This is a genomic window from Streptomyces piniterrae (assembly GCF_005048155.1).
In the GTDB taxonomy this organism is placed as follows: domain Bacteria; phylum Actinomycetota; class Actinomycetes; order Streptomycetales; family Streptomycetaceae; genus Streptomyces; species Streptomyces piniterrae.
On record NZ_SUMB01000001.1, the window covers coordinates 745,474 to 859,071 of the forward strand.

Here is a 113,598-nt window from a genome sequence, read left to right on the forward strand (position 1 = left end):
CGTGTGGTGGCGTGTCCTGCGATTCGAGCCAAAGACCACTGTGAGCGAGAGCGTGCCCAGCCTCGGTAGCCTCTGCCCTGACTCGGTCGATGCTCTCATCGAATCGGTCGACATCCACAGGACGGTGGGCCGCCAGATCTTGGACAGTGTGCTCCAGCGCATCAACCCATGCTCGACCCGTGGTTCGCACCTTCAGCAGCCGAGTGATCTCCGTTTCCCTTCGACGACTCTGCTCCTCACTCGTCCTCTGCTCTGACTGGCGCCGATGCAGAAGCGCCGGGCCGTAGACCGTCGCGAGACCGGCGATTCCAGCTCCCCCCAGCGCCCCGAGCAATCCATACAACGCGCCGTTGTCACTCATGCCCCGACTCCCGCGAAATCTCGGCCTGTACGCACGCCATCTCGATCACCGTTGCCCCCTCGGCCGGACGGGAGAAGCCTGAACCCTTGCGTGAGCATGTACCCAGCTCTGCAGATGAACCCGTGCCTGGACACGGACTCGAATAGGTCTCGAACTTGAGGCCCTTTTGCCTAGTTCGTCGAGCACGTAGGGCGGCCTTCACGCGATTGTGTGCCAAGTCGAGTTAGGCATCTGGACCGTGCGAAGGCGGTGGCAATGAGTGTGCTCTTATCCGGGCTCCGGATGGAGGCGTTGCCGCAAGCGTCACGCTTCCGGGGCGAGTTCTACGCGTGCTTGTCCCCCCGACGGGATGAGCTGTTCGAGCTCACCGACGCTGTTCTGTGCGTGGACGGCCCGGTGGTCTCGCCGGTCGACCTGACGATGGTGCCTGCGTCGCTCGGGTGGGAGCGTCAGCGCAACTACCGAGTGCACTACACCGGGCGCACACAGGACCGCGTCCGCCAGCTCGAACAACGCATCGCCGCGCGCAGTCAGACACGCATACAACTCGTCCCGAAAGCGTGACGCTTCCGCGAACGCCTCCCCCGCAACAGCTCCAGACAGCAGACTCACCCTCACGGCCTTCGTCATGATCACGTGCGCCTTGGTCGAAGCACATGATCAGGCGGAGGCCGCCTCGGCGTCCGGCACATGACCAAGCGGGCGAAGCAGTTCGAGACGCGCCGTTCGAGGGACGAGGGAGGATCAGTCGGGCAGTGCGACGGTAAGGTCCACCTCGACCAGCTGTCCTGCGAAGCCCAGCTGTGCGACACCCAGCAGCGTGCTAGCAGATGCGAAAGCCGGCCCGAGAGCAGAGTCTGTGAGCCGACGCCATGCGATGCCCAGGACATCTCTGTCGTCGCTTCGCACGTAGATCACCGAACGCACCACGTGCCGGGGCTGGGCATTCACCGCCGTGAGAGCAGTGAGCGCGTTCACGACGACCTGATCGACCTGCTCCTCAACGGAGCCCGGTCCGACAAGGGAACCGTTCCGATCGAGCGGGCACTGCCCCGCCAGGTAGGCCGTCCGGCCGGCCTCCACCACGGTGATGTGGTGGTAGCCAGGCGTTTCATGCAATTGCTCGGGGTTGATACGCGTGATCTTCGCTGTCATGTCCGTGAGTCTGGCCAGCCAGCCGCCCACGCGCATCGCAATTTGCCTCATCGCGCGACCGACCGTCACAGCGCGCGGTTAAAGAACAAGCTTAGAACGTGTTTCTGAAGTTATGAGCCGACGCACGATTGTGACTGAGCGGGATAGATGGCGCGTTGAGCACCGTCGCTGGCGAGCCTCGCCAACTCGGCTGTCAGAAGTGACGGCGGCCGATAGCTCGCCCCAGAGGCACGTCTCGGACAATGTGTCGTCAATGGGCGGTGCGCCGCGGGAGCGGTCGCTATGTTCCTGGGATGCCTCCCGCGCCTCGTCACCTCCACCTGCTGACCGGCCTGCACCCTGGGTTGGCTCTTCACCTGTCCGAGACCGCCAGGGGTGTCACGAATGCTCGGGAACGGCTGGCCGAACTCGGTTGGGGGGTCGTGGATCGTGGTGGTCGATGGGCCCGGCGCGGTGGAGTTCCAGAAGTGGCCGCCCGGCGCGGTCGTGGTGCGGAATCCGGTTCACGGCGGGGTGTCGACGGCCCGCAACCGTGCCCTTGCACTGGCCGGGGATGGGTGGGTGCTCTCTCTCGATGCCGACGACGTTCCCGATGCCGAGGGCATGGCCGCTTTCGTGCGCGATCCGTTGGTTGGTGACGAGGCCGTGGGCTGGATCTCCGCCAACCGGTCCTTCCTTGACGGGTCCCCCTCGGTCCACCACCGTGCCACTCCGCGCCGGTGGGTGCGGCATGAACTCAGCCCCGCGTGGACGTTGCCGACCTATCCCTTCAACGTGAGCTCCGTCCTGGCTCGCACCGAGGTGGCTCTGGCGGCCGGCGGCTGGCCCGCCGTAATCGTCTGCGAGAACGTCGGCTGGGTCTTGGCCAAGTCCGAACACGCTGGTGGGGCATCGAGCACCCACACGGTCACTCGGTACCGCACTTGGCAGGGTCAGACCACTCACAGCACGTGGTTCGACGACGAATTCGTCACCGCCTACACGGCGGTCACGCGCATGACCAACGCCAGACGCGCGATCATGGGCCAACCACCGGTCACATTTCCCTCTCCGCCGGCCACGGGCGTCGGCGACTCCGCCTACCACAGGCAGCAAGCCAGGCCAAGGATGTGACCGTTGGCCGGCGCACGGCCTTTACCCGCGATCGGACCTGGTCCAGAAACCGGTGCTGACCTGTCCACCCGGCACCGTCCGACGACGGCCCGCTCTCGACAACACTTGGGACGGACTTCCGGTGGGGAAGGCATATACGCAATTTGGTGCGGCCGAAATTCTTTCCTACCGTGCTCTTCAGTGCACCGACAGACGGCGTCCCGGGGCCGTGGAGAGCTCTGATCCAGCGTTTGTTGCGGTCATTCAAATCTTCAGGATGGAAATCAATATGGTGTGTGATCAGGCATTGCATCGTGTGATGGGCCCAGATGCGGGAGCTGTGTCGAAGAGTCGAGGGGAGGGGGAGTGTGAGAGTGATTGGGTGGAGAGGTTTCTCGAAGAGAGTCCGGTCCTGGTGGAGGCTGAAGCCATGCGGGTACGGAATCTTTTGGAGTACATGGGTCGATGAGTGGAGAGGCGTCGCCAGCCAGTCGGCGGGGGGACGCCTCTTGTCTACGCGGCTATTTCTGCAGCGGTCTTCCATCGTGGAGCGAGACGATCCTTCACCAGCTCAGACCGATGAACTCCGATGGTGCGAGAGGTGGTTGGACCGTGATGGAGTGGAGGTAGCGCTTGAGGATCGCGTGTCTCTGAAGCAGCGAGCCTGCTGTCCAATTGGCGAGGAGCTCCTCAGGTGCGGACATCGGGGGAGGGGTGCCCTGCAGGCCGGCGATCGATTCCCTGAAGCTGGAAATTTTGCGATTGAGGGCCGCCAGCATGGTGAAGTAGTCCTCCTCGGTCAATTCGGCCTCGTGCAAGGAACCCTCGGACCATCGGTGGATGAGTTCGCTCTTGCGGGTCAGTTCCTGATCCAACCGAGCCTGCAGGGCTGTGATGGTGCCGGCGGATTGATCCAAGCCGTCCTTCGATGCTTGAAGCTGCTTACGGAGGAAGGCGTTCCTGGCTTCCTCGACCGCCGCGTCAGTGGTAGGCGCCGCGATAGCTGTACCGCCGCAGCCGCCTCGATCGGATGGCGGGCACATGTAGTTGCGGATTATCTTTCCTGATTTTCGTTGCTTTGGCGCCGGTGCTGCCACTCGAACTGGACCTGTGACCAGATCTTGGGAGTGACGATGGTCTCCCACGTCCCCAGCAACGGGCGGCCCTCGTCGTCGAAGAGAACCAGGGGCCAGCCATCCCCGGCGGTGGCAGCTTGCACTCGGTGCCTGCCGGCGTAGGAGACCATGCCCGCGTAGCGTGGATTGCGCAGCATCTTGGCGGTCATCGTGGACGACCATGTGCGGGCGGCTGGGGCTTGATTCCTTCGGCGTTGAATGTCTTGGCGATGCTGTATGCCGATTCGCCCGACAGGAAGTCTTGGAAGATCCGGACGACGACGTCGGCCTCATCGGGGACCAGTTGCCCCTTGTCGTCGCCTTTGCGGACCCGCGCTTGACGTATTCGACGATGTCGATGAGGTCTTCCAGGTCTCGGGGCTGGCGGACGAGCCGGTCGAGGTCGTAGAAGATGACTCCGTCGATGACGCCGTGCGCGAGGTCGGCGAGGAACTGACGGAACTCGGGGCGCAAGACAACCCAGTCGATGGATCCGTCCGGCTTGATGACCTTGCGCTTCTTGAAGGCCGAGGTGTCGTTCTCCCGGTAGATCTTCGCGAAGGGTCCCCAGCGCAGGCGGGCCCGGGAATCCTCGGCGTCTTCGAGCTGCCTGTCGACGCCGGCTTCGAGGCGAAGCGGTCGGAGGAGATGCGGAGGTAGGCGGCGGGGCGCCTGGGGGCGTATGCAGCCAGGTGGTCGTAGAGGTTGACGGTGTCCTGACCGCCGCGGGCATGGGCGGGGACCTCGAAGTCCTCCCAAACGGTGGGGGCTGCTGTGGGCACGGTGTCGGCTCGGTGGCTCCCGATACCGGGCACTTTCCGGCGAACCCAGGGGTTTGGTGGTGCCGGGGACCGCTATACGACCCGCGGTCGCTCTCCTGGATACTGATCGCCATGCGCATTGACTTTGATCCTGCTGTCATGTCCCGCAACGATTTCTACAAGCTGCTGACCTCGACGGTGGTGCCGCGACCGATCGCCTGGGTGTCCACGGTCTCGGCGGACGGGGTTCATAACCTCGCACCGCACTCCTTCTTCACCATCGCCAGCGTGGCGCCGCCCGTTGTGCAGTTCAGCTCTGTGGGGCGTAAGGACACCTTGCGGAATATCGAGGCCACCGGGCAGTTTGTGGTGAATCTTTCGCCCGAGGGGCTTTTTGAGCAGATCAATGACACTGCTACCGATTTTCCGCATGGGGTGAGCGAATTCGACGCGGCGGGAATCGTGTCCGAGCCGAGCCTGCGGGTGAAGCCGCCGCGGGTCGCCGACTCGCCCGTGGCGCTGGAGTGCGAGGTGCACAGCACACTCGGGATCGGGGACTCCACGGTCGTCTTCGGACGGGTCGTGCACGCGGTCGTTTCCGAGGACGCGCTGGTCGACGGGCACCCCGAGATCTCCAAGCTGCGACCTCTGTCGCGGCTCGGGAAGGATGAATGGGGCACGATCGGCGACGTACGGGAGATCTCCCGGGTCCGGCACGCGGAATGGCGGGGGTCTGCAGCCAACAGGTAGGGAAGTTGAGGGCAGCTAGGGGGATTTCAAGTCGGTTCATTTCGGGGCTACTTCCACCTTGCGGCGGCATTCGACACTCTGTGGTGGGATTTTCGTCGTCCGCCTGTGAGGGAGTCGCTGTGACCGTTGCCCCCGCCGTCCCGGCCGTGACCGCTGTTGCCACGGCCATGGCCTCTCTCGCTTCCGGGTCCAAGGAATCTCCCGGTATCCGTGCCGGCTCTGTCAAAGGGTCGTTGAGCAGGCGTTTCGCGCTGCGGGCGGCGGCCGCCACGGCGGTTGCCGCCCCGGTGGCGGCGTACGGTGCCGGCATCGGTCACGCCGCCGACCGCGGGCACGGATTGCGGGTGATGACCTTCAACCTGCGGTACGCCGCCGACACCCGGCCGAATTCCTGGGGCGAGCGTCGGCCCGTGATGCGCACACTGCTGCGCCGCGAGGCACCGCAGCTGCTCGGGACCCAGGAGGGGCTGTACGGGCAACTACGTGATATCGCCGAGGATCTCGGCCCGCATTACGACTGGGTGGGGACGGGCCGGGGCGGTGGCAGCCGGGATGAATTCGCGACGGTTTTCTATGATGTACGCCGCCTCGCACCCGTCGAGTACGACCATTTCTGGCTCTCCGACACGCCGTATCTGATCGGGTCGACCAGCTGGGGAAACACCGTCGTACGGATGGTGACCTGGGTCCGCTTTCGGGACCTGCGTACGGATGGCGAGTTCTATGCGCTCAACACCCACCTCGACCATGCCCATCAGTATTCACGCGAGCGGTCCGCCGCACTGATCACCGAACGTCTGCACGCGCTCGATTCCGCCCTGCCCCGGATCGTGACGGGCGATTTCAATGTCGCGGCGCACCACAATCCCGTGTACGAGGCGATGCTCGACGGCGGATCGCTCGTCGACAGCTGGGACACGGCCGACGAGCGCAGCGCGCAGTACGGCACATTTCACGGATACCGGCCGCTGGTGCCGGACGGTGATCGGATCGACTGGATCCTCACCTCGCCGACGGTGCGTACGCGGCGCGCCACGATCAACACCTTCTCCGAACACGGTCAGTTTCCGAGCGATCACCTACCGGTGCAGGCATTGCTCGATTGGTGAGCTCGACTGGTGATTGCGGCTCGGCAGGGATGTGGGAGCCAGCGCGGCAAGTGGGGCTGCCAGGGCTCAGGGCTCAGGGCCGTCAGGGTTGGTTGTCAGTGATGGTGGGTGGTGGAGCCGCGGACGTGGAGGCCGTCCAGGAGTTCCCGGGTCGCGGCCGCGACGGCTTCCACCGCGTGATCGAACACCTCGCGGTTGTGCGCGGCGGGCGCGCGGAATCCCGAGACCTTGCGGACGTACTGCAGGGCCGCGGCCCTGATGTCCTCATCGGTGACCTCGGGGGTGATGGGCGGACGGAGCGTCTTGATGCTGCGGGCCATCACCTCATGGCTGGTCAGACGGGTGGCCATCACCTGACCTTCGGCGCAGTATGCGTGTTCGGGTATTTTGCTGCGTCTTCGTGCAGTACGTCGCGGAGGTTTGCATGATCGTTTTCCCATTGGTTTCCCGGTTTCCCGCCTGATTGAGCCGGGGGCGGGAAGCGCGAGCGAGGCCGGTTCAGGGGCCGGAGATGAGTAATGGTCTCCGGCTACCCGACCTCACCACCGCCCGCGTACGCGGAAGAAGACCCCCGACTACCTTGTCGGCTCCGTGCCCGACGACGCCTTTGGATCAGCCCGCGACACCGCACCCCCGCCCGACCCCGAACGCTGCCGATCGCCTGGGACGAACGGTTCGCCTGCCTGCTGAACAATTCCGACCTGTACGCCGCGGCCCGGCAAGCACTGCCCGTCCGGAACAACGTCGGACGCCCCGCCCACTACCGCCCATCAGCTACCTGATCTTCCTCTGCGCAATCTCCTTCTTCGGTCCCGCCCGGGCGACGCCTGCAACCTCCAACGGCCCGCGTGGTGGGAACCCGTCCGCGAAGCCATCCGCACCCGCTTCGGCCATGCGGAAGCTGACACACTCAAACCCGTCGGCCCCGGCAGAGGCCAGTGGAACTACGGCTTCCATTGGGGCCGGGTGTGGGGCGAGGTTGCACGAGTAGCGGGTTGACCGGCGTCTATGCAGGTCAGAGGTGATGCGCAGCGGAATGAGGCATGTGCATGTGTCGCAGTCCGTCGCCGCCTCTGGCAGGGTGGGTCTTGACGCAATGCTGACTTTGCTGACGCGGTGTCAGTTGAAACTGACGGCATGTCATGTTGTCCCCTCGCGTGGTGTGGATCAGGGGGTGGATGGCTTGGATGCTGAGCTGCTGTGTGGGCTCGATTTTCAGAGTCGCCCGCTGTCAATGTCTGCCTTGAGAATCATCTGATGTCCTGGATGTGTCGTTGAAATCGGGATACGGGGTGTGCTTGAGCCGCGTCGCGAAGAGGGACGCCATGCAGATGGCGACTTGCACGCTGAGTGCGATCGAGGCCCGCGCTCTCTATGAGAGGTACCGGCACTGATTCGGGGTGGCGGAAAACCCCAGGGGCGAGGCTGGAGACCGCTGCGTTTGCGGCGTGACCTGGGGGTGGTTTCCCGCGACCGGCGACTGGATCGAAATCTCTTGCACAGGCTGAGGCAGGGTTTCTACGGCCACGCCGACGCGAGAGACGCGTGATGACGGGGTGGGGGGAGGTTGATGAATATGGTCGCCGTTGGCCTTCTTCGGAATGCCCTCACCCGGTCCTCGCGCTAAGGGCCTGCCGATCATCAAGGTGTTGCTTTCGAGGTTGGTGCTCGTTGATGTCGTATGCGCATCCCGGACGAGACTCGTGATCAACTCGCTGTGAAGTTCGCGGTGTTGTTCCCGCATCTGGACGAGCGACAGCGACGGCTGCTGATGGCCGCAGAGGCCCGAAGCCTGGGCCATGGCGGCATCCGGGCCGTGGGCCGGGCGGCTGGGGTGAGCGAGACAACGATCCGCAAGGGTATGTCCGACCTGGAGGCGGGCGAATCCCTGGTGGGGCGGGTGCGGCGACCCGGCGGCGGGCGCAAACGCGTCGCGGACCTCGATCCTGGACTGCGGACTGCTCTGTTGAGTCTGGTCGAGCCGGACGAGCGCGGGGATCCGATGTCGCCGTTGCGGTGGACGACCAAGTCGACCCGCATGCTGGCGGCCGAGCTGACCCGCCAGGGGCACCGGGTCGGTGCCGACACCGTCGCCGGCCTGCTGCGACAGGAGGGCTTCCGGCTGCAGGCCAATGCCAAGACGCTCGAGGGCAGTCAGCATGCCGACCGGGATGCCCAGTTCCGGTATCTCAACGAGCAAGCACGCGGTCACCGGGATGCCGGCCAGCCGGTGATCAGCGTGGACACGAAGAAGAAGGAGCTGGTCGGTGACTTCCACAATCCGGGCCGTTCGTGGCGGCCGACGGGCGATCCGGTGCTGGTTCGAGTGCATGACTTCGCCGATCCGCAGCTGGGCAAGGCCATCCCTTATGGCATCTACGACCTGGCGGCCAACACCGGCTGGGTGAACGTCGGCACTGACCATGACACCGCCGCGTTCGCGGTGGAGTCGATCCGCCGCTGGCGGCATGACCAGGGTCGGGCCGCTTATCCGCAGGCTTCCCGGTTGCTGATTACCGCCGATGCGGGCGGCTCTAACGGCTATCGGACCCGGGCCTGGAAACTGCACCTCGCCCGCCTGGCCGCTGAGACCGGCCTGATCATCACGGTCTGTCACCTGCCGCCGGGCACATCGAAGTGGAACAAGATCGAGCACCGGCTCTTCTCGCACATCACCATGAACTGGCGCGGCCGCCCGCTGACCAGCCACGAAGTCATCCTCGAATCGATCGCCGCGACCACCACCCGCACCGGACTACGCGTGAAGGCCCAGCTGGACACCAATACCTATCCCACCGGTATTGGGGTCGGCGACGCGGAGATGGCGGCCCTGCCGCTGACCCGGCACAACTTCCACGGCGACTGGAACTATGCCGTGCATCCCCGGCCGACCCCGGCCATCCCGGCAGCCCGGAGCGGTCAACCACCGACGCCGCAGTGGGATCCGGCACTGCTGTCCGATCCCGCGCTAACCGGCCTGGCCCCACACCAGCTGCAGCACCTCATCGAAACCCTGGCTGCGGAAGGAGACGCTCGCCGCGGACGCCCACCCCGCCTCACCTTCGCCGACCAGGTCCTGGCCACCGTGCTCCATCTGCGCGTCAACCTGGCCGCGGAACCCCTCGCTGTGCTCTTCAACAGCAGCCGGACCGCCATGCACCGCACCCTGCTGAAGATCAGGAAGCTACTCGAAGCACACGGCATCAACGTCCCGCCGGCCACCACCCCACCCGCCGCTCTCGCAACCCTCCAAGCCCGGGTCATCGCCCTCGACAGCGACCCCAACAGCAAGATCAAGACGACGTATTAATGATCGGCAGGCCCTAAGGATTGTCCCGCAATCGATCTTGTAGGTGTGCCAGGGCATACCGATTGCTGGGGCGGTGGTCCGGCTATCCGGCTTGGAGCAGGTTGTGGAGGCGGGCGATGCCAAGGATGGCGTGGTGGGCGCCTTCGCCCTTGAGTCGGCAGTCGCGCACGACCTTCCAGGCCTTCATTCGGGCGAAGGCGCGTTCGACCCGAGCCCGGACTTGTTTGTGGGAGCGGTTGTGGTCCTGCTTCCACTCGCACAGTTCGCCGCCGGCCGGGCGGCGGTGCGGGATTACGAGTCCGGTGCCCTGGTAGCCGCCGTCGGCGATTGTCGTGGTTCTTCCTACGGCTTGCTCGGCCCCCGGATTCGGCCCACGCCTTGCAGTCGTTGCGGTTGCCGGGCACTGGCCGTCCGACCGCGACGATCAAGCGGGTAGCTGACCTGCCGGGTCGGCATCCGCGGCGCCCGGCCGGCGCCCTTCAGCGACACCTCGCGGAGACCAGCAGCGGGTGGGCGGCCCGCTGGCAGCGGCGTACCGCCTCGGCCCACTCCAGGACGAACGGCAGACCGCTCCCGTCACCGGCCAGCGCGGACTCCACCGCGCGCAGCCGCTCGGACGGCGAGCCGGCCTGGCGCCGGTAGCGCTCGTCGAACGCCGCCCGGTACGTGTCCGGATCCTGCGTACGGGACAAGAACGCATCGGCGTGCGACCGCAGTGGCAGGAAACCGCGCTCGATCGGTGCGCCGCCGCCGTCGAACGGGATGGCCGCCACCGGCACGGTGGTCCACATCAGGTCCAGCGCCGGCGGCCCCAGGGCGCCCCCGGACCGAGGTGGTCGTAAATCCGGAACGCCAGGTCGTTGGTGTCGCTGAGGTAGTCGGCCAGCAGTTCGCTGGCCCGCATCGACCCCAGGACCGGCAGGCGGTGGTCGTAGGGCCGTTCCACGACGGTGTGGTCCGCCACCCAGGGGTGCCGGGGCCCGGTTTCCATCTCCAGTTCCGCCAGCCGCTCGTGCACGGGTGCCAGCGCGGTCTCGACCAGCCGGGCCCCGGAGGGACGGGTGCGCAGGTACTCGCCGATCGTCGCGACGACCGTCGGCCGTGCCTCGGCGGCCCACAGCTCATCGGACGTACGGAAGTTGAGCCGCAGGTGCGGGCCGCGCAGCCAGTGCCGGCCGAACCAGGACGCGTCGACCGACGCACGGACGGCGGCTAATGCCGGTCGGACGGCCCTCAGTACGAGTCCCGGCTCGGCCTTCTCGTCGTGGTGGTGGACGTGCCGCTCCCTGGGCCTGGCCTGCTGACCCCACCTCAGGAGGCGACGAGGGTGGGGAACGCAGCCGACGAGAACAAGCGACCCGGCGGCGGGGCCTGGCCTGACAGCCACTCACCCACCGTGCTGAGGTCGTCACACGGACCCAACTCCTGCTCCGAGGCTCACCAGGACCTGTCCAGCGGACCATCGGCCACCCGCACCGGACCGCCTGTACTCCCAGGTCCGGTGAAAGATGCCCTCAGTGCCGGACATCAAGAAGACTGCCCCGCCCCATCGGACACGCTTCACGTTCCCTGCTCCAGCGGCCACGCCCGTCAGGTCGCTTGATTTCGCCTGTGCTGCACGTAGGCTGCCCCAGCTGACTATTCATAAGGAAAGGAGCATCTTGTGACCTCTCGCCTCAATCCGTACATCAGCTTTGCTGGTGAAGCGAAACAAGCCATGGAGTTCTACAAGGAGGCACTCGGCGGCAGCCTGGCCGTCCACACCTACGGCAGCTTCGAATCCGAGCTGCCACCCGGATACGCCGACCGGATCATGCACAGCACGCTGGAGACCCCCAGCGGCTTCACCCTGATGGCCGCCGACAGTCCGCCCGGGATGGAACACAAGCCCGGGACCAACTTCGCGGTGAGCCTGAGCGGCGACGACTCGGGCGAACTGCGTGGCTACTGGGACAAGCTGTCCGACGGCGGCACCGTGTCCGTCCCCCTGGAAAGGCAGATGTGGGGCGATGTGTTCGGCATGTGCACGGACAAGTTCGGTATCACCTGGATGGTCAACATCGGCGGGCAGCAGACCTGATCCGGACGTCGGCGTGTCGGCCCAAGGGCGGCGCCGACGCGCCGTCCGTCCAGGGACAGGTGCGGCTGGCGAGACCTCCTTTTCAGTCGAGGATGGCGGTGGCTTCGACCTCGACCAGATGATCGGGTACGTCCAGGGCCGCAACAGCCAGCAGCGTCGCCGGCGGTACCGGAGCGATCTCCAGCTTGGCTGCCGCCCGGGTGACCCCCTCGACGAGCTGGGGCATCTTGTCGGGGGCCCAGTCGACGACGTAGGCAGTCAGTTTCGCCACGTCGGCGAAGCTGCCGCCTACTTCGGCCATGGCGGTGCCGATATTGAGGTAGCACCGCTCGACCTGAGCGGCGAGGTCACCCGCGCCGACCGTGACCCCTTGAGCATCCCAGGCCACCTGCCCGGCGATGAAGACCAGCCTCGATCCGGACGCGATCGACACCTGGTGGTAGGCGTCGACCTCCGGCAGTCCTTTGGGGTTCACCAAGGTGATGGCCATGAGGAAGCGGACCTGAGGCGCGCGGACTCTTTGGGGCGGGAGATCTTCTCGGACATCGCGAACAAATGGGCGCTCCTGATCATCGAAGCCGTGGGTGAAGGCACCCTGCGCTTCAGCGAGTTGCGCAATGAGATCGAGGGCATCAGCCACAAGATGCTCACCCAGAACCTGCGCATGCTGGAGCGCAACGGTCTGGTCGAGCGGAAAGTGCACCCCACCGTGCCACCGCGGGTCGAGTACACCCTCACCGAACCGGGCCGGGCCCTGCGCTGTGACCATCGAGGGCCTGTGCAGTTGGACCCGCCAGTACCTCGGTGACATCGAGTCGTCCCGGCGCCGCTTCGCCGCCTGACGGGTGGAGCACTCGCAGGCCGTGCCGTCGTGGGCCTCGACCGGGCGGTCACCGCTTCAGGGGGTGCCGAATACATCAGCCGGTCCGTGTGCCGATGTACGTCGTCGGGGGCGAGTCAGCGATCGCTGGTACGCCCCAATGGCATCACGAATCGCCGCAGGTACCGGGAGATAGCCCAACATTCACCCTGTTGCACACCTCGCGGAGGCGTGAGCCGCCACGCGGGCGTCAGGCCGTGTGCTGGTAGGTCGGATAGGTGAGGTAGCCGGTGTCGCCGCCTTGGTAGTACGTGGTCTCGTCGACGGGGGCTGTCGGCAGGCCGGTGCGGAGGCGTTCGACGAGGTCGGGGTTGGCCAGGAAGCCGCGGCCGAAGCTGATCAGGTCGGCGCCCAGGCCCAGCCAGTGGTCGGCTTCCGCCCGGCTGGTTTGCTTGGGGCCCATGGGGAGGACCGGATTGACGATCAGGGTGCCGGGCCAGGCGCGGCGCAGGCCGATGAGTACTTCCTGGTCCGTGGTCACCTCCAGGTGGATGTAGGCGAGTGGGAGCCGGGCCAGTTCCGTCAGCAACGCGGTGTTGAGGGCGAGCGCATCGGTCTCCTCAACGCCCCAGAAGCCGCCCCCTGGAGAGAGGCGGATGCCCGTCCTGGCCGCCCCGATCGCGTCCACCGTCGCGGCCACGGCCTCCACGGCGAACCGGACCCGGCCCGCGATGGTGCCGCCGTAGCGGTCGGTGCGCCGGTTGGCGTTGGAGGAGAGGAACTGGGAGATCAAGTAGCCATTGGCGCCGTGGAGTTCGATCCCGTCGAAACCCGCGTCGATCGCGCGGCGGGCCGCCTCGGCGTACGCGTGGGCATGCTCGGGCACCTCGGCGGTGGCCAGTGCGCGGGGCGTGGGTGCGGGCTGCGGGCCGGTCGGGGTGAAGACGTCGCCCACCGCGGCGATCGCCGAGGGGGCGACGGGCCGGTGGCCGGTCGTGTCGGGGTGTGAGACCCGGCCGCCGTGCATGAGCTGGGCGAAGATCCGTCCGCCGTTGATGTGCACGGCGTCGGTCACGGCACGCCATGAGGCGACCTGCTCCTCGGTGTGCAGTCCGGGCGTGCCCGGGTTGGACTGCCCGACGAGGCTGGGCTGCACGCCCTCGGACACGATCAGTCCGGCCGTCGCGCGCTGTGCGTAGTACGTGGCCATGGACGGTGTGGCGAGGCCACCGGCCGCGGCCCTGCCGCGGGTCATCGGGGCCATCACCATCCGGTTGGGCAGGGTCAGTTCGCCGAGTCGGTAGCTGCTGAACAAGGTCGTCACGTCGGGCTCCTCCGTCCGTACATCGCACGCCCGGATGCCGGGCACGGCGCTACGCTAAAACCTGACATCAACGTCAGAGGCAAGCGGTGTGGCGCGGTCCACAGTGGGAGGCAGTCGTGCGGATCGGCGAGCTCGCGGCGCGTACCGGCGTCAGCGTCCGGTCGCTGCGCTACTACGAGGAGCAGGGCCTGCTAACCAGCAGCCGTAGCGTCAGTGGGCAGCGGCATTACACGGAGGCCGAGGTGGAGCGGGTGCGCTTCATCCAGCGCCTGTACGCGGCGGGCCTGTCCAGCCGGACAATTTCCGATCTGCTGCCCTGCGTCGACACGCCCAGCGAGGGCAACTCCGATGCTGCCCTTGAGCGGATGGCGCAGGAGCGCAACCGGCTCTCGGAGCACATCGACGAACTCGTGCGGACCCGGGACGCATTGGACGGTCTGATGGCCACGGCCCGGGCCCATCGCGAGAGCGAGGTACTCGCGCACCGTGTCCGAGCGCGCCGTGGGTCAGGTGAGGGGACGAGCGCCCCACGCGTTCCGGAGAGCTGACTGCACTCCTTCCCCAAGGACCAGGTGCGTCATCCCGCCTGGCAGGGTGGGCAGTTCAGCCCAGTGGGTCACGGTCTCCTCACTGGTGAGGCCGTAGGGCAAACGAACAACCCCGTCGGAGTCGACGAAGCAGTCCCGGTGCTCCGCCCCGTTCTCACTCCAGTGCAGAGTGGTGAAGACCATCGGCCTCACCAGCCAGAATTCCTCACCCAGCGCCGTATCGGCCGCGGACTCAGGGGCGCTGTCAGCCGGATACCGGCCTGTGATCGCTGCTGCGACCGGTGTACCGCTCCGAGGCAACCTCTCGCGTGCGTCAACCCACGTCACCACGGTGTTCAGATTCGTCATCTCCACCCTCACTCAGGCACTCGGCACATCGTCTTCTGCCCCTATGCCGGCAGTCGGCAGGGGCCTTTGCCCGTAGGTGCCACGTTCTCCGAACTGCCGACGGATTCTGCGAGTTCGCCACTAACTCGCGAGGTTACGCGGGATTCAGGAAGTTGCCGCCGTCTGATGTTGCTCACCGGCCAGCGGCGTCAGGCGCGTTCTGGCTAGTTCGTCTCCTCGGTGGCTGTGGTCCGGGCGCGACGGCGGCTCAGCAAGGTGCCTCCAGCGATCACCAGGCCGATGGCGATGACCCTGGCGGCCTGGTAGTAGCTGGACGCCAGCTCCTCTGGGGTGCCGGGCAGCCGGGGAAAGACCCAGGCTGCCGCTAGACCCCCGGAGACGATCAGTGCGACGGCCCCCCACGTCCCGAGGTTCGCCCACCAGGGCCCCGGGTCGTAACCCCGCTCGTCGGTCTGCTCAACGTCTTTGTCGGCCACGGTCTGTTCTCCTGGGCGTGTGGTGGAGGTCGCGCGGGAAGACGCGGGCCGGGCGCGGAAGGTTGCCGCACGTCAATTGCCATGACCATCACCTCGGCGTGCGGCGGGGCCACAGGGTTGCCAGTGGGCGGTCGTCACCACATATGCGCGCTTCTTCTGCTCGACGATTCCCCGTTCGTGTCGGCGCAGGCCCCTGTCGTTGTCGTCGTAGCCCAGGTAGGAGCTCCTCATCCGGTACGCGCATGGAGGTGGGCTGACGCCCAAGGAGGTGGTGCAGCCCCGGCCGTGTCGTTGGGCGTCAATTGCCGAGCCGGACAGCCGGACAGCAGCGCCGGGATTAAGCGGCTGCTGAATCGGTGGATCGGGGCCCGAAGAGATCGTCCGCAAGCTTCAGGGACAGTGGAGACTGTGTGGGACAGTTCTCCCGATCTGATCAGGAGCCCCCCCCGTGGACGACATGGAATTCGCCGAAGCTGTGAAGACAGTCCTGCGGGACCTCCGGGCACAGTGCGCGGTACAGCCAGACATACGTTCGGATGACGGGATCGGCGTCACGCTCTGGGCCCCGGACGGTTCAGGCCAGGGCCTGACACCACATCCGGATGGCACCGCCGCAGAGTTGCACCTGGCAGATCAGGTCCAGGACTGGGCGGTAGAGGCACTATGGTCCGAAGGCGCATCGGCGGTCTGGCCACAGTGCCCGACAGACCCGGACACGCATCCGCTGACGGCGACAGTCCGCACGGACACGGCGGTGTGGGTATGCCCGAAGAGAGGGACGACGGTGGCCCGGATCGGAGAACTGGAGACTCAATAGGGCGGGCGGGGCCTGCGGCCGAGGCCTCGTACCCACGCTCCGCGCCACCACCGGGAACACGGCTCCAAGGCTGACAGCGCTGAGTGGTGGTGCGTGTTCGTTCCGGGTGAGCGAGGATCTCTGCGCCCGCGCACAATCGGTGCGAAGGATGTGCCGTACCTACGGTGACAGGTCCCAGTGGCTGCCGCACTCTCTCACCGGATGCGCGAAGCCGTGTACTCGCACGTGCTCACCGAGGCAGCGACACAGGGAGAGGCTGGCTCGTTGCACAACGCCACCCTGACCCTGCGAGCGCAGCTCGCCCTCGTCGGCACCAAGGCCCTGGAGCCACCGAGACCGCACTGCTCGAGCGATGGCTTGAACGCATCACCCAGTCTTGGCAGGTGTGACGCGGCCCTCTGAAACATAGACGACCCCGCCCCTGGCTCCCCGAGGTGGGGCGCGACGAGCTCAGGTGGGCGGCGGGGTGCGGACTGCCTAGTACTCCAGCTGTAGATCGTGATCTTCATGTCTGGGATGCGGCTTGCCGCCGGTAGTGACTGGTGCGTGATCGTGCCTGGTGGCGGCGCCAGTCGGACCAGGCAAGCCGGTGGGCCGCGTCGCGTACGGGCCGGACGACGAGCGCGATGAACAGGCGGCAGATTTCGTTGCAGGACAGCGGGATCAGGTCGTCCGGAGTGGGTCGGTGTGCGTGTTCGTCGGCCCGGACGACGGCGAGGAAGGCGTGAGCCAGCATCGCGAGGGTGACCCAGCGAGCACACGAGGGGTAGCGGCGGACCTGGGCTCATCCAGCCCGGCCAGTCCCTTCTCGGTTTGGAAGGTCTCGGCCACCCGCCATCTGGAACCTGCGACCTTGACCAGGGTGGCCAGGGATGCCGGCGTGGCGGAGTGACAGCGGCAGTAGGCGAGTTCACCGGTGCTGCGGTTGCGGCGGATCAGCAGCTGGCGGCGGCCCGGGGCTGCCTCGGCGAGGTCGATGACGGTCCAGTCATAGAACCGCGCCCCTTCGCGCCGCGTCCGGCCGAGAGCTTCTGCCAGGCCCGCTTCGGCACCTTCTTCACCAGGGCATCGGCGCGGAACTTGCCTGCGTCGGTGGGCACTTCGGCCGAGCAGGCCACCGCGAGGACATAGCCGATGCCGCGTTCCTCCAGAGCCGTGCGGAGTCTTGGGTTGCCGCCGTAGACCTCGTCCCTGGTGACCCAGCCGACTTGGTGTCCGGCGTCCAGGAACCGTTCGATCATCGTGCGGGCCAGGTCTGGCTTGGTCGCGAAGACGGTGTCCTCACCGAGTCCGGCTGACCGGCAGCTGTCCGGGGCGCACGTCCAGGAGCGCGGGATGTACAGCTCACGGTCCACCGCCGCGTGACCGCGCTCGCCGGCGTAGACGAGGTAGACAGCGACCTGGGAGTTCTCGATCCGTCCAGCCGTTCCGGTGTACTGGCCTGGACGCCGACGGTATGGGTGCCCTTCTTCACGTCGCCGGTCTCGTCGACAACCAGCACCGCGGCCTCATCGTGGAAGTGCTCGACGACGTATGCGCGCACGTCGTCGCGGACCGCATCGGCGTCGCATTTGGCCCGGCCGAGCAGGTGCTGCATGCCGTGCGGGCTGGTCTCCCCGGCCCGCTCCGCGATGGTCCAGCAGTTCTTGCGCGGCAGGTCGGACAGCAGGCCCAGCACCGACCGCCCGGCCCGCAGGCGGGGTTCGACGCGGGCGAACCGGCCCGCGATCCGGCCCATGGCCACCTCGAACGCCTCCCGCCAACGGACGGGATCTCTGCTGTGACCCGCGGCCATCGCCTCTTCGTAAGTCAACACAACTCACGATGATCAACGGTGGCCGCACCCGTCTCCGCACCGGCCCCGACCAGTCAAGATCGCGATCTACAGCTGGAGTATTAAGGAGAAATGATCAACGAAAAGGTGGCCGGATGCTTCCTTGTCGCGTTCTTGTCGGATTCTTTATGCGGAGGGAAGTTGAGAGGTCATCGAGAAGGTCACCGCGCTGGCCTTCTGCTGCCGATCGAACCCAGGCGGCCGACCATCGCCTCGATGATGGGCCTCGCCGGCGCCGAACTCGCTGACGGCCGGCTGTCTCATCGGCGGGTGAACGCCCGGCGGTAGACGGATGGGCTGGTGCCGGTGGCCTTGTGGAAGCGGGCGCGGAGGTTGGCGGCGGTACCGAGGCCGACGCGCCGGGCGACCTCGTCGATGCTGTGGTCACCGGATTCGAGGAGCTGTTTGGCGAGGTCGATTCGAGCGGTCAGCAGCCACTGGACCGGAGATACGCCGGCCTCTTCGACGAAGCGCCGGGCGAACGTGCGCTCTGACAGGGCCGCATGCTGCGCGAGTCGGCGTATCGGCAGCGGCTCGCCGAGGTGGTGCAGTGCCCACTCCCGGGTCCGGGCGAGCGATTGCCCGGATGTCTGGGGTATGGACCGCTTGATGTACTGGCTCTGCCCGCCGGTACGGTGCGGTGCTGCGACCGCGATTCTGGCTACGGCGTTGGCGGCGGCCGCGCCGTGGTCACGGCGGATGAGGTGCAGGCACAGGTCGAGACCGGCGGAGGCGCCGGCTGAGGTGAGCACCTGGCCGTGGTCGATGTAGAGGACGTCAGGGTCCACGGTCACGGCCGGGTGGTCTCTGGCCAGGCGGTCCGCCGCGTGCCAGTGCGTAGTAGCGCTCAGCCCGTCGAGCAGGCCGGCTTCGGCCAGGGCGAAGGCACCGGAGCAGATGGACACCATACGTGCCCCGTTGGCGTGGGCCTGGCGCAGCGCCTGCAGTGTGGCGGCCGGAACGCGTCTGTCCAGGTCGTAGCCCGGGACGACGACGGTGTCGGCCCGAACCAGGGTGTCCAGCCCGTGGCTGACGCTCAGTGAGAAGCCGTCGAGACTGGCCACCGTTCCCGGCTCGGATGTGCAAAGAGCGGTGCGGTAGTCATCGGGCATGGCGCCGAACACCAGGAGCGGCACGCCCAGATCGAAGGTCACGACGCCGTCCAGGACCAGGACGGCAAGGTTGTGGGCCGCGGTGGCGGGAGGCGTGGACGACTGCTGCATGGCAGAAAAATAGCGCACCATGTCAGAACAGCCACTCGATCACGGTTAACTCGACTACTAGCGTGGCCGACATGAGCGAAGAGATAACTCACGGAACCGAAAGACCGCTGGAAGTCGGCATGTTTCTTTTCAACGGTCACACCACACTTGATTTCATCGGTCCCCACACGGCCTTCACGTTCGCGGGAATGAAGGTCCATTTGGTGTCCGCCACACTCGAACCGGTTTTCTCCGACTGTGGAGTGGCGATCACTCCGACCGTCACATTCGAGAACTGCCCCGACCGGCTGGACATCCTGTTCGTGCCCGGCGGGTTAGTGGAGGAGGCGATGCTCGACAGCGCGGCCATCGCGTTCCTGGCCGATCGTGGTGCGACGGCTTCCTATGTCACCTCGGTCTGCACCGGATCGCTCGTCCTCGCCGCGGCCGGGTTGCTCGACGGCTATCGCTCGGCAACGCACTGGGCCACTCGTGACCATCTGGCACGGCTGGGCGTCGAGGTGTCGACGGAGCGCGTGTGCATCGACCGGAACAGGTTCTCCGGCGGCGGTGTGACCGCGGGCATCGACTTCGGACTCACGGTCATTGCGCACACTCTCGGTGAAGAGGCGGCGAAATTCGCCCAGTTGGGCATGGAATACGATCCCAAGCCGCCGTTCGACGCCGGCTCTCCCCAGGGCGCGGGGCCCGAAGTAGTGGCTCGGTTTGACGAGGTCGCCGCAGGACCTGACGCAAATCTCCGGCACGCCGTGTCCCGTGTGCTTGAGCAGCGGGCGGCAGTGGCCTCACGCGAATGACGCCACGGGGAGACGAAGCGGCAGCTGGCTTCGGGGGTGCCCCCCAGCACCCGCAACCATTCGCGTCAACCATCGACCCGTGGTATCAGCCCTGACGCGCCGATACCACGGAACAGCGACATCGATCAAAAGCGCCCACGTCGAAGGGACTCAATTGGTCATCGACAAGCTCCTCGACGTGGCGGAGCTGCGCCCACCGAACTGCGGGCCTTGAGAGTCACAGGATTCTCACAAAGACGGCTCCTAACGTCCTTCCGCAGCCGGCCGACAGGCAATCCGCCATCGGCTGGACCTGGAAAAGGAGTACCTACCCATGGGTCGAATTCGTCACGGCATTGTCGCCACCACCGCGGCCTTAGCCGTTACAGGTAGCGTCGCCGTAGCAGTTCTCGGAACACCCGAAACAGCGCAGGCTGCCACCACGACCACCGCTGCTCGCACGGTCCAAGTACAAACACAAATAGGTGTGGTGCTCTGGTACAACATAGAGAAGGGATACGGTTTCATCCGCTACCGCGCGAACGGTCAGCAGAAGGATATCTTCGTGCACTTCACCCAGATCATGGGTCGACCCTTTCCCTACCTGCGGGCGGGCGAGATGGTCATGTTCGCGGTTGCACACGGTCCCAGGGGCGACGTGGCCGCCGCGGTAAGGATCATCGCCAGCCCCTGATTCGTGCCCAGCAGCCCAAGCGCAGATGGCACGGGAGAGCGGCCCCGGGGCGGCCGTAGGAGCGCATGGGGGGCGGCCCTCCGCCTGTCCGACACGCAGCAGGCTCGACGACCGGCCGCCCTGCACCAGCAGATGCTGAAAGCAACCATGCAGTGAGCGCCACCCAGAGCCGGGGCCCGCCAGCAGCGCGCCCCGGCTCAGTGGATTGCTCGCCCGTGCCATCCGGACTGCCAACGGCGGAATCACCCGCCCCGAAACCGAACCCATCGCCACCGCGGACACCCCTCCAAAAGGAAGTTGTGCCAGATCCCATTCTCGTGAACATCAAGGGGGCCCGAACCGGGCTCCTCTCAGCCCTCGCACGGGGCCGCCGTCGTCGCGGGTGGGCGCTTACTCGAGCCGGGCGGCGATCTCACGAGCCGCCTCACGCCCCGTCCGGCCGACACCGCCGCAGCACCGAGCTGTTCACCGGTCAGCTCGAGCTGGACGCCGAGGGCTACATCAAGGTCGTCGCCTCTCCCTCGACGCACACCTAAGCGGAGAGTGTTCCTGACCTGCAACGATGGAACTTGTCTAGGGTCCTGTTGGCTGCACGGAAAGAAGCACTCTCCAGGTGAAGAAGCGTATCGGGTCGTACCCGCGTGTCCGCATCGAGGGCGGCGGCGGGACGGTGGTCTCGCAGGCCGGGAGCGTGCTACTCGTCGAGACCGTCCGCAAGGCCGGCTTGGACACCGCGATATCCGCGGCGAATGACACCGTGGCGGAAGCCGCGGGCCGTCCACGATCCAGGGAAGATTCTGCTGGACGTCGCCATGGCGGTGGCGCTGGGCGGGGACTGCCTCACCGATGTCGGCATGCTGCGGGCCGAGCCGGCCGTGTTCGGGGCGGTCGCGTCGGACCCGACGGTCTCCCGCCTGATCGACGCCCTCGCCGCCTCCGGCGACCGAGCTCTGCAGGCCATCCGTTCCGCGCGGTCCGAAAGCGCGCGGATGCGTCTGGCAGTTGGCTGACCGGGAAGCGCCCGATGCCGACGGGACGGTGACCGTCGATCTCGACGGGGTGCTGGTGATCGCGCACTCCGACAAGGAGGACGCGGCCCCGACCTGGAAGCGGACTTACGGCCACCACCCGCTGATGGGGTTCGTCGATCACGGGCCGGGCGGCACCGGAGAGCCGGTGGCAGCCCTGCTCAGGCCCGGGAACGCCGGCTCGAACGCCGACATCACCGACCACATCACCACCGCTCAACTGGCCCTGGCCCAAGTGCCGAAGAAGTACCGGCGCGGACGTCAGACCCTGATCCGCACCGACTCCGCGGGCGGCACCCACGACTTCGTCGCCTGGCTCGCCCGGCGGGGACGGTGGCTGTCCTACTCGGTCGGCATGGTGATCACCGAGGCGATCCACCAGCACGTCATGAAGATCCCGGCCTCGGCCTGGACTCCGCCGTCGAGACGGACGGCGAGATCCGGGACGGCGCCTGGGTCGCCGAGCTCACCGGCGACCTGCTCGAGCACTGGCCGAAGGGCATGCGATTGATCGTCCGAAAGGAACGGCCGCATCCCGGAGCCCAGTTGGGGATCACCGACGCGGACGGCATGCGGATCACCTGCTTCGCCACCAACAGCACCAGCCGTCCCATCGCCGAGCTGGAGCTTCGTCACCGCCTGCGGGCCCGCGCGGAAGACCGGATCCGGGCCGCCCGGGCCACCGGTCTGCGGAACCTGCCCCTGCACCGCGCCGCCCAGAACCGGATCTGGCTGGAGATCGTGCAGATTGCACTCGACCTGCTGGCCTGGATGCCGATGCTCGCGCTGACCGGCGAGACCCGGCTCTGGGAACCCCGCCGCCTACGGCTCCGGCTGTTCAGCGCGGCCGGGCAACTCGCCACCACCGGCCGCCGGCAGATCCTCCGCCTGGCCCGGCACTGGCCCTGGACCAGCCGCATCACCGCCGCCCTCGACCGGCTCACCGTCCTGCCGGATCCCGGCTGACCAGCGGATTCACCCGTCCCTACGAGAGAACCCTCCAGCCGGAGCAGTGGAACCCGGCGTCCACCCGAGACGACACTCGGGCCCTCAATCTGCCCGAGCTCAGGCCACGGCACCAAGACCGGCCACCGACTCCGTGTCGGTCTCCCCTCGCCCCCAGCACGGGATGCAGCCCGCGCCGCCAGCGCCTCGGTATCTCCTGTCGGCCCAGCGCGAACACCGGCCCCGGCGAGCGTCAGCAATGCCGTGCTCGCGGGCCGCGCGGACATCGTGGACGGCGCCGGGCAGGGCCGGTGAGGCCCACAGCAGTCGACCGAAGGGGTCGGCGAGGGCCTGCACGCTCACCCCGCCCGGCAAGCTCCCGAACGGCAAGCTTCAACTCCCAACTACCCGACCTACTGGGCAGTTCAGCACCCCGTTCCGTGTTTTGCGTGCGATGCGCACGTAGCGTGTTAGGGTCCTCGGACCTGTGCACATCGCATGGACACGACGGGGGACGTATGGACAGGCACGTGATGGTCAAAGGGGCGGCCAGGTCACCGCAAGTACCTGCGGCGGGCAGCCAGGTCACCGCAAGCACCTGCGGCGGAGTGCGCTTGCCCCTCGGGCCCACTCTTGCCGGCCGCCTCGGCCGCTCCTGTAATCACTCCCACACAGACCGCTAACCCGCCAAGCCTTCCGACCAGGCCACTTCGCGTGACACGCCAACAGGGAAATCATCGCGAGCCAGGTACCGGAGGGCGTAGCGCGTGATCGCTTGCCGCACCTCGCAGGGCGCGGCCTCGCGCGGCTGACGGTGGACCTCACCCGGCGTGGCCGATGTCCCGGTGTCGGGCCGGCGGCGATACACGTGACGGGGAGCACCCCAAAATCCAGTGAAGATCCCCGGTAGTTCGTTGTTGAGACTGTATGAAGAGGAGAAACAGTCATGAGCAGAGAAGCGGAGCAGCGACCGTTAACTGAAACCAAGGTGACGGGGACCCAGAATTCCGATGAATTGCTGGTGGCTCCTGGACGTGCGGCCACGGCTGGCCCCGACACTCCAGTCCATCTCCTGGTGGAAAAACAAGCAGCGATAAACGGCGACGATCCGGCCGTAGTCGACGGAGCCGAGTCGGTGACCTATGCCGACCTGGTCCGACGGAGCAACACCATCGCCGCCGAGCTTCTGGCCAGGAACGTGCAGCGCGGCGATCTCGTCGGGGTGTGCCTGCCTCGGGGAATCGACGCTGTGGCGTCCCTGCTGGCGATCCTCAAGGTAGGTGCGACCTGTGTGCCGCTCGCACTCGAACAGCCCGTTTCCCGACTGGCCTTCATCAGGGAAGACAGCGGCCTGACGCTCACGGTCACCACGACGGACGTGGCGGAAAAGGTCGGGGTCGAACCAGAACAGGCAGTGCGCCTGGACATGGACGTGTCACGGGACGCGACGGGAATGTCTGCCGAAGTTCCCGTCGATGTTTCGGGCGACGATATCGCGTACGCGCTCTACACTTCCGGATCGACCGGAACCCCCAAGGCCGCGCTGCTCACCCACGCGAACATCAGCAACTTCGTCCAGTGGTGCCTGGAATCCGGCGTGGTCGACGCGGACAGCCGGATGGCGCATGCGACCAACCTCGGATTCGACGCGGCGATCCTCGACATCTTCGCGCCGCTCGCCGCGGGAGCTGTGGTGTACGTCGTCCACCGCGAGGTCGTCATTTCGCCGGCAGCGACGGTGCGCTGGTTCGTCGACAACCAGATCACTGTCGGCTTCCTGACCACGAGAGTGGCAGAGGCATGCCTCGCCGAGGAGTGGCCGGCCGAGACCGCCCTGCGGTGCCTGGTCACAGGCGGCGAGCAGGTCACCACCTGGCTGCCGCCGCACATTCCGTTCGACGTGCTGCAGATCTACGGCCCCACGGAGTGCACCGTGTGTGTCGCGACGAAGTTCCTGCCTCCGGAGCCGCCGGTCGGCGGCCTGCCACCGTTCGGACGGCCCGTCAGGAACGCCCGGATCTACCTGCTGGACGCTTCAGGCAAGCCGGTGGCCGACGGTGAACCGGGAGAGCTGTACATCTCCGGGGCTCCGGTGGGTGCAGGTTACCTGGGGCGCCCTGAGCTCACCACCGAGCGCTATCTTCCCGACCCGTTCGTTCCCGGCGCCCGTATGTACCGCACCGGGGATCTGTGCCGCATGAACTCCGAGGGTGACTTCGAATTCGTCGGCCGAGTGGATCACCAGGTCAAGCTGCGCGGCCACCGCATCGAACTCAACGAGATCGAGAACACTCTCGCGTCTCACCCGGACGTCAATGACGTGGTGGTTCTCCTCCGCGAGGACGAGCCCGGCAAGAAGCGGCTGGCCGCATACCTGACCTGTTCGAGCGCCGAACCACCGGCCGCGAGCGAGCTACGCCAGCACGTTTCCGAGCGACTGCCGTACTACATGATGCCGACGGCGTTCGTGCCCATGCCACGCTTTCCGCTCACGCCCAACAACAAGGTCGACCGGAACGCCCTTCCAGCGCCGGAGAACAGCCGGCAGAACCTGTCGACGGAGTACGTCGTGCCGCGGACGGAAACCGAGCGCGGCCTGGTCGCGTACTGGCAGGAGCTGATGGGGATCACGCCCATCGGTACCGGTGACGACTTCTACTCCCTCGGCGGCGACTCGCTGATGGCAGGCCGGATCGTCGAGTGGATACGCAGAAACCACGGCGCGGACATACCGTTCTCGTGCGTCCTGGGCGGCATCACTGTCAGGGAACTGGCGACACTGATCGAAGACCGAGCCGACGGCAAGGGTCCGACGTCGGGCCACCAGGTCACGATCGACGCCCATGACGAGAGCGACCCGGTCGCGGCGACGTCGGGACAGTTCGGGTTGTGGCTCCAGGAGCAGCTTGCGCCCGAGGATCGCGCCTACAGTGAGACCGCCCTCCTGACCATCCGCGGATCCGTCGAGCCGGGGAAGGTGCAGGACACCCTTACCGAACTCGTCCGTCGTCATGCGGCGCTCCGCACGAATCTGCAGATGGTCGAGGGGAAGCTGCAGCAGATCGTCAGCGAGCCGACGCGGATCCCCCTCGAACTGCACGAACTGACATCCGAGTCGGGAACGGATGCTCCAGTTGTCCAGAACGATCTGGTGGAGCAGCTGACCCGAAAGCCCTTCGATCTGGCTCACGGCCCCCTGCTGCGAGCAGCCCTGCTCCGGGTGGAGCCGAAGACCCATGTCCTCGTCCTGGTCGTCCACCACGTCGCCGTTGACGGGTGGTCGCTAGACGTGCTGTTCGAGGAGTTCACACAGGCATACGCCGCAGCGGCGGGGCACGCGAACCCCGAGTTCGAACCCTCCCGCCCCTTCGCGGACTTCGCCGCCTGGCAGAACCAGCAGCTCCGCACCGACGGCTTCGCGCCGAGCATCTCCTACTGGCGCGGGCAACTGGACGGAGCGCCAGCAGAGCTGGAGCTGCCTCTCGACCACGAACGGCCCGCCTCTGCCACCGGCCCGGCCGCCGTCGTCCAGGCGACCCTCTCGCCCAAGACCGTGCGGCGGATGCGCGAGCTGGGCAGCACGGAACACCTCACGTCCTTCATGATCGTGCTCGCGGCGTATCAGGCGGCGCTCGCCCGCTGGACGGGAACCAGCGACGTCGTGGTCGGCGCCCCGCTGGCGAACCGCCCGGCCGGCTTCGACCGGACGGTCGGCTACTTCCTCAACATGGTCCCGCTGCGCAGCGACCTCTCCGGCTCGGGGAGCGTACGAGAGCTGCTGAGCCGGGTACGGGGCACCGTACTGGGCGCCCACGACCACCAGGACGTCCCTTTCCCCCACCTCGTCGACCAGCTCGGAGGCGCCCGGGCAGCCGGCCCCACACCGATCTTCCAGGTCGGGATCGTGTCGCAGGAGGTGCAGCGCCGCAGCTTCACTTCGGCGGGCATCGACGTCGAGTACCGGCACGGCCGGCCCATCGGCGCGAAGTGGGACCTGACGCTGCACATGATCGCAAACCGTGTCGACGCGGAGCCCGGACTCCGGCTGGAGCTGGAATACCGCGCGGACCTGTTTGCCGAAGACTCGATGACCCGCCTCCTGAACGGGCTGTGCGGCCTGCTCGAATCGTGCGTCGAAGCCCCGGACCGCCAGGTCGGGAACTGGGTGGCACAGCTGGAGGAGACCGGTCCGGCGACAACCCGCACGACCGGCCGCCCGGTACGGGACACGCCACCGGACCGGCGGATCTCGGGTGGTACGACGGCGCTGGTCGAGGCAGTCAGGACGATTTGGGAAGAGACGATCGGCGTCACCGACATCGGCTTGGACGACACGCTCTTCGACGTCGGCGGCTCCTCACTCCACGTCCCGGAGATCCACCGAAGGGTCACCGAGCAGTTCGACGTCCTCGACCTGGCGTTGATCGACGTCTTCAACTACCCGACACTGCGCACGTACTCCGCTCACCTCGCCGACCTGGTCGAAAACGTGCCGACAGCAGCACGCCCGGCCGCGCCACGCCGGCCCGAGCCGGAGATCCCGGGCGACGACCGGGCAATCGCCGTCATCGGTATGTCGGGACAGTTCCCCGGCGCGCAGAGTGTCGACGAACTCTGGTCACTGCTCCGCGACGGCCAGGAAGGCATCACGCACGGCATCGACGGTCCCGAAGAACCGGACTGGGTTCCCTCGGCCGGCATCCTCGCCGACCGCGACGGATTCGACTCCCAGCTGTTCGAACTCAGCCCCGCGGACGCGGACCTCATGGATCCCCAGATGCGCCTGTTCCTGGAGACCGCCTGGGCTGCTCTGGAGGACTCCGGATACGGCCCGAAGACGCAGGGACTGCCCAGTGTCGGGGTCTACGGCGGCTCGTCGTTCCCCCGCGACTGGGCGGAACGTTTCGCCGCCGCGGGAGCCGAGCCCGGCAGCACGTCCGAACGGCGCCTCATCAACGGCAACCCGTGGCAGAACCTCGCCACCCAGGTCGCGTACCGGCTGGGCCTGACCGGCCCCGCGGTCGACGTGCAGACAGCCTGCTCCACGTCGCTCGTCGCCGTCCACATGGCGTGCCGCAGTCTCATCGAGGGCGACTGCGACATGGCTCTCGCAGGGGGCGTGGGGCTGACGCAGAGCGCGGGCTACCGCTACGAGGACGGCGGCATCCTGTCGCCGGACGGCGTCTGCCGCCCCTTCGACGCGGACGCACAGGGCACCCTGCCCGGCAACGGCGTCGGCATCGTCGTACTCAAGCCCCTGAACCGGGCCCTCGCAGATCACGACACCGTGCACGCGGTGATACGGGGATCGGCCATCAACAATGACGGCTCCCTCAAGGTCGGCTTCTTCGCACCGAGCATCGAGGGGCAGCGCCAGGTCGTCCGTTCAGCCTGGGAAACCTCCGGTGTCACGGCCGAGAGCATCTCCTACATCGAGACGCACGGCACCGCCACCGTTCTCGGCGACTCCGTCGAGGTCAGTGCGCTGACGCAGGCCGTGCGCGCCGACACCGACCGAGCCGGGTTCTGCGCCCTCGGTTCGGCCAAGAGCAACCTGGGGCATCTCGACGCGGCCGCCGGGGTCACCGGCCTCATCAAGGCCACACTGGCAGTGAAGAACGGAGTCATACCGGCGACGCTGCACTTCCGGCGTCCGAACGCCGAGCTGGGCAAACCGAACAGCCCGTTCTATGTCAACGACACCACCATCCCCTGGCCCGAAGCAGGCCCGGGACCGCGCAGGGCAGCGGTCAGCGCGTTCGGCATCGGCGGGACCAACGCCCACCTCGTCGTGGAAGAGCCCCCCTCGCCCGGCCCGACCCGCAACAGCGCCCGGAGCGAGCTGATCCCGCTGTCGGCTCGCACACCAGTTGCTCTTGACACCGTCTCCCAGCGGCTGGCCGAGCATCTGAGCAAGGAGGATCCCCGGCTCGACAACGTCGCCTTCACCCTGCGGCACGGGCGGAGGGCACTCAGGCACCGGCGCGCCGTCGTCTGCCGGACCGCGGAAGAGGCCGCCTCGGCCCTGCGCCCCGAGGAGCAGCACCAGGCGCTCACGGGGGTGGCCGATCCGGGCAGCTCCCTCCGGCTGGTCTTCATGTTTCCCGGGGTCACCACCCAGCACGTCGGCATGGGCCAGGACCTCTACGAGAACCATCAGGTTTACCGTGCGGCGCTCGACCAGTGCGCGGACCTGTTCGCCACAAGCCTCGGCATCGACATCAGGGAACTCGTCTTCCCCGGTGACAAGGACGCGGCAGCAGCCGAGGAACTCCTCCTGCGCCCGTCGAGGAACATGGCGGCCATCTTCGCGACGGAGTACGCGCTGGCATGCCTGTTCGACTCGTGGGGCATCCGCCCGGACGCCGTCGTCGGCCACAGCCTCGGCGAGTACACCGCCGCATGCGTCTCCGGGATGCTGTCTCTCCAGGACGCGGCCCACCTCGTTGCCCTGCGTGGCAAGCTGTGCGACGAGCTGCCCGAATCGGCGATGCTGGCCGTCGCGCTGGACGGCGACAACCTGACCGCTCGGCTGCCCGACACCTTGAGCGTCGCGGCGCGGAACGGACCCCGCTCCCATACGGTGTCCGGGCCGCTGGACGCGGTCGAAGCGTTCCGGTCGACGCTGGAAGCCGACGGCATCCGAGCACGGCGGCTCCCCATCAAGGCGGGGCTGCACTCACCGCTGGTGGAACCCTTCCTGGACGAGTTCGCCCGCTCGGCGGCCACCATCGCCGGCCACGCCCCGAGAGTGCCGGTCGTGTCCAACGTCACCGGCGAGTGGCTCCCGCAGTCCGGGATCACGGATCCGATGTACTGGGCGAAGCATCTGCGCCAGACCGTCCTTTTCGAGAAGGGGCTCGCGACGCTCCTGGAATCGGGCGACGACAACACCGTGCTGCTTGAGGTCGGGCCGGGCAGGACGATGGCCACGCTCGCGCGACTGCACCCGCAGGCCGCGACGGCCCGACGCGCGATGTCGCCCCTGCCCGCGCCCACGGCGGAGCGCACCGAGCGGGACACACTGCTGGAGACCGTCGGGCAGCTGTGGTGCGACGGCGTAGACATCGACTGGGAAGCCTTCGACTCCGACGCACCACACGCTCGGGTCCAGCTGCCGACCTACCCGTTCGAACGGCAGACGGTCGCCGCGAAGAAGAGCGCACCGCCGGCGACGGCCGAGCGCCCGCGGACGACGGTCACCGACGGCGCCGAGGTCACGACCACGCTCACCACCGTGTGGGCCGACCTGCTCGGCGTCGCGGATCCCGGGCAGGACGACAACTTCTTCGACCAGGGTGGGCACTCCCTGCTGGCCGTCGAGTTCAGCTCGCGGGTGCGCCGGGAACTCGGCACCCCGGTAGGTGCGCACCTGCTGTTGGAGCATCCCACCTTCGGCGAGCTGATCAGCCACCTGCAACAGCTCGCGGGTCAGGGCGAAGGCCAGGGCGAGGCGAGGTCGGGAATCCTGACCGAGCTGCAGCGGGGCAAGCCCGACCGGACGCCGATCTTCATGGTCCAGCCCATCGGCGGAACGGTCTTCACGTACCAGGCGTTCGCGCAGAACCTCGGCAGCGACCGCTCGGTCTACGCATTCCGTGCCGTCGGACTTGAGGAGGGCGAGAAGCCGTACGAGAGCATCCCCGAGATGGCCTCGCGCTACGTTGACGAGCTGCTGGCGGTCCAGCCGGAAGGGCCGCACATCATCGGCGGACACTCCTCCGGCGGAGTGGTCTCCTACGAGATGGCGCACCAGCTGATCGAACGCGGCATCGACACGCCTCTGGTCGTCATGATCGACACCGTGACCTCGGACGACTCGCACGCGCTCAAGGACGTCGAGGACGTGGAGAAGATGGTCGACACGCTGCTCGGCATCGCGCCCGAATCCACATCGGCTCTGCGAACGGCGATCGCCGAAGACCCGCTGATCAGGGGCGTGGTGATGCAGACGAACCTCGCGCTGGCGCGCTACTACCCGAAGCCTTGCCCCGTGCCGGCCGTCTACTTCCGGGCCGAGGAGCGCGACACGCTCCTCGATCCCCACGCGGACACCTGGTGGGAGCACTACTGCCGGGGCGGCATCGAGATGCACACCATCCCCGGAGACCACTTCTCGGTGATGGACGAACCACAGATCGGTCAGATCACCAAGCTGCTCAATGATTGCCTGACTCAGAGGGAAGGGGCGCGCTGACATGACCACACACGACGCAGAACTGGCAGAGCAAGACGCTGCACAACAGAGTGATCACGCGGCTGTTCCTGACGTGATCGTCATCGGCGCGGGCCTGGCCGGCCTCGTCAGCGCCATCTCGCTCCTGCAGCGGGGGCGCTCGGTGACCGTTCTCGAACGGCGGAGCGTGCCCGGCGGGCTGTGCGGAAGCACCCACATCAACGGGTACAAGTTCACGCTCGCCTGCAACGACTTCGGATCCAGCATGCGGCGGTATCTCTCCGAGATCGGGGTGAGCCTTACCTTCAACGAGCACGCGTCCGTCTGGCACGTGGGAGACGAAAAGTACGTGCTCCCGCCGACGCCCGAGACCCAGGAAACGCTGGCGCGCCACAAGGCCGACAGCGACCGCCTGGCCGAGGCCGTCAGTCAGCCGGGCTTCGATGAGAAGTTCGAGAGTGCGGCACAGCTTCTCGAAGCGACCGTGCGCGACCCCGGGTACGCGGACTTCAGGACGCTGCCGTCGTACGTATCCGGCCTCGACCCCGCAAAGCACCGGCTCGACTGGTTCCTGCAGGGGTCGAGCAAGAACCCCGACTACGGGTACGACAACCTGATCACCCCCATCGAGGGCCCCGAGCAGATCACCGAGGCCCTGGTCGAACGGCTGTCCCAGCTCGGCGGCAGCATTCACTACGACACCGACGTCCACGGGATCCGCGACACCGACGGGGGCAAGGCGGTCACGACGTCACGCGGAGAATTCCACACGCGAACCGTCGTCTCCGGGAAGGGGCGGTTCAGCAGCAACGAGCCCCGCTCCGGGCTGGAGTTGGCGACGCTCCATATCGCCACGCGCCCCGAAGCGCCGTTCCCTTCCGGCGTCCACACCGTCGGCAACCTGCCGGCGGGGCTCGGCCGGAGCATGGCTGCCCTCGACGCGGGACGCCTCCCGGACCGGTTCGGGTTCCACATCTTCCCCTGCGCTGCCACCGAGGCGTACCGGTCCTTCAACGTGTACTTCTACTATCCGCGGGGAGTCGAGGAACTCGACGAGCCGACGAGCACAGCGGTACGGAACTACATCACGGGCGAACTGGACAGGATAATTCCCGGATTCGCCTCCGCCATCGTCTTCCAGCGGCTCGTCTCGCCCACGCAGTTCAAGAACGAGCACGGTCTGCGGCGCGTTTCCATCCAGGACATCTTGCCCGCCGGTACGGGCAAGCCGGCCATCCGCGACGCCGCGACCGGCGTTTACCACGTCGGCAACACGGTCGGCTCGCCCGCCTACCACGCGTGTGCGGCCGTGCTCTCCGGTCTTCAGGCTGCCGAGCTGGTCGCTCCGGAGGCCGGGCGTGCCCGTACCGCCTGACCCGCAGGGCGAACTGCCCGATGGTTCGCATGCAGTCGGCGCCGCAGGGCTGAAGAAAACAGGCACACTGACGAGAGAAGTGGCTTTATATGTTCGTCGAGACATTGATCATCGGTGGCGGGCAGCAGGGGTGTGGCGTAGCAGGCTCGCTCGCTCTGCTCGGCTATGATTCCCTGGTTTTGGAACAGGGCGAAATAGGCCAGGCATGGGCGCACGGACGCTGGGACAGCCTCTACGTCAACACGCCCAACCGGCTGGTCGACTTCCCCGGGCGCCCCTACGACGGGGACGACCCGGAGGGCTTCATGCCAGCGCGGGAAGTCGCGGAACGGCTCAAGCGGTACGTCTCCGAAATGAGTCTTCGCGTCCGGGAGAAAACCCGTGTGAAATCCGTCGAAGCCCCGATCGACAACCCCGCGTACGACGGCGCGCGTTTCCGCGTCCATGTCGACGGTGGCGACGAGGCCATCGAGTCCCGCAACCTCGTCGCGGCCCTGGGCGGGTACTCTTCCCCGCGCATACCCGACCTGTCTGCCCGCATCGACCCTTCCGTCACGCAGATCCACAGTTCCCAGTACCGCAATCCGCAGTCCCTGCCCGACGGCGCCGTCCTCGTCGTGGGGGCCGGGAGCAGCGGCCAGCAAGTGGCCGAGGACCTGCGGGAATCGGGCCGGGACGTGTACCTCGCCGTCGGTCGGCACAAGACCGCGCCGCGCTTCTACCGAGGCCTGTGCGTGCTCGACTGGCTGCGCTTCATGTCGGTCCAGGGTGACTTCGAATCCGCGGCGGTAGGACGCGGCCTCTCACCGTCCATACCCGGGGCGTCAGTGCTCAGCGGCCGGGACGGCGGGCGGGACCTAAACCTGTCGATCCTCGCGAGGCAGGGCGTGCGACTCGTCGGCTCCGTGCGGAACGCGAAAGAAGACGTCCTGCTGTTGGACGAGAACGTCCGGCAGATTGCGGAGGCCGCCGCCAGCGCCGAGCAGGAACTGCTGAAGGCGATCGACGCGGCGATCGCGGAGCGGGGGCTGGAGGCACCCCCTCGGACACCCGCCACCGTCGTCGATATGGACCTTCTGTCGAGCTACGGGCCGGAGCTGGATCTGCGCGACAACGACATCTCGACGATCGTCTGGGCGACGGGGTTCGTCCCCGACTACCGGCTCCTGCCCGCCGCCGTGCTGGACGAGGAAGGCGCGCCCGTTCACACCCGGGGGGTGGGTGCACTGCCTGGCCTGTACTACGCGGGGCTGCCGGAGGGCAGGGTAGTGCGTTCGCTCCTCATCGGCTCCACGCGCACCAACGGCGAGTTCGTCGCCCGGCAAATCCAGCTGGACAACATGCTTCGTCACGAATCGCCCCAAGCGGCGGCGCGTGTGTGGTCAGCCCGGTACTGACCCCCGGCATTTCCGGTGAAGCTGCCGGTCGGCTGATCGAGGTCGTGTGAGGCCGCGCCAGCCGGTGGGCAGGATGGAGGGCCCGACCCCGTGTCGGGCCCTCCCAGGTCCTCCTCGGCCCTCCCTGGCAACGGCTGGGGAGGGCCGGTTCCGGTCCCGAGAAACCGTCAGCCCTGGGGTGCGTCGACGAGCAGGTGGATCCCGTCGATGAGTGCTTGCGTCTGCCAGTCGGGCCAGTCCTGGATCCTGTCCGCGAGGTGCTTGGTGAGCGCGTCCCGGAGCAACGCCACAGCTTCGGTTCCCTTCGGGGTCAGCGAAAGCAGCGTGCTCCGCCCATCGTTGGGATCGGGACTGCGCGCGAGCAGCCCCGCGGCTTCAAGTCGGTCGGCATAGCGGCTCGTTCCGGAGCGGTCGATTCCCACCTCGTCGGCCAGGCGGGCCGCGGTCTGCGGCCCGAGCCGGGCCAAACCGCTGAGCACAGGGTAGGTCTGGCGATCGACCCCGACCGGGGCGGCGTCGAGGACCGCGTCGTACAGCGCGCTGCGGTTCCGCCTCAACAGCAACCGTCCCAATGCTTGCTCCAGATCCCGCGCCAAGGCCATGTCCGCCATGGGGGCATAATACGTGCGGCTGGCATACACCGTGTCCTCCTGGGGGCGCGGCAGAGTCGTTGTCGAGGGGTACGTCGTGGACTCCTACCGGCCGTCGTTCGCCCCTTCCTCGTGCGCACACTCGAGCTGCTCGGGCTGCGCTCCGGCGCGTGGTTCATCGTCGTCGGCGCCGGTCCGTGCACGATCGGACTCCGTCGGCGTCTCCTCCGTCGGCGTCGGCTGGGGAGAACCAGCCGGCAGGAACCAGGCGAGCGCAGCGGCGACGACGCAGATGCCGGTGGAGGTCCACAGCACCGACGTGTAGCCGCTCTCCGTCGGGTGGCCCGTGCCGCCGAGGTGGGTGGCCAGGACGGTAGCGGTCAGTGCGCTGCCCAGGGAGTAGCCGACGAAGCGGAGCACCTGGAAGAAGCCGATGGCGCTGCCCGTCTCCCGGGCCGGAACAGACTGCGTGATCAGGCCGGGAATTGCGGCAAAGGTCGTGCCCAGGCCCACACCGAGGATGCCGGTCATCACGAAGGCCTGCCACAGACTTCCGTGGAAGAGGGCGAAGAAGCCGGAACCGAGTGCCGCGACGAGACAGCCCAGCGTCAACAGCGCCCTGATTCCCATGCGGGCCACCAGGCTCGGCAGGACGCGCGAGCTGGCGAACATGAGGACGGAGAGCGGGATCAGCACGAGCCCGGCCACCAGAGCGGACGCGGAGAACCCGAATCCGCCCGAGCGCGGGGACTGAACGAACTCCGTCATCCCCGTGAGCACCATGTACATCGCGGCACCCAGCACCAGGGCGCAGGCGTCCCCGGACAGCACCGAGGGGTGGCGCAGCAGCCGCAGCCGGACCAGCGGGCTGGCCGCGCGCAGCTGCTGGACGCTCCAGATCACCAGTAACAGAGCCCCGGCCACCAGCAAGCCGGTGATTGCAGGCGAGCCCCAGCCCCACTCCGAGCCCTGGGACACGCCCACCATCGCGGAGACCAGTGCCAGCGCGAGCAGAACGGCGCCCGGCCAGTCGAGTCGGCCGGGATCGTGCCGCTCCCGGCTCGGCGGCACGATCACGGCGACGCACGCCAGGGTCAGGCCGGACACGACGGTCCCGAACCAGTACGCGCCCGAGAGACCCCATGTCCCGGCGATCAACCCGCTGATCGGGTATCCGGCGCCCAGGCCTGCCGCGGCCGAGACCGACAGCAGCGCGATCGTCGGCGCCACCTTGGCCTGCGGCAGGGCGTCCCTGGCCGTCGCGATCGCCAGGGGTGCCAGCCCCAGGCCGACACCTTGCAGCCCACGGCCGACCAGCAGCATTCCCATGCCGTCGGCCAGCGCGGCCACGACACCGCCCGCGGTGACCACGGCCAGGCCACCGAGCAGCGTCGCCCGCCGTCCGGGACCGTCCCCGAGCCGGCCCAGAACTGGTGAGCCGACCGTTCCGACCAGCAGCGCGACCGTCAGCGACCACTGCGCCGTACTCAGCGACACATCGAAGTCCTGGGCGACAGTGGGGATGAGCGGGGCACCGAACGAGCTGACAATGCTCGAAACCAGCGTGGCCAGTACGAGAACCGGCCCGATCAGTGCGCTGCGACGCACCCCGCTCATCACCGGACCTCGGAGTGGGGCCGTCGTGTGCCGAGCAATGCCATAGTGTCGCCGCCCATCAGATCTCCCCTGAAAAAACTGCGTGCAGCTCGCACGCAGTTTCCACTGTACGCCCACTCGCCCACTCACTGAAGGTCTGGCGGCCGGTCGACATGACCGGAGTGCGCGACCCGGGGTTTCCCGGTCCGGATGCGCCGCGGCTGTCCGAGGCTTGATCATAAATGCGAGAAGTGCTCCTGACCTGCAACGATAGGACTTACTGAGCCTCTTTCAACCTGAATAGTCGCAGGTCAGGAGGGTGTGGACGGCCTGCACGACGCGGCTGATGCAACACCAGTACCGCGCTCCATGCCGACTCAACAGTACGGCTCGTCCGCGGCGATCCGGTCGGTTGGCATCAGTGTCCCGTCAACGATGACGACGTCGCCCTCACCCAGGCCACCAGGGCCTCACGGAGACCGGGCGCCCAGGCCGCGAGGATCTCGAGTGTCTCGTCGACGTACCGCCAGGCCGTCGTCTCCGAGACGCCGAAACCGGCCCCGACCTGCGCGGACGTCTCATTCTTCCGCAGGTGGGCCAGCGCCAGCAGGGCCTGCTTGAAACAGCCCAACCGCCGCCACTGGTGCCGAGTTCACGCCTTCGGGCGTACAGCAGCCAGGAGACATGCTCGACCAGCTCGTACGGGACGTCGAGCGTGGAAGGATACGGAACCAAGCGAGGCTCCTCGGGCGAAGCGCGGTGCGTAGAGAACACCAGCGCAACGACCAGGAGCCTCGCGTCGTCACACTACCCTGACCTGCCCTTTCACACTCGCGGGACAGGTTGAAAGACGTTCACTGAGGGTCCTGTTGGCTGCGAGGAAAGAAGCACTTCCGAGGTGAAGAAGCGTCTCGGGTCCTACCCGTCTGTCCGCGTCGAGGGTGACGGTCGTGGAGTGGTCTCCCAGGCCGGAGCCGTGCTGCTGGTGGAATCGGTCCGCAAGAGCGGTCTGGATACGGCGATATCGGCGGCGCTGGCGCCGTGGCGACGGCCACAGGCGGTGCACGATCCGGGCAAGATCCTGCTGGATGTGGCGCTGGCGGTCGCGCTGGGCGGGGACTGCCTGGCCAATGTCGCCATGCTGCGGGCCGAGCCGGCCGTGTTCGGGCCGGTGACCTCCGACCCGACGGTCTCCCGGCTGGTGGACAAGCTTGCATCGGGCGGGGAGCGGGCCCTTGTGGCGATCCGCACGGCCCGTGCCGAAGTCCGTGAACATGTCTGGCGGTTGGCCGGTGAGGCGGCGCCGGACGCCGACGGGCAGGTGATCGTGGACCTGGACGGCGTCCTCGTCCTGGCACACTCCGAGAAGCAGGACGCCACCGCGACCTGGAAGAAGACCTTCGGCCACCACCCGCTGACGGGATTCGTCGACCATGGCCGGGGCGGGTCCGGCGAACCGGTCGTCGCACTGCTGCGGCCCGGCAACGCGGGCTCCAACACTGCGAGCGACCACATCACCGCCGCGAAGCTGGCCCTGGCGCAACTGCCGAAGCGGTTCCGGCGCGGACGGCAGACACTGATCCGTACCGACTCCGGCGGCGGCACCCACGAGTTCGTCGCCTGGCTCGCCCAGCGCGGCCGATGGCTGTCGTACTCGGTCGGCATGACCATCACCGACGCCATCCACCAGGCCGTCTTGACAGTCCCGGCCTCGGCCTGGACGCCGGCCGTCGAACCCGACGGCGAGGTCCGCGACGGCGCCTGGGTCACCGAACTGGCCGGCGACTGCCTGACCGGCTGGCCCAAGGGGCTGCGGCTGATCGTGCGCAAGGAACGGCCGCATCCCGGCGCCCAGTTGCGCTTCACCGACGCCGACGGGATACGGCTGAGGTGCTTCGCCACCAACACCATCCACACGCCGATCGCGGAACTGGAGCTGCGTCACCGTCAGCGGGCACGTGCCGAGGACCGTATCCGCGCCGCCCGCGCCACCGGCCTGCGCAACCTGCCCCTGCACGATGCGGCGCAGAACCAGATCTGGCTGGAGATCGTGCAGATCGCCCTCGACCTGCTGGCCTGGATGCCGATGCTCGCCATGACCGGCAACGCCCGCCTGTGGGAGCCCCGCCGCCTGCGGCTGAGACTGTTTTCCGCCGCCGCCCAGCTCGTCAGCACCGGCCGCCGCCGCATCCTCCGTCTCGCCAAGCACTGGCCATGGACCGACGTAATCACCGATGCCCTGGACCGGCTCCACGCTCTCCCAAACCCTGGCTGACCTGCACGTTCCCGCCCTTGCGAGCAGCTCCACCCGCCGGAGCAGTGGAACCCGGCGCCCACCCGACGCGACAGCCGGGCCACCAGCATGCCCACAAGTCGAAATCTCCGCTCTGAACGAGCAGAAAGGGTCCGTCAGCTTGCTGACGGACCCTTATGCAAGATCGAGGCTAGGGCACGACGCAGTGACCCTAGCCCTGATGACGGTTTCCGGCAGACGCGCAAATTCGCCCGGACCACGCCATCGGTGACTCCAACTAAAGGGTGTTGCAGAACGTGGTCGGCTGGGCATTTTCCCTGTATGGGTGGGGTGTTGCCGGCTGAGCGGTTGTGGGTGGAGACGTTCACGGGCTTGCGGATGAGTGGCTTCGAGGGCCTGTTGAAGGTGGTGCGGGAGCGGGGAAACAAAGGGCCGGGAGGCGGGCGGCCGTGGTGCCTGCCACTGGCCGATCGCGTGCTGCTGGTGGCCGTCTACTACCGCACCAACCTCACGATGCGGCAGCTCGCCCCGCTGTTCGGCATCTCCCCGGCCACCGTCTGTCGAGTCATCCAGCGGCTGCGGCCCCTGCTCGCGCTGGAGCCGGCCCCGCGACCCGTCGCCGATGTCGATCGGTTGTGGATCGTGGACGGCACGCTCATCCCCGTCCGCGACCGAACGGTGGGGGTCTCGTCCCGCAACTAGCCGGTTCTCGGCCAACGTGCAGGTCATCATCGATGCTGACACCCGCTTGGTCGTCGCCACCGCCCGTCCAGCACCCGGCAACAAAGCCGACGCCCACGTCTGGCGGGCCTCCGGCCTGCCCGCCCGCTGCGAAGGCACCACCGTCATCGCCGACGGCGGATACCTGGGCACCGGCCTCATCGTCCCGCACCGCAAGAGAGCCGGGCGCCCCCTGCTGCGGGCTCAAGAGGGAGACAACGCCGAACACCGACGCGTACGCGCCCGAGTTGAGCACACCTTCGCCCGCATGAAGAACTGGAAGATCCTCCGCGACTGCCGTCAGAAAGGAGCCGGTCTCCACCACCCGTCCAAGCAGTCGCCACCATGCACAACTCGCCCAAACAGCATGAACAAGGCAGGTCAGCCACCGCGCTGACCTGCCCAACCCAACCTTCTGCAACACCCTTTAGCTTGTCGTTTAACGAAGTGAAGCCCTGGGCCGCCGCCCTGGTGGTGCGAGAGTGGCGGAAGCGGCCGTCGTGCTGATGATTCTGCGCCAGGATGAAGCCGTGGATGACATCGCTTGCCGCCCTGCCCGGCCCCATGAGTCAGCCGTCGTCGCTGAGTTGCGGTGGCGGTGGGTGCAGGAGCTCTACGGAACGCCCGACACCACGCTGGACGAGTTCGTTCCCCGGTTCGTGGCATGGACCCGGGAGACCGAGTCCTCGCATCGGTGCTTGGTGATGGTCCGTGACGACGTTGTGATCGGTATGGCCTGGCTGGCGATCACGCAGCGTGTGCCGCATCCGCGTGCGTTCGAGCGGATGTCGGGTGACGTGCAGTGCACGTACGTCGTGCCCGATGAGCGTGACCGCGGCCTGGGCGGCGAGCTGATCGAGGCGGTCTTGGCGTGGGCGAGGGACCTTGGTCTTGAGCGGGTGACCGTTCACTCCAGCGACCGGGCTGTTTCGGCGTACTCCCGTCATGGGTTCGAGGTATCTCCGCGTCTACTCCAGGTCGAGGTTGGGCAGGGCCGCGCGGGGTGAGTCCTCTGATCTGTGGCCGGGGTGATTTGCTGGCCATGTTGTCGCAGTTCCGGGCGGACTTCTATGGGCGTCTCACGAGTCGCTCGGACGCGTTGTTCGAGCTGACGGACGCCCTTCTCTGCACGGAGGGCCCGGTTAAAACGCTGGTGGATCTCGCGCTCGCGCCAGAACACCGTCGGGGTCACGGAGCCCTGTACGGCGGGCTCAACCAGGGTCGGATCGACTTCGGCCGGCTCCGCCGGGCCCTGGCCGGCCTGCCGTTGCCGAGAGCGATGGACGGCAGGCTGGTCCTGGCCGTCGACGTATCGCCCTGGCTGAGGCCGGCCGCCGCGACCTGCCCGGACCGGTCCTTCTGCCATACCTACGGCCGTGGTCAGAACGAGCACCGGATGATCCCTGGCTGGCCGTACTCGGTCGTGGCCGCGCTGGAGACCGGCCGCACTTCCTGGACCGCCGTGCTGGACGCCGTCCGGCTGGAGCCGGGCGCCGATCTCGCGGCCGTGACCACCGCCCAGATCCGTGAGGTCACCGAGCGGCTCGTCGCCGCCGGCCAGTGGCGGGAAGGAGACCCGGAGATCCTGGTCGTCCTGGACTCCGGATACGACGCACCCCGCATCGCTCACCTCCTGTCCGGTCTGCCGGTGCAGATCCTTGGGCGGCTCCGTTCCGACCGGGTCATGCGACGGCCGACACCACCCCGCGTCTACGACCCGAAAGGCGGGCGCCCGCCCAAGCACGGCGGCGAGTGCGTCTTCGGCGACGCCTCTACCTGGGGCACCGAGCAGGCCGTGACGACCACGGACACCCGGCTCTACGGAAGAGCCACCGCGCAAGCCTGGGACCGGCTCCATCCCCGGCTCACCCGCCGGGCGGCCTGGCTCGACCACGACGGACCACTACCCATCATCGAGGGCACCGTCATCCGCCTCGCCGTAGAGAAACTGCCCTCGGGAGGAGTCAACAAGCCGGTCTGGCTCTGGTGGTCGCGAACCGAAGCCACGGCTCAGGACGTCGACCGCTGCTGGCAGTCCTTCCTGCGACGCTTCGACATCGAGCACATGTTTCGCTTGTTCAAGCAGACCCTGGGATGGACCAAGCCTCGCCTCCGCGACTCCGCTGCGGCAGACCGCTGGACGTGGCTCGTGATCGCCGCCCACACTCAGCTCCGTCTTGCCCGCCCACTGGCCACCGACCTCCGGCGACCCTGGGAAAGACCGACGCCACCGAACAAGCTCACCCCGGCAAGGGTCCGGCGGGGGTTCAGAAACCTCCGCGCGAGAACGCCGTCGCCAGCGCGTGCACCGAAACTCTCCCAGCCCGGCCCCGGGCGCCCGCCCGGCTCGAAGAACCGGCGGCCTGCCACCCGCTATGACGTGGGACGCGTCCTCGCCACCGGCCAGGCATACAGCCGTCCCACCCATCACAAAGTGGGAACCAAACCACGGCGCGTTGGATAAACGACAAGTTTAGGGCCTGTTGCGAAAGTCCGTAGGGATGTGTACCTGTCCGCAGTGGTCGATCTCGACGACACGCGGCGCTCGGGTGTCGGAGGGCGTCCTGGCAGAGCCGGGCATCCCGGCGTTAAGAGACGGGCATCGCGCCGTCAGTGCCGTCGAGTAGGTTCTCTCCGTTCGGCCCGACAGGCGGGCCGCCGAACTGGGAGGACTCGTCGCCGTGAGCATCCACATGCACATGCGCGCCGTCGCGGAATCCGAGATCCGGGACGACCACACCTGGCTTGCAGCGTTCATGTGGGAGGCTTGGGAGAACCACCCCGACGAGTACGCAGCGGGCATCGCCGAGTCGATTGACAAGGTCTGGGGCTCCGTCAATGACCTCTATGCCGCTGCCGATGTCCTCGATGCGGATGCCGACGACTCCTGGGAGCTGCCGATTTACGGCGGGCGGCCAGTGGCACACAGCGCCGATGCCGACCCCTCCAACCCGCCCCTGGGGATTCTGGAGCCGCCTGGGGTGTCACAGGCCGCAGGCTTCCTCGCACGTGTCTCGTTCGACGAGCTGTGGAACGTCGCCGGTGCCAAGCTCGTCTGGGCCGGCTGGGACGAGGCGCAGGTCAGGCAGGAGTTCCTCGACTATCACAGGGGCCTCCAAGGGTTCTATGGGCGGGCGGCGACAGCAGGCCACGCCGTGGTCAGGGCGGTGTGGGCTTGAGACGTGGTCGCGTGCCGGTCACAGCCATTCGTTTGATGGCGGCGACCAGCAATGTCGCTTCGTAGCGGACAGCAAGTTTGTCGTATCGCGTGGCGACGGCCCGGTGCCGCTTCAGCCGGTTGATGCCGCACTCGACGGCATGCCGGGCCTTGTAGTCCTCCGGGTCGAACTTCGGTGGACGGCCGCCGCGGGAGCCGAGCTTCTTTCGGTTGCGGGCCTGGTCGACCTTGTCAGGGATGATGCAGCAGATTCTACGTCTGCGCAGGTAAGCGCGGTTTTTTCAGTAAGTGTCCGCTTTGTCGGCGCGCACGCGATCGGGCCGAGTGCGCGGCCTGCCCGGCCCCATGCGGGGGACGCGGACCTTGTCCAGGACGGGCTCGAACTGCGGAGAGTCGCCGCGCTGTCCGGCTGTGACCACGATGGACATGGGCTTCTGCCCCCAGCTCGGTAAAGATCCGCTGCCAGATACCGTCTCGCTGCCAGCGGCGAAACAGGCCGTACGCCCGGCCCCAGGGCCCGCACCGCTCCGGAACATCCCGCCACGGCGTTCCGGTTCGGGTCCGCCACCGTATGCCGTCGATCAGTCGTCGCCGGGTCCATATCGTCGGCCGGCCCGGGCTTCTTGCCCTTCGGCAACAGAGGCTCCAGCAACGCCCACTGCGCATCCGTCAGATCTCCTCGCCCCACGAATCAAGATCGTCGCATGCTCAAGATCCGCTTTCGATACACGCCCTAGGTGGCGTATGACCGTGTCCGTGGACGGCTCCTCCGCGCGGGCCGCGGGGTCCGTCCCACATTGCTTCACGACGTCTCCGGCGTCGATGACGCGAGACGGTTACGATGGGTAGCAGAACGTGGGATAGAGAAATCACGGAAGGTGGGCCGGCGGCTCACACGCCTGCAAAGCCCGCTTTCGTGACTCTGCAGCACCCAGGAGCAAGCCTTGAGCGAAAAGCCAGAGGCGGCAGCCGGGGACAGCGCGATACGTGCTCAGCAGGCTGAGCGGGTGGCCCTCCGAGAGGTGACGGCACGCCTGAAGGCCGCCTTCCCCACGGCGGCCCCGAACACCGTCGAGGAGCTGGTGGGGACGGCATACAGCGAGCTGAGCCACGCGCGAGTCAGGACCTACCTGGCGATCCTGGTGGAACGCCGAGTCAGGAAGACGCTTGCTGTGAACGATGCCGCCGCCGAAGCCGTCGCCGCTCAGTAGCCCTCCACCGGTCACGATGGCTACAGCGAGACCTGCGCTACGTCCTGGTCCGGTCCCAAGCGGTCGTGACCTGCCCGTGTCAGCGGGGCACTCATTCCAGCAACTCCTCAGCTGGCTCAGCCGGAGCCAGTTGACTCGTCGCCCTCAGCCCGAGTCGCATGGCATTGCCCGTGCAGCCCTCGTCCTCAACCGTATATGGGAAAGATCACCGCTGAGAAACGTCACTGGCCCCGGTGGCGAGACCGCGACTGTCACCGACAATGCGATCTTGGCTCTCCGTCGCGCCGCATGGCGGTGCAGCAGTCTGGCCTGGCTGTCTCCCAGGGTGTATCCCACGCCAGATCCCGGTGTTCTCGGTGCAGAACGAGGACGTTCTCTGGAATGCCGGAGTCCGTCGCCCCAGGGTCGAAGCCCGGTCGCCTCGACATGAGTTGCTTTGTAGGCGGGTGTAGGAAGGAATGTTCTGTCCTGTCGACCTGCTCGGGGCGCCTCGTTGCAGGTGTGAGTTGAAGTCCTGCCGGCCGGGCCGTACGGGGGGCGGCCCGGCCGATGGTGCCGGAAACCTGTGGTCCCGCTGGCGGATGATTCCGTCTGTCAGTGCCTTAGAGGGCATCTGATCTGGGTTACGACTTCGACAAGTACAGGCACGTTATCCACAGACGGGGCGTCACACCGAAGATCGCCCGCCGCGGCACCCCGCACCGCTCCAGACTCGGCAAGACGCGGTGAGTGGTGGAGCGCACCCTCGCCTGGCTCCACCAGTTCAAACGCCTGCGGATCCGCTACGAGATACGCGCCGACCTCCACCAAGGACTCCTCGAACTCGCCTGCTCCATCATCTGCTTGAGACGATTCTGCATCGCATTCTGAAATGATCAATTAGCCCTGGGCGGTTCCGAGGGGGTTGCGCAAGAACGCCGTCGCTTGGTCGATGGCTCCGCGGGCGGCTTTGGACTGACTTACGACCCGGACCGCGATTGCCGTCAGGCCGGCACCTCCGGACCTCAATCGCGGACCGGGTTGTAAGCCCTCGTCGTCCCTGGTGCGTGGCTGCCGGGTCGTAATACAGCCGCAGTCCCCAGAAGAACCGTGAATGCGACGCGCAGTAGCCGTAGTTAGCCCAGCCGGCGAGCTCGGAACGTTTGACCGTGGGTCGGGACGTCCCGCATGGCACCGGGGTCGAGTCGCAGAGCCACACGGTGTCGTGCCAGAAGTCGGTGTCCGTGGCCAGGACCCGGATCAGTCGCTTGACCTGTGGTAACGCGGCTCGCGGGCGTTTGTTGTATCCGGCGTCCTGCGGGATGTAGGGGAACATGCCGCGGTAGTGGGCGCGCACGTATCGCAGCCAGCGGGCCTCACTGTGGAAGTCGAGCAGGGCCTGTAGGACCGCCAGGCACAGCAACTCGGAGTGGCTGAGCTTCGGCGGGCGTCCGGGCAACCGGGCGATTCCGGCCCGATCGTCATCGATTTTTACGTACAGTGCGGTCACGAGGGTGGTCACGTTCGTTGTCACAAACGGATCTTGACCACCCTCGCCTCATGCCCGCAGGCAATTCGGAAAGACTCGTCTAGTCGTCACCTCACCGCCCTACCGGCCCAGCGTCCACGGACAGGTCTGCTCGCCCCGGGGCACCGGTGCACGCGGCTTGGTCACGAAGGACTACTGCTACAGCCACGACCCTGCCAACCTCGCCCACGTCTCCACCGCCCACCTCCTCGACGCCTTCACCGAAATCCTCACCCAATGCCGCACCATGCTCCGCCCCGGCGGCACCGCCGTCATCACCACCCGCCCCTGGCGCGAACTCGGCGAACTCATCGACCTGCCCTCCGCCGTTCTCGCCGCCGGCCGGGCCGCAGGCCTCACCCCCACCGAACGCTGCGCCGCCCTCCTCGCCGGCATCCGCGACAACAGGCTCATCACCCGCCCGTCGTTCTTCCAGATGAAGAACGTCCGCGACGCACGCCGTCAGGGCGTCCCCCTCTCAGTGGTTCAGCACGAGGACGTACTCATCTTCACCAGGCCAGTCAGACCTGGTGGCCCAGTGACATCGCACCGTGGCATGCCGGCAGGCGCGACCGCCGTCCACTCCCGCACCTGCGCCCGCCGGGTCCGTCATGGCGGCCACCCGCCCTCTCTGACCAGCTGAGTGCGATGGGCGGCGAGTCAGAAGTGAGCAGCCGATCACTGAAGTCGTTTAGGCCCACCGGGCCCTGGCCCCGGTCCGCCCCGACGTCTACAGGGGTGCTCTCGAGGTGTCAGAATCGCCCGAAGAGCTCCCTGCGGTGGCTGCCCGGCGGGCCCTTGACCTGGGTCGGGGGCGCGCGGAGACTTGTATACGCAGTATGTGTGCCTCGTAGGTGCACGCCGATTACCGTCTCCCTTCCCCAACCGGTGGAAGTGGGCAGCGGCGCGGTTGTGGATCTAAGGCCTGACGTCTTACCGCGAGCCCGGCGCCCTGCCCAGGCGGCGCACCGGCGCAGTCGCGGAACTCCTCTGCGGTGCCGTTTCCCTCTCTGAGGGTGGCACCGGCTGGGGAGCCGGCATCCGCTCGGGGGCGACTCGACCGGTCGCCCCGGCGGGAAAGAAGGGAGGCTCCGAGATGGGCTTCCATGCCTTCGATGGTGTGAGGACTGTCCGTACGCGTTTCTGGGTGGAGATCGCCCTGGGAACCCTGTCCGGGCTGCTCTTCCTTGTCACGCTCATCTGGCACGACTGGATCGAGCTTATTTTCGGCGTTGAGCCGGACGCTGGAAGCGGAGCCCTCGAGTGGCTCATCGTGGCCGTCACGGCCCTGGTCACCGTCCTGTGCGCGCTCGGCGCCAGGATGGAGTGGCGCCGAACCCACCCGGCCGCCGCGCATGCCTCGCAGTAGCGCAGCCGGGCTGAGGCGAGAGGAGGACCGTCATGCCTGAGGGTCCTGAGGATGTACTGGAACTGGTCCGGCGGGCCCCGCTGAGCTTCGTCGGTACGGTCACCCGGCTCGGTGACACGCGGATGGCGGAGGTGCCGGCCGACGAACGGACGGCTGTGGTCCAGGTGGACACAGTGCTGCACGCACCCGACGCCTTCAAGAAGCTCGCGGGCAGCGAGGTCACCGTACAGCTGTCGGACGAGCTGGACCCGCCGGCCGTCGGCGACGCGGCCGCGTTCTTCGCCAACGGAATGGTCTATGGCCAAGGGCTCGCCGTACAGGAGGTCGGACGGCTGCCCGCCGACGCCGTCCAGCAGCACGTCTCCCTAGCGGCCACGAGCGCGGACGCGATGCCGTTCTCGGCGCTGCAGCGCGACCTCGGCGACGAAGACATGGTCGCCCACGCCGACGAGGCGGACGCGGTCGTGGTCGGCGTCGTCGTGGGCCTGGAGGAGACAGGCGGCGACCGGTCCTCGGAGCACAACCCTGACTGGTGGCGCGCCCAGCTCGACGTGGGGTACGTCGAGCAGGGGGAGGTCGCCCCGGGAGGGCGAATCGCCGTCCTCTACCCCAACAGTCTGGACTTCCGCTGGTACAAGGCGCCGAAGCCGAAGGCCTCACAGGAGGGAATGTGGATCCTGCACGCCACGGAGGGCGCTCTGACCGAGTGGGCTCCGTTCCAGATCCTGCATCCCGATGACTACCAGCCGGCGCAGAAACTCGAAACGCTGCAGGCCGCACGGAGGTGAGCGGACATGCCCACACTCAAGGTCGTCAACATCACCCCCGTCTCGCTGAGCGGCGACAGGTCACAGGACGGTGAGCCCAGCCTCGCGGTCGACCCCGAGCACCCCGACCAGATGGTCGCGACCGCATTCACGCCAGACCCGATGGGAGGCGACCTCGCCCCGGTCTACGTCTCGACCGACGGCGGGAACACATGGGTGCTGAGGAGCATCGTCCCCGGCGGCACCGCCGGCCTGGGCACAGGGGACATCTCGGTGAGTTTCGCGTCCAAGGGAGGCACTCTTTATGCGGGCATCCTCAATGGCCAGGCCGCAGTGGAAGACATCCTTCGCATGCAGATCCTGCGCTCGCCCGGCATCGCCTCGACGGCGCCCATGGACATCCTCGTCTCGCGGGACGAGGAGGATCAGCCTTGGGTCGTGGCCGGGAGCATGCGGGTAAACGGCAGCACCCGCGACCGCGTCTACGTCGGTAACAACGACTTCGGGCACGGAAGCCGGACCGCGACCGTGGACGTCTCGGGCAACGCCCGGACGGCACCGGCGCCGGCCGGGTTCACGCGCGCCGGCATCGAGAGGCGCGCGACAACGGGGCAGGACGGGCCGCCGGTACGGATCGCCCTGCACCCCGATGGAACGGTGTACGCGGCCTTCCAGAGCTGGCAGAACAGGTCCGGCTCGAACGTCACCTTCGACGTCGTGGTCACCCGTGACGACAACGGGGGCATTGGAGCAAACCCCTTCCAGGATCTGAAGGACGCGCAGGACTCGGCCATCGGCCAGCGGGTGGCGACCCAGCGGTTCGTGAAGTTCGGCGCGTTCATGGGCCAGGAGCGGCTCGGCGGTGACCTTTCCATCGCGGTGGACCCCACGGCCCCCGGCAGCGTCTACGTCGCCTGGTGCGACCGCGTCGGCGGGCTCGCCGGGACGGACTACACCCTCCACGTGCGGCATTCGGCCGACCACGGGCAGACCTGGTCCGGCGACGTCCGCACCGTCACCAACGCCAAGAACCCGGCCTTGGCGGTGAATTCCGCCTCGCTGCTCGGACTGGCCTACCAGCAGTTCACGCAGGCCCAGTGGGTAACGGCGCTGGAGCTGACCGGGGACGACTGGCAGACCCCAGCGGCACGCCACGTACTGCACCAGGCGCCGGCCAACGTGCCGCCACGGCAGGGGCTGCCGTACCTGGGCGACTACATGCGGCTGCTCGCGCTCGACCGGGACTTCTACGGAGTGTTCGCGGGCAACAACACGCCCGACCACGCCAACTTCCCGCAGGGAGTGACGTACCAGCGCAACGCCGACTTCGTCAGCCACCAGCTGCTCGACCTCGACAACGTGACGCGGGTGCCGCCGTCGATCGACCCGTTCTTCTACCGCCAGACCGCATAGGCCCGAGTCTGGCTGGAGTCTGGCTGAGGCGCCCGCCGCGCGGGCGCCTCAGCCCATGCCGTCACCGCGACAGCGCGGCCCTACAGCGTAAGAGCCTTAAGGCAGAACGCCACGAGTCCGGCGTCGACATCGAGGATGATCTTCTCCATCTCCGACCACGGCGGGTGGAAGCTCTTGCCCCACTCGACGGTGAAGCCGTGGATCTTGCCCTTGTCCGTGTCGACGATGTGGCGCGCGTAGGCGTAGTCGTGGCTGGTTCCGCTGGTCGGGTACAGGTGGAAGGCAGTCATCGGGGTGTAGCCCCGGCCGCGTACGGCTTTCAGTCCCGAGCAGAACTCCTCGGCGAGCACACCGGCGTCGTCGGCGTCGGCCTGCCGGAGGTACTCGGCGTAGAGCTGGTCGCCGGCCAGTCCGCGCTTGCCGTCGAAGTCGGTGTTCCGGAAGTTCTTGGGCGGTTCGGCGGACTGGTTGTCGTCGTCGCCCCAGATGGTCAGCATGTCCTCGGAGTAGCTGTGCACGTCGACGAACCAGCGGGTCCGCGGGAAGTCGTCGAGCAGCCAGCGGACGTTGCGGGTCTCGGGCTCCGAGAAGGGACTGGGGCCCTGGTACACGAGATCGCCGGCGTCGGTCGAGACCCGGGGGCCGGCGGCCGGGTGGAAGGCGGTCTGGAAGTCGAACAGGAAGTCGTAGTTGCGGTTGATGTCGACGCCGATACGGGCCGGATCGCCACCGGAGTTGGCCGGGTTGCGGTTCTTCCGCCACATCGGCTCGACGGTCTGGCTGTAGTGCCGGCCGTCCGGGTTGACGAGCGGGAAAACGACGACGTCAAGTTCGTCGAGGATGCTGCGTACGTGGGCGGAGGTGAAACTCGTACCGCCGTAGGTAAGGCCCGTACCGTCGCGGTGCGCCTCCAGCAGGTCGGCGGCGAGCTCGACGAGGATCTCGCAGCTGCCCCATTCACGGGCGTGCACGCCGCCGATCAGTACGACGGCGTCGTTGGCCCCCCGCTCGGCGGTGCCGATCCGCAGGGCGTGGGCGGCCCGGCCTTCGACGGAGGGCTCGGGCAGTTCGATGAGTTCCGCGGTCGGGAACACGGCGGCTAGGCTGGTCACGGCGGACTCGACCTCAGTGATGTTCAGGTACGACATGGCGTCCCTCCTAGGCGTCCGTCACCTTGAGGGCGAGTCCGTGCGGCACCGCGTCCTCGGGGGCGAACCGGTCTCCCTCGCCAACCTCGGCTTGGCGCTCGCGTCCGGTGGCTGCGGCGTCCTCGTCGAGCGTCGTGAGCGACACACCCTCGCGTTCGAGGGCTGCGGTCTGCTCGGGGGTGACATAGGCCTCGATGCTGAAGCTGCCGTCGTCGCCCTGGCGGGGGCGCCCGCCGACGTCGGGACGGGCCTCGCGCAGGAGAGCACGGAGGGTTTCGGCGTCCTTGGCTGTGACGCGTACACGGAGAATCTCGTAAGTGGACATGGCGGCCTCTTTCGGGCGCCGTCAAGCTCACATCAGCGATGCCGACGACGCGCAGGCTGACGTACGTGTATGTCCGATGTGTACCTCGTATCCTCAGCGTGCGCTTCCGTCGTAGAACGAGTCAAGGGGCGGCTCGGGCATCCCGCTGAGCAGGCTGTCGAGACCTGCGATCCGTTCTTGCTCGTCGTCGTACTCGGCGAGTCGGGGGACGAGCGCGCGCAGTCGCGGGTACTCGGCGGCAGGTAGCCGGTGCAGGCCCAGGCGCAGCAAGAGGTCCGGCTCCTCGGGGTTGTCGACCACCTGCCGCTTGTCCACCAGGAGACAGCCGAGGTTCCAGGCCACGAAGGCGCGGTAGATCGTCAGCGAGGTGGCGTCGTCGAAGCCGGCCCGGCCAAGCACGGCGAGAATGTGCTCGGTGAGCTGGAGCAACGGCGCCGGGCGCCGGGCCACGGGCACACTGAGCGGGCGCGTGACCACCACGGGCAGGATCTCGGGGTGGGCGTGCACCACAAAGGCGAAGGCGCGCGAGATCCGACGCAGTTCGGTGCGCCAGACCAGGCTCGCGGATTCGGCACCCCGGTCGGAGCGGATCTCCTTTGCCGAGGTTCGTAGCCGGTCGTTGACCTCGGCGAAGAAGGCTTCGACCAGGCCGTCGATCAATGCTTCCTTGCCGGCGGTGTACCGGTAGATGGCCATCGGCTCCACGCCCAGGTCAGCGGCCAGGCGCCGCATGGTCAGCGCCGCGAGCCCGTCCCGGTCGACCAAGGCGACGGCCGCGGCGAGCACCAGCGGGCGACTCAGACGTCCCCGTTTCTCTGGGCTGTCCCGCTCAACCATGTCGGTACTCCCATCGCGGGCGGGCCCGTGCCCCGGTCCGTGCCCCGAGTCGACGAGCGTGCAGGGATACAGAGTAAATATCGTTCATAATTGTACTGAATATCCCGTCTTCACTCGCCGGGGCGTCTGGCGTCCACCACGCGCGGCTGACACGTCGCCCTCGCATGGCGATGTGCATAACGGTGGGCGGATTCGCTGCGGTGACCTTCCTGCCCCGCTCGAAAAGTCATCGCTGCAGCTCCAGGCTGCGTATCGGTACTCATTGATCACACCGCCGAGGATCTGGGTGCGGAGAAGTCGCCGGGCGTTGAGTCCGTGGGCGGGAGCTGGTTCTTCTTGGCGTGCGGCAGGGAGTTGACCACGACCTTGGTGTGGCCGATGTTCATTGAAGTGCCGTTGATACTCGGCCAGGGACGTGGCGAGCATGCTTCTCGCTCAGGATGAGGGTGTGGTCGAGAACCTCGCGCCGGATGCTACCGAGGACTCTTTCGCAGTGAGCGTTCGTCTTGGGCGCCCGGGGAGGCGACTTCAAGATCTCCATGTCCTCGGCTTCGAAGACCGCGTCGAAGGCGGTGGTGTACTTCGCGTCGCGGTCACGGAGCAGGAAACGCAGGGCCTGGATGCGTACACCCAGGCCGACGGTCGCGTTGCGGGCCTGCTGGGGCACCCAGGCGGAGGTCGGGCGTGTGGTGACGCCGGCGATGTGCAGTCGGCGATGGCGTGTTCGAGGAACGCCAGGGCGTAGAGGTGTTGCCAAGGGCGGTGTCCAGGTGCGTGAAATCGCATGCGATCACGCCTTCGGCCTGAGCGGTGGGGAACTGCTTCCACGTGGGGCCATTGCGTTGCGGGGCCGGGTCGAAGCCTGCCGCGGTAAGGATTTCGGTGGATGCTGCGATCGGGTGGCCAAGTCTGGCCAGTTCACCCTGGATCCGGCGATGGCCCCAGCGGGGATTCTCCTGAGCCAGGCGCATCACCAGCTTCTTGATCGCGTTGTGGTCGGTGGCCTCCCGGTCTTGCCTCGGCGTGGCCGTACTCCCACTTCTTGGCGATCAGCTGGCGGTGCCAGTTCAGCAGCGTGCCCGGTGTGACGGAGAAGACCTGTGCCCAGTGGCGTCGGGCTATCAGGGGCGAGAGTGCCGCGAGCCACAGCCGGTCGGCTGGCTCGTAGCGGACACGGCTCTGGAGTTGGCGACGCAGCACCGCATTCTCGTGCCGCAGCACCAGCAGTTCTGCTTCCTTCGAAGTCTCGCGGCGCAGGAGCCGGCCGGGACGGCGAGGAGTTGCCGGGTGACCTTGTACAGCAGCGACGCGAACATCCCGGCATGCTCCCAGACGCGCGGCCAGTGATCGAGAAGCCAACGACCTGCAGCGATGAGTTATTGAGCGGGACAGGATCGATACCTGGAACCAGAACCCCAGACCGTTTACCTGGACCAAGACCGCCGACGAGATCCTCAACTCCCTTGCCGACTACCTCGCCAAGGTCAGGACGAGCCACCAGACGCCGCAACATCCCATCCTGATGCCGTCCCATGGAAATCACCCACAGCGCCCTACTCACCGCAGCAGCAAGTGCGCAGCCAGTAATGCACCACGCCGGCCAACTCCAACGAGAACCAGCCACTGCGAAGGGGAGGCAGCATCCAGCCTGCTACCGCAGCCGCCGCTGCCCTACGAGACCGACTCGCGCGAGCGGGCGCAACACAGCGGGGGATCGCTGGCTAGCCAAACCGGCGATCCCCCGCACCTTTGATAGTCCACCGCCACCAACTGCCCCTCCGTCGAAAGGCCCGGCAACGCAGGCATCACTTCTCCGAAGAACGCTCCCACACAGCGTGACCAATCACCTCGGCCGAGAACCGGTACCCCTTGTACGGCGGCGCATCCACGAATGCCCCTCCCCCAACGTCCTACACGAAGATCATCTCACCGGCCTCGCGAACCACATGACAACGCCGTTCTGGCAGTCCGGGCTTTTGGGATGCCCCATTTCCCATTCCTCTCCCAGTTGATTAAAGAGTTATGAATTTCCGCAGGTCAGAGGCCACATGGAGAGCCACGTTTCTTGATGCTGCGGCACATACGTCCAGTCTGCCCCGTGACACCCGACGCCGGGAGCGGCGCGGCCCGTTCTTGCGGAGCGCGCCTCAGCTGAGCCCGGTCACCCGCATCGTGATGTTGAGGCGGCCGCCGGCCAGGCCGGACGCGGGGTCGCCGGTGCCAGGGTGGACCTTGGGCACCCCGTGGTACGCGAACCGGGACGGCCCGCCGAAGACGAACAGGTCCCCGGACGCCAGCTCGATATCGGTGTACGGCTTGGCGCGGGTCTCCGTATTGCCGAACCGGAACACACAGCTGTCCCCGATGCTGAGCGAGACGACCGGCGCGCCGGACCGTTCCTCCTTGTCCTGATGCATACCGAGCCTGGCCTGGTCGTCGTAGAAATTGATCAGCGCGGTGTCCGGGGTGTAGTCGTCTCCCGCGGCTGCGTCCTGGTACGCGTCGACGAGTGCCCGACGCCCCAACTCGACCATCCAGTAAGGGAATTCGGCGACCCGGACGCCGTTCACGTCGTCGGCGGTGCGGGTGTACGCGTACGGCTGCCAGTGCCAGCCGATGCACACCGTCTGGACGGACATCACGCCGCCGCGGGGGAGCCTGGTGTGCCGGATCGGGGCTGGTCCGCGCGCCCAGCCGCGGCAGGCGGCGACCAGTTCGCGCTGCTGCGCCAGGGTGAGCCAGCCGGGAACGTGGACGGCGCCGGGGGCGAGTTCCCGGCGGTCGCGAGGGCCCTCGTCCTGGTTCCTGGAGTCGTCGGGCGTCGTCCCGAGGCCCTCGAATCCCGGAAGGGGCGTGCTCATGTGTTCTCCGCGTCCTCTGCGTGCTCTGTGCGGTTTGTGTGCATGGCGTCCCTGCGCCCGCTGTGCCCCGCATGCCCCTCGCTCTGGAGGGGTGGGGGCGGGGCTGTTCTTCCAGCGTGCCACGGGCGGACTCTTGGTTCCGTTCCGAGGCTCATGGCCCATGGCTCATGGCCCATGGCTCATGGCCCATGGTCCCTGGGGCTTGTCCGGGTCGAGTCTGCGGGAACGGTGTGGCGGCCGGCTGGCGGAAATCGGACGTGAGGGTCGCGGGGGAGGGGTGGGCTGAGCCGGAGCGGGTCGTCAGGGCGGGTCGGGTCGGGTCGGGGCCCTGCCGGGACTACTGGAGACCGATCTCGAAGACCCGGTCCGAGCCGGGCCCTCCGTCGCCGTTGCTGTCGGCGTTGGTGGTGGTCAGCCACAGCGCGTTCCGGCCGGGTACGGACTCGACCGTACGCAGCCGCCCGTAGTCGTTGGTGTAGTACGCCTTGGGGGTGCCCGCGTTCGTCCCGTCGACGGGAATGCGCCACAGGCGTTCGCCGCGCAGCGCCGCCATGTAGATCGCGCCGTCGGCGTAGGCGACCGCGCTGGGAGACGCCTCCTTGACCGGCCACTGGCGCTTGGGGTTGGTCATCCCGTCGGTGGAGCAGTTCCCCTCGCACTTCGGCCAGCCGTAGTTCCTGCCGGGCTCGATGAGGTTCAGCTCGTCGTACTTGCTGTCACCCAACTCGCCTTCCCAGAGGCGCCCTTGGGCGTCCCAGGTGATGCCCTGCGGATTGCGGTGCCCGTAGGAGTAGACGAGGTTGCCGAAGGGGTTGCCGGGGGCCGGCCTGCCGTCGGGGGTCAGGCGCAGGATCTTGCCGTTGAGCGACTTGGTGTCCTGGGCGAGTTCGGGTGTCTGCGCCTCGCCCGTCGTGGCGTAGAGGTAGCCGTCGGGACCGAATTTGATGCGTCCGCCGTTGTGGTACTTGTTCTTCCTGATGCCGTCGACCACCACCTTGTATTCGCTGAGCCCGCCGTCGTCGAAGGTCATCCGGGCGATGCGGTTGCCTTCCGGGGCGGAGTGCATGACATAGACGTAATGGTCGGTTTTCCAGGACGGCGAGACGGCGATGCTCAGCAGTCCGCCCTCGCCGCCGGTGGTGACGACGTCGGGCACCTTGCCGATCCGCTTCTTCGTACCGTCCTGGGTGAGGGTGTAGACCTCGAAGGAGTCGCGCTCGGTGAGCAGGGCGGAGCCGTCGGGCAGCCAGCTCAGGCCCCAGGGGATGGACCAGCCCGACGAGACGGTCCTGGGGGTACCGGGCTCGGAGGCGACGCCGGCATCGGCGGTCGACAAGAGAAATCCGGTGGCCAGGGCGGTTGCGGTCGCCGCGGTCAGCGTGAAGCGGCGTGCGGATCTGATGCGATTGCGCATGGGTCCGGTCCTCCGGTCAGACGGTGTGACTGGGCATGGCACTCCCTCGGGTGGGCATCAGCGGCGCCGGGCTGATAGGAAGGTTTCCTGTTGGTTCGGCGGGAAGCTACTGCGGTCATGGGTGTCAGGTCAAGGGATGTGGGGGCGGTAGCGGTCAGCCAACTCGACTTCTCTGGAGGGGAGTTGTGGATCGAAGATCGCAGCGGTCCCAGACATCTCAAGATTTTTGCTCGGTGGGGTGTAGGCCGTCGGCCGCCACCCGCGTAGTTAATGAGCAGGCGGATTACGGAATTTGAGTCCTGGAGGCGGGCGCGCTGTCGCTCCACGCCTCGGGCCATTTTTCGCATTGCCCCATTGACCACGCCCCCACGGCTGTGGATTCTGCAAAGCGGCACATCACTCGATGATCCGCCAATGGCCGGCGCCCCCTGGGACCGTTGGCGGCTCGGCGACCGGCCCGACGGTCGCGGTATCGGGTGTGGGGCGCTCCTCCCTCCTGCAGTACGGCGACGATCGGCGGTATGAGCGGGGGCCGGCGGTGCGAGCGGCGATCGACGTACGGGCGGCGATCGACGTACGGGCGGCGGTGACCGGACCAGCGGTGACCGAGCCGGCAGCGACCGGACCAGCGGCGATCGTCGGACGAGTGGCGCGATGGGCGTGCGAGCGGCGAGCAGCGAGCGGCATTCGAGTGACGCGACGGCCGACGCGCGAGTCATGACCGTCCGATGACCGCAAGGCATGCAACGTGCAATCGCGACCCGCCCTGCCCGACCCGCCCTGCCCGACCCGTCACCACGCTCCGTCCCCTCCCACCCCGCGGCCACACCCCGTCCCGCAACCACACCCCGATCCGACCGCGACCACGCCCCGCCATCGCTTCCCCACAAGAAGGGCTGCCCCCACATGAACGACACAGCCGAACCCACGCAGCAGAGCCCGCGTCATCTTCGTCCGCCGACCTCTCATGGCCTCCGGAACCCCCGCCACCCGCACCCGGTCCACCACCCCGTCCACCACCCCGCCAACACCCCCGCAACCCCACACAGTGAGCAGGCCATCTGGCAGGCCCCGGACTACACCGTGATCGAGACAGCGCTCGAAGTCACCGCCTATTCCCTGAACGTGCGCTGACCGGCCCGCCATGCTGCTCAAGGTGCTCGGCACCGCGGCGGGTGGCGGAGTGCCCCAGTGGAACTGTGCGTGTCCCGGCTGCTCCGGGGCACGTGCCCACCCCCAATGGCGCCGCCGCCACGCCTCGCTCGCCGTAAGAGCCGACGACGACCACTGGTATCTGATCAACGCCACCCCCGACATCGCCGAGCAGATGGAGAGCACCCCGGCCCTGCATCCGGGCCCCGGGGCGCGCCGGACCCCCGTGGCGGGGCTGGTGCTCACCGACGCCGAGCTCGACCACACCCTCGGCATCGCACGACTCCGCGAAGGCGACCGTATCGAGGTGCTCGCGACCGGGCCGGTCCGCACCGCGCTGCGCGGCCAAGCCCACCTGGACGACATCCTCACGCCGTACACGAAGCTCGTATGGCGGGAGTTGGGCTCCCGGCCGGTACCGCTGTGCGACGGATCCGACGTCGAGATCAGTGCCCTGCCCGTCTCCGCCAAACGGCCCCGATACGCGGCAGGCGGCGGGGGAGCGGACGGTTCTCCCACCCAATCTCCCACCCGATGTCCCACCCAATCTGCCACTCAATCGCCCACCGATCCGCTCGAACCGTGGGTCGTTGCACTGCGGCTGCACGACCGCCGCACCGGTGGCACCGCCGTCTACGCCCCCGCGCTCGCCGCCTGGCCAGAACCGTTCCGGCAAGCGCTGGCCGATGCCGACTGCGTGCTGCTCGACGGCACGTTCTGGGACGACGACGAACCACGCCGCGGCGGCTTCTCCGCCCGTACCGCCACCGGCATGGGCCATCTGCCCATCGACGGACCGGACGGCACCCTGCACCGGCTCGCCCCGCTCACCGCCCGCTGCTTCTACACCCACCTCAACAACACCAACCCCCTCGTCGACCCCGAAGCGCCGCAGCACAAGCGGCTGGCCGAACATGGGCTCGCGGTGGCCGCGGAAGGGATGGAGATCGCCCTATGAGCACGCCGTTCGCGGAGCGGCTGCGGGACGTGGCGCGCGACCGCTACCACGACCGTCACCCCTTCAACACCCGTATGCACAAAGGGGAGTTGACTCATCAGGAGCTGCGCAGCTGGATCCGCAACCGGTTCCACTACCAGCGCCATATCCCCGTCAAGGACGCCCTGATCACCGCGAAGCTGGGTACGCCGGAACTGCGCCGGATGTGGCTGCGCCGGATCCAGGACCACGACGGGCAGGAGGAGGGGGAGGGCGGCATCGAGCGCTGGCTGCGGCTCGGTGAGGCGGCCGGGCTCGACCGGTCGCTGCTGCTGGACGAGACGGGAGTGCTGCCCGGCGTACGGCTCGCCGTCGACGGCTACGTCAACTTCTGCCGGCTGCGCTCCCCTCTGGAGGCCGTCGCCGCCTCGCTCACCGAGCTGTCCGCCCCGGACATCATGCGGACCCGGATCGACGCCTTCGAAAAGCACTACCGCTGGATCGACGCCGAGGGACTCGCCTACTTCCGCGGCCGGGAGAGCCAGGGACGGCGCGACAGCAAGGAAGCCCTGGCGCTGGTCCTGGAGTGGGCACGTACGGAGGCGGAGCAGGAGCTGGCGGTCGCCGCGCTCACTTTCAAGTGCGATGTGCTGTGGGCCCTGCTGGACGCGGTCGAGCGAGGGGAGCGGTCGTGACGGGGAGAGCGGCGGCCGGGGGCGGGGGATCGATGGCGGGGGAGGGGACGGCGGAAGCCGCCCCGAGGACGGAATCGTCTGCGTGCACGGCGGAACCGTACGGGGCCACGACGGCAGCCTCCGCGTACGCAGCGGAGCCGTCCGCGTCCACCGCGGAACCACCTGTGTCCACCACGGACGCGCCCTCGCCGCCCGATTGGCGCCCCGTCCTCGCTCCGGCCGTCCACCTGCGTCACGACCGGGTGCGTGACACCGACCTGCTGGTTCTGCCCGAACGCGTCGTGGTGCTTCGGGGCAACGCCGGCACTGTGCTGCGCCTGTGTGACGGGAGGCGCGAAGTATCCGACATCGTCGTGGAGTTGATGCGCAGGTACCCGGATGCGCCGGTGGCGGACGAGGTGCCGGAATTCCTCGGCCGCATGCGAGGGGAAGGTTGGCTGCGATGACCCTGCCCGCCGCACGGACCGCAACCGCAACAGGGGCCGTGACCTCCGCACCGACCGTAACCTCCGCACCGACCGCGACCTCCGCACGGACCGTGCCCGTCGCGTCGACCACGGACCCCCAGCCGGCCCCGCCACCCCGCCCCTGGGCCCTCCTCGCCGAGCTCACCCACGGCTGCCCGCTGCACTGTCCCTACTGCTCCAACCCGCTCGAACTCACCCGTAGAGCGGCGGAACTGACCACCACCCAGTGGGCCGATGCGCTGCACCAGGCCGCGGACCTCGGCGTGGTCAGTGCGCATCTCTCCGGCGGTGAACCGCTGCTCCGATCCGACCTGGAGGCCATCGTCGCGGCCGCCGACCGTGCCGGCATCCACACCCAGCTCGTCACCAGCGGCGTCGGCCTCAGCCGGGCCCGTCTCGACCGGCTCGCCGACGCCGGACTGCGCAGTGTGCAGCTATCCGTCCAACACGCCGACCCAGGCGCCAACGACCGGATCGCCGGGCGCCGTTCCTTCGCCGACAAGGAGCGGGCCGCCGCCGTGGTCCGGGAGGCCGGGCTGCCGCTCGGACTCAATGTCGTTCTGCACCGCCACAACCTCGACGCGTTGGACGACCTCATCGACCTCGCACCGGCCTGGGGCGCGGACCGTATCGAACTCGCCAACACCCAGTTCTACGGATGGGCGCTGCGCAATCGTGCCGAGCTGCTGCCCTCCCGTGAGCAACTCACCCGCGCGCGTCGGACCGTGACGCGACGGCGCGCCGAGCTCATCGGCCGGATCGAGCTGGTCTGGGTCGTCCCCGACTACTTCGACGGCAACGCCAAGCCCTGCATGGGCGGCTGGGGCGCCATCTCGCTCACCATCACGCCCGACGGTACGACCCTGCCCTGCCCGGCAGCCGCCTCGATCCCCGGGCTCGACCCTCCCAACGTCCGAGACCACCGGCTGGCCTGGATCTGGGACCACTCGAACGCCTTCACCCGCTATCGGGGCACGGACTGGATGCGCGATCCGTGCCGTAGTTGCGCCCTGCGCGAGCGGGACTTCGGTGGCTGCCGCTGTCAGGCGTACGCGCTCACCGGCGACGCCACGGCCACCGACCCGGCCTGCCGGCTGTCCCCGGACCACACCCTCGTAGACGACCTCGTGGACGCACCCGCCCCTCCCGAGGGGGCGCGGGGCGGACTCGGACACCCGCGCCGACCCTCCCGCAGCGCCGAAACGGCACCCGAAGGAGCGGCGTGAACCACACCGACTCCAACTCCCCACAACCGACCGACCTACCGAAAGTGGTGACCCGATGCCCCGACCCCACCGCCTACGCCCCATATCCTCCGCACGTTCAGGACTTTCATTACGATCCCTGCGAACCGCCTCGATCGCCGTTCTCGCCGTGCTGCTCGGCACGGGCGGTGGCATAGCCGGAGCTGTCGGAGGAGCCGGAACTGCTGTCGGAAAAGCCGGAACCGCTGCCGGGAAAGCGGGAGTTGCTGCCCGAGAAACCGGAACCGCTGGGGCCGCGAGGACAAGCGGTGCGCCCCCGCACCGGGCCGCCGTCCCCATGGCCGCAGCGCCCTACGAATACCTGGGCTGGGGCAATCCGCAGAATCCCGCCGCCGTGATGGCGGCGACCGGGACCAAGTGGTTCACGCTGGCGTTCATCCTCTCCGACGGCGGCTGCAACCCGAAGTGGGATGGGGATCGGGCGCTGACCGGCGGCATCGACGAGTCGGCGATCAAGGCCATCCGCGCCAAAGGCGGCGATGTGGTGATCTCGGCCGGCGGCTGGAGCGGCGCCAAGCTCGGCGAGAAATGCGGCAGCGCCTCCGCACTCGCCGGGGCGTACCAGAAGGTGATCGACGCCTACCGCCTCAAGGCCCTCGATATCGACATCGAGAACACCGAATTCAGCAACCCCACGGTCCGCAAGCGCGTCATCGACGCCCTGAAGATCGTCAAGACCAGGAACCCCGGCATCATCACCTACGTCACCATGGGCACCACCCCGGACGGCCCCGACGCCAACGGCAAGGACCTCATCAAGAAGGGGGCGGCGGCCGGCCTCGACAACGACGGCTGGATCGTCATGCCGTTCGACTTCGGTGGCCACAGCGGCACCATGGGCAAGGCCACGGTCAGCGCGCTCGAAGGCCTCAAGTCCGTCGTCAAGAGCGCGTACGGATCAAGCGACGCGGACGCCTACCGCCACATCGGGGTCTCGTCGATGAACGGCAAGACCGACCAGGCGGATGAGACGGTCACCCTCGCCGACTTCCGTACGATCCTGGCCTACGCGCAGCAGCACCACATCGCCCGTTTCGCGTTCTGGTCGGTCAACCGGGACCGCCCGTGCGGTCCCGGCAGCGACGGCGACAGCTGCAGCGGGGTGTCCCAGGAGCCGTATGCGTACACCAAGGTGGTGGTCAAGTACGGGGGGTGAGAGCCGGGGTGTTGTACGGGGATGTGGGGGCGGGGCGCTGCCGTCGCGGCCGGGGGGAAGCCCGCGACGGCAGCTGATCTGGGGGCGAGCCGCGAACCTCGCGGTCACTGGTGGTAGCGCTCCACGATCTTTGTGGCGACACCGCTCTGGAGGGTGACCCGGACCTCGATGGAGTTCATCTTGGCCGCCTTCTCCAACTGTGCCTCGGTGCACGGCGAGGTTCCGTAACCGCTGCCGTCCGCTGTGACGTTGCCCTTGGACGAGCAGATTCCGGCGGCGCCCAGGGTTTTCGTCTGCGTGCTGACGAAGAACGCCTGCTCCGTGCCGGACTTCGGCCGCACCGTCAGCTTGCCGGGTGCCAGGTAGTTGAGAGTGCCGTTGAACGTGCCGCTCACGCCCTTGCCTTGGCCCGCCGTGGTGCCGCTGCCGGCGCTGCCGCCCTGGTCCGTGCTCCCGATTTCGCCGCCGCCGCCGCTCCCGTTCCCGGCCCCGGTCCGGCTCCCCTTCTCGTTCCCGTTCCCGGTCTCGTTCTTGCCCGGCGCCACCGACGCTCCGCCGGACGACGACCCCTTGTCCGCCGCGTCCGGGCTCGATACGACCTTGCTCGCCTTGGCGCCGTCCTTGCCGTCCTCGCCACCCTGACAGGCGGTGAGCGAGAGCGCGGCCACGGCGATCAGCGAGGCCGCAGCGACCCGGCGTCCGCGCCGGAAGCCGGAACGGGCGGTGCTGGCACTGGCGTTGGCCCCAGTGCCGACACCTGCGTCGACACTTGCATTGGCATCGGCCTGGGCGCTGGTGGCGGCCTTGTTCCAGGTCATGGATCCCCCTTGTGGGCCGCTGCGGCACAGCGGCTCTGTGTGGCGTTCGTTGGCTGCACCATCTCCGTGAGCGGTACATGATCAGCTTGGCCGGGGCCGCTGATGATCGACTAACGCCGCGCTAACGTGCCGGTGACGCCGCCGCCGGCTTGCGCCCATGGGAGCGAGACCGGTCGCCACGGCCGCCCCAACGGGGCATCCCAGGGTCCTCCGGACCGTAAATCCGGATGCCGCATCGCACGCCGCTGGCTACGGTGAACGAGTCCAGGTGCGAAGGACGGGGTTACTTCCACTCTTAATGGGGCGGTCGCGGGTTCGAGTCCCGTCGTCGACTTCGGGTCGGCGTAGCTCAGTTGGCAGAGCACCACGTTCCCCAGCCGCTGTGATCTCTGGACATCCGAAGGCCCTGCCGGTCCACCCGCTCATGCGGGGGACCGGCAGGGCCTTCATCGTCAAAACAGGACATGCGGTCGGCGGTTACGCCGCCTCAATGACCTCCGCGCGCACCGCCAGTGTCCAGATCTCCAGCAGCACCGCGTAGTCCGCCATGTCCTGCGCTGTCCACGCCCGGCCGCCACGGGCGCACACAAAACGCCGTATCGATTCATTCGCGTCGGCCGCAGGAACGGGCGCACCCGTAGAAGGAGGAGGAGTTGGGGACATGTGAGACATGTTAGGGGCAGTCACTGACAATGCATCACCCCGTGCGCCCGGCGTACGCCCGTGGCACGCATACCGCCCGTCCGCCTTCCAGTGCCTCAACTCACTGACCAGCGACGACCACCGACACTCCGGCTGCGCAGCGCTGTCCGCATGTGTCCAGTCCCACACGCTCCGCGTACGCCAGCGGCTGTATGCCACTGTACGCCCCCGTACGCGCCGCCGTCTGCGAGCTGTGAACAGGGCGTCAACCTGTGCCGTTACAGGGCAGATGCCACGCGGAACCCGTGCCGCGTCCACCGCCCATCAATGGAGGAACAGACAGAACGGATGGCCGGCCGGATCGAAGAAGACGCAGACGTCGTCCTGCGGCTGGAACGCTGCCCGCGTTGCTCCCAACTCGACCGCATACGCACCGGCTTTCGCGAGGTCGTCGACGCGGATGTCCAGATGCAGCATCTTCTGCTGCTCCTCGGGCCGTTCCGGCCACACCGGACGTCGATATCCCGGCTCGGACTGGAAGGAGAGCCCGACACCGCCGTCCGGGCATCTGAGCAGCACCCAGTCCGGTTCGCTCAGTTTCACCTCCCACCCCAGCAGCAGCCGGTAGAAGTCCGCGAGCGCATGCGCGTCGGGACAATCCAGGACCACCGTCGCCAGTGAAAACCGCGGACTCCCCGACACAAGGTCTCCCCTCATCGCCGTCATGTAACGATCGCCGTTCGGCAGGATCGCTGCTGCACACTGCCGCACGACGCCGTCGGGCGCCATTGTCAGTGGTCGCCCGTACCGTGGTTCTTGTCACTATCCGAGCTGCTGGCGCTTCTCGGACCCCGCTCCGCCCCCGTGACAGCGCGCGGGGGCGGAGCACCACCTCCGCCATCACACCGAGCTGGGGGGGATCCATGACACCGAGTTGGGGGGACCATGCTCCGCACCATCGCCGTCACCGCCCTCGCCGCCTCCGTCGCCGCCTGTTGTCTCGGTCTCGCCGCATGTGAGCCGGCGGCCTCCCCGTCCGCCGACGGGGCCAGTGGAAGGGAGACGGCGGCTCTGCCCGATCTCGTCGGCAAGGGCCTGCAGACGGCTCAGGACAAGGCGCAGTCGGCGGGTTTCCACCGGCTCGGCAGCCATGACGCGCGCGGCCGCGGACGTATGCAGGCATTCGACCGCAACTGGAAGGTGTGCACGCAGAAGCCCGGCCCCGGAAGACGTGACACGAACATAACCGTCGAATTCGGCGCGGTGAAGGTCGAAGAGTCCTGCCCCGGCAAGGACGCGGGAACTCAGGCGCCGCCAAAGGCAGGCAGCGTGATGCCGGACCTGAGGGGGAAATCTGTGAAAGTCGCGCGGAAAGCGATGGACTTCAACACGAGCATCGCCGTCAAGGACGCCACAGGGCAGCGGCGCTTCATCGTCATGGAGTCCAATTGGCGGGTCTGCTCGCAGAGTCCCGCCGCCGGCACGAAGTACGACGGGCAGCCCGTAGCGTTCCAGGCGGTCAAGTTCGGCGAGAAGTGCGACTGACGGGACGTGGCTGTGCCGCCGGAAAGTCGGCCCGGGGAGGGCAGCTTGGAGTTTTCTTGGGGCTTCGGCCTGAGGATTCGGCTTGAGGAGTTGGCCTGAGGTGTCGGCCTGAGGGTTGGTCTTGGGGGCTGTACGAGGAGTTGACCTGGGAAGTCGGCACCGAGCTGACCCAGCCCGGGAGTCGGTTCACGAACCATAAATCAGATCGCAGGGGGCGGAGGGCTGTTGTACTGTCAAGCCACAAGTTCTTGCTTGCACCTCCCGGTGCGCAGGCCCCGGTTCCTTCCTTTCAGAAACCGACCCGGAGCCGATTCTGATCTCGGGAGGCACAGCATCGGGGTGCCCGGTGCGCAGGAAACGGATACTTCTCCTGTCAAGAGAGAGACCCGGGTTCGAATCCCGGTCTCCGGTTCATGGGTTCATGAGTCCGGAGGTAGTTCAGCGGCCCAGAACGATTTGTCTCCGTTGCCTAAATTGATCTCGGGCACCCCTATGCTGACGCCTCCCCTCCAAGTGAGGGGATTCTCTTTCATGGCCCGCTTCAACACCCGTAAGGCCCGTCCGTCGGCCGGCTCGCCCGTCACCACGACCGGAGAGCGGGCCGCCACCCACGAGGGCGCGACCGGTCATCTGCGCGATGCCAAGTCGGAGCTCTTCCTCCTCGCGGTCGCCAACATGGTCGGCACGGACAGCTTTTACGAAGCGGGCGGCGACCGGGACGACCGCTACACCCAGCTCATCCGGCAGCTCGCAGTCGAGGACGGAGACTGGACCGCCGGCCTGCTGGGCTGGCTGCGCGGCCCCGGCAATATGCGCACCGCCGCGATCGTCGGAGCGGCCGAGTTCGTCAAGGCCCGCCTCGACGGTGCGGTCACGCCCCCGCACGCCACCGTGACGAACCGCGCCGTCATCGCCTCCGTACTGAAGCGCCCGGACGAGCCCGGCGAACTCCTCGCGTACTGGATGGGCCAGTACGGGCGGCGGATACCGAAGCCCGTCAAGCGCGGAATCGAGGACGCCCTCGGCAGCCTCTACACCGAGCGTGCCCTTCTGAAGTACGACACCGCGGGCCACGCCTTCCGCTTCGGTGATGTGATCGAGCTGGTCCACCCCTCGCCCGCCGCGGCATGGCAGGGCGACCTGTTCAAGCACGCCATCGACCGCCGCCACGGCCGCGGCGGCGAGCCGCCGGCCACGCTCGAACTGCTGCGGACGCGCGCCATGATCGCCGACTGGCCGATCGAGCAGCGGCCCGCGCTGCTGAAGCGGCCGGACGCCGCCGAGTTCCTGCGCGGCGCGGGGATGACCTGGGAGGCGCTCGCGGGCTGGCTGCAGGGGCCGATGGACAAGGCGGCATGGGAGGCCGTCATCCCGTCCATGGGGCTGATGGCGCTGGTGCGCAACCTCCGCAACTTCGACGAGGCCGGCGTCAGCGATACGGTCGCCGCCCGAATAGCCGCGCGCCTCGCCGACCCCGACGAGGTCGCCCGCTCGCGGATGTTCCCGTTCCGGTTCTGGGCGGCGTACAAGCACGCCCCGTCACTGCGCTGGGGCCACGCCCTGGAACAGGCGCTGGGCCACTCGCTGAGCAACGTGCCGCGGCTGCCGGGGCGCACGCTGATCCTGGTGGACCGCTCGCCGTCGATGTTCCCCGGCTACGCCTTCTCGACCCCGAACCGCTCGGACATCTCCCTCGCCGAACAGGCCGCGGTCTTCGGCGCCGCGCTGGCCGTGCGGGCGGAGGCGCCCACACTCGTCGAATTCGGCATGCGCAGCCGCCGAATCGACGTACCGAAGGGAGCGAGCACGCTCCGGCTGATCGAGAGTTTCGAGCGGATCGACGGTACGGACATCCCGTCCGCGGTGAAGAAGCACTACGCCGCGCATGACCGGGTGGTGGTCGTCACGGACGAGCAGACCCGCCCCGGCTGGCTGCCGTCGAACTGTCACGGCCACTGGGGCGGAATGCCGGAGACGCAGATCGACGACCTCATTCCGCGGCATGTGCCGGTGTACATGTGGAATATGGCGGGCTATCGGGCCGGCGCGGCCCCGTCCGGCGGCGCGAATCGCCATGCGTTCGGCGGCCTGACCGACCAGGCCTTCCGTCTGGTGCCGCTGCTGGAGGCGGGACGCGAGGCCAAATGGCCCTGGCAGGAGTAGAGGGGACCTCGCCGCCCAGGTCCACACCCACCCCCACTGGGAAACCCTCGCCGGGCCCGGCGGGGCGTCTGCCTCGGACTGGTGCAGTTCGCGCTACCTACTCCACGGCATACGTCAGCACATACTCAGCGCCAGAGGCGTTGAAATGCAGGGTGCGTGTGCCAGGCGTGTCCGTAATCCGCTTGTACCCGAGCACGTCATCCGGGTCTGGGTCGTCTACCTCGATGAGGATGACACCAATCCTTCCCGTGAAGCTGCACGCGTAGTCGACGCTGTAGGTCTGGCCGTCCAGCACCTTTCCACGCCAGACAGTCCCTTTGCCCTCTAGAACGATCTTCGGCTCATCGGTGTCCGTCCAGTCCTCGGTCGTGACACACGTGAGCGAGTCCAAATACAACTTGGCCATAACATCCCCTCGGTAGGATTCCTTTTCGGCACCCTGCATTCTGCCGAGGATCACTAAACGATCACTAAACGATCTAGCACGGTATTCGTCGCCAAAACGATGCCCCGCCCGACGCAGGCGGGGCATCGCCGTAGCCCACGACCGGGCAGGACTGCTCAGCTCCCCCCTCAGACCGCCAGCGCATCCTCGCGCAAGAACCGCGCCGGACACTGCCGGCAATACAGTGCCCGCGCCCACCGGGTCCGCGCCTCCTCAGCCGTCCGAGTCAGCCCGGACCCGGTCGCTGCGAAGAGCGCACGATGAAGCCCCGCCCAGGGAGGGCGGGGCAGATTCGCGCGCGGTTACTTCAGCCGGCGAGCTAGCACGAAGCCCGAGACGGCCCCCGCCAGCCATGCCAACAGCACCGGCGACATCAGCAGCTGAAGATGACTTCCAGCCTTCAACTCCAACCCCCGACGCCCATAGCTGAGCCGCCACCGCGGTATCCCACCAAACGGCTCGTCAGACTCAAGACTCATTCCCGGTTCTCCGAGTACTCTCATGACAGAGCTATCCTCAATCACGTGTGGATCTCTACTGATCAGCAGGGGGCAACCTGCTGGTTGGGCTGGCCGGGCGTTGAGGCGCCCGGCCTTCTGCATGCGGCGACTAGGCGACCGCCCCACGGCCCGACATGCCGAGAAACATAGAGCATGGCGGGTGTCGCTGACGGGCACTCAACAAGCGCTTCGACGGTGAAGGTGTTAACCCATTCGAGTGACGCCTTAACAAATTCCGCCTGCATTTTTTCGATAATTCCCAGGTTCCTGGCCTGCGGCCCTGCGATCTCGAATTCCCTGCTATGGCGCCTCCGCGGCTACTTTCACCTCGCCGTGCCGAAATGACTAACCGTCTCCAGGCTGTCTGAAAACAATCGGAAGGTCGTCAGCCCGTGGCCGGAACCTGTCCATGACCGCGGTGAACGCCGGTACCGACGAACGCAGAAGCCCCACCCGGAGGCGGGTGGGGCTCTTCGCTGCGTCCACAGTCAGGCAGCCAGCGCCTCCTCGTGCAGGGACCGCGCCGGCCACTGCGCGGCAGAACAGGAACCGCGCCCGTTTGGATCACCCCAAGGCAGCCCTTCAGGTGATCGGCAGCCTCCTCACAAGCCAAGCAGCCGCCGCACGGGTACCGCACCAAGCAAACGCCGCCCGGAACCCGCGAGGAGAACGGTCATGTACGCAGCAATCCGGCGATACGAAGGAGTCACCGACCCCACCGAGGCGACGCGCCGCGTCAGCGAAGGATTCCTCCCCCTCATGCGCCAAACCCCCGGATTCGTCGCCTACTACTGGATCGACGCCGGAGACGGAGTGATGATCTCCACCAGCATCTTCCAAGACCAAGCCGGCGCCGAAGAATCGATTTCGAAAGCCGCCGACTTCGTGCGGGACAACCTTGCGTCACTGCTCCCCAACCCTCCCCAGGTCACGGCCGGGGAGGTCGTGGCTTCCGCGTGACAGGCCACCGCCCGTGAGCAACCGAACCCTGACGCCGGGAACCGCCGCTGGACACTGCTGGTGGATCAGCGACCGATGCGAAAGCCCCACCCAATCGGGCGAGGATCTTCGCGTTCGGGGCAGCCGTTCGAGGCCGAGAGGTATCACCGCGTGGTGAAAGCCCCGCCGTTGACGTGAAAGGTCTGGCCGGTGATGTGCCGGGCGCCCGGTGAGGCAAGGAAGTATGCCGTCTCGGCGATTTCTTCAACCGTGCCTGGGCGCTTGTTGTGCGTCTCCTCAACGAGCGCGTTGTGGCGCTCGTCAGTCAGCTGGCCGCGGAAGAAGTTGGTGTCGGCGATGTATCCCGCGGAGATGACGTTGCTGGTGATGCCGTGAGGGCCGAGTTCGCCGGACAGCGAGGCATTCCAGGCGGCCAGTGCTGCTTTCGCCGCGCCATAAGAGCCGCCTCGGCGTTCGGCGCCGATCGAGCCGATGCTGATGATGGAGCTGCCCGAGGCGAGCTTGTCCCGAACTGAGGCAGTGGTCAGTACAGCAGTGAGCAGGTTTTGGGTCAGATTGGCGTGCCACGGGCGCCTTCGTAGCGGACCTTCTCCAGCATCTGCTCGTACGCCGTCCCGTACGGCTGCTGCTGCTGCTCGGACGGTACGCGCACGTCGGTGATCACTGCGGTGCATGCCTTTCGTGGAGCGGTGCGGGTGTGTGGCACCGAGGTAGGGGTCAGGTGGGCTGGGGGCGGCCGAAGAGGAGGTCGTAGCCGGCGGGGAGCTGGAGCAGGATCTGCCCCATCAGGTCGTCGCCGGCGGTGTCGGCGACTGTTGAGAGGACGGCGCTCACGTCCCAGGTCGCGGTCTGCTCGGTGGCGCCCTCGATCCAGGCTGCGGTCGCCCGGACGAACCGCTCCGTCGGCAGCGGTTCGGCGCTCTGCAGCGGGTTGAGCAGGATCAGGGCGAATTCCTCCGGCAGGCGGGCTGCGAGTTGGGCGCGGACTTCGCCGACCAAGTGGGCGCCGAGCAGGGCGAGCACTACGCGGGCCGCGCGCTCGGCTTCCTCTACAGTGCCGTACTCGCCTCGTTCCTTGACGTGGTCGAGGAACGCTTCGCGTCGCAGAGTCATCTCGGCCGCCACCCCTTCTTGTTCTTCGGGCTGCCCACGGGGTGCGGAGGACGGGGTGAGGGGGAGATCAGGTGCCCGTCCTCCGCACCTGTCCCGGCTGGTGTCAGCCGGAGATCTCCTTGTGGCCGGATCCGACGCCGATGGAGATCTTGCGGGGCTTGGCGCGCTCGGCGATCGGGATGCGCAGGGTGAGCACGCCCGCGTCGTAGTCGGCCTTGATGTGCTCGGTGTCGAGGGTGTCGGCGAGCGCGATCTGGCGGGAGAAGACGCCCAGCGGCCGCTCGGAGAGTTCCATCTGCACGTCGTCGGCCTTCGCGACCGGCCGGCGCTCGGCCTTGACGGTGAGCATGTTCCGCTCGACGTCGATGTCGATCGCGTCTGCGGCGACGCCGGGAAGGTCGAAGGCCACCACGTACTGGTCGCCCTCGCGGTAGGCGTCCATCGGCATCACCGACGGCCTCGACCAGGTACCCGGGCCCATCAGCTGCTGCGCCAGCCGGTCCAGCTCACGGAAGGGGTCAGTGCGCATCAACATCGTGAAAACACCTCCAGCAGGTTCAGGCAGTTGCTGCCAATGCGCCTCACTGAAACCGTTGTAACATGTCATCCAATGGATGACAAACACGATGTCGTCTTCCTGATGACAAGCCCGAGGGAGGTGCCCGTGACCCCGGCCGAGCAGCCGTCCCTGTCCCGCACCGACGCCCACAGCCCGGCGTCGTTCCTCGCCGCCGCGGCGGCCCTTGCTGCCATAGACGATGCCCTACGCGACGCCCAGCAAGGGGCCAAGAACATCCCCGATGCTGTCGGTCCCGGGCCGGAGCAGGCGCTGGCCTCCCTGATGCTGCTGCGGCAGGTACGTGAGCGGCTCGCCGGATGGGAGACCGGCCTGATCGAAACGGCCCGCGACGCGGGAGCCAGCTGGGCCGACCTCGCCCACCCCCTCGGCGTCGCCAGCCGCCAGGCCGCCGAGCGTCGCTACCTGCGCGGCCGTCCCGGCCCCGCCGGGACCACCGGCGAAGAGCGCGTGACGGCCACCCGCCAGGCACGGGCCGCCGACCGCACCGCCGCCGCCTGGGCCCGCCGCAACGCGGCAGACCTGCGCCGCCTCGCCGGCCAGATCACCGCACTCACCGACCTTCCCCCCGCCGCCCGCCGCCCGCTCAGCGAACTCCACGCGGCCCTCGCCCACGACGACCCCGCCGCCCTCATCGCCCCCCTGGCCGCCACCCGCCCCCACCTGGCCGCCGCCCACCCCGGCCTCGCCGCCCGGCTCGATACCCTCACACCCTCCTGACCCCGCCCGGCGCACCGCAACAGCAGCCCGGTCAGCCTCCGCCCCCGGGCGAACGAGCAGACCTGGAGACTGACGCGGCCGAGGCCTGCGGGCCCACCTGGCCCGCTCCCTCACGGAGCAGGGCCTGGGCGAGGGGTGGCCAAGGTGTCGAGGCACCGGTTCGTGCCAGGCTGCGGACCGGCCCCGGCCTTTCAGGCGGCCTGACCGAAGCCGGCCGCGGCCGGGTCCGCCTCGCGCAGCGGGGTGAAGTCCACGTCCAGTTTCGGGTCGTACGACTGCGGCCGGATGCCCAGCTCGTGCGTGCTGTACTCGCCGAGCCGGTTGATGTGCTCGGTCAGGTACGGCGAGATGTGTTCCAGGTCCTCCGGCTCGATCGTCCAGCCCTCCTCCAGCAGCTGACGCCGCGGCGGCATCCCGCCGACCCGCTTGCGGACCAGGCTCCGATCGTTCTTGGCGGTCTTGTCCGCCTGGTACACCGACAGCGTGCCCTCCGGCAGCTACACCTGGCGCCGGACGAAGTCCACCACCATGGCCGGGACGTCCTCCAGCTTCGGGAAGCACCCCATGCGCTGATACGACTTCAGCATCAGCATCAGCATCAGGGTCAGCAGGAGTTCGTCGCAGTCCGGGGCATCGGACGCCCACTGAAGCTCATCACGCGTCGGGCGGAGCGCAACCCGGTCCGCACCGACGTCGACCCTGAGCACAGGGTCGCACTGATCTCACTGCACGACTCTCACTGCACGGCCTCGGCTCCCGGCGTCGTCAGGCAACAGGCCGCGCAGGACGAAGAGCCGCTGGATTGCGCAGTCGTCGGCCGTCCGGCCCCGGGGAGTAGTCGAAGCGCGAACGCTACGCGGTGGCGAGGCTCTCCACCCCCGCCTCATGATGAAAGAAATCCCAGTTCGGATGGGCTACTCCGCCGAACTTGCGGTGTCCGGCTCCGGCTGGTCCGCGCCGCCCGAGGCGGCCGCCGGACCGAGGGTCAGTGCCAGCTCGCCGTCCTTGACATCGGCGATGACGGTGTCGTCCGGATTGACCGAGCCGCTGAGCAGCATGTTCGAAAGGCGGTTGTCGAGCTCCGTCTGGATGGTGCGGCGCAGCGGCCGGGCTCCGAACTCGGGCTGGTAGCCACGGTTGGCCAGCCACTCCTTGGCGGTCTCGGTGACCTCGAGGTTGATCTGCTGGGCGTGGAGCCTGCGCCGGCTGCGTTCCAGCAACAGGTCGACGATGCGCACCAGGTCCGCCCGGGTCAGGGCGTGGAAGACGACGATCTCGTCGATGCGGTTGAGGAACTCGGGCCGGAAGTGCGCCTGCAGTTCGGCCATCAGGTCATTCCTGATGTCCTCGACCGCCCCCTGGTGGTCCAGGATGTGCTTGGAGGCGATGTTGCTGGTCATGATGACCACGGTGTGCCGGAAGTCGATCGTGCGTCCCTGGGCGTCGGTGAGCCGTCCGTCGTCCAGGACCTGCAGCAGCAGGTTGAAGACGTCCGGGTGGGCTTTTTCGACCTCGTCGAACAGCACGACGCTGTACGGCTTTCGGCGCACCGCCTCGGTGAGTTGTCCGGCCTCCTCGTAGCCGACGTATCCGGGCGGGGAGCCGACGAGCCGGGAGACGGTGTGCTTCTCCTGGAACTCGCTCATGTCGAAGCGGACCATCCGGTCGGCGTCTCCGAAGAGCAGTTCCGCAAGTGCCTTGGCCAGTTCCGTTTTGCCGACTCCCGTGGGTCCGAGGAAGAGGAAGCTGCCGGTGGGTCGCTCGGGGTCTCCCATGCCTGCCCGACCGCGGCGCACGGCCTGGGACACGGCGGTGACTGCCTCGTCCTGGCCGACCACCCGCTCGTGCAGGGCCTCTTCGAGCTTCGTGAGCCGCTCGCGCTCGGTCTCGGTGAGCTGGGAGACGGGAATGCCGGTACGCGCGGAGAGCACATCGGCGATGTCCTCGGCAGTCACACTGCCGGCCTCTTCCCGCTCTCCGCCGGCGCCGGCGAGCTCCTGCTCCACCTGCCGGATCTGCTCCTTGAGCTGTGCGGCGCGTTCGTAGTCCTCGGTGCTGACGGCCTCGTCCTTCTCCCTGCGCAGCTTGGTGAGGCGGTCCTCGAGGCTCGCGGTCCCGGTCGGGGCACCGAGGCCGCGCAGTCCCACGCGTGCTCCTGCCTGGTCCATGAGGTCGATCGCCTTGTCGGGCAGAAACCGGTCGGTGATGTAGCGGTCGGACAGGGCGGCCGCGGCGTCCAGGGCCTCGTCCGTGTAACGCACCTGGTGGTGGGCCTCGTAGGAGTCGCGAAGCCCGCTCAGGATCTCGACCGTCTCCTCGACGGTGGGTTCGCGCACCATGACCGGCTGGAAGCGACGTTCGAGCGCGGCGTCCTTCTCGATGTACCGGCGGTACTCGTCGATGGTGGTGGCGCCGACCACGCTGAGGTCGCCCCGGGCGAGCGCGGGCTTGAGAATGTTGCCGGCGTCCATGGCACCCTCGCCGCCTCCGCCCGCGCCGACGACCGTGTGCAGTTCGTCGATGAACACGATGATGCCGCTCTCGGCCTCCGTGACCTCGTCGATCACCTTCTTCAGCCGCTCCTCGAACTCTCCCCGGTACTTGGACCCTGCCACCAGACCAGCCATGTCGAGGCTCACGACGCGGCGGTTGCGCAGGGCCTTCGGGACCTCTTCGGCGACGATCCGCTGCGCCAGTCCTTCGACGATGGCGGTCTTGCCGACGCCGGGATCACCGATGAGCACGGGGTTGTTCTTGGTACGCCGGGAAAGGACCTCCACGGTCTGCTCGATCTCCTCCGCCCGGCCGATCACCGGGTCGAGACGCCCGCTGCGGGCCTCCTCGGTGAGGTCCCGGCCGTACTCGTCCAAGGTCGGGGTGTCGCTGTGCTCGCCCGACGCCGCCTTCCGGCCGGCTTCGCCGCCACTCAGCAAACCGGAGGAGACTCCCTCGGGTCCCAGCGTGCGGGCGAGGCTGGAATCGTCCAGCAATGCGGCGAGGATGTGCTCCGGACCGATGTACGAGGCACCGGTCGCCTGGGAGTGGGCGTGGGCGGCAAGCAGAGCGCGCTTCGCGTGAGCCCGGGGTCGCCGGTTCCGGTGCCGGTGGGAAGGTTCTCCTGCAGGTCCGCAGCCAGCTGGTCCGGATCCGCGCCTGCCTGCTCCAGCAGCTGCCGGGAGGCCGGCACCTGCGTGGCGGCCCACAGCAGGTGCACGGTGTCGAGATCGGACCCGTCCTCGGCCGCCCGGCCGCCGGCCGCCGCCAGCAGCTCGTGCGAGGAATCACTGAGCAGTCGCCCGATGGGCACGCGCTGCACGGCCGGCGGCGAGGCTGCCGGACTCATGCCGAAGAAGCGGTTGAAGAGATCGGAGAACGGGTCGCCGGACCCGAAGGGCGAAGTTGTCACAAGGATCATCCCGTCCGGCGGGCCGCACAGCGGCTGTGCGCAGCCTGCCGTAGTCGGATTGCCGGTACACGGCCATTCTTCGCCGGGTCGTCCCGGCGTGCGAACGCAGCAGGTGAGTGACGGGCGTCCTGGGCAGAGCCGCAGATGCCACAGGCGATCGGGCACGAGGAGGTGCGGCAGGCGGTGACGCTCAGCGCCAAGGCGATCAAGGCGATCAAGACGATCGACAGCATCGGTGTCGAGGCGGCCGCGGCTCGCATCCGCGCCAGGGGGAGCCCGCACCGGATTCCTCCCTGGAGTCACGAAGTCGACCTACTGATCGTCCGCCCTCGTGGGCGGATGCGCTGCCGGCCCGTGACTCGGCCGAATCACGGGCCGGCAGTGTGCCGGGGCAGCAACCACGACCGCTGCGGGCGCGCTCGTACGGGGGCAAGGAGTCACCAAACCGGGCGGTCTTCCAGAGGGGCAGCCCTCAGTTGCTCGTCGCATCGCGCTCGGTTCCTGGCTCGCTGGCCGGGCAGGACATCCGGCTGCTGCGCCCGGCCCGCAGAGGCGAGCCGGAGCGGCCCGGAGCGTCGCTGTTCAAGCCGTTGCGGCAGGTCATCGAAGTCGGTCAACGAGACCTTCAAGGGCCAACTCGATCTCGAACAGCACCGAAGCCGCACAGTGCGGCCATCAAGTCCATGGGATCGACTTCGGCCGGGGCCGGTGTGCGCGGTGGCTCGATGCCTTCGAGGCAGGCGGCGACGACCTGTTCGAGGGCTGCTCGGTAGGCGGCGTGCTCGCCTTCCAGGCGGAAGTCCTTGCCGGCGATGTCCATCAGGATGCGGGCCATGTGCAGCTCCTGGCGCCGCGGCGGACCGGTCCGCGGGACGTTGATGACGCGGGCAGGCTCAACGCAGGTCGGGCTCCGAGCTCTGATGACAAGCGCATGACCGCCGTCGTGCGACCCCGGTCGCTACTTTGCACCGTGGTGCCAGCAGCCACCCGGCCGCCGGGCGTGAACCCCGATCAGGTCACTTGGGCGGGAGCTCGGCGGTGGCGTCCATGGCCCATGTCAGCCAGTCGTCCAGGACGTCGTCGTCGAGGGTTTCCTCCGCCAGCAGGACCCAGCCTCTTTGTTCCCTGCCTCGAATCACCAAGGGAGCGGCGCCGGGGCGCTCCAGGGCCTCGTCGTTCCTTTCCTTGCCGACGCGCACCATGAGGCCCTCGTCGTACAGGTTGGCCAGCGCGTTTCCGTGAAGGAGGAAGGTCAGGCCGCTGAACATCTTCTTCGCGACCACGCCCTCGGGCTCCAGCCGCTCCATGACGCGTTCCGCCAGTACTTCGTCGTATGCCATGACTCCACCCTGTTGTCAGGGACCCGAAGGGGCTGGATGTGGTCATCGTTTCTGCTGGTCGCCGGTGCGGCCACCCGAGGGCCATCGGCAGCCGGGAGGGCGGCCTCGTCCTCCCGGCTGCCGGCGTGATGCGCTGCTGCGGCAGCTGTGGTCAGGGGTTCTGGCCGGCTGCTTGCTGGCCCGGGTGGTGCGGCTGGAGGATCTCGTACACGGTTCCGGCGTCGTCGCGCAGGGTCGCGGAGATGCCCCATGGCCTGGGCTGCGGCTCCTGAAGGAAGGTCACGCCCCGCGCGGACAGGCCCGCGACGGCCGCGTGGCAGTCCTCGACGGTGAACGTGCAGCCGATCAGGGCACCCTTTTCGATCAGCGAAGTGAGCTGCTGGGCGGACTCGGGGTCCATCACCGGAGGGCTCGGGACCATCAGGGAGATCTGCACCTCCGGCTGGGCCTTGGCGCCAACGGTGACCCAGCGCATGCCCTCACCGAACGGCACGTCCGTACGCGCCTCCAGGCCGAGCTTGTCGGTGAAGAACGCCTTTGCCGAGTCCTGGTCCAGCACCCAGACCACGGTCGTGTTCACTCCGGTAATCATGATCTTTCCTGTCTCTGTGCGGCACATCTGAACTCACACTCAGTGAGGGCGCGCCTGTGTCATGTGTCGGGAGCCGCGGGCGCGGGCAACTGTCCGGCCTCTCCTGATCGACCACCGCTACGGGTGGGAAGGGGCTCCTGCCGTCACACCGAGGAGGCCCCTCGACGCTCGGACGTTCCCGACGATAGGAGCCCTTTAGGACAGCTCACGTCACCAATGCCTGACAGCCTGGAAACATGCCCCAGGACCTGCCCGCCCGCATGCTGCGCCTGCTCTCCCTGCTCCAGACACGCCGCACCTGGTCCGGCACCGAACTCGCCGAACGCCTCGGCGTCACCCTGCGCACCATCCGCCGCGACATCGACCGGCTCCGCGATCTCGGCTACCCCGTCGAGGGCACCACCGGCACCGCCGGCGGCTACCGCCTGGCCGCCGGCACCGACCTGCCACCACTCCTCCTGGACGACGAGGAAGCCGTCGCCATCGCCGTCGCCCTGCGCACCGCCACCAGCGGTGTCACCGGCATCGAGGAGACCGCCCTCCGCGCCCTGGCCAAACTCGAACAGGTGCTACCGCAACGACTGCGCCACCAGGTCGCAACGCTCCAGGCCGCCACCGCCCCACTCCCGGTGCCCTGGAGCACCGGGCCCGAGGCCGACCCCACCGTCCTGGCCACCCTGGCCGCAGCCTGCCGCGACCACGAGATCACCACCTTCACCTACCGGACCGGGAAAGGCATCACGGGCCGGCGCCGGGCCGAACCGCACGCCCTGGTCGCCGCCGCACCCGTCTGGTACCTCGTCGCCTACGACACCGACCACGACGAATGGCGGCTCTTCCGCGTCGACCGCCTCACCGACCCCACCCCCACCGGCCACCGCGCCGGCCCCCGTGAACTGCCCGCCACCGACGCGGCCGCGTACGTCGCCGCGCGCCTGGCCGCCGCCCCCGCCCGCTACACCTTCCACGCCACCGTCCCCGTCGACGCCGCCACCGCGCGCGCCCGCACCCACTCCCTCCCCGACCGCGTACGCCCCCTCGACGAGACCACCAGCACCCTCGACCTGGCTGCCGACAACCCCCACCACATCGCCGAACAACTCCTCGGCATCGACCTCGGCCCCACCCAGAGCATCCACGGCACCCCAGAACTTGCCCCCTACCTGGAAGAACTCGGCCACCGCCTGCTCCGTGCCGCCCACGCCCTCACCGAACACGACGACCAGAACAACGAGCGCACAGGGCTCGACGCCAGGCACAAGCAGTAGACAGCCCGAGGGCCAAGACGGGCGAGCGATGAGAGTCCTTGGTTCAGAGAATCGATCTGATCGGGACTTTGCACACGGCCAGTCGGCCGGAGCAGGCAAGCGCCTCGGTGAGCAGCGCATACGGTCGCTGGGAGATGGGCCCTTGAGCGGCGAGGCAATAGGGGCGGGAGTACATGAGTGGGTCCACCTGGTCGGCGTCGAGGAAGCCGACGGCGTCGATGACGTGATTGGTGGGCAGCGGTAGCGCAGCGATGTCCGCGGCGATCTCCCAACTCACCGTCGACCACATCGAGGAGACGGACGGAGCGGTCCGCATCCGCCTCGGTGATGGTCCGGTCCACCTGCCAGGCCCCGTCGCTGAGCCGGCCCTTCAGCAGATCGCGGTTCGCCGCAGTCATGCCGTTCTCGCCCGGACAGATTCACCCCGGCTCTTCCCTGGCGGCCAGCCCGGCCGCCCGATCAGCGTCTGGGCGAAACACCAGGGACGACGCCGTCATGACACAGCTCCTCGCGTCATCAACGTCCAGAACCGACGGCACCCATATGCGATGGGAGCGGGGAGGCAGGCAACAACGAGTTACCAAGGCAAACACCTGCCCGAACGACCTCAGCTCTGCTTGGCCTGAGCCTCCTTGGCGGACGCCTCCAGTCGGTTCCAGTAATCCTGGTACCAGACCTCGTCGCCGCCATCCATGTTGCTGTTGTCCTCCCGCATACCGACCTTGCCGTCGATCAGCTCGCGGACGATGTCGGCGTGGCCGGCGTGCCGGTTCGTCTCAGCCGTCATGTGCAGCATGATCCGCTGAAGGGTCACGTCTCCGTTGTCGCCCCACCACGCGACGTGGCCCATCGCGTCGAGCGGTAGCGCCTCGATCGTCGCGTCCGCGTGCGCCCAGGCGCGGTGGTAGAGGCTGAGAACGTCCTTGCGCGACTCGTCGGCGGGTGCCCACATGTCCGAGTTGGGCTCGGCGCCCTCCTCGTGCCAGGGGAGGGATTCGTTGTGCGGGCGGCCGAAGGTCGGGCCGAAGTACCCGAGTTCGACGCTGGCGAGGTGCCTGACGAGGCCGAGGAGGTTGGTGCCGGTAGGCGTCAGGGGGCGGCGGATGTCGTACTCGGACAGTCCGTCCAGCTTCCAGATGATGGCTTCGCGGGCTGCTTTGAGGTAGCGGTGCAGGTCGTCTTTAGGATCATTGGGCTTCATGGGGCCGAGTCTCGCATCACCTGCCGGCAGCGCTCGCGTGAGTTTGCCTGCTGCCCAGGAAGCATCAGCCGACGACTGGGTCGTCTACACCGGCGAACCGGCCGTCCCGGCAGCCCTGTTGCGCAGGCATTCGGACAGTTCCCATACCCGACTCCACCATTAGCCATCTACCCCGCCGAGACCATCGAAGCCCACCGCGCCTTCATCGCTCGCCGTCGGCACCTGCGCCCGCGCCTACGGCACCGCCCGCCTCCACGAGCACGCTTGCGTCAGATGCTCGCTCCTCCGACCTGACCCCGCCCAACGGGCACGGCTTGCCGAGATCCACGACAACTTGATCGCCCGAATCGTCGAAGCCGAGACGGAAGGCTGGCTCGGCGAGGTCGAAGGTCTCCAGGTCAGCCTGGCTGGCGCCGAGGAGAAGCAAGCTCCGCCAGCTCGATCGGGCCACGGGCAGCATACGGTCGTGGGCCTTGGCATCCCCACCACGCGTAGTAATCGATGAACCCACGACGGTGGGCTGCCGCACGGCCATCAACCAAGACCGAGACCAAGTTCAGCGAAGCGTGCGTCAAACGCCCTTCAGAACACGATCAAGTGCCGCCCGGCCTGCACGTCCCCAGTTCGGTTTGCCGCCGGGAAGGCCGCGATCTCCGTTCTGCCCCATGAGCATCAGGAAGAGGCTCTTCATAGCGGCCAGCCCGCGGGCGCGCCGGATCGCCGCCTCGTCTGCATGCGCGTACATGTCGAAGAACCGTGAGGCCGTGCCCGCGGGTAGCAGCACCCATGCGGCGGCGAGGTCCCACGCCGGATCGCCGGCGAACAGGTCACCGAAGTCGACGATGCCCGAGAGCGTTCCGTCCGAGACGACGACGTTCGCGGGATGGAGGTCGCCGTGCACCCACACCGGCGGGCCCTCCCACGCGGGGGCCGCAACGGCGTCGTCCCAGACGGCCCGGACGTCGGCAGCGATGTCGTCGGGGGCAACCGCCTGGAAGAAGTTCTCGAAGCCGTCCGTGCAGTTCTTGGGATGGGCACCGCGGTCCGTGGCGATCGGCGCCTCGGCGGGCGCCTCCACATGGAGCGCCTGGAGGAAGCCCGCCAGCGTGTCGGCCGCGTGGGCGCCGCGACTGATCGAGCCGTGGTCCAGCGGCTCGCCAGGAACCCACGTCATCACGGTCCAGTGCTTGGGGAAGCGCTCGGACGGTTCGCCGAACCGCACCGGGGTCGGCACCGGGAGCGGCAGGCGCGGGGCCAGCACGGGTAGCCACCGCCGCTCCTTGAGCTGGAGCGCCGGGGTAGGGTCCATCCGCTGCATGCGCACGGCCAACTCGTCCCCGAGGCGCCACATTTGGTTGCCCCAGCCGCCCGCCACCTCGCGGATGGCCAGCCCTACCAGGTCTGGATGTTGCTCCTGCAGCAGGTCGCGGACCAGGTCTGCGGTGATCTCGATCTCGGTCTCGGTCTCGGTCATGCGAAGTCACAGTACTGAGGCGTCAGGCGGAGCGGGCGGAAGAGCTCCAGAGTTCAGAGAAGTGACCAGCGAGAACGCGAAACGGCTGGGCACGCCGTACCGTCGGCTCATGAACAAAGACGCTGGCGAGGATGGCGAGTTCAGTGTCTGACGTTCCCCATCGTGGTCAGTGGCCGCCCGTGTCCCGTCACATAGGAGGTTGATTGTGTGCCATCGACGTCTGAGCAGAGAAGATCGTCGGGCGGCAACTCACCCTCGCCGGGCAGCTGCCGCTGTCTCCTTCTCCTCTTCCCAGTACAGCACGAGGAAGAGCGCGAGGAGGAGATCGTCGGGCAGCGACTCACCCTCGCCGGGCAGCCGCACTCGAACGGGGCGGGTGCCGAGTCGGTCGTAGAAGATCTCAAGGGGGCCGATGGCACGCACACGGCTACCGAGTTGGTCATATCTCAGTTCATGAGGGCCGATGCGCAGCAGGCGGGAGGCGAACCTGCTGTGTTCGCAGCTCCACTGGCCGATGGTGCGCGGCAAGTTGGCCCACTTGCTATAGGTGATCTCGGCGGCGCCCACGACGTGCAGACGGGTGCCGAGCCGGTCGTATTCGAGCGTCCAAGAACCGAGGGTGCGGGGTCGACTGCCCAGCTGATCGTATGTGATCGCCGCACCGCCGATTCCGCGTAAACGGGCTCCGACCATGTCATAAGTCAGCTCGACGTCCATTACATCGCCTCGCTTCTGGGAAGGGCGCCGTGCTGGTCGGGTCTGGTGGTGCAGGGGGCGGTCCCGACGAGCACACCGAGACTGCCGGAGCCTTCCGCGTCAGGACTAAGCCGCGAGTCAGGAAAGTCGGCAGCTTCTCCGCGAAGGTCGCATCCAGCTTCGCACTTTCGACAAACTCTCGCAGCACGGCGATCTGGAGCCTCGAGGGCAGGCCGCCGACCGGAGTTGCGCCACGCTCTTACCCCGCCCCGCCCCGGAACAGCGCCCGGGAGCGGGGCGCCGGCGCATCGAGGCGGGGCGGTCTGCCGTGACGCCGGCCCCGGATCCTCCACGTCGGATCCGGGGCCGGTGTCTTCGTGCTGCACGGACATGCGGGTTTCTGCTGGGAAGTGCTAGATCTCGCCGGTTGAGCTGCGCGCCGACTTGGCGCCCTCAGGCCGCCCCTTCGGCAGCATGCGGGGCCAGTACACCCGCCGCGATCAGGGCGAAGAGCACGATGCCCAGCAGGATGCGGTAGATGACGAACGGCATAAAGCTCTTGCTCGAAATGAACTTCATGAACCATGCGATTACGGCATATCCGACCACGAAGGCGATGATCGTGGCGAAGATGGTGGGGCCCCAGGCGACATGGCCCTCGCCGGCGTCCTTGAGCTCGAAGACGCCGGACGCCAGCACCGCAGGAATGGCGAGCAGGAAGGAATAACGCGCCGCGGATTCACGGGTGTAGCCCATCAGCAGGCCGCCGCTGATCGTGGCACCGGAGCGGGAGACGCCGGGGATCAGTGCCATGGCCTGGCAGATGCCGTAGATTAGACCGTCCTTGACGCTCAGATCGTCGAGCGACTTCCGCTGCTTGGCGGCGCGGTGCCGGCCTCCGACCTCGTCACGGGCCGCCAGTCGGTCGGCGATCCCGAGCACCACACCCATCACGATCAATGTGGTCGCGATCAGCCGCAGGTCACGGAACGGGCCCTCGATCGCGTCCTTGAGCGTGATGCCCAGCACGCCGATCGGGATCGAGCCGACGATGACCAGCCAGCCCATTTGGGCATCGTGGTCGTGCCGCAACTCCCGGTTGAACAGCGAGCGCGCCCACGTCGAGATGATCCGCCCGATGTCCTTGCGGAAATAGATGATGACGGCGGTCTCGGTGCCGATCTGCGTGATCGCGGTGAAGGCCGCGCCGGGGTCGTGCCAGTCGGCGAACGCCGCGGTGAGGCGGAGATGCGCGCTGGAGGAGATGGGCAGGAACTCGGTCAACCCTTGGACGAGTCCGAGGACGAACGATTCAAACCAAGTCATGGAAACTACGCTATCCAGGGGTGATCAAGCGCTTACCGGCGCGGGCGGGGAGAAAGCGGACGGTGGCGGCGGACGCGGATCAGATCATCGGCCGACTGGGGCAGCGTAGCGCCCGAAGGTGTCGGCCCGTCCAAAGGGCCCTGGAGGTGCGACGCATTACGGCGCACATCGAGTCATGACGTACGCCCGGTCCCACGACCGTGCACTGCATCTCTCTCTATCTCTATCTCATACGCTGCGTCTGCGTCTGCGTCTGCGTCTGCGTCTGCGTCTGCGTCTGCGTCTGACGCGTACGCCGTGCCTGCCTCATATGTTGCGTCTGCTCCACGCGCTGCGACTGCTCCACGCACTGCGTTTGCGCCACGCCACGATCAGCGCGCCGAGGCCGCTGAGTGCGATGAACCCCATGGCGAGGAGGAACACCGGCGAGGTGGGCGTCGAAGCCCGTGCCCCCGCGATGACGTACGCCGCGGTGTTCGGGACGCTGCCGAGCGCCGTCGCGAGGAGAAAGGGGAACCAGCCCATGCGGGAAACCGCGGCGCAGTAGTTGGCGGCGCAGAACGGCACACCGGGGAAAAGCCGGATCGCCAGCATCGAACGGAAACCGTGCTCGCTCAGCTGCCGGTCGGCGGCCGTCAGCCACCGGGCGCGCAGCAACGGGCGCAGCGCCTCCTGGCCGAGCAGCCGGCCGAGCCCGAAGGCCAGACCGGCGCCCAGCACCGTACCGGCGAGCGCTGCGGCCAGCCCGACCTGGCTGCCGAAGAGGGCTCCAGCGGCGAGGTTCAGGATCGGGCGCGGCACGAAGGCGGCGGTGCACGCGCCGTACGCCGCGGCGAAGCCCACCGTGGCCGCGGGGCCGGAAAGCTGCGCGGGCCAGCCCTCGGTCAGCAGCCGCTGCGGCTGCCACAGCGCCATCGCGGCCGCCGCGCAGGCCAGCAGGACGAGCAGCAGGCTCAGCCGGGACCAGGGGGAGAACAGGACACGCGTGCAGCGCGCGGCGAGGCCGTCGGGCGTCGCGGCGGGTTCGAGCATCCCGGGAGCGTAACCGACAGGGGCGCGAAGGAGCCGTAATCTTGCCCGCATGGACCCGAAACCGGCTCCGTCGAAGGCGCTGAGTGCACGGAGCGGGGCGAGTGGGCCGAGTGAGCCGAGTGCGTCGTCCGGCAGCCCGTCGCCACTGAGTGCGGTGAGAGCAGTGAGTGCAGTGAGTGCGTCCAGCCCCACGGCACCCGCTCCACCGCCCAGCGCCCTGGCCGAAACCATCCTGGCCCGCCTGACCGCCGCCTATCCGCCGGCCGCCGACCCCGTACGGGCCGAAGGCGCCGCCGCCTACCTGAAGAACGTCTGCCCGTTCCTCGGCATTCCGGCCACCGAACGCCGCGCTCTCGACCGCACGCTCCTCAAGGACACCCCGAAACCTGACGAATCGGACTGCGCGGCCATCGCGCTGCGCTGCTGGGACCTGCGCGAGCGGGAGTACCGCTACTTCGCCGTGGACTATCTGCGTCGCCACGTGAAGCACTGCTCCTCCGGGTTTCTGCCGGTCGCACGGCGACTGATCACCACGACTTCGTGGTGGGACACGGTCGACGCGCTCGCCGCGCACGTCGTCGGCGGACTGGTGAGCGCCGACCCGCGGCTGGCCGCCACGATGGACCGGTGGATCGAGGACGACGACCTGTGGGTGGCGCGTACGGCACTGCTGCACCAACTGCGCTTCAAGGAGCGCACGGACCCCGACCGGCTCTTCGCGTACTGCCTGCGGCAGGCCGGACACCGGGACTTCTTCATCCGTAAGGCGATCGGCTGGGCGCTGCGCGAATACGCGAAGACGGCCCCCGAGGTTGTGCGCGGATTCGTCGACGCACACCGGGACCGGCTCTCCCCGCTGTCGGTGCGCGAGGCGACGAAGCATCTGAGAGGCGGGGCGGGCAGGGAGGCTGGCTGACGGGGGGTCAGGATCAGGAGTGGACGGGCGACCGGATCAACCTCCTGTAGCGGCCCGATCAACCGGCGCGATGACGGCCCCGTCAGCTGGCCCCGGCCTACCGATAAATCGTTCCCGCTGACGCCGCCGTGTCGTTTCCGTCGTTGATAAATCGTTCGACGCCGTAGCCCCCGCCCGGCACCATGGACACATGACCCGGCACGCCTTCCTCCCGCTCCCGTCCGCAGTCGCGGACGAGCCGAAGGCTGCCGCCGACTTCCTCGCGGCCATCGCCGCAGCCGACTGCGCGCCCGCAGGCGCCGCCATGGTGGCAGCAGCCACCGCCGTCGCAGCAGCCGTTCCGGCCGCCGCCGCGGCAGACGGCGCGCGAAGCTGACCCTCTCCGGATTGTCCGGCGGACCCCGCAGGGGGAGGGTCGGACCGGCCCAGGGGTCCCCACGGCGCCAAGTCGCCGTCCTCACCGCATTGTTGCGAGGAAGAACACCATGCCCAAGACGGCATACGTACGCACCAAGCCGCACCTCAACATCGGCACCATGGGCCACGTCGACCACGGCAAAACCACTCTCACCGCCGCCATCACCAAAGTCCTCAGCGACCGGGGGAGCGGCACCTTCGTGCCCTTCGACCGTATCGACCGGGCCCCCGAGGAGGCCGCCCGCGGCATCACCATCAACATCTCGCACGTCGAGTACGAGACCGGCACCCGGCACTACGCCCACGTCGACATGCCAGGCCACGCCGACTTCATCAAGAACATGGTCACCGGCGCGGCGCAGCTCGACGGCGCGATCCTCGTCGTCTCCGCGCTCGACGGGATCATGCCGCAGACCGCCGAGCACGTTCTCCTCGCCAAGCAGGTCGGCGTCCGGCACGTCGTCGTCGCCCTCAACAAGGCCGACGCCGGCGACCCGGAACTCACCGACCTCGTGGAGCTGGAGGTACGCGAACTGCTCAGCGCGCACGGCTACGACGGGGAGCACGTACCCGTCGTACGGGTCTCCGGACTGCGCGCGCTGGACGGCGACCCGCGCTGGACGCAGGCGATCGACGCGCTGCTGGACGCGGTCGACACCTACGTCCCGATGCCCGAGCGGTATGTCGACGCGCCGTTCCTGCTCCCGGTGGAGAACGTCCTGACCATCACCGGGCGCGGCACCGTCGTCACCGGCGCCGTCGAGCGCGGCACGGTACGGGTCGGCGACCGCGTGGCGGTGCTGGGCGCGGAGACCGAGACCACGGTCACCGGGCTGGAGACGTTCGGCAAGCCGATGGAGTCCGCCGAGGCGGGGGACAATGTGGCGCTGCTGTTGCGCGGAATCCACCGCGACCAGGTGCGTCGTGGGCACATCGTCGCCGCGCCGGGCAGCGTCACACCGCGCCGACGTTTCACCGCCGAGGTCTATGTGCTGTCCACTGAGGAGGGCGGCCGCCGTACGCCGCTGTCGACCGGCTACCGGCCGCAGTTCTACATCCGCACCGCGGACGTCGTCGGCGACCTCGACCTCGGCGAGCGCGCCGTCGCCCGTCCCGGCGAGACGGTGACCGCCACCGTCGAACTGGGCCGGGACGTACCGCTGGAGCCGGGTCTCGGCTTCGCCATCCGCGAGGGTGGCAGGACCGTCGGCGCTGGCACGGTACGCACCGTCGAGGACTGAACGGTACGCACCGTCGAGGACTGAGGCGACGGCTGGGACGAAGACCGAGGTAAGGACTGGGGGACTGGGGCGAGGGCCGCCCTCTCGTCCCTGTCCACGAATCCCGGACGTCCCCGTCCACGAATCCCGGAGCGCCTGCCGCGCCCCGTGCCTCTCCCCGAGGCACGGGGCGCGGCTGCATGCCATGGGCAGGTGCTGTCCGCCGGGCGGACGGGGTGCGACACTGCTTGCCCATCAATGGCCGGGACGGAAGGGGAGGGCGTATGGCGGGTACGGCACTGGTGCTGGGCGGCGGAGGACTCACCGGAATCGGTTGGGAGATCGGCTTCCTCGCCGGCCTCGCGGAGGCGGGCCTCCACCTCGCCGACGCCGACGTCGTCATCGGCACCTCCGCGGGATCGATCGTCGGTGCCCACGTCACGTCGGGGCACCACACCCTGGAGGAGCTTTACGCCCGGCAACTGGTGGTGCCCGAGGTCCGGTCGTCCGAGACCAGGTCGTCCGAGGGACGGTCCTCGGCAGACCGGTCGCCGGCGGCGCCGCCGTCGGGGGAGCGGTCGTCGGCGGAGCGATCGTCGGAAGGGCCGTCGCGCGGCGACGGGGCGCGGGACGTGCGGTCACGGGACGGCCGGTCGGGCGCCCGCATGGGCCCGGTCGCGATGGCCCGCTTCGCGGCGATCGCGCTGCGCTCCCGGGACACGGTGTCGTTCGGCGCGCGCATGGGACGACTCGCACTGGCGGCCCGCACCGCCCCGGAGGCGGAACAGCGCGCGGCGATCGCCCGGACCCTGACCATCGATGGCCGACCCCACCTGGACTGGCCGGCGCGACGGCTGGTGATCACCGCGGTGGAGGCGGCGACCGGGCGGCGCGCCGCCTTCGACGACACCAGCGGTGTGGGGCTGGTCGACGCGGTGAGCGCCAGCTGCGCCGTGCCCGGCGTCTTTCCACCGGTCACCATCGACGGACGCCGCTGGATCGACGGCGGTGTGCACTCCAGCGCCAATGTCGACCTGGCCGCCGGGTACGGCCGGGTGGTGGTCATCGCCCCCATGGCCGTCAGCGGCGGACCGATCGCCGCCCCGCGCACCCAGGGTGCCGCTCTGGCCCGCCAGGGCGCCCGGGTATGCGTGATCACACCCGACCGAGCGGCACGATCGGCATTCGGCCGCAACGTCCTCGACCCCACCAAACGCGCCGACGCGGCCCGCGCGGGCCGCCGCCAGTCGGTCCTCCATGCCGAGGAGATCCACGCGGTCTGGTCGGAGTGACCACGGGCGGCCTGGACCGTTCGCGGGCGAGGCATGGTGATCGCGGAGCGGAGCGGCCCGACGGCCGGGCCGGGACGTCCAGGGCCGGTGCACCCCGCACAGCCCGTGCAGCCCACGCGGAGGCCGGGATCCGCACGCCCCCGCACCCACGCGCCGTCATCCACCGGCACGCCCCTGCGGGACCGCCCCGGGTACACCTCCCCGCCCGTCCTCACCCGACCGGCACAATGGGACGGTGGATGAAGCACCGGCATCAACACCATCACCAGCCCCATCACAGGCATCAGCACCAGCACCAAGCCCACCCGGGCCGATACCAGTCGCTCCCGAGCCGATCCCCGTCACCCGGATCGTGGACTGCGGCACCGCCAAGCTGATGCCGGACGTCGACCGTCCTCGCGCGTGGCTCCTGACGGTGGACGGTGCGCCCCAGTCGTATGTCGACCTCGACGCCCCCACGCACCTGGAATTCGAGTACGTACGCAGGCTCGCCCATGTCCTGGACGAGGCCGCGGCCCCCGGCCACCCGCTCGACGCGCTCCACCTGGGCGGCGGAGCGCTGACCCTGCCCCGCTATCTGGCCGCCACCCGCCCACACTCCCGGCAGCACGTCATCGACGCCGACCGCGGGCTGCTCGCCCTGGTCACCGAACACCTTCCGCTGCCCGACGGCTCCGGCATCGAGGTGCGCGCACAGGACGCCCGTACGGCGCTCGAAGCGGCACCGGAGGCCAGCGCCGATGTGATCGTCGCGGATGTCTTCGGCGGCTCGCGGGTGCCCGCCCACCTCACCTCCGTCGAGTACGCGCACGCCGCCGCCCGAGTTCTGCGCCCTGACGGCCTCTACGCCGCGAACCTCGCCGACAGCGCGCCCTTCGACTTTCTCCGCGGCCAGCTCGCCAACTTCGCCACCGTCTTCGCCCACCTCGCGCTGATCGCCGAGCCCTCGGTCCTGCGCGGCCGCCGCTTCGGCAACGCCGTACTGCTCGCCTCGCGCGCGGAGCTGCCGGTCGCCGCGCTGGCCCGCCGGGTGGCCGGCGACGCCTTCCCGGCCCGGGTCGAGCACGGGCCCTCGCTGCGGCGGTTGATCGCCGGGGCCGTGCCGGTGCAGGACGCGGAGGCGGTGGCCTCGCCGGTGCCGCCGGATGGCGCCTTCAGTATCGGCTGATCCTTCGGTCACCAAGCTGGCGCACGGCGGGACGGTCGTGTGCCCGGGGCGGGGAGCGCTCAGGCGGGCAACGGCAGGAAGGGCGGGGCGGCGGCCGCGCCCGAGTTTCCGCGCCCGGTGCGCCCAAGGTGAGCACTCTCGCCCCACGGCTCCCACCTGAACCAACCGCCGCTCTTCCCAGCGCAAGCTACCCACAGGTAACATGCCTGCCATGTCCTCCGAGACCCTGCCGTCGATCGGCGAGATGATGTCGGCGTCCGTGCCGATGGTGCGCACCCTGAACCTCGAGTTCACCGAGACCACCGCCGAGCGCGCCGTGGTCCGCATGCCCGACCAGTCCGACTACCACAACCACGTCGGCGGACCGCACGCCGGCGCGATGTTCACGCTCGCCGAGTCGGCCAGTGGCGCGATCGTCATGTCGGCCTTCGGCAGCCAGCTCGGCCGCGCGGTGCCGCTGGCCGTCCGCGCCGAGATCGGCTACAAGAAGCTCGCCATGGGGCCGGTCACGGCCACCGCCGAGCTGGGCCGGCCGGCGGCCGACGTGATCGCCGAGCTCGACGCGGGGGAGCGTCCCGAGTTCCCCGTGAACGTCTCGATCACCCGCGAGGACGGCGCGGTCACCGGCGAGATGACCATCGTCTGGACCCTGCGCCCCAACAGCTGAGCCGACCCGGACCCGGCCGGCGTCGACGTCGGCCAGGTCTCCCCGGCCCGCCGTGCACCGCGCGGCGGGCCGTTGCCGTGTCCGGGCGCCGCGCCCGTATGACGCGCGACGTTCCCGGGGGCGTACGCGCGACGGGTTCCGGCGGCATCGATCGAGTACGCTTCCCGGGCGCGCTGCAGGGCGCGCCAGGGAAGTGACCGGCACCTGCGTCACAGACCGGGCAACGGCCCACGGGGGCCCCACATCATGCGGAGGAAGCGGCGTTGCATATCCAGGAGTGGCTCGAGACCGTACCGGCCGTGAGCGTCTACCTCCTGGTGGGGGTGGTCATCGGACTGGAGAGCCTGGGCATTCCGCTGCCCGGCGAGATCGTCCTCGTCAGTGCGGCGATTCTCGCCGCGACCCAGGATCACATCGATCCGGTCGTGCTGGGCGCCTGCGCGTCCGCCGGCGCGATCATCGGTGACTCCATCGGCTATCTGATCGGGCGCAAGGGCGGCAAGCCACTGCTCCACTGGGCCGGCCGCAAGTTCCCCAAGCACTTCGGGCCCGACCATGTCGCGATGGCGGAGTCGAAGTTCGACAAGTGGGGCATGTGGGCGGTGTTCTTCGGCCGCTTCATCGCACTGCTGCGGATCTTCGCCGGACCGCTCGCCGGTGTGCTGAAGATGCCCTACTGGAAGTTCCTGATCGCCAACGTCCTCGGCGGCATCGTCTGGGCCGGCGGTACCACCGCGCTGATCTACAGCCTCGGCATGGTCGCCGAGTCGTGGCTCAAGCGCTTCCAGTGGCTCGGACTGGTCGCCGCCCTGCTGTTCGGACTCGGCTCGTTCATCGTCATGAAGCGGCGTGCGCAGAAGGCGGCGGCGGAGCGGGAGGCGGCGGAGGTCCCGGTCACCGCGACGGTGGACTGACGAATCGTCATAGGGATGGGGCGTAGGGCCTGACCTCCGGGTCAGGCCCTACGCCCTTTTCTTTCGACTCCTGCGACTCCTGCGTTGTCCGAATCCTTGCCTTCCGACTCCGCCGGGAGGTCGACGTCAGCACGTCGACCAGATGTCCGGCCCGCCATCGCGCCACTCGAAGACACCCGTGTCGTCCCAGGAGAACTTCGACGGGGAGAGGCCTGGCAGGGAGAATCCGGCCCGGCGCAGAAACGCGGCCACATCGCCGGGGCGGCGTGCGCGGCCCAGGTCCTGTCCGTAGAGGGTGACGCGACGACCGCCGGTACAGGGCGGATGCACGATCACAGGCGCACGTTTCATGAGCACCAGCATGGGAGGGGTACGAGGTGATCGCATCCCGAGCGCAGTGGGTTGATTACGTTGCGTGATTTTCCGGTGTGGTCGCCGGTGCTCAGGAGCCGGCCCGGAGCCGCGAGAAGAACGGCGCCGACCGTACGCCGGAGCCGCCGCGCTGCCACCACCGGCCTTCCTCGCGGGTTTCCGGCGCCGGCGTCCCTTCGCGCACCTCGCGCCGCAGCGCGGCCAGCATGTTGCGCGCCCCCGCGATGAACAACGGGTCGCCGATCAGCCTCTTGGCGGCCAGCGCCTTCCGGCAGGTACGCAGCGCCGCCTCCGGCCGCCCCTGAGCCCGCTCGGCGAGGGCGCGCGCGTACAGCACGGTCGAGTGGAGCCAGAAGTCCCCGTCGGAATGCCGGCACTCCCACGCGCGGCGGGCCGCCGCCTCCGCCCGGTCGCCGTCGACCGCCGCGAGGGCGATGGCCAGCAGCGCCCCACTGTGGGCTGGCCCTGGGCCGAACCACGGATCCTTCGACGTGTGCCGGGCCGCTTCCTCCAGGCATGCCACCGCCGCCCCGGCGTCCTCCCGATACAGCGCCAGCACGCCGTGCGCATGCGCGATACGGGCCAGCCCGTCGGAGTCCGCATGCATCACGGCCGCCGCCCACGCCCGCTCCAGCAGGGCCTCCGCCGCACCGGGCGCATGCTCCTGCGCCGCGAGCCAGCCCGCCAGCCACAGTGCGCGGGCCCGTAGCGCGGTGTCGTCCCGGGAGAGCAGCAGCAGCCGGTCGAGGTGCGCCCGCCCTTCGTGGCGGAAGCCGCACGCCGCCCACCGGAACCACAAGGAGACCGCGATCTCCAGTGCGATGAGGGCGTCGTCCGGGTCCTGCGGGGGCCGGGTCAGCGCCGCGTCGAGGTTGTGCTGCTCGTCCTCGACCAGACGCACCGCGATCTGCTGGTCCGTGCCCTGCCAGGCGATCTGAGCCTCGGCCGCGAGCGCCGCGCACGCCTGCCGGAAGCGGCGCAGCGCCGAGGACTCCTCGCCCGCTTCGCGCAGCCGGGTCCGGCCGAAGTCCCGGGCGCCGCGCGGGAGTCGGTAGCGCGGCGGCAGGGCTGCCCCGGTGTCCGCCGGAGCGCTGCCCGCCTCTCGTACGCGTTCCAGGACGGACGCCAGCCGGAGCCGCTCCAGCGCGGCGTCCACCTCGGCCGCAGGAACGTCACTGCTCGCACAAACGCACCCCGCGAGCCAGGGATCGAAGTCCCCGGGCAGCACCGAGAGCCGCGCCCACACCCGCCGGTCGACGGGGGAGCAGAGGGCGTAGCCGGCGGCGTGCGCCGCGTAGAGCGAGGTGTGCCGGGCGGTCGGCGCCGGACCCGACCAGAACAGCGGGCCGTCCGCGCCCGCCCGGGCCGCGAGTTGCGACAGCGGCATCCGGTCCAACTGCTGGGCGGCCAGCTCGATCGCCAGCGGCGAACCCTCCAGCGCCTCGCAGACGGCGACGAGCAACTCCGGGGCCGCGGGCCCGGTACGCGCCGCCAGCAGTTCCACCGCCGGCCCGGCGATTCCTTCGCCCAGTGTCACCGGGAGCGGCCCGATGTCGACGACGCACTCGGCGGCCGGCCCCAGTGGACGGCGCGCCGTCGCCACGATCCGCAGCGCCGGCTCGGCCCGCAGCAGCCGCCGCACCAGCCGCGCGCACTCGTCGAGCAGCGGGTCGCAGTCGTCCAGCAGCAGCGTGGCCCGGCTGCGTACGCAGTGTGCGGCGAGCGCGGCGACGGCCGTGTCCGTCGACCGGGTGCCACCGCCGGCGGGGGTCTCCGCGTCGCCGGCGGGCGCGGGTGTCTCGGAGCGTGCCGCGTCGTACGGCGGGAGCTGGGGCGAGCGTCGGGCGGCGGCCCGCTCGGTGTCCCTGAGGACGGAGTCCAGGCCCGCAGCCCGGACGAGAGCGCCGGTGAGGCCGCCCGCCATCAGACCGCCCTCCGTCAGGCCGTCCCAGCAGCCGACCCGGATGACCGTGCCGCCGTGCCGTGCGGTGTGTTCGTCCAGGACGGCACGGGCCAGGACGCTCTTGCCCACCCCCGCGGCTCCGGTGAGCGTGATCAGTGGGGAGCCGGCCAGCAGCCCGGACACCTGCTCGTGCTCAACGGCCCGTCCCACCACGCCGGACAGCGGCCCGCGGTCGGCCCACGCGCTCATCGGTCATTCCCGTCCGCGGCAGGGTGCCGCGCCTTCCCATTGGAGGACCCACGATGCCAGAACCGACCGCCGGGCAAACAGCGGGTACACCTATCGATTGGGGGAAACGGGCCCGGCGCTTTTGACAGGCGTTCGGCGCGGTCCTCGCCGACCGGGCGTCCTTGGGGCGGTCCGCGTGCGGAACCGGCGGGACGCCGCAGGTGGGGGCCGGTGCGGGGCATCGAGCGGATCATCTTATGGTGGTGTCTTTCGTCCGGTATCGGGGTGGTGGTGTGTGCTGCCCGCGGCCGGGCCGGAGGACCCGAGGAGAACGTCCCGATGAAGTGCCTGCGCGTCGGTGCCGCGGTGAGTGTGATCGCCGTGGGACTCCTGGCCGGTTGCGGGAGCCAGGGCACGGACGTGGTGGACGCGTCGCGGGTGCCGCGGCTGCGGACGCAGGTCGCGGACGGCGCCAACGGGGCGCTCCGGGTGGTGCCGCCCCGCGGCCCGCGCTCCGCCTTCATCCCGTACCGCGCGACCGGGGACGACGGCACACGGGTCGTCAAGACGACCTGGCACGGCCGCAAGTCCGGTTTCACCGGCGACATCTGGGCCTGGCTGCCGCCGCAGTACCACCAGCCCGAGTACGCCAAGAGCGGTTTCCCGGTGCTGATCGCGCTCCCGGGGGCCTGGGGCTATCCGTCCAACTACTGGGCCGATGCGCCCTTCGCGCTGGAGGAGCGGATCGCCGAGTGGTCGAAGCAGGGCAAGACGCTGCCGTTCATCGTCGTGATGCCGGTGCTCAATCCCGGCAAGACGTACTACGACGGCAGTGACATACCGGGGCAGCCGAAGATGGGCAGCTGGCTGACCGAGGATGTGCCGGATTTCGCCCGCGCCAACTTCCGTACCTACGACGACCGTGACGGCTGGGCCTTCATGGGCTCGTCCTCCGGCGGCTTCGCCGGGCTGAAAGCGGTGCTCAAGCACCCGCAGAAGTTCAAAGCCGTCATCGCCAACGGGCCCGACACAGCGCCGGATTCGCCGCTGTGGAAGGGGCACCGGGCCGAGATGCGGGCCAACGACCCGCGGTGGCTGGCGCGGCAACTGGCCGCGCGCAAGGGGCCGGAGGTCTATCTGGCCTTCGAGCTCGGGACCGAGGAGGTCGCGGTGCCCGACGTGAAGCGCTTCATCCGCGACTGCACCGGTGGGCCGATCCACTCCACGCTCTTCGAGATACCCGGCGGCGGACACAGCGGCCACACCTACATCCAGCGGATGGCCGACTCGCTGCACTGGATCAGCGAGCAGATGCGGGGACCCGTGCCCGCGCCGTCCGTGTGACGGCCCGGTACCGTACGGGTCCGGCGGCTCCGGCGGTCCCGGCGGGGCACCGTGCCGCCTGTTGCCGGGGCTCGGCCGCTCGCGACAATTGTCCTTCCTCCGGCCAGTGGGCGCGGCCGGGGGTTTTCGGTGTGCCCGGTGGAAGGAGTGCTGTGCGGTATCTGCGGGCTGTCGGCCTGGTGTTGGCGGGGCTGGCTCTGCTGGCGGGGAGCTTCACGGCGGGCAACCACTGGCTGCTGGACCGGGACGCGACCAGCCCGGTGGACGACGTGACCGGCGCCGTGCCGCGTGCCGAGGTCGCCCGGTCGATCTCGGGGCATCTGTCGCTCCCGGTGATTCCCCGCGGCCCGCGTTCGGTCGACTGCGCAAGGGATCTGCGTGCCGTGAAGGGGGCGCGGATCCGCTGCACCGCCCACTACTTGCGGGGAACCGACCGCGATATGACCGTACGGGTCGTCCGGGTCGGCGGCGGCGAGATCACCTACGTCCACGACGCACCGCACGGCTGAGACGCGGTGGCCGCGCCGCCGTTCCGGGTGGCCGGCCGTGGTGTTCGCCGAGGCGTCAAAGATCGCGTTGCGGTGCGCGATGGTCGGTACTTCACGAGCGGCCCCGGGTTTCGCAACAGCGTCCAATGGCCCCAAATGGAACCAATGTTGAATCCCCGTCAGGGTCGTATCAGAGAAGATCGGCATGGACACGGCGTGTCGCCTTGATGCTAAGATCATCCCGCTTGCCAGCGGCGGTAAACACCTGCTATGGCAAGACGGAAATTCCGCGCATTGGCCTGAGAAACAGCCACTTGGGGAGAGGTATGCCATTAGCCGGGCCTTCGACGGGCTCTGGGCGGGCGACCCTGCGCGGCCGTTCACGCATGTCTGGAATCGCGAGTGACGTGGAACGCGCCACCCAGGCATTCGATACCCGGTGGCACCGTCGTCCGAAGAGAGTCCTATGACGCCATATTTCCAGGATCCAGCGCTCTGGGGTTTGATCGCTGGTACCCCTGTCGCTGCTGCCGCGATCATTCAGAGCAGGAAGAAGATCGCGGAGCTGCGAAAAGAAAAGGGCGAGCTCAAGCAACGCTACGCCACCCTGGAGGATCACTACGCGGAGGCCGTCGAGGAGGCGAAGGACCGAGCCGAAGAGGCCACGAAAAACACCCTGAAGGCCGCCATGCGGACCCTTCAAGGCCTCGCCAGCGAGCAGCAGTTGGCCATTTCGAAGATGCAGGAAACATATGGTGAACGCCAATTCCTGCAAGACCTCCTCGACATCGACCATATGAACTCGCAGTTCGCGCGGCGGGCCCAGTCCATCGCGGTGCTCTGCGACGGATGGCTGGGCCGGCGGCGCACCGCGGCCTCGCTCTACGACGTGGTCCGCAGCGCGAAGGGCCGTATCCGCCACTTCACGCGCGTCGAGATCCGTTCGCAGAGCAACTTCGCCATCGTGAGCCGTGCCGTGGAACCGGTCGCCCTCACCCTTGCCGAGCTGCTGGACAACGCCACCAGCTATTCGGCGCCGGAAACGATGATTGAGATCAATATTCGTCCGGTGCCGAAGGGCGTCTGTATCGTCGTCGACGACGCGGGTGTCGGCATGAACGAGGAAGAGAAGGCCAAGGCCGCCGAGTTGCTGTCCGGCGAGGGCTCACGAGGTGTGTCCAGCCTCGGCAATCCGCCGCAGTTCGGATTCACCGTCATCGGCGTGCTCGCCGCCCGCTACGGCTTCAGTGTCTCCGTGGATTCCACATCGCCCTACGGCGGCGTCCGCGCGGTCGTCCTGCTCCCCGACGATCTGCTGACGTCCCTGCACGAGCCCGAGGAGAGCCCTGCCGTGGCCGTGTCCGCCCCGATGCCGCCCGAGGAGAACCCTTCCGGGTACCCGGCTCCCGCTCGCGCTCCCGCTCCTGCGCCCACTCCCGCGCCCGCCGCCCCCGCGACCACGGCCGGCGGTCTGCCCAAGCGCCGCCGGCGCGGCGCCATTTCCATCGTGCCGGCCGAAACGGAGCGCGCCCAAGACCCGGCCCGCGACAGCGCCAGGACCGCGTCCGCCATGGGCGCATTCCAGCGGGGGACGCAGTCGGGCCGTCGTTCGACCAATGCAAGCAGTGAAGGGCATGAGGCTCAGTGAACTACGATCTGTCGTGGATGCTTGACAGTGCTCTGGAAGTGCCCGAAGCGCAGCACGCCATTCTCGTCTCCGCGGACGGGCTTCTTATGGCCCGCTCGAAGGATGTCGGCCGGGACCACGCCGACACCGTCGCCGCCGCGATGAGCGGAATGCAGTCGTTGAGCCGTACGGTCGCCGACTTCTGCCGGAGCAGTGGAAACCGTCCGCACTGGCGTCAGACGCTGGTCGAATTCGACCACGGTTGGGTCTTCCTCATCTCGGCCGGCGAAGGCGCCTACCTCGCCGTTTCGGCTTCCCCGGACGTCGACATGGCGGAGATCAGCTTCCGGATGCAGCAGCTTGTCGGACAGCTCGGCAAGGCGCTGACCGCCCCGCCTCGTGAGAGGGCTGATATCCAACCATGACGCCCTCGGACGAACCGGAGCTGGAACACGAAGCCGCGGAATTAGTACGGCCGTATGTCATCACCAACGGCCGCGAACTTCCAGATGACAGTGACCTCTCACTGATCACGCTGGTCACAGTGCACCAGAACCCCCCAAGGACCAAACCGCTCGACCCGGAGAAGCTCCGCGTTATGGAGCTGTGTTCGGGAGGTTTTCTTTCGGTCGCCGAGATCGCCGGACACACACGGCTGCCCGTGGGTGTCGCCAAGATTCTGGTGTCCGACCTCACCGAGGAGGGACACCTCTGTACTCGTGCGCCCATACCGAGCGCCCAGCTCGTCGACAGGCAAATCCTTGAGGAGGTGCTGAATGGGCTCCAGGCTCGCTTTGGATGACGGCGTCTACCTGCGCAATTCGGTGCAGACCGCGGCGAAGATCCTTGTGGTCGGGCATTTTGCCGTGGGCAAGACGACGTTCATCGGGACCATGTCCGAGATTCCCCCGCTGCGTACCGAAGAGGTCATGACGCAGGCCGGCGCCGGAATCGACGACCTGAAAGGGGTCCCCGGCAAGACCACGACAACGGTCGCCATGGACTTCGGCCGTCTCACCCTCAGTGAAAAACTGGTCCTTTACCTGTTCGGAACGCCCGGTCAGCAGCGCTTCGTTCAGGTGTGGGAGGACATGACCCGCGGCGCGCTCGGCGCGCTGGTGTTGGTCGATCCCGAGCGCCTCGCCGACTCCTTCCCCGTCATGGACCTGGTGGAGCAGTACGGAATTCCGTATGCCATCGGCGTGAACCGGTTCGACGGGACGCCCGCCCACTCGGTCGAAGAGATCCGCGAGGCACTGGACCTGCTCCCCGAGACGCCCGTCGTCACCTGCGATGTGCGCGACCAGCGGTCGTCGGCGGATTCACTGATCGTCCTCGTCCGTTATCTTCAGTCCCGCCTCAACTAGGAGTTCAGGCATGCAATCCCACTCGGAATTCCAGGGTCCGCCACCGGGCTGCCCGGCACACACCGGCGGCGAGGGCGTCCCCCTGCACGGACCCGAATTTGCCGCTGCCCCCGAGGCTTTCTACGAGCATTTGCGGCAGCACGGTCCCAGCGCGCCCGTCGAGCTGGCTCCCGGTGTGCAGGCCACGCTTGTCACGGATTACGCGGCGGCGCTTCGTGTGCTGCAGAATCCCGATACGTTCGCGCGGGATCCCCGCAGGTGGCGGGCCTTGAACGAGGGCCAGGTCCCGCTGGACAGCCCCGTCCTGCCCATGATGATGTACCGGCCGAACAGCTTGTTCTCCGATGGTGCCGTCCATCTGAGGCTGCGCCAGGCGGTGACGGACAGCCTGGCCCGGATCGATATGCATCGGATGGGCCGGCATGTCGACCGCGTCGCGTCGTATCTGATCGAGCAGTTCAGCAGCCGGGGCAAGGCGGATCTGGTATCCGACTTCGCGCAGTGGCTGCCGCTGCTGGTGTTCAACGACCTCTTCGGCTGCCCGGCCGAAATCGGTGACCGGCTGGTTTTCGGGTTCTCCGGCATTTTCGACGGTGTCGACGCGGAGAAGGCGAACGAGGTCCTGACGGAGTCGATTTTCGAGTTGGTAGCGTTGAAGCGGGCCAATCCCGGCGACGACGTCACCTCATGGCTGATGCAGCATCAGGCCCAGTTGTCCGACGAGGAAATGATCCATCAGCTGATCATGCTCATAGGCGCGGGCGCCGAGCCGATGCAGAACATCATCTCCAGCGCCCTGCGCCTGCTGCTGTGCGACGAGAAGTACGCGGGAGGCCAGCACTCGGCCGGTGTCCTGGTCGACGACGCCATCAACGACGTGCTGTGGAACAGCCCGCCGATCGCCAACTACGCGGTGCACTACCCGGTGTCCGACGTGGAGCTTTCCGGGAACAAGCTGAGCGCGGGCGACCCCGTGATGATCAGCTTCGCGGCCGCCAACACCGACCCGAACCTCTCCGTGGGCCGTCAGACGCTCAGCAAGCGGGCGCATCTCGCCTGGGGAGCCGGCCCGCACGCCTGCCCGGCCAAGGACCCGGCCCTGCTGATCTCCGTGCAGGCGATCGAAAAGCTCCTCAACGTTCTGCCGGACATCGAGCTGGGCGTGCCCGAGGAGAGCCTGACCTGGCGGCCGGGCCCGTTCCACCGGTCGCTCAACGCACTGCCTGCCCGATTCACCCCGGTGCGCAGCGAGTACCGGGGCGCCGTTCCCACTGCCGGAGGTGAACAGGCGGCCGGGAATGCCCCGGTTCAGGGCGGAAATAGCAAGTCCCGGAAGAGTAGTTGGTGGAGTGGGTTCCTCAACTGGTGGAAGGTGTGACGTTCACAACAACGTCGATCACGCATTCTTCGTATGAATGTTCAGGCGCAGGGGTAGATAGGGGTGTCGCGGCTTATTTGATCTTCTAAAGGAGTCACTGTGGAGCCCGCACTGGCTTCCCCAACCATTGATCGGCGTGCTGTGGTTTCGCTTTTCTCTCGCCTTCGTACGGCGAGCGGTCAGGCGAATCCGTTGCCGTTCTATGCGGAACTCAGGTCCATGGGAGACGTGGTTCCGGCTCCGTGGGGCGGGTACCTGATCACCTCTTACGGCCTGTGTGACCAGGTGTTGAGGGATCGAGCTTGGCAGGTACCCGACAGCGGATGGCGGGCTCGACAGGGTGATGGAACGCGGTGGGGCGCGCGTTCCTCACGCGAAATGAGCAGAACGATGCCGGCGCTCAACGGAATGCAGCACACCCGGGTGCGCCGGTCCGTGGGGAATATGTTCGACCGGAATACCCTTCCTGTCCTGAGAGTTTCGATCGAGAAAACGGTGGAGAAACTCCTCGACCGGCTCACCGGTGAATTGCGCGACGGCGAGGCCGATTTCAGCTCGATTGTCAGCGAAGAACTGCCTATGAGCGCAATCGGTGGATGGCTCCAACTGCCGCCCGCCGACTACCCGTTGCTGCGATCACTCGCCCACGATCAGGTGTTCACCCAGGAGTTGCTCCCCTCGGCAAGCCAGCTCGCCCGCTCCGACGCGGCGACCGAGCAACTGGAGGCGTACTTCAGGAGGCTGGTGCAGGAGCGCCGCAGAGCGCCCGGCGACGACCCGGTGTCCGCCTGGCTCCGGACCTGGGACGGACTCGAATCCGACCAGGAGGCGGCCGACGAGGCCGTCTATCTGCTCGCGCTCCTGGTCTTCCTGGCCGCGCCGGAGACCACCGCGACGCTGCTGTCCACCATGGTGTGGCTGCTCCTGGAACATCCACTCCAGCTGGGATGGCTGCGTGCGCATCCGCAACACATACCGGACGCGGTCGAGGAGGTGCTGCGCTACGACTCCCCGAACCAGGTGATCAGCCGGATCGCCACCGCCGACACCACCCTCGCCGGAGTGCCCATCGAGAAGGACCGGATGGTGCATCTCATGGTCGGCGCCGCCAATCACGACCCGGCCCACCACCTCGATCCGCATATTTTCGATGTCCGCCGCAAGGCCAGCCATCTGAGCTTCAGCGGCGGAATCCACTACTGCTTGGGCGCGCAGCTGGCGCGTCTGGAAGCGACGACACTGCTGACCGGGCTGCTCAGACGCCTGCCCGGTCTCCGTGTCAGTGCCGCCCCGGTCTGGGCGCCACGTGTGGGCTTCCGACGCATCATGGAACTGCGGGTGGCCAGATCCTGACGAGCCGTCAGGAAGGCGGCGCAGGCAAAGAGAAACGAGGAACAACGAACACCGTGGTCGAAGACTTCAAGGCGCTCCACGTCATACCCGAGGGGCCCGTCCTCAAAGTACAGCTGAACAGCCCCGAGACCGGAAACGCCATCTCCGGCCTGCTCCTCGACGAACTCCTGGCCGTGCTGGGCGCGTTGCAGGACGAGTCCGGAGTTCGCGTGTTGATTCTCTCCGGGGCGGGTGACGACTTCAGTCTGGGCGGCGACCGGAGGGAGTTCTCCGAGATCCTGGCCGCCGACTCCGGGGGAGCGGAACTTCGCGTGCTGGCGGCCAAGGCGCGCCGGGTCTGCGATGCCCTCGCGACCCTCAACGTGGTCACCATCGCCCGGCTGCACGGCGGGGTGATCGGCGCGGGTATGGCCCTCGCGCTGTTCTGCGATCTGCGTGCCGGAGCGGACAACTGCCGCTTCCGTATGCCTGAGCTCGCCCTCGGCATGCCGCCCGCCTGGGGCGGTGCGCTGCCACGGCTGCTCAACGAGACGGGCGCCGCCCGGATCCGCGAGCTGGTGCTGACCGGCGACAGCTTCGACGCGGCCAAGGCCGCCGAGCTGTCCATCCTCCACAAGGTCGTCCCCGAGGAGAAGCTGGACGATGCGATCAGGCTGTGGACCAGGCCGCTGGTCCGCAGGTCACCCGCCGCCCTGCGGACCGCCAAAGTCATGATGAACGCCTACGCGGGCGCCAACCGCCTCGCGGACGCCACCCTCTTCGACGCCGAGTTGATGACCTCCGTACTGGCCGCGGCCGAGTCCGCCAGGCGCCGCTGACGCTCCCGGCCGTGGTGCGGCCCCGACGCGGAGTGCCGCACCGCAGCGCCCGGCGCGGCACTCCCCTACGGAGCCTCGTCAGTCGATGTCCTTCACGGACTCCCGATGCCGCGCCGCCAGCTCCAGATACATCGCGGCATTCAACCGGATCACCTCGCGCTCCTCATCGGTCAGCTCCCGCTTGACCTTCGCCGGAACCCCGGCGACCAGCGAACCGGGCGGCACCCGCATGCCCTGCGGGACCAGTGCCTGCGCGGCGACCAGCGAGCCTGCGCCGATGTGGGCACCGTTCAGGACCGTGGCGCCCATGCCGACCAGGACATCGTCCTCGACGGTGCAGCCGTGGAGCACCGCGTTGTGGCCCACGGAGACCCGTTCGCCGACGGTCACCGGGAAGCCCGGATCCACATGGACCGTGCAGTTGTCCTGAATGTTGCTGTCGGCGCCGAGGACGATGGGGCCGCAGTCGGCGCGCAGGACCGCGTGGTACCAGACACTCGAACCGGCCGCCATGGTGACGTCACCGAGCACGACCGACGTGGGGGCGGTGAACGCCGCCGGATCGATCGTCGGCTCGTCGCCGCCCACCTGTGAAATCAACGCCCGTCCTGCCATCGTCCGCTCTCCTTCTCAGATCCGTGCCGCGCCCCTGAGCACCGTAGACGACGCCCGCGCGGACGGTGGGCGGCCGGGGAGGCCGGGGGTGGGGCGAAGATCACAGCGCAGCGTGCGGCCGGTCGCCCGGCACGCTGAGTACGGTGTGCGGGTGCCGATAAACCAGAACGTGTTCTCGTCTGTCGCGGCCTGGCGGCGCCGGGCCGTGTCCCGCGCCGTGCACCGCGGCGCGCGCTGGGTGAGAGAGGCCGCGGCCGTCACGGCCGAGTGCCCCGGCCCGTACCGCTTCCGCCGTATCGGCCACGGCGCCCGGCTCGCCTATCCGCAGGGCACCGTCTTCGGCGACCCGTGGATCGAGATCGGCGACTACTGCATCATCGCCCAGGACGTGACGCTGACGGCGGGCATGATGCCCGATCTCGATCTCGGCTCGGAACCCATCCTCACGCTGGGCAACGGTGTGGTGCTGGGCCGCGGCAGCCATGTGATCGCCGATGTCCGGCTGACGATCGGCGACGACTGCTTCTTCGGACCCGGCGTCTACATCACCACCACCAACCACAGTTACGACGATCCCGAGGTGCCGGTGGGGAAGCAGTGGCCGCGCACCGACCCGGTCTCGATCGGCCCCGGCAGCTGGATCGGTACGGGGGCGGTCATCCTGCCCGGCGCGCGGCTGGGCAGGAACGTCGTCGTCGCGGCCGGCGCGGTGGTGCGGGGTGAGGTCCCCGATCACGCCGTGGTCGCCGGCGCGCCCGCCAAGATCGTCCGCCGCTGGGACCCGGAGGCGGGCTGGCAGCCGCCGCTGCGCACGCCGGCGCCGGTGCCGATTCCTGAGGGCGTCAGCCCGGAGCAGCTGGTCGCGCTGGGGGAGTGGGAGGACGGGGCGGCGACGGAGCCGGCGGACGCCACCTGAGCGCCGGCTGATGCAGCGTTAGCTGTCGGCTGTCGGCTGTCGGCTGTCGGCTGTCGGGCCTGAGCCATTGCCGTCAGCCGCCGGACGCGAGCAGGACCGTGCCGACCAGGGCGAGCGAGGCGCCCGCCGTCTGTATCGCGCGCATCCGCTCCTTGAGGACGCCCAGTGCGGCGACCGCGGTGACCACGGGGTAGAGCGTGGCGAGCACCGCAGCCATGGTGACCGGGCCGTTCTGGGCCGCGATGGCGTAGGTGCCGTTGGCCGCGACGTCCGCCACACCGATGAAGCCGAGCGCGGGCAGCGAGCCGCGCAGCGCCGCGAACCCGCCCTCGGGCAGTGCCGGTGTACCCCGCCGCACCGTCGCGTACAGGGCGGCGCCGCCGACCGCGACATTGCACACCCGCTGTACGAACAGGGCGAGAAAGAGCCCGGTCACGGTCGTGGACGCGTTCGCGATCAGGGTCATCACCGCGCCGAAGCCGAGCGCCGAGATCACCGTGAGGACGATCGTCTGGCGGGCCACCGACGCGCCGCCGACCCGCGGTCCGGCGGCCAGCAGCACACCGATCACGGCGACGACCATCCCCGCGGCCTGTCCGAGTCCGGGCCGCTCACCTGCGACGATGGCGACGCTGAGCGGTACCAGGACGGTGCCGATCGCGGTGAGCGGTGAGATCACGCCCATCGGTCCGAGGGCCAGGGCGCGGTAGAAGCAGAGCATCGCGGCGGGCCCCACGATGCCGGCCGCGACCGCGAACCACAGCTGCGGACCGGCTTCCCGCCAGCCACCGGTGATCACCACGATGCCGCCCAGCACCACGGCGGCCAGTGTCTGCGAGACGACCACCACGGTCAGCGCGTGCAGACGTCGGGTGAGCAGTCCCCCGCCGAAGTCGGCGAGCCCCCAGAGGAGGCTGGTGGCCAGGGCGAAGACCGCAGTCATGGTGAAACCTCGCAGTACAGTGAGCTGGACGCTGAAGTGCACCACACCGTAGTACAAGAAAATCGACTACGGAATTGAATATATTGAACCGCTGAGAAGCGCCGACTTGGACGGACCCGTGACGGACCTCGACCAGCTCACCCAGTCGCTCGCACGCAACCTCAAACGCTGGCGCACCGAACGCGGCTACACCCTCGACGCCCTCGCCGCCCGCGCCGGCGTCAGCCGCGGCATGATCATCCAGATCGAGCAGGCCCGTACGAACCCGAGCGTGGGCACCACCGTCAAGATCGCCGACGCGCTCGGCGTCAGCATCACCACGCTGCTGGATTACGAACAGGGCCCCCAGGTACGTGTCGTGGCCCCGGGCGAGGCCGTCCGGATGTGGTCCACCGACGCCGGCAGCCACACCTCGCTGCTGGTGGGGGCCGAGGCCCCCGGGCCGTTCGAGATGTGGGACTGGCGGCTGATGCCCGGCGACGAAAGCAGCTCCGATCCGCATCCGCCCGGCACCGTCGAGCTCCTCCACGTACGCGCCGGCACGCTGACACTGCTCGTCGACGGGGAGGAGCACACGGTGCCCGCGGGCGCCTCGGCGACCTTCGAGGCCAAGGTCGCCCACTGCTACCGCAACGACGGTACGGAACCGGTCGAGATGACCATGTCGGTGATCATCCCGCTTGGCCGCTGAGACGGCCGAACGCACGGGTGGCTGCGCCTGTTAGCTTGTCGCCATGCCCGTGCCCATGGATGCCTTCGACGATGTCCGGCCCGCCGCCGAGTGCCTGGACCTGCTGACCGAGCCCGTCGCCGCCGCCATCCGCGGCTGGCACGGATCCGTACCGGTCGAGGAACTCCGTTACGTCGACACGGACCCGGCGATCGCGGACACCGAACTCCTCGTCGAGCACTACGGGGCCTGGCTGCTCCAGCAGTCCGCGAACTGCGTCGTGGTGGCCGGCAAGCGCGGCGGTGAGGTCACCCTGGCCGCATGTCTGGTCCTCTCGCACACCCGGGTCGACGTCAACGGTGTGGTCCGCCGCCAACTGGGCGCCCGCAAGGCGTCGTTCGCGCCGATGGACACCGCGGTCGGCGACAGCGGCATGGAATACGGCGGCATCACACCGATCGGACTGCCCACCGCCTGGCCGATCCTCGTGGACTCCGCCGTCGCCGACACCCCGTACGCGCTGATCGGCAGCGGTGGCCGCCGCGGAAAGCTCATCGTGCCGGGCAAGGCGCTGGCCGAACTGCCGGGAGCCACAGTGCTGGAGGGGCTGGGCGTCGGCTAGGCCCCTCGGTGGCGCACGGCTCCCTAGGTGGCCGGCGTGGCCCGCGCGGTCGCCTGTGCGCGGGACCGTAGATCCAGCGACAGGGGCGTGGAGTGCTCGGCGAAGCCCAGGCTTCGGTACAGCGGCTCGGCGTCGTCCGTCGCATGCAGATCGACCCGGCTGACGCCTCGCTCGGCAAACCAGGCCAACAGCGCCTCCGTCGTGGCGCGCGCATAGCCGCGGCCCCGATAGCGCGGATCCGTACAGACATTGAAGACGAACGCGAACAGCCCCGACGGGTGTCCCGGGGCCGGCAGCCGCTCCTCGATCCGCCCGACCGCGCAGGCCGCCAGGTGCGGAGCACCGGCCTCGTCGCCGTCCACCACGAACCCGCACAGCGGTGCGTCCGGCCCGGCCAGCTGCCGGCGCGCCACCGCCTCCGCGGTCCGTTCCCAACTCCCCGGCTCGTCCCGTCCGTTCATCGCCAGGAACATCAGACGGCGCAGCCGGACGAGCTCGGCGGCATCCTCGGGGAGAGCGACACGTGGCGAGATCATGCACGGAAGCTAACGCAGTCGGCGCTCAGCCCAAACGGGGTATCTCAATGGCCGGACAACGGTCCATCACCATGTCGAGGCCGGACTCGCGCACCCGGTCCCAGGCCCGCTCGTCGACCACACCGAGCTGGAACCACACGGCCTTCGCCCCGGCCACCACCGCCTCGTCGGCGACCCCGCCCGCCAGATCGCTGTTGACGAACACATCGACCACATCGACCGGGAACGGTATCTCCGCCAGCGAGGCATAGCCCTTCTCGCCGTGCACCGTCTCGGCCTTCGGGTGCACCGGCACGATCCGCTTGCCGTACCGCTGCAGTACGTCGGCCACGCCGTGCGCCGCCCGCCGCTCGTTGTTGGACAGGCCCACCACCGCCCAGGTGTCGCCGAGCTCGGTGAGAATCCTGCGGATCGTCCTGGGGTCGCCGTACACGCGCTGCCTCCCGCGGATGGAGAAGGGTCCTGAGCTGATCAAGGGGCTGATCGAGGAGCTGACCAAGGAGCTGATCAAGGTCCTGTGCCGGTCGAAGATCCCTTGTCGGTCACAGGTCCTGTGTCGATCAACGGATCCGGCCCTCCGGAGATTCCCGCCATCAGCAGAAACCTGAGCAGAAAACCTGAGGAGCCGACCCCGGGCAGGGGCCCGCATCCGCGCGGGTACGCAGACGCCCCGCCCGAAGGGGAAGACGGGCGGGGCGGGTCCGTGTGCCGACGGGTCAGTTCGCTCCGCCGACCACCCCGCTGCCTGCCATACCGGCCCCGATGACCGGGCCGTCGCCGATGACGGTGCCGTCACCCGCGGTACGGGCCGGCTTGCCGATCGGCACCGGCTCGACGCCGGCGGCCCCGGTGCCCGGACGCAGCGCCTCCGGAGCGGCCGGTTCCAGGGCCTCGTCCGTCTGCTCCGCCGCCGCGGTGCCGACGGCGGCCAGCGCCGCGCGCAGCGGCTTGGTCTCCACCAGCATGCTCACCGGGCCGGTCGGGTTCAGATACAGGGCATGCCCCGGCGGCAGCTGCTCGACGAGCTCGGCCACCGGCCGCCGGTCGTACAGCAGCCGGCCCACGGATTCGAGGTAGACCGGGGAGGTGTAGACGGGGATCACCGGCGTGCCCTCGGGGGACGCCGCGGCGAGCGGTGTCCCGGTCGTGCTGACCAGGACGGATACCTCGGCGCGCGCCAGCGCCTCGTGTACGTCCTGCGCCGGCCCGTAGCCGGTCGCGGCGAGCTGCATCGCCTTGTCGACCGCGTCGGCCGGGTCCGACCAGTCCAGCATCTGCGGGGACGGCCGGTACTCCGGGTTGTCCCGCCACTCCTCGATCTCGCCGGTGGGGCCCGACCGCCACTGGCCGATCAACGCCCAGAGCGGCGGTGGCCCGTCGCCCGACCAGGTCAGATCCACCATTGCCAGCCAGTGGTCGGGCGCGTTCCGTGCTGCCTCGATGACCTCCGGGGGCGGCTCGGGCATATCCGAACCGGTCACGGGTGCGCCCGCCGTCATCGCCGACTGTGTGCTGTTGTCCATGAAGCCTCCGCCAACCCGCCGTTCCGTTCCTGAGTACACGAGTCGGCCCCGGAAACACGAGGCCCTCGCCCTGGGCTCACACTGCCCACGGCCGGCCCGCACGTCTGCCCGACGCACCGTAGGGGCCCCGCGAGTACGCCGCGTGGCCGTGCCGGCTGCGCCCGTACGGCGGACACCGCAGCGCGGCGCTGACCCCCGGAGAGGGCGTGTCGGTGTGTCCGGTGGGGCCGCATAGGCTGGTGCGATGCAGGACCAGTACCGGACTCTCGCGCACGAGGGTGTCCACGAGATAGAGATCAACAAGTCCCGCTTCATCTGCGCGCTCGCGCCCGTCGCGACCGAGACCGAGGCCCAGGACTTCATCGCGCGCATCCGCAAGGAGCACCCCACCGCCCGCCACCACTGCTTCGCGTACGTCATCGGCGCGGACGGCGGTGTCCAGAAGGCCAGCGACGACGGCGAGCCGGGCGGCACCGCGGGCGTACCGATGCTGCAGATGCTGGTGCGCCGCGAGGTGCGCTATGTCGTGGCCGTGGTCACGCGGTACTTCGGCGGTGTGAAGTTGGGCGCAGGCGGTCTGATCCGTGCCTACGGGGGCGTCGTCGGGGAGGCGCTGGACGCGCTCGGCACCGTCACCAGGCAGCGCTTCCGGCTGGTCACGGTCACCGTCGACCACCAGCGGGCGGGCCGGGTGGAGAACGATCTGCGCACCACGGGGCGGGCGGTGCGCGAGGTGACCTACGGGGCCGACGTACGCATCGAGGTCGGGCTGCCGGAGGCCGATCTGGACGCCTTCCGCGCCTGGCTGGCCGATGCGACAGCCGGTACCGCGGGGCTGGAGCTGGGCGGCGAGGCATACGGGGACGTGTGACGCACGGCCCGGAGGGTCCCTGAGGGAAATATCGTGCCGCGCCTTCCGTGAACGTCGGTCATACCGTCGGCGTCACACCGGGCCGCCCGTTCGTCAGTTGCGCTGTTCGTCGAGGAATTCTCGGACCATTGAATTCTGGCTATGGCAGTTCAGTTTCGACAGCAGGCTTCGGTAATATTCCTCTACGCAGAATGCAGGAGACCGGCCGAGCATTTCCGGGACATTGCGCACCCAAGGAATCGCCTCGTCCACGTCGCCGGCAGAGGTGTGCGCCATCGCAATGTGTATGCTGCCGAAAGCCAGGTCGCGGTCCCCCATATTTTCAGCAGCGGTGGCGGTGTCGAAGACGGGCAGCAGATAGTCCAGGCCCTTGTCCGCTTTTCCGAGGTAGACATAGGCGTTGCCGGCCTGGAAAAGCAGCATCTCGGTGGTCAGCCAGTCTGTCCAGCAGGGGTCGTCGTCGTGCCGAATGGTCGTGTCGATGGTGAGCGCCGTGTCGATCTGACGTGCCGTGGCGTCCGCATCGCCCTGCAGCGCGCTGGCTGCGGCGGCGGTGATGGCGATGAGCGCTGACATGCGGCGACTGGGGCGCGTGGACGCACACAGACGCTCGGCTGCGTCGAGGAGCAGATGCGTGCCGGCGAGGTCCCGCAGTTCGAGCTTCTGCTTCGCGGTCTGGATCATTGCACACGCTCCGACCTGCGGATCCCCAGCCGCGGCAGCGGTGCGCAGTTCGGCGAGGAAGGCCGACTGGGCGCGCAGGTGGTCGCCTGCTTCGAAGGCGAGCCATCCGCTGAAGCCGGCGGCGCTCGCGGCGAGGGACAGTAGCCGGGCTCTGGTGGCCTGGTCGCAGGAGGAATTGCGCGCCAGATCCGCAACCATCCGCAACCCGGCGTCCGCCGAAGGCCGAACCGCCTGAGCGCCGAGCTGGGTGTAGAGATGGTGCAGTTCCCGGTGATTCTGCTCCAGCACATCGACCGTTGAGCCGTCGATGCGGCGGCCGCTGGAAGCGGGCAACCCGTGGTGCTCGGCTGCCGCGTCGCGCCAGGACGAGACCAGGTCGGCGACGCCGTTTTCTGAGGACAAGGCGTCGTAGCGGTGTTTCACCGCCCTGGCCGCGGGTCGCGCGATGCGGTCCAGTGCCTGGAGCGCCTCCGCGCCGGTCCACGGAGCGGTGAGCAGACCGGAGTGGCCGGTTGCGGCGTAGAGCCAGTCGGGCCAGCCGGTGCGGAGCACCTCCGAGCGCGGTACATCGTGCAGATGCGCCATGGCGAGCTGCGCGCTGGTTTCGGGGGTGACTTTGCCGGATTCCCAGCGCGCGACTTTCTCCCGGCGGGCTGCCATGGAGCCGAAGCCGAGTTCGGCATGGGTTTTGGCGATCAGCTGTGCATACGCGCCGTGTGACAAACCGCTCTGCTCGCGCAGCAGCGCAAGGGGATGGCGAATGGCGTGGTGAGTGTCCATGCTGTGATGCCTCACTGCAGTACGGGCGCACGCTGCTGGGCGCCCTGGTTTCCGCGGTGGGGTAGTTCTGAAAGGGCAGTCTTCGGACGGCGGATTTTCCGGCGCGGCCGAAGAGGCTGCGGACTGGGCCACGGGAGTCCGGGCTAAGGGAGTTTCACCCGTGCCTTCCCAAGGCCATGAGCTGTGCGGTCTCGTCGCTGAGTTGCGGCTCTCTTCGCACCAGGCGAAGTGCGTTCATGAGACACATTCGACGAAGTGGATGTCAAGGTGAGGTGGATCTTCTCACTGCGGGTCGGGCGCGGTGCTGTGGCCTGCTGCGAAGGCGTCGCTTGGGGTGTCGGGCGGCTGCCCGGACCTCCGGTGCCTGTCAGCTTCCGTCAGGTCAGCTTGCGTCAGGTCGGGTTCCGTCAGGTCTGGTCCGGTCCGGCCACCTTGATCTGGCTGTAGTCGGGGACCCCGGACGGGTTGAGGGAGACGCGGGAGAGGCGGGATGAGTAGCCGACGTTGCCGTTCTGGTACCACAGCGGGATCAACGGCATCTGCTGGGCGAGGATCTTCTCGGCCTCCTGAAAGGTTTCGACGGCCTTGGCGGTGTGTGATTCGGCGTTGGCCTGATTGATCAACTCGTCGAATCGCGCACTGTGGAAGTGGGTGTCGTTCGACCAGCCGCCGGAGTGGTACCTGGGCTGGAGGAAGCCTTGGATCAGCGGATAGGTCATCTGCCAGCCCGCGCTGAACGGCTCGGTCGCGGACTCGCTGGTGATCCGGTTGCGGAAGTCGGCGAACGTGCCGACCGGGTCACCGACGCACGCCAGATCGTTGTCGAGCACGCCGTTGATGCTGTTGCAGACGGCATCGACCCATACCTTGTTCGAGCCGACGTCGGCGTTGTACATGATCTTCATCTGCCCTCCGGGCAGTCCGCCGGCCTCCTGGATCAGTTTCCTGGCCTGCGACGGGTTGTACGTGCACACCGCGCCGCAGAGCCCCGGCTTGTAGCCGCCCTCGACGCCGAGTGCCGGTGAGGTCCAGTCGGTGGCCGGGGTGCGGGTCTTCCGGAACAACTGCGTCGCGATGGCGGAGCGGTCGATCGCCATCGCGATGCCGCGACGCAGTTCGGCGGATTTCGGCCCGTTCCACTTCGGGTGGTACAGCGGGAATGCGATGCTCCCGATGAGACCGACCGGCTGGTTGATATAGCGAGAGGAAAGGTCGCGCTTGACGCTCTTGAGCTCGCCGACCGGAATGTCGTCGACCAGGTCGAGAAGGCCGGTCCGGAGATCGGTGTACGCGGTGTCGGTGTCGGTGTAAACCCGCAGGTCAACGCCTTCGTTACGGGCCTTGTCCGGGCCTTGGTACCCCTTCCACCTGCGCAGTTTCATCAACGAACCCTTGTCGTACGACGTGATCTCGTACGGGCCGTTGCCGATGGGATTCCTCAGCCAGGCCGCGTGGTGGGTGAAAAAGGCCTTGGGCAGCGGGTAATACGCCCAGTAGCCAAGAGTGCCGGGCCAGGCGGAGAATTTCTGAGTGAGGCGGACCGTGAACGTGTAGTCATCCTTCACCACCAGCCCTGACATGGTTTTCGCGCGTGGGCCGCCGGAGCCGGAGCGCACCTCGTCGTATCCGTCGATGTGCGAGAAGAAGATTGCATTGGCCTGCTTGTTGGCCACCGATGCGCCGTAGTTCCAGGCGTCGACGAAAGAGTGCGCGGTAACCGGCTCGCCGTTGGAGAACTTCCAGCCCTTCTTGACCTTTACGGTGAAATTCCGCTGGTCGCCGGTGGTGATCGATTCCGCGATCCAGTTCTTCGCGGCGCCGGACTTGGGGTCGTACTTCTTGAGTCCGCGGAAAATCATGTCCAACGCCTTGCTGCCCCGCACTTCAATGGTGTTGGCCGGCTCCAGCGGATTCTGCGGATCGCCCCAGGAGGCCCGCACCACAGCGTCGGTGTCGGTGTCGCCACCGCAGGCGCCGGCGACCAAGGCGACCGCCGCCGCGCAGACCGCCCACTTCGCACTCATGGCTCCACGCATTCGACGCCTCTTTCCGTCCTCGTCGCGGCGCTGATCGACCTCACACTCAAGCCGTCCGGTCGAGCCCCGCCTCGCGACGCGGCTCTCCGTGTCGCGAAGTCCGCCCGATCGCACGATGATCGTCCGCCGCGCGGGAGCTGTGGCGCCGGCACCGCGGGCACGGTGCCGAGCGCGCCTGCGTCGTCCAGGCCCCGCACCCGGAGCTTCGACGGTCGCCGCATCCGTTGTTCACCGAAACGTCACCCAGACATTCCTCGGAATTAAAGAGGTCACGGCAGTGCATCCTTTTTCGACCCCCATTCGCGGCAGCCAAACGAGTTTCCTGAGGCAATCAAAACATCCGAAGGCACACCCGAGGCACACCCTGAACTGTGGAATGCAAGACGGCGGTGGGATTCGATTCTCCTGCGCAGAATTTGTCGCTCACGTGGCGACTTAACCGGACACCGGCTCACTGCGGCCGCCCGTCCGGTCGAACAATCCGGGGATCCGTAGCGGCCCCCTTGAACATCAGGAGGACACATGTCCCCCCACTCCCTTGTGCCTCGCCCGTCGGCAGGGCCGCGCGGTGTCACGGCCCGCGTCGGCGTACCCACCGCCCCGGACCTCAGACGCGGCCCCCGTGCCGACCGGATTCCCATGTTGCGCTGGCCCGAGCAGGCGCAGGAGCTCGAGGCGTACCGGCTCAGCAAGGTGCCCCGCTTGCTTCTGGTGTCGCCGGGCGCACGGCCGCCGGTGACCGTCGACCCCCTGGAGGACTGGGTCCGGGCGCCGGTGGACGAAAAGGATCTGCAGGCCCGCTGGGAGACGTTGCGGGCCAGGGCCCTGCCCCGCAATCCGGCGATCGACGCCCAGGACGTCCTGCACTACGCCGGGCGGCGCCTGCCGCTCACGGGGGCCGAGGCCGACGTCGTGCGTATGCTGCTCGACTCCTACCGAACGGTGGTGGGCCGGGACGAGCTGACCGCGAAGATCTGGCCCGACGGCGGCGAGACCCGACGCAACGCCCTCGACGTGCGGATCCTGCGTACCCGTCGGCGCCTGGCGCCCCTCGGACTGATCATCAAGACCGTGCGGAGCAGAGGCTATCTGCTCGATGCAGACCTCGACGGAGAAGCGGCATGAACGACGGCAGCAACCTCCCGGGCACAGATGGCGGCAACCTCCCGGCCATACACGGCAGCAGCCTCCCGGCCCTGGACGGCAGCAACCTCCCGGACACAGACGTCATGGCCGCGGGCCCGCACCGTGCCACGAGTGCCACCACCGGCTCGCCCGACGGCCGCCGCGACGACGGGACGCTGGCCCACCTGGCGCGCCGGAACGCCGAGTGCTGGCCGGCGGCGACGGCGGTGCGCTGGCGCGACGCCGACGGCGTGTGGTGCCGGCGGACGTACGCCGAAGCCTGGCGGGCGAGCGAGGAAACGGCCCGTGGGCTGATGGCACTCGGACTCGGGCCGGGGGACCGTGTGGCGGTACTGAGCACCCTGCGCCCCGAATGGACCTTCGCGCTGATGGGCGCCGCGGCATCGGGACTCGTCGTGGTGTCGCTGCTGCCGACGACCGTGCCGGAGGAGATCGAGCACGTCCTCAACGACTGCGGCGCGCGGGCGGTGTTGTGCGAGAACACGGCGCAGCTGGCCAAGGTGGAAGCGGCCTGGCCCCGCCTGCCGCACCTGCGGCGGGCCGTGCTGATCGATGCCCCCGACGTCGCCTCCGCACCGCTCGGGAACGAAGACCGTGAGCGATCCGCGCGGACCATGACCCTCGCGGGGCTTCGCGCACTGGGCGCACGCGAGGTCGCCGCGGAGGAGTTGAGGCGTCGTTCGGATTCCGTACGGGCCGAGGATCTGCTGCTCATCATCTACACCTCGGGCACCACCGGTCCGAAGAAGGGCTGCGCGCTGACGCACGGCAACTACGTCAGCGTCCTGCGCGCCCACCCGCAGCCGCCGCCCAAGCCCGACGCCGCGGCGGACCACAACAACGGAACGATCTTCGTCGTCACCGGACCGCACACCATCGCGATGCTGATGCAGGTGCTGGCGTGGTGGTCCCGCTACACCCTCGCCTATCGCCGTGGCGGCGGCACGGACCGCCTGGCCGACGAGGTCCGCGAGGCCAGGCCGCAGATCCTGCCGCTGGTTCCGCTCGCGCTGGAGCAGATCTACAGCGCGGTTCTCGCCTCCTGGCCGCAGGAGGACACCTCGGCGGTCATCGAGGCCGCGCGCACCGGTCTGGAGGTACGCGAGCGGCGCTCCCGTGGCGAGCGGATCCCTCCCCGCCTCCAGAGCTGGTTCGACGAAACGGACCGCACGCTGTTCGCGCAGGTCCGTGAGCACTTCGGCGGCGCTGTGCGCAGGGTGACGGTGTCCGGCGCCGCCGTGTCGCAGGACATCCTCGCCTTCTTCCTGGGATGCGGGGTTCCGGTCGTCGAGTGTTACGGAATGACGGAGACCGCCGCGGCCGCCACTTCCAATTCCCCCGACGACTACCGGCTGGGCACCGTCGGAAAGCCCTTGCCGGGCATCGACGTCGCCCTTGCCCCCGACGGTGAAGTACTGATCCGCGGCGCCAACGTCTTCCCCGGCTACTGGGGATACCACGAGGACGAGTTCGGCGCGGTGCGTGACGGCTGGCTGTACACCGGCGATCTGGGGGCCTTCGACGCCGACGGGTATCTGACCCTGACCGGCCGCAAGAAGGAACTGATCCAGCTCTCGCACGGCGTCGCGGTGACGCCCCACCCCCTCGAACGCGAGCTGCGCACCAGCCCGTTGGTGTCCAACGCCGTCACCTACGGCGAGGGCAAACCGCACCTCGTCGTCCTGCTGACGCTGGACGAACGACAGGCCCGGACATGGGCTGCCGAACGAGGGCTGCCCACCGACCTGCCCCGCCTGGTCGGCGAGCCGGAGCTGTTGCGCGAGCTGAACCAGGTGCTGGCGGACGCCAACGCGCGACTCCAGGAGTACTACCGCGCGCAGGCGTTCACGCTGCTGGAGCGTGATCTGTCCATGGACGAAGGTGAGTTGACCATCTCCATGAAGGTGGCACGCCCCGTCGTACACAAGCGCTTCCGGGACCGCTTCGAAGCGCTGTATGAGTGAACTGCGTGAGTGAACTGCATGAGTGAACTGTGTGAGGGAGCTGCATGAGCTCCTGACATACCGAACCGACCGGAGGCGAGAGATGACTCGCCTCCGGTCGGCTTGTGTGTCACACGTCGCCGGGCCGTGTGGTCAGTCGGTCAGGCCGAATCGTGTGTGCAGCCGCCGCAACCACCGGGGGCAGTACCAGGCGCGCTCGCCCAGCAGCCGGAGGAAAGCGGGCAGCAGCACGCCGCGGATGACCGTGGCGTCGACGAGGATCGCCAGACCGCTGCCGAGTCCGAACATCTGCATGAAGCTGACCGAACTCGTGGTGAAGGCCAGCAGGCTGACGGCGAGCAGTGCCGCCGCGGCGGACACGAGGGCTCCGGTGTGGGCGAGCCCCCGCGGTACCGCCTCCGCTGCCGGGAGCCCCTGGTCGTGCAGTTCCTTGATGCGGCCGAGCACGAACACCTCGTAGTCGGTGGAGAGGCCGAAGACCAGGCAGCACATCAGCAGGGTCATCGCCGTGTCCATCGGCATGGGGGTGAAGCCCAGCAGGGACGAGAAGTGCCCCTCCTGGAAGATCCATACGAGGGTGCCGAGGATCGCGCCGAGGCCGAGTGTGTTGAGCGCCAGTGCACGCA

General features: G+C 68.3%; 99 protein-coding genes and 19 pseudogenes (1 of these 118 only partly in view). 60 read left to right on the forward strand and 58 right to left on the reverse strand.

Translation table 11 applies throughout. From position 1 onward, the window contains the following. Positions 1–616: 616 nt before the first annotated feature. Positions 617–790, forward strand: a pseudogene (locus FCH28_RS39645) (NF041680 family putative transposase); the annotation flags it as partial. Here the strand turns inward: FCH28_RS39645 and FCH28_RS38880 are convergent. Then, positions 782–991 (reverse strand): annotated as a pseudogene (locus FCH28_RS38880) (NF041680 family putative transposase); the annotation flags it as partial. The pseudogenes FCH28_RS39645 and FCH28_RS38880 overlap by 9 nt on opposite strands. A gap of 114 nt (positions 992–1,105) precedes the next feature. Beyond that, positions 1,106–1,516 carry a RidA family protein gene (locus tag FCH28_RS03235; protein WP_136738095.1) on the reverse strand — a complete coding sequence of 137 codons (411 nt, stop codon included), beginning with the start codon at positions 1,514–1,516 and terminating at the stop codon, positions 1,106–1,108. 384 nt (positions 1,517–1,900) lie between these two features. Here FCH28_RS03235 and FCH28_RS03240 point away from each other — a divergent pair, with 384 nt between their 5' ends. Beyond that, entirely contained in the window at positions 1,901–2,629 is a 729-nt protein-coding gene (locus FCH28_RS03240) for a glycosyltransferase family A protein (RefSeq protein WP_136738096.1), read from the forward strand. Positions 2,630–3,171: 542 nt separating this feature from the next. On the opposite strand, the gene FCH28_RS03245 is transcribed toward FCH28_RS03240, so the two are convergent. The 3 genes and pseudogenes from FCH28_RS03245 to FCH28_RS38885 all read right to left on the reverse strand — a co-directional run. Next, positions 3,172–3,705 (reverse strand): hypothetical protein, encoded by a 534-nt coding sequence (locus tag FCH28_RS03245; RefSeq protein WP_169314004.1) that lies wholly within the window; start codon positions 3,703–3,705, stop codon positions 3,172–3,174. Next, positions 3,663–4,069: pseudogene (locus tag FCH28_RS03250) on the reverse strand (recombinase family protein). The gene FCH28_RS03245 and the pseudogene FCH28_RS03250 overlap by 43 nt, the downstream one beginning before the upstream one ends. 14 nt (positions 4,070–4,083) lie before the next feature. Beyond that, positions 4,084–4,482: pseudogene (locus FCH28_RS38885) on the reverse strand (recombinase family protein); the annotation flags it as partial. A gap of 134 nt (positions 4,483–4,616) precedes the next feature. Between FCH28_RS38885 and FCH28_RS03265 the strand changes: the two are divergent. Together FCH28_RS03265 and FCH28_RS03270 are read left to right on the forward strand one after the other, a co-directional pair. Next, positions 4,617–5,234, forward strand: a complete 618-nt coding sequence (locus tag FCH28_RS03265; RefSeq protein ID WP_136738100.1) for a flavin reductase family protein — start codon at positions 4,617–4,619, stop codon at positions 5,232–5,234. Between the two features lie 347 nt (positions 5,235–5,581). Next, positions 5,582–6,343, forward strand: coding sequence for an endonuclease/exonuclease/phosphatase family protein (locus FCH28_RS03270; RefSeq protein ID WP_425471860.1), 762 nt, complete (start codon positions 5,582–5,584; stop codon positions 6,341–6,343). Positions 6,344–6,438: 95 nt separating this feature from the next. Here FCH28_RS03270 and FCH28_RS03275 read toward each other — a convergent pair whose 3' ends face one another. After that, positions 6,439–6,663 (reverse strand): DUF2277 domain-containing protein, encoded by a 225-nt coding sequence (locus tag FCH28_RS03275; RefSeq protein ID WP_136738355.1) that lies wholly within the window; start codon positions 6,661–6,663, stop codon positions 6,439–6,441. 1,361 nt (positions 6,664–8,024) lie between these two features. On the opposite strand from FCH28_RS03275, the gene FCH28_RS03280 reads away from it, so the two are divergent. Further along, on the forward strand, positions 8,025–9,653 hold the full coding sequence (locus FCH28_RS03280; RefSeq protein ID WP_136738101.1) for an ISAzo13 family transposase: 1,629 nt from the start codon (positions 8,025–8,027) through the stop codon (positions 9,651–9,653). Positions 9,654–9,735: 82 nt separating this feature from the next. On the opposite strand, the pseudogene FCH28_RS03285 reads toward FCH28_RS03280, so the two are convergent. From FCH28_RS03285 to FCH28_RS03290, 3 genes and pseudogenes are all read right to left on the reverse strand, one after another. Beyond that, a pseudogene (locus FCH28_RS03285) lies at positions 9,736–10,087 on the reverse strand (transposase); the annotation flags it as partial. Positions 10,088–10,132: 45 nt separating this feature from the next. Further along, complete coding sequence (locus FCH28_RS39650) at positions 10,133–10,444, reverse strand: lantibiotic dehydratase C-terminal domain-containing protein (protein ID WP_281289672.1); 312 nt, start codon at positions 10,442–10,444, stop codon at positions 10,133–10,135. Further along, positions 10,444–11,040 (reverse strand): lantibiotic dehydratase C-terminal domain-containing protein, encoded by a 597-nt coding sequence (locus FCH28_RS03290; protein ID WP_281289673.1) that lies wholly within the window; start codon positions 11,038–11,040, stop codon positions 10,444–10,446. Before FCH28_RS03290 ends, FCH28_RS39650 begins: the two co-directional genes overlap by 1 nt. Before the next feature lie 276 nt (positions 11,041–11,316). Between FCH28_RS03290 and FCH28_RS03295 the strand changes: the two genes are divergently transcribed. Further along, positions 11,317–11,733, forward strand: coding sequence for a VOC family protein (locus tag FCH28_RS03295; RefSeq protein WP_136738102.1), 417 nt, complete (start codon positions 11,317–11,319; stop codon positions 11,731–11,733). Between the two features lie 82 nt (positions 11,734–11,815). Here the strand turns inward: FCH28_RS03295 and FCH28_RS03300 are convergent, their stop codons facing one another. Continuing rightward, positions 11,816–12,223: a RidA family protein gene (locus FCH28_RS03300; RefSeq protein ID WP_136738103.1), complete on the reverse strand. Its 408-nt coding sequence runs from the start codon at positions 12,221–12,223 to the stop codon at positions 11,816–11,818. On the opposite strand from FCH28_RS03300, the pseudogene FCH28_RS03305 reads away from it, so the two are divergent. Continuing rightward, a pseudogene (locus tag FCH28_RS03305) lies at positions 12,170–12,575 on the forward strand (winged helix-turn-helix transcriptional regulator). The gene FCH28_RS03300 and the pseudogene FCH28_RS03305 sit on opposite strands and share 54 nt — an antisense overlap. Before the next feature lie 228 nt (positions 12,576–12,803). Here the strand turns inward: FCH28_RS03305 and FCH28_RS03310 are convergent. Further along, positions 12,804–13,877 (reverse strand): alkene reductase, encoded by a 1,074-nt coding sequence (locus tag FCH28_RS03310; protein ID WP_136738104.1) that lies wholly within the window; start codon positions 13,875–13,877, stop codon positions 12,804–12,806. 116 nt (positions 13,878–13,993) lie between these two features. Between FCH28_RS03310 and FCH28_RS03315 the strand changes: the two genes are divergently transcribed. Further along, positions 13,994–14,425 carry a MerR family transcriptional regulator gene (locus FCH28_RS03315; protein WP_246102321.1) on the forward strand — a complete coding sequence of 144 codons (432 nt, stop codon included), beginning with the start codon at positions 13,994–13,996 and terminating at the stop codon, positions 14,423–14,425. On the opposite strand, the gene FCH28_RS38890 is transcribed toward FCH28_RS03315, so the two are convergent. The 6 genes and pseudogenes from FCH28_RS38890 to FCH28_RS03340 form a co-directional block, all read right to left on the reverse strand. After that, complete coding sequence (locus FCH28_RS38890; RefSeq protein WP_136738105.1) at positions 14,384–14,773, reverse strand: AQJ64_40280 family protein; 390 nt, start codon at positions 14,771–14,773, stop codon at positions 14,384–14,386. The two genes, FCH28_RS03315 and FCH28_RS38890, sit on opposite strands and share 42 nt — an antisense overlap. Positions 14,774–14,976: 203 nt before the next feature. Beyond that, complete coding sequence (locus FCH28_RS03325) at positions 14,977–15,249, reverse strand: hypothetical protein (RefSeq protein ID WP_136738106.1); 273 nt, start codon at positions 15,247–15,249, stop codon at positions 14,977–14,979. Between the two features lie 1,322 nt (positions 15,250–16,571). Beyond that, on the reverse strand, positions 16,572–16,802 hold the full coding sequence (locus FCH28_RS38895) for a hypothetical protein (RefSeq protein ID WP_246102323.1): 231 nt from the start codon (positions 16,800–16,802) through the stop codon (positions 16,572–16,574). Positions 16,803–17,001: 199 nt separating this feature from the next. After that, a pseudogene (locus FCH28_RS38900) lies at positions 17,002–17,445 on the reverse strand (transposase); the annotation flags it as partial. Beyond that, positions 17,361–17,861, reverse strand: a pseudogene (locus FCH28_RS38905) (transposase); the annotation flags it as partial. The pseudogenes FCH28_RS38900 and FCH28_RS38905, both read right to left, overlap by 85 nt. A gap of 299 nt (positions 17,862–18,160) precedes the next feature. Continuing rightward, entirely contained in the window at positions 18,161–19,123 is a 963-nt protein-coding gene (locus FCH28_RS03340; protein ID WP_136738107.1) for a GlxA family transcriptional regulator, read from the reverse strand. A gap of 71 nt (positions 19,124–19,194) precedes the next feature. Between FCH28_RS03340 and FCH28_RS03345 the strand changes: the two genes are divergently transcribed. The 3 genes and pseudogenes from FCH28_RS03345 to FCH28_RS03355 all read left to right on the forward strand — a co-directional run bounded on the left by FCH28_RS03345 (position 19,195) and on the right by FCH28_RS03355 (position 22,587). After that, positions 19,195–19,920, forward strand: coding sequence for a DJ-1/PfpI family protein (locus tag FCH28_RS03345; RefSeq protein WP_136738108.1), 726 nt, complete (start codon positions 19,195–19,197; stop codon positions 19,918–19,920). Positions 19,921–20,233: 313 nt separating this feature from the next. Further along, on the forward strand, positions 20,234–20,593 hold the full coding sequence (locus tag FCH28_RS03350; RefSeq protein WP_136738109.1) for a cold shock domain-containing protein: 360 nt from the start codon (positions 20,234–20,236) through the stop codon (positions 20,591–20,593). A gap of 613 nt (positions 20,594–21,206) precedes the next feature. Next, positions 21,207–22,587: pseudogene (locus FCH28_RS03355) on the forward strand (IS1380 family transposase). Positions 22,588–22,725: 138 nt separating this feature from the next. On the opposite strand, the pseudogene FCH28_RS40000 reads toward FCH28_RS03355, so the two are convergent. Beyond that, a pseudogene (locus FCH28_RS40000) lies at positions 22,726–22,932 on the reverse strand (transposase family protein); the annotation flags it as partial. Positions 22,933–23,512: 580 nt separating this feature from the next. Here FCH28_RS40000 and FCH28_RS03365 point away from each other — a divergent pair. The 3 genes from FCH28_RS03365 (at position 23,513) to FCH28_RS03375 (ending at position 33,514) form a co-directional block, all read left to right on the forward strand. Beyond that, positions 23,513–30,763, forward strand: coding sequence for a non-ribosomal peptide synthetase/type I polyketide synthase (locus FCH28_RS03365; protein WP_136738110.1), 7,251 nt, complete (start codon positions 23,513–23,515; stop codon positions 30,761–30,763). Between the two features lies 1 nt (position 30,764). Beyond that, positions 30,765–32,117, forward strand: coding sequence for a phytoene desaturase family protein (locus FCH28_RS03370; protein WP_136738111.1), 1,353 nt, complete (start codon positions 30,765–30,767; stop codon positions 32,115–32,117). A gap of 89 nt (positions 32,118–32,206) precedes the next feature. Next, complete coding sequence (locus tag FCH28_RS03375) at positions 32,207–33,514, forward strand: flavin-containing monooxygenase (RefSeq protein WP_136738112.1); 1,308 nt, start codon at positions 32,207–32,209, stop codon at positions 33,512–33,514. Between the two features lie 167 nt (positions 33,515–33,681). Here FCH28_RS03375 and FCH28_RS03380 read toward each other — a convergent pair whose 3' ends face one another. The 3 genes and pseudogenes from FCH28_RS03380 to FCH28_RS03390 form a co-directional block, all read right to left on the reverse strand. Beyond that, entirely contained in the window at positions 33,682–34,125 is a 444-nt protein-coding gene (locus FCH28_RS03380) for a MarR family winged helix-turn-helix transcriptional regulator (protein WP_136738113.1), read from the reverse strand. Positions 34,126–34,209: 84 nt separating this feature from the next. Beyond that, a complete protein-coding gene (locus FCH28_RS03385) occupies positions 34,210–35,721 on the reverse strand; it encodes an MFS transporter (protein WP_136738114.1) in 1,512 nt (503 codons plus the stop codon). Positions 35,722–36,083: 362 nt separating this feature from the next. Next, positions 36,084–36,477: pseudogene (locus tag FCH28_RS03390) on the reverse strand (transposase family protein); the annotation flags it as partial. A gap of 121 nt (positions 36,478–36,598) precedes the next feature. Between FCH28_RS03390 and FCH28_RS03395 the strand changes: the two are divergent. The 5 genes and pseudogenes from FCH28_RS03395 to FCH28_RS03415 all read left to right on the forward strand — a co-directional run bounded on the left by FCH28_RS03395 (position 36,599) and on the right by FCH28_RS03415 (position 41,853). Beyond that, entirely contained in the window at positions 36,599–37,975 is a 1,377-nt protein-coding gene (locus FCH28_RS03395; RefSeq protein ID WP_136738115.1) for an IS1380 family transposase, read from the forward strand. A gap of 300 nt (positions 37,976–38,275) precedes the next feature. Further along, positions 38,276–39,028: pseudogene (locus tag FCH28_RS03400) on the forward strand (transposase family protein); the annotation flags it as partial. A 128-nt stretch (positions 39,029–39,156) separates the two neighbouring features. Further along, a complete protein-coding gene (locus FCH28_RS03405; protein ID WP_425471863.1) occupies positions 39,157–39,681 on the forward strand; it encodes a GNAT family N-acetyltransferase in 525 nt (174 codons plus the stop codon). Positions 39,682–39,716: 35 nt separating this feature from the next. Beyond that, positions 39,717–41,138, forward strand: a complete 1,422-nt coding sequence (locus FCH28_RS03410; protein WP_136738116.1) for an NF041680 family putative transposase — start codon at positions 39,717–39,719, stop codon at positions 41,136–41,138. Positions 41,139–41,355: 217 nt separating this feature from the next. Further along, positions 41,356–41,853: a DUF1877 family protein gene (locus FCH28_RS03415; RefSeq protein WP_136738117.1), complete on the forward strand. Its 498-nt coding sequence runs from the start codon at positions 41,356–41,358 to the stop codon at positions 41,851–41,853. Here FCH28_RS03415 and FCH28_RS03420 read toward each other — a convergent pair. After that, positions 41,834–42,540: pseudogene (locus tag FCH28_RS03420) on the reverse strand (transposase). The gene FCH28_RS03415 and the pseudogene FCH28_RS03420 sit on opposite strands and share 20 nt — an antisense overlap. Before the next feature lie 256 nt (positions 42,541–42,796). On the opposite strand from FCH28_RS03420, the gene FCH28_RS03425 reads away from it, so the two are divergent. Continuing rightward, the gene (locus tag FCH28_RS03425; RefSeq protein ID WP_136738118.1) at positions 42,797–43,063 is read left to right on the forward strand and encodes a three-helix bundle dimerization domain-containing protein; all 267 of its coding nucleotides are present in this window, start codon (positions 42,797–42,799) and stop codon (positions 43,061–43,063) included. A gap of 612 nt (positions 43,064–43,675) precedes the next feature. After that, a pseudogene (locus FCH28_RS03435) lies at positions 43,676–43,933 on the forward strand (transposase); the annotation flags it as partial. Positions 43,934–44,126: 193 nt separating this feature from the next. Here the strand turns inward: FCH28_RS03435 and FCH28_RS38915 are convergent. After that, a pseudogene (locus FCH28_RS38915) lies at positions 44,127–44,576 on the reverse strand (transposase family protein); the annotation flags it as partial. Between the two features lie 133 nt (positions 44,577–44,709). Between FCH28_RS38915 and FCH28_RS03440 the strand changes: the two are divergent. From FCH28_RS03440 to FCH28_RS03455, 4 genes are all read left to right on the forward strand, one after another. After that, the gene (locus FCH28_RS03440) at positions 44,710–45,213 is read left to right on the forward strand and encodes a hypothetical protein (protein ID WP_246102325.1); all 504 of its coding nucleotides are present in this window, start codon (positions 44,710–44,712) and stop codon (positions 45,211–45,213) included. Between the two features lie 504 nt (positions 45,214–45,717). Beyond that, positions 45,718–45,939, forward strand: coding sequence for an ABC transporter permease (locus FCH28_RS03445; RefSeq protein ID WP_246102326.1), 222 nt, complete (start codon positions 45,718–45,720; stop codon positions 45,937–45,939). A gap of 32 nt (positions 45,940–45,971) precedes the next feature. Continuing rightward, on the forward strand, positions 45,972–46,727 hold the full coding sequence (locus FCH28_RS03450) for a hypothetical protein (RefSeq protein WP_136738120.1): 756 nt from the start codon (positions 45,972–45,974) through the stop codon (positions 46,725–46,727). 6 nt (positions 46,728–46,733) lie between these two features. Continuing rightward, a complete protein-coding gene (locus FCH28_RS03455) occupies positions 46,734–48,119 on the forward strand; it encodes a hypothetical protein (RefSeq protein ID WP_136738121.1) in 1,386 nt (461 codons plus the stop codon). 80 nt (positions 48,120–48,199) lie between these two features. Here the strand turns inward: FCH28_RS03455 and FCH28_RS03460 are convergent, their stop codons facing one another. The 6 genes from FCH28_RS03460 to FCH28_RS03485 all read right to left on the reverse strand — a co-directional run bounded on the left by FCH28_RS03460 (position 48,200) and on the right by FCH28_RS03485 (position 54,704). Continuing rightward, on the reverse strand, positions 48,200–49,267 hold the full coding sequence (locus FCH28_RS03460; RefSeq protein ID WP_136738122.1) for a M14 family metallopeptidase: 1,068 nt from the start codon (positions 49,265–49,267) through the stop codon (positions 48,200–48,202). A gap of 10 nt (positions 49,268–49,277) precedes the next feature. Next, entirely contained in the window at positions 49,278–49,592 is a 315-nt protein-coding gene (locus FCH28_RS03465) for a hypothetical protein (protein ID WP_136738123.1), read from the reverse strand. Positions 49,593–49,685: 93 nt separating this feature from the next. Continuing rightward, positions 49,686–50,429 (reverse strand): TetR/AcrR family transcriptional regulator, encoded by a 744-nt coding sequence (locus FCH28_RS03470; protein ID WP_136738124.1) that lies wholly within the window; start codon positions 50,427–50,429, stop codon positions 49,686–49,688. A gap of 382 nt (positions 50,430–50,811) precedes the next feature. Beyond that, complete coding sequence (locus FCH28_RS38920) at positions 50,812–51,096, reverse strand: transposase (protein WP_246102328.1); 285 nt, start codon at positions 51,094–51,096, stop codon at positions 50,812–50,814. A 1,480-nt stretch (positions 51,097–52,576) separates the two neighbouring features. Further along, positions 52,577–53,290 carry an alpha-ketoglutarate-dependent dioxygenase AlkB family protein gene (locus FCH28_RS03480; RefSeq protein ID WP_136738125.1) on the reverse strand — a complete coding sequence of 238 codons (714 nt, stop codon included), beginning with the start codon at positions 53,288–53,290 and terminating at the stop codon, positions 52,577–52,579. 337 nt (positions 53,291–53,627) lie between these two features. Continuing rightward, positions 53,628–54,704: a PQQ-dependent sugar dehydrogenase gene (locus tag FCH28_RS03485; RefSeq protein ID WP_187363746.1), complete on the reverse strand. Its 1,077-nt coding sequence runs from the start codon at positions 54,702–54,704 to the stop codon at positions 53,628–53,630. A 906-nt stretch (positions 54,705–55,610) separates the two neighbouring features. Here FCH28_RS03485 and pqqA point away from each other — a divergent pair. The 6 genes from pqqA (at position 55,611) to FCH28_RS03515 (ending at position 60,376) form a co-directional block, all read left to right on the forward strand. Further along, positions 55,611–55,838 carry a pyrroloquinoline quinone precursor peptide PqqA gene (gene pqqA, locus FCH28_RS39655; RefSeq protein WP_136738126.1) on the forward strand — a complete coding sequence of 76 codons (228 nt, stop codon included), beginning with the start codon at positions 55,611–55,613 and terminating at the stop codon, positions 55,836–55,838. A gap of 10 nt (positions 55,839–55,848) precedes the next feature. Continuing rightward, on the forward strand, positions 55,849–56,814 hold the full coding sequence (gene pqqB, locus FCH28_RS03495) for a pyrroloquinoline quinone biosynthesis protein PqqB (RefSeq protein WP_136738127.1): 966 nt from the start codon (positions 55,849–55,851) through the stop codon (positions 56,812–56,814). Further along, positions 56,811–57,488, forward strand: a complete 678-nt coding sequence (gene pqqC / locus FCH28_RS03500; protein ID WP_136738128.1) for a pyrroloquinoline-quinone synthase PqqC — start codon at positions 56,811–56,813, stop codon at positions 57,486–57,488. Before pqqB ends, pqqC begins: the two co-directional genes overlap by 4 nt. Positions 57,489–57,652: 164 nt before the next feature. Beyond that, positions 57,653–57,934, forward strand: coding sequence for a pyrroloquinoline quinone biosynthesis peptide chaperone PqqD (gene pqqD, locus FCH28_RS03505; protein WP_246102330.1), 282 nt, complete (start codon positions 57,653–57,655; stop codon positions 57,932–57,934). Between the two features lie 92 nt (positions 57,935–58,026). Then, a complete protein-coding gene (gene pqqE, locus FCH28_RS03510) occupies positions 58,027–59,181 on the forward strand; it encodes a pyrroloquinoline quinone biosynthesis protein PqqE (RefSeq protein WP_246102332.1) in 1,155 nt (384 codons plus the stop codon). A gap of 316 nt (positions 59,182–59,497) precedes the next feature. Continuing rightward, positions 59,498–60,376 (forward strand): chitinase, encoded by an 879-nt coding sequence (locus tag FCH28_RS03515; protein WP_425471864.1) that lies wholly within the window; start codon positions 59,498–59,500, stop codon positions 60,374–60,376. A gap of 104 nt (positions 60,377–60,480) precedes the next feature. Here FCH28_RS03515 and FCH28_RS03520 read toward each other — a convergent pair whose 3' ends face one another. Continuing rightward, entirely contained in the window at positions 60,481–61,194 is a 714-nt protein-coding gene (locus FCH28_RS03520) for a hypothetical protein (RefSeq protein WP_136738131.1), read from the reverse strand. A 966-nt stretch (positions 61,195–62,160) separates the two neighbouring features. Further along, positions 62,161–62,625, reverse strand: coding sequence for a VOC family protein (locus FCH28_RS03530; RefSeq protein ID WP_342781561.1), 465 nt, complete (start codon positions 62,623–62,625; stop codon positions 62,161–62,163). Between the two features lie 156 nt (positions 62,626–62,781). Between FCH28_RS03530 and FCH28_RS03535 the strand changes: the two genes are divergently transcribed. Together FCH28_RS03535 and FCH28_RS03540 are read left to right on the forward strand one after the other, a co-directional pair. Then, on the forward strand, positions 62,782–63,381 hold the full coding sequence (locus tag FCH28_RS03535) for a PASTA domain-containing protein (protein WP_136738133.1): 600 nt from the start codon (positions 62,782–62,784) through the stop codon (positions 63,379–63,381). A 531-nt stretch (positions 63,382–63,912) separates the two neighbouring features. Then, positions 63,913–65,544 carry a TROVE domain-containing protein gene (locus FCH28_RS03540; RefSeq protein ID WP_136738134.1) on the forward strand — a complete coding sequence of 544 codons (1,632 nt, stop codon included), beginning with the start codon at positions 63,913–63,915 and terminating at the stop codon, positions 65,542–65,544. 97 nt (positions 65,545–65,641) lie between these two features. Here the strand turns inward: FCH28_RS03540 and FCH28_RS03545 are convergent, their stop codons facing one another. Further along, positions 65,642–65,950: a hypothetical protein gene (locus FCH28_RS03545; protein WP_136738135.1), complete on the reverse strand. Its 309-nt coding sequence runs from the start codon at positions 65,948–65,950 to the stop codon at positions 65,642–65,644. A 1,214-nt stretch (positions 65,951–67,164) separates the two neighbouring features. Here FCH28_RS03545 and FCH28_RS03550 point away from each other — a divergent pair. Next, the gene (locus tag FCH28_RS03550; RefSeq protein ID WP_136738136.1) at positions 67,165–67,449 is read left to right on the forward strand and encodes a hypothetical protein; all 285 of its coding nucleotides are present in this window, start codon (positions 67,165–67,167) and stop codon (positions 67,447–67,449) included. Positions 67,450–67,592: 143 nt separating this feature from the next. Here the strand turns inward: FCH28_RS03550 and FCH28_RS03555 are convergent, their stop codons facing one another. From FCH28_RS03555 to FCH28_RS03570, 4 genes and pseudogenes are all read right to left on the reverse strand, one after another. Continuing rightward, positions 67,593–68,003: an SDR family oxidoreductase gene (locus tag FCH28_RS03555; RefSeq protein ID WP_425471874.1), complete on the reverse strand. Its 411-nt coding sequence runs from the start codon at positions 68,001–68,003 to the stop codon at positions 67,593–67,595. A gap of 5 nt (positions 68,004–68,008) precedes the next feature. Continuing rightward, a pseudogene (locus FCH28_RS40005) lies at positions 68,009–68,113 on the reverse strand (DUF2267 domain-containing protein); the annotation flags it as partial. A 53-nt stretch (positions 68,114–68,166) separates the two neighbouring features. Further along, positions 68,167–68,562, reverse strand: a complete 396-nt coding sequence (locus FCH28_RS03565) for a DUF2267 domain-containing protein (protein WP_136738137.1) — start codon at positions 68,560–68,562, stop codon at positions 68,167–68,169. A 103-nt stretch (positions 68,563–68,665) separates the two neighbouring features. Further along, positions 68,666–69,097, reverse strand: a complete 432-nt coding sequence (locus tag FCH28_RS03570) for an Hsp20/alpha crystallin family protein (protein ID WP_136738138.1) — start codon at positions 69,095–69,097, stop codon at positions 68,666–68,668. A gap of 129 nt (positions 69,098–69,226) precedes the next feature. Between FCH28_RS03570 and FCH28_RS03575 the strand changes: the two genes are divergently transcribed. Continuing rightward, positions 69,227–69,859 (forward strand): type III effector protein, encoded by a 633-nt coding sequence (locus tag FCH28_RS03575; RefSeq protein WP_136738361.1) that lies wholly within the window; start codon positions 69,227–69,229, stop codon positions 69,857–69,859. 191 nt (positions 69,860–70,050) lie between these two features. Here the strand turns inward: FCH28_RS03575 and FCH28_RS03580 are convergent, their stop codons facing one another. The 3 genes and pseudogenes from FCH28_RS03580 to FCH28_RS03590 all read right to left on the reverse strand — a co-directional run bounded on the left by FCH28_RS03580 (position 70,051) and on the right by FCH28_RS03590 (position 73,274). Next, the gene (locus FCH28_RS03580) at positions 70,051–70,335 is read right to left on the reverse strand and encodes a transposase (protein WP_246102336.1); all 285 of its coding nucleotides are present in this window, start codon (positions 70,333–70,335) and stop codon (positions 70,051–70,053) included. Positions 70,336–70,356: 21 nt separating this feature from the next. Further along, positions 70,357–70,566, reverse strand: coding sequence for a hypothetical protein (locus tag FCH28_RS03585; RefSeq protein WP_246102338.1), 210 nt, complete (start codon positions 70,564–70,566; stop codon positions 70,357–70,359). 207 nt (positions 70,567–70,773) lie between these two features. Further along, a pseudogene (locus FCH28_RS03590) lies at positions 70,774–73,274 on the reverse strand (ATP-dependent Clp protease ATP-binding subunit). A 174-nt stretch (positions 73,275–73,448) separates the two neighbouring features. On the opposite strand from FCH28_RS03590, the pseudogene FCH28_RS38930 reads away from it, so the two are divergent. Both FCH28_RS38930 and FCH28_RS39830 read left to right on the forward strand, forming a co-directional pair. Further along, positions 73,449–73,538, forward strand: a pseudogene (locus tag FCH28_RS38930) (50S ribosomal protein L28); the annotation flags it as partial. Positions 73,539–73,774: 236 nt separating this feature from the next. Beyond that, positions 73,775–73,931: pseudogene (locus tag FCH28_RS39830) on the forward strand (IS982 family transposase); the annotation flags it as partial. On the opposite strand, the gene FCH28_RS37885 reads toward FCH28_RS39830, so the two are convergent. The 3 genes from FCH28_RS37885 to FCH28_RS03605 all read right to left on the reverse strand — a co-directional run bounded on the left by FCH28_RS37885 (position 73,891) and on the right by FCH28_RS03605 (position 75,185). Next, positions 73,891–74,100 (reverse strand): Ku family protein, encoded by a 210-nt coding sequence (locus tag FCH28_RS37885; protein ID WP_169314005.1) that lies wholly within the window; start codon positions 74,098–74,100, stop codon positions 73,891–73,893. The pseudogene FCH28_RS39830 and the gene FCH28_RS37885 sit on opposite strands and share 41 nt — an antisense overlap. Before the next feature lie 181 nt (positions 74,101–74,281). Further along, positions 74,282–74,605, reverse strand: a complete 324-nt coding sequence (locus tag FCH28_RS03600; RefSeq protein ID WP_136738140.1) for a TfoX/Sxy family protein — start codon at positions 74,603–74,605, stop codon at positions 74,282–74,284. A 151-nt stretch (positions 74,606–74,756) separates the two neighbouring features. After that, positions 74,757–75,185: a VOC family protein gene (locus FCH28_RS03605; RefSeq protein ID WP_246102340.1), complete on the reverse strand. Its 429-nt coding sequence runs from the start codon at positions 75,183–75,185 to the stop codon at positions 74,757–74,759. 248 nt (positions 75,186–75,433) lie between these two features. On the opposite strand from FCH28_RS03605, the gene FCH28_RS03610 reads away from it, so the two are divergent. After that, positions 75,434–76,465, forward strand: a complete 1,032-nt coding sequence (locus tag FCH28_RS03610) for a helix-turn-helix transcriptional regulator (protein WP_136738142.1) — start codon at positions 75,434–75,436, stop codon at positions 76,463–76,465. A gap of 43 nt (positions 76,466–76,508) precedes the next feature. On the opposite strand, the gene FCH28_RS03615 is transcribed toward FCH28_RS03610, so the two are convergent. The 6 genes from FCH28_RS03615 to FCH28_RS03645 all read right to left on the reverse strand — a co-directional run bounded on the left by FCH28_RS03615 (position 76,509) and on the right by FCH28_RS03645 (position 82,194). Then, a complete protein-coding gene (locus FCH28_RS03615) occupies positions 76,509–76,781 on the reverse strand; it encodes a Ku protein (protein ID WP_136738143.1) in 273 nt (90 codons plus the stop codon). 291 nt (positions 76,782–77,072) lie between these two features. Then, positions 77,073–77,666, reverse strand: a complete 594-nt coding sequence (locus FCH28_RS03620) for a DinB family protein (protein ID WP_136738144.1) — start codon at positions 77,664–77,666, stop codon at positions 77,073–77,075. Positions 77,667–78,237: 571 nt separating this feature from the next. After that, positions 78,238–79,140 (reverse strand): aminoglycoside phosphotransferase family protein, encoded by a 903-nt coding sequence (locus FCH28_RS03630; RefSeq protein ID WP_136738146.1) that lies wholly within the window; start codon positions 79,138–79,140, stop codon positions 78,238–78,240. A 249-nt stretch (positions 79,141–79,389) separates the two neighbouring features. Further along, positions 79,390–79,857 carry a hypothetical protein gene (locus FCH28_RS03635; RefSeq protein ID WP_136738147.1) on the reverse strand — a complete coding sequence of 156 codons (468 nt, stop codon included), beginning with the start codon at positions 79,855–79,857 and terminating at the stop codon, positions 79,390–79,392. Positions 79,858–80,289: 432 nt separating this feature from the next. After that, positions 80,290–81,162, reverse strand: coding sequence for an undecaprenyl-diphosphate phosphatase (locus FCH28_RS03640; RefSeq protein ID WP_136738148.1), 873 nt, complete (start codon positions 81,160–81,162; stop codon positions 80,290–80,292). Positions 81,163–81,468: 306 nt separating this feature from the next. Continuing rightward, entirely contained in the window at positions 81,469–82,194 is a 726-nt protein-coding gene (locus FCH28_RS03645; protein WP_187363747.1) for a TVP38/TMEM64 family protein, read from the reverse strand. Positions 82,195–82,366: 172 nt separating this feature from the next. Here FCH28_RS03645 and FCH28_RS03650 point away from each other — a divergent pair, with 172 nt between their 5' ends. The 7 genes from FCH28_RS03650 to FCH28_RS03680 all read left to right on the forward strand — a co-directional run bounded on the left by FCH28_RS03650 (position 82,367) and on the right by FCH28_RS03680 (position 88,788). Continuing rightward, entirely contained in the window at positions 82,367–83,110 is a 744-nt protein-coding gene (locus tag FCH28_RS03650) for a DNA alkylation repair protein (RefSeq protein WP_246102342.1), read from the forward strand. 190 nt (positions 83,111–83,300) lie between these two features. Then, a complete protein-coding gene (locus FCH28_RS03655; protein WP_136738151.1) occupies positions 83,301–83,486 on the forward strand; it encodes a hypothetical protein in 186 nt (61 codons plus the stop codon). A gap of 109 nt (positions 83,487–83,595) precedes the next feature. Continuing rightward, positions 83,596–84,768 (forward strand): elongation factor Tu, encoded by a 1,173-nt coding sequence (gene tuf / locus FCH28_RS03660; protein ID WP_136738152.1) that lies wholly within the window; start codon positions 83,596–83,598, stop codon positions 84,766–84,768. Positions 84,769–85,031: 263 nt separating this feature from the next. After that, positions 85,032–86,039 carry a patatin-like phospholipase family protein gene (locus tag FCH28_RS03665; protein WP_136738153.1) on the forward strand — a complete coding sequence of 336 codons (1,008 nt, stop codon included), beginning with the start codon at positions 85,032–85,034 and terminating at the stop codon, positions 86,037–86,039. A 376-nt stretch (positions 86,040–86,415) separates the two neighbouring features. Further along, positions 86,416–87,207, forward strand: coding sequence for a spermidine synthase (locus FCH28_RS03670; RefSeq protein WP_169314045.1), 792 nt, complete (start codon positions 86,416–86,418; stop codon positions 87,205–87,207). 211 nt (positions 87,208–87,418) lie between these two features. Beyond that, positions 87,419–87,874, forward strand: coding sequence for a DUF4442 domain-containing protein (locus FCH28_RS03675; RefSeq protein WP_136738154.1), 456 nt, complete (start codon positions 87,419–87,421; stop codon positions 87,872–87,874). Positions 87,875–88,137: 263 nt separating this feature from the next. Beyond that, on the forward strand, positions 88,138–88,788 hold the full coding sequence (locus tag FCH28_RS03680) for a DedA family protein (protein ID WP_136738155.1): 651 nt from the start codon (positions 88,138–88,140) through the stop codon (positions 88,786–88,788). 126 nt (positions 88,789–88,914) lie between these two features. Here FCH28_RS03680 and FCH28_RS03685 read toward each other — a convergent pair whose 3' ends face one another. Further along, entirely contained in the window at positions 88,915–89,139 is a 225-nt protein-coding gene (locus FCH28_RS03685; RefSeq protein ID WP_169314033.1) for a hypothetical protein, read from the reverse strand. Positions 89,140–89,230: 91 nt separating this feature from the next. Next, positions 89,231–91,312 (reverse strand): ATP-binding protein, encoded by a 2,082-nt coding sequence (locus tag FCH28_RS03690; RefSeq protein WP_136738156.1) that lies wholly within the window; start codon positions 91,310–91,312, stop codon positions 89,231–89,233. A 318-nt stretch (positions 91,313–91,630) separates the two neighbouring features. Between FCH28_RS03690 and FCH28_RS03695 the strand changes: the two genes are divergently transcribed. The 9 genes from FCH28_RS03695 to FCH28_RS03735 all read left to right on the forward strand — a co-directional run bounded on the left by FCH28_RS03695 (position 91,631) and on the right by FCH28_RS03735 (position 99,666). Further along, positions 91,631–92,635: an alpha/beta hydrolase gene (locus FCH28_RS03695; protein ID WP_136738157.1), complete on the forward strand. Its 1,005-nt coding sequence runs from the start codon at positions 91,631–91,633 to the stop codon at positions 92,633–92,635. A gap of 152 nt (positions 92,636–92,787) precedes the next feature. Then, positions 92,788–93,144: a DUF4333 domain-containing protein gene (locus FCH28_RS03700; protein WP_136738158.1), complete on the forward strand. Its 357-nt coding sequence runs from the start codon at positions 92,788–92,790 to the stop codon at positions 93,142–93,144. A gap of 445 nt (positions 93,145–93,589) precedes the next feature. Then, positions 93,590–94,771 carry an ATP-binding protein gene (locus FCH28_RS03705; protein WP_136738159.1) on the forward strand — a complete coding sequence of 394 codons (1,182 nt, stop codon included), beginning with the start codon at positions 93,590–93,592 and terminating at the stop codon, positions 94,769–94,771. Beyond that, positions 94,768–95,175 carry a roadblock/LC7 domain-containing protein gene (locus FCH28_RS03710; RefSeq protein WP_136738160.1) on the forward strand — a complete coding sequence of 136 codons (408 nt, stop codon included), beginning with the start codon at positions 94,768–94,770 and terminating at the stop codon, positions 95,173–95,175. The genes FCH28_RS03705 and FCH28_RS03710 overlap by 4 nt, the downstream gene beginning before the upstream one ends. Then, positions 95,172–95,552: a DUF742 domain-containing protein gene (locus FCH28_RS03715; protein ID WP_136738161.1), complete on the forward strand. Its 381-nt coding sequence runs from the start codon at positions 95,172–95,174 to the stop codon at positions 95,550–95,552. The genes FCH28_RS03710 and FCH28_RS03715 overlap by 4 nt, the downstream gene beginning before the upstream one ends. After that, entirely contained in the window at positions 95,527–96,117 is a 591-nt protein-coding gene (locus tag FCH28_RS03720; RefSeq protein ID WP_136738162.1) for a GTP-binding protein, read from the forward strand. Before FCH28_RS03715 ends, FCH28_RS03720 begins: the two co-directional genes overlap by 26 nt. A gap of 10 nt (positions 96,118–96,127) precedes the next feature. After that, positions 96,128–97,495: a cytochrome P450 gene (locus tag FCH28_RS03725; RefSeq protein ID WP_136738163.1), complete on the forward strand. Its 1,368-nt coding sequence runs from the start codon at positions 96,128–96,130 to the stop codon at positions 97,493–97,495. A 579-nt stretch (positions 97,496–98,074) separates the two neighbouring features. Continuing rightward, on the forward strand, positions 98,075–98,848 hold the full coding sequence (locus FCH28_RS39835) for a cytochrome P450 (RefSeq protein WP_342781562.1): 774 nt from the start codon (positions 98,075–98,077) through the stop codon (positions 98,846–98,848). Positions 98,849–98,901: 53 nt separating this feature from the next. Continuing rightward, positions 98,902–99,666: an enoyl-CoA hydratase/isomerase family protein gene (locus tag FCH28_RS03735; RefSeq protein ID WP_136738165.1), complete on the forward strand. Its 765-nt coding sequence runs from the start codon at positions 98,902–98,904 to the stop codon at positions 99,664–99,666. A gap of 78 nt (positions 99,667–99,744) precedes the next feature. On the opposite strand, the gene FCH28_RS03740 is transcribed toward FCH28_RS03735, so the two are convergent. Then, positions 99,745–100,281 (reverse strand): gamma carbonic anhydrase family protein, encoded by a 537-nt coding sequence (locus FCH28_RS03740; RefSeq protein WP_136738166.1) that lies wholly within the window; start codon positions 100,279–100,281, stop codon positions 99,745–99,747. A gap of 145 nt (positions 100,282–100,426) precedes the next feature. Between FCH28_RS03740 and FCH28_RS03745 the strand changes: the two genes are divergently transcribed. Further along, positions 100,427–101,197 (forward strand): acyltransferase, encoded by a 771-nt coding sequence (locus FCH28_RS03745; protein WP_169314046.1) that lies wholly within the window; start codon positions 100,427–100,429, stop codon positions 101,195–101,197. Between the two features lie 73 nt (positions 101,198–101,270). On the opposite strand, the gene FCH28_RS03750 is transcribed toward FCH28_RS03745, so the two are convergent. Next, positions 101,271–102,140 carry an EamA family transporter gene (locus tag FCH28_RS03750; RefSeq protein ID WP_136738168.1) on the reverse strand — a complete coding sequence of 290 codons (870 nt, stop codon included), beginning with the start codon at positions 102,138–102,140 and terminating at the stop codon, positions 101,271–101,273. A gap of 118 nt (positions 102,141–102,258) precedes the next feature. Between FCH28_RS03750 and FCH28_RS03755 the strand changes: the two genes are divergently transcribed. After that, positions 102,259–102,831, forward strand: coding sequence for a helix-turn-helix domain-containing protein (locus FCH28_RS03755; RefSeq protein ID WP_136738364.1), 573 nt, complete (start codon positions 102,259–102,261; stop codon positions 102,829–102,831). 43 nt (positions 102,832–102,874) lie between these two features. Then, complete coding sequence (locus tag FCH28_RS03760) at positions 102,875–103,432, forward strand: YbaK/EbsC family protein (protein WP_136738169.1); 558 nt, start codon at positions 102,875–102,877, stop codon at positions 103,430–103,432. A 23-nt stretch (positions 103,433–103,455) separates the two neighbouring features. On the opposite strand, the gene FCH28_RS03765 is transcribed toward FCH28_RS03760, so the two are convergent. The 3 genes from FCH28_RS03765 to FCH28_RS03775 form a co-directional block, all read right to left on the reverse strand. Next, positions 103,456–103,968, reverse strand: a complete 513-nt coding sequence (locus tag FCH28_RS03765; RefSeq protein WP_136738170.1) for a GNAT family N-acetyltransferase — start codon at positions 103,966–103,968, stop codon at positions 103,456–103,458. A gap of 25 nt (positions 103,969–103,993) precedes the next feature. Further along, positions 103,994–104,401 carry a CoA-binding protein gene (locus tag FCH28_RS03770; RefSeq protein WP_136738171.1) on the reverse strand — a complete coding sequence of 136 codons (408 nt, stop codon included), beginning with the start codon at positions 104,399–104,401 and terminating at the stop codon, positions 103,994–103,996. Positions 104,402–104,684: 283 nt separating this feature from the next. Next, positions 104,685–105,491 (reverse strand): type VII secretion system-associated protein, encoded by an 807-nt coding sequence (locus FCH28_RS03775; protein ID WP_136738172.1) that lies wholly within the window; start codon positions 105,489–105,491, stop codon positions 104,685–104,687. Positions 105,492–105,735: 244 nt separating this feature from the next. Here FCH28_RS03775 and FCH28_RS03780 point away from each other — a divergent pair, with 244 nt between their 5' ends. Beyond that, complete coding sequence (locus FCH28_RS03780) at positions 105,736–106,362, forward strand: YigZ family protein (RefSeq protein WP_136738173.1); 627 nt, start codon at positions 105,736–105,738, stop codon at positions 106,360–106,362. A gap of 93 nt (positions 106,363–106,455) precedes the next feature. Here FCH28_RS03780 and FCH28_RS03785 read toward each other — a convergent pair whose 3' ends face one another. After that, the gene (locus FCH28_RS03785; protein ID WP_136738174.1) at positions 106,456–107,826 is read right to left on the reverse strand and encodes an NsdA family TPR-like regulatory protein; all 1,371 of its coding nucleotides are present in this window, start codon (positions 107,824–107,826) and stop codon (positions 106,456–106,458) included. Between the two features lie 407 nt (positions 107,827–108,233). Beyond that, positions 108,234–109,862: a peptide ABC transporter substrate-binding protein gene (locus FCH28_RS03790; RefSeq protein ID WP_136738175.1), complete on the reverse strand. Its 1,629-nt coding sequence runs from the start codon at positions 109,860–109,862 to the stop codon at positions 108,234–108,236. Positions 109,863–110,501: 639 nt separating this feature from the next. On the opposite strand from FCH28_RS03790, the gene FCH28_RS03795 reads away from it, so the two are divergent. Together FCH28_RS03795 and FCH28_RS03800 are read left to right on the forward strand one after the other, a co-directional pair. Beyond that, positions 110,502–110,987, forward strand: a complete 486-nt coding sequence (locus FCH28_RS03795) for a winged helix-turn-helix domain-containing protein (RefSeq protein ID WP_169314034.1) — start codon at positions 110,502–110,504, stop codon at positions 110,985–110,987. After that, on the forward strand, positions 110,984–112,972 hold the full coding sequence (locus FCH28_RS03800; RefSeq protein ID WP_136738177.1) for an AMP-dependent synthetase/ligase: 1,989 nt from the start codon (positions 110,984–110,986) through the stop codon (positions 112,970–112,972). Before FCH28_RS03795 ends, FCH28_RS03800 begins: the two co-directional genes overlap by 4 nt. 132 nt (positions 112,973–113,104) lie before the next feature. On the opposite strand, the gene FCH28_RS03805 is transcribed toward FCH28_RS03800, so the two are convergent. Beyond that, positions 113,105–113,598, reverse strand: partial view of an MMPL family transporter gene (locus FCH28_RS03805; RefSeq protein WP_136738178.1) — the end only. Its footprint extends 1,687 nt past the window's final position; only the last 494 of its 2,181 coding nucleotides appear in the window; its start codon lies beyond the right edge, outside the window; it ends in the stop codon at positions 113,105–113,107.

Coding starts and splice junctions, on each gene's coding strand:
- FCH28_RS03340 (WP_136738107.1), bottom strand. CDS start 19,123: ATGCAGCAGTCGTCCACGCCTCCCGCCACCGCGGCCCACAACCTTGCC.
- FCH28_RS37885 (WP_169314005.1), bottom strand. CDS start 74,100: ATGGCCCGCATCCTGATGGACATCGCCGGCAAGGACTTCCGCCTGGAA.
- FCH28_RS03695 (WP_136738157.1), top strand. CDS start 91,631: ATGAAGTGCCTGCGCGTCGGTGCCGCGGTGAGTGTGATCGCCGTGGGA.
- FCH28_RS03385 (WP_136738114.1), bottom strand. CDS start 35,721: ATGAGCGGGGTGCGTCGCAGCGCACTGATCGGGCCGGTTCTCGTACTG.
- FCH28_RS03455 (WP_136738121.1), top strand. CDS start 46,734: ATGCCCACACTCAAGGTCGTCAACATCACCCCCGTCTCGCTGAGCGGC.
- pqqA (WP_136738126.1), top strand. CDS start 55,611: ATGAACGACACAGCCGAACCCACGCAGCAGAGCCCGCGTCATCTTCGT.
- pqqB (WP_136738127.1), top strand. CDS start 55,849: ATGCTGCTCAAGGTGCTCGGCACCGCGGCGGGTGGCGGAGTGCCCCAG.
- FCH28_RS03350 (WP_136738109.1), top strand. CDS start 20,234: ATGGGTCGAATTCGTCACGGCATTGTCGCCACCACCGCGGCCTTAGCC.
- FCH28_RS03670 (WP_169314045.1), top strand. CDS start 86,416: ATGCCGGACGTCGACCGTCCTCGCGCGTGGCTCCTGACGGTGGACGGT.
- FCH28_RS03485 (WP_187363746.1), bottom strand. CDS start 54,704: ATGCGCAATCGCATCAGATCCGCACGCCGCTTCACGCTGACCGCGGCG.
- FCH28_RS03705 (WP_136738159.1), top strand. CDS start 93,590: ATGACGCCATATTTCCAGGATCCAGCGCTCTGGGGTTTGATCGCTGGT.
- FCH28_RS03630 (WP_136738146.1), bottom strand. CDS start 79,140: ATGACCGAGACCGAGACCGAGATCGAGATCACCGCAGACCTGGTCCGC.
- FCH28_RS03790 (WP_136738175.1), bottom strand. CDS start 109,862: ATGCGTGGAGCCATGAGTGCGAAGTGGGCGGTCTGCGCGGCGGCGGTC.
- FCH28_RS03720 (WP_136738162.1), top strand. CDS start 95,527: ATGGGCTCCAGGCTCGCTTTGGATGACGGCGTCTACCTGCGCAATTCG.
- FCH28_RS03275 (WP_136738355.1), bottom strand. CDS start 6,663: ATGGCCCGCAGCATCAAGACGCTCCGTCCGCCCATCACCCCCGAGGTC.
- FCH28_RS03345 (WP_136738108.1), top strand. CDS start 19,195: ATGAGCGAAGAGATAACTCACGGAACCGAAAGACCGCTGGAAGTCGGC.
- FCH28_RS03795 (WP_169314034.1), top strand. CDS start 110,502: ATGTTGCGCTGGCCCGAGCAGGCGCAGGAGCTCGAGGCGTACCGGCTC.
- FCH28_RS03370 (WP_136738111.1), top strand. CDS start 30,765: ATGACCACACACGACGCAGAACTGGCAGAGCAAGACGCTGCACAACAG.
- FCH28_RS38890 (WP_136738105.1), bottom strand. CDS start 14,773: ATGACGAATCTGAACACCGTGGTGACGTGGGTTGACGCACGCGAGAGG.
- FCH28_RS03685 (WP_169314033.1), bottom strand. CDS start 89,139: ATGAAACGTGCGCCTGTGATCGTGCATCCGCCCTGTACCGGCGGTCGT.
- FCH28_RS03750 (WP_136738168.1), bottom strand. CDS start 102,140: ATGACTGCGGTCTTCGCCCTGGCCACCAGCCTCCTCTGGGGGCTCGCC.
- FCH28_RS03480 (WP_136738125.1), bottom strand. CDS start 53,290: ATGAGCACGCCCCTTCCGGGATTCGAGGGCCTCGGGACGACGCCCGAC.
- FCH28_RS03800 (WP_136738177.1), top strand. CDS start 110,984: ATGAACGACGGCAGCAACCTCCCGGGCACAGATGGCGGCAACCTCCCG.
- FCH28_RS03690 (WP_136738156.1), bottom strand. CDS start 91,312: ATGAGCGCGTGGGCCGACCGCGGGCCGCTGTCCGGCGTGGTGGGACGG.
- FCH28_RS03365 (WP_136738110.1), top strand. CDS start 23,513: ATGAGCAGAGAAGCGGAGCAGCGACCGTTAACTGAAACCAAGGTGACG.
- FCH28_RS03270 (WP_425471860.1), top strand. CDS start 5,582: ATGACCTTCAACCTGCGGTACGCCGCCGACACCCGGCCGAATTCCTGG.
- FCH28_RS03600 (WP_136738140.1), bottom strand. CDS start 74,605: ATGGCATACGACGAAGTACTGGCGGAACGCGTCATGGAGCGGCTGGAG.
- FCH28_RS03450 (WP_136738120.1), top strand. CDS start 45,972: ATGCCTGAGGGTCCTGAGGATGTACTGGAACTGGTCCGGCGGGCCCCG.
- FCH28_RS03765 (WP_136738170.1), bottom strand. CDS start 103,968: ATGATCTCGCCACGTGTCGCTCTCCCCGAGGATGCCGCCGAGCTCGTC.
- FCH28_RS03675 (WP_136738154.1), top strand. CDS start 87,419: ATGTCCTCCGAGACCCTGCCGTCGATCGGCGAGATGATGTCGGCGTCC.
- FCH28_RS03615 (WP_136738143.1), bottom strand. CDS start 76,781: ATGCGGACCGCTCCGTCCGTCTCCTCGATGTGGTCGACGGTGAGTTGG.
- FCH28_RS03715 (WP_136738161.1), top strand. CDS start 95,172: ATGACGCCCTCGGACGAACCGGAGCTGGAACACGAAGCCGCGGAATTA.
- FCH28_RS03785 (WP_136738174.1), bottom strand. CDS start 107,826: ATGGACACTCACCACGCCATTCGCCATCCCCTTGCGCTGCTGCGCGAG.
- FCH28_RS03470 (WP_136738124.1), bottom strand. CDS start 50,429: ATGGTTGAGCGGGACAGCCCAGAGAAACGGGGACGTCTGAGTCGCCCG.
- FCH28_RS39650 (WP_281289672.1), bottom strand. CDS start 10,444: ATGTGGACCACCGTGCCGGTGGCGGCCATCCCGTTCGACGGCGGCGGC.
- FCH28_RS03380 (WP_136738113.1), bottom strand. CDS start 34,125: ATGGCGGACATGGCCTTGGCGCGGGATCTGGAGCAAGCATTGGGACGG.
- FCH28_RS03635 (WP_136738147.1), bottom strand. CDS start 79,857: ATGGACGTCGAGCTGACTTATGACATGGTCGGAGCCCGTTTACGCGGA.
- FCH28_RS03540 (WP_136738134.1), top strand. CDS start 63,913: ATGGCCCGCTTCAACACCCGTAAGGCCCGTCCGTCGGCCGGCTCGCCC.
- pqqC (WP_136738128.1), top strand. CDS start 56,811: ATGAGCACGCCGTTCGCGGAGCGGCTGCGGGACGTGGCGCGCGACCGC.
- FCH28_RS03300 (WP_136738103.1), bottom strand. CDS start 12,223: ATGGCCATCACCTTGGTGAACCCCAAAGGACTGCCGGAGGTCGACGCC.
- FCH28_RS03665 (WP_136738153.1), top strand. CDS start 85,032: ATGGCGGGTACGGCACTGGTGCTGGGCGGCGGAGGACTCACCGGAATC.
- FCH28_RS03535 (WP_136738133.1), top strand. CDS start 62,782: ATGCTCCGCACCATCGCCGTCACCGCCCTCGCCGCCTCCGTCGCCGCC.
- FCH28_RS03240 (WP_136738096.1), top strand. CDS start 1,901: ATGCTCGGGAACGGCTGGCCGAACTCGGTTGGGGGGTCGTGGATCGTG.
- FCH28_RS03265 (WP_136738100.1), top strand. CDS start 4,617: ATGCGCATTGACTTTGATCCTGCTGTCATGTCCCGCAACGATTTCTAC.
- FCH28_RS03375 (WP_136738112.1), top strand. CDS start 32,207: ATGTTCGTCGAGACATTGATCATCGGTGGCGGGCAGCAGGGGTGTGGC.
- FCH28_RS03740 (WP_136738166.1), bottom strand. CDS start 100,281: ATGGCAGGACGGGCGTTGATTTCACAGGTGGGCGGCGACGAGCCGACG.
- FCH28_RS03410 (WP_136738116.1), top strand. CDS start 39,717: ATGTTGTCGCAGTTCCGGGCGGACTTCTATGGGCGTCTCACGAGTCGC.
- FCH28_RS03775 (WP_136738172.1), bottom strand. CDS start 105,491: ATGGACAACAGCACACAGTCGGCGATGACGGCGGGCGCACCCGTGACC.
- FCH28_RS03550 (WP_136738136.1), top strand. CDS start 67,165: ATGTACGCAGCAATCCGGCGATACGAAGGAGTCACCGACCCCACCGAG.
- tuf (WP_136738152.1), top strand. CDS start 83,596: ATGCCCAAGACGGCATACGTACGCACCAAGCCGCACCTCAACATCGGC.
- FCH28_RS03645 (WP_187363747.1), bottom strand. CDS start 82,194: ATGCTCGAACCCGCCGCGACGCCCGACGGCCTCGCCGCGCGCTGCACG.
- FCH28_RS38895 (WP_246102323.1), bottom strand. CDS start 16,802: ATGCTGGCTCACGCCTTCCTCGCCGTCGTCCGGGCCGACGAACACGCA.
- FCH28_RS03610 (WP_136738142.1), top strand. CDS start 75,434: ATGCCCCAGGACCTGCCCGCCCGCATGCTGCGCCTGCTCTCCCTGCTC.
- FCH28_RS03235 (WP_136738095.1), bottom strand. CDS start 1,516: ATGACAGCGAAGATCACGCGTATCAACCCCGAGCAATTGCATGAAACG.
- FCH28_RS03460 (WP_136738122.1), bottom strand. CDS start 49,267: ATGTCGTACCTGAACATCACTGAGGTCGAGTCCGCCGTGACCAGCCTA.
- FCH28_RS39835 (WP_342781562.1), top strand. CDS start 98,075: ATGAGCGCAATCGGTGGATGGCTCCAACTGCCGCCCGCCGACTACCCG.
- FCH28_RS03545 (WP_136738135.1), bottom strand. CDS start 65,950: ATGGCCAAGTTGTATTTGGACTCGCTCACGTGTGTCACGACCGAGGAC.
- FCH28_RS03565 (WP_136738137.1), bottom strand. CDS start 68,562: ATGACTCTGCGACGCGAAGCGTTCCTCGACCACGTCAAGGAACGAGGC.
- FCH28_RS03465 (WP_136738123.1), bottom strand. CDS start 49,592: ATGTCCACTTACGAGATTCTCCGTGTACGCGTCACAGCCAAGGACGCC.
- FCH28_RS03570 (WP_136738138.1), bottom strand. CDS start 69,097: ATGTTGATGCGCACTGACCCCTTCCGTGAGCTGGACCGGCTGGCGCAG.
- FCH28_RS03520 (WP_136738131.1), bottom strand. CDS start 61,194: ATGACCTGGAACAAGGCCGCCACCAGCGCCCAGGCCGATGCCAATGCA.
- FCH28_RS03640 (WP_136738148.1), bottom strand. CDS start 81,162: ATGACTTGGTTTGAATCGTTCGTCCTCGGACTCGTCCAAGGGTTGACC.
- FCH28_RS03780 (WP_136738173.1), top strand. CDS start 105,736: ATGCAGGACCAGTACCGGACTCTCGCGCACGAGGGTGTCCACGAGATA.
- FCH28_RS03655 (WP_136738151.1), top strand. CDS start 83,301: ATGACCCGGCACGCCTTCCTCCCGCTCCCGTCCGCAGTCGCGGACGAG.
- FCH28_RS03280 (WP_136738101.1), top strand. CDS start 8,025: ATGCGCATCCCGGACGAGACTCGTGATCAACTCGCTGTGAAGTTCGCG.
- FCH28_RS03725 (WP_136738163.1), top strand. CDS start 96,128: ATGCAATCCCACTCGGAATTCCAGGGTCCGCCACCGGGCTGCCCGGCA.
- FCH28_RS03515 (WP_425471864.1), top strand. CDS start 59,498: ATGGCCGCAGCGCCCTACGAATACCTGGGCTGGGGCAATCCGCAGAAT.
- FCH28_RS03530 (WP_342781561.1), bottom strand. CDS start 62,625: ATGGCGCCCGACGGCGTCGTGCGGCAGTGTGCAGCAGCGATCCTGCCG.
- FCH28_RS03760 (WP_136738169.1), top strand. CDS start 102,875: ATGCCCGTGCCCATGGATGCCTTCGACGATGTCCGGCCCGCCGCCGAG.
- FCH28_RS03620 (WP_136738144.1), bottom strand. CDS start 77,666: ATGAAGCCCAATGATCCTAAAGACGACCTGCACCGCTACCTCAAAGCA.